This is a genomic window from Lacinutrix cladophorae (assembly GCF_053604645.1).
Genome location: NZ_JBSHNR010000070.1, coordinates 1 through 115,343, shown reverse-complemented (window position 1 = coordinate 115,343; position 115,343 = coordinate 1). Strand labels below are relative to the sequence as shown.

The 115,343-nt window shown below is 32.0% G+C and carries 103 protein-coding genes and 2 tRNA genes (1 of these 105 running past the window's edge); 46 read left to right on the top strand and 59 right to left on the bottom strand.

The window, feature by feature from the left end:
• Positions 1 to 355 carry the end of a malectin domain-containing carbohydrate-binding protein gene (locus ACVC3Y_RS01290; protein ID WP_452225879.1) on the top strand. The gene continues 4,217 nt to the left of window position 1, outside the view, so the window shows 355 of its 4,572 coding nt (coding positions 4,218–4,572); its start codon lies beyond the left edge, outside the window; it ends in the stop codon at positions 353 to 355.
• Between the two features lie 11 nt (positions 356 to 366).
• Positions 367 to 1,122: a T9SS type A sorting domain-containing protein gene (locus ACVC3Y_RS01285; RefSeq protein ID WP_452225878.1), complete on the top strand. Its 756-nt coding sequence runs from the start codon at positions 367 to 369 to the stop codon at positions 1,120 to 1,122.
• On the opposite strand, the gene ACVC3Y_RS01280 is transcribed toward ACVC3Y_RS01285, so the two are convergent.
• The 4 genes from ACVC3Y_RS01280 to ACVC3Y_RS01265 form a co-directional block, all read right to left on the bottom strand.
• Complete coding sequence (locus ACVC3Y_RS01280; RefSeq protein WP_452225877.1) at positions 1,116 to 1,811, bottom strand: peptidoglycan DD-metalloendopeptidase family protein; 696 nt, start codon at positions 1,809 to 1,811, stop codon at positions 1,116 to 1,118. The two genes, ACVC3Y_RS01285 and ACVC3Y_RS01280, sit on opposite strands and share 7 nt — an antisense overlap.
• Before the next feature lie 125 nt (positions 1,812 to 1,936).
• Positions 1,937 to 3,394 (bottom strand): hypothetical protein, encoded by a 1,458-nt coding sequence (locus ACVC3Y_RS01275; protein WP_452225876.1) that lies wholly within the window; start codon positions 3,392 to 3,394, stop codon positions 1,937 to 1,939.
• A 12-nt stretch (positions 3,395 to 3,406) separates the two neighbouring features.
• Positions 3,407 to 3,970, bottom strand: a complete 564-nt coding sequence (locus ACVC3Y_RS01270; protein ID WP_303424939.1) for a hypothetical protein — start codon at positions 3,968 to 3,970, stop codon at positions 3,407 to 3,409.
• The gene (locus ACVC3Y_RS01265; RefSeq protein ID WP_303424937.1) at positions 3,954 to 4,505 is read right to left on the bottom strand and encodes an RNA polymerase sigma factor; all 552 of its coding nucleotides are present in this window, start codon (positions 4,503 to 4,505) and stop codon (positions 3,954 to 3,956) included. Before ACVC3Y_RS01265 ends, ACVC3Y_RS01270 begins: the two co-directional genes overlap by 17 nt.
• 174 nt (positions 4,506 to 4,679) lie before the next feature.
• On the opposite strand from ACVC3Y_RS01265, the gene ACVC3Y_RS01260 reads away from it, so the two are divergent.
• Both ACVC3Y_RS01260 and meaB read left to right on the top strand, forming a co-directional pair.
• Positions 4,680 to 5,234: a DUF2911 domain-containing protein gene (locus tag ACVC3Y_RS01260; protein ID WP_303424935.1), complete on the top strand. Its 555-nt coding sequence runs from the start codon at positions 4,680 to 4,682 to the stop codon at positions 5,232 to 5,234.
• Positions 5,235 to 5,314: 80 nt separating this feature from the next.
• Positions 5,315 to 6,385: a methylmalonyl Co-A mutase-associated GTPase MeaB gene (gene meaB / locus ACVC3Y_RS01255; protein ID WP_452225875.1), complete on the top strand. Its 1,071-nt coding sequence runs from the start codon at positions 5,315 to 5,317 to the stop codon at positions 6,383 to 6,385.
• Between the two features lie 8 nt (positions 6,386 to 6,393).
• Here the strand turns inward: meaB and ACVC3Y_RS01250 are convergent, their stop codons facing one another.
• Positions 6,394 to 7,335: an NAD-dependent epimerase/dehydratase family protein gene (locus tag ACVC3Y_RS01250; protein WP_303424929.1), complete on the bottom strand. Its 942-nt coding sequence runs from the start codon at positions 7,333 to 7,335 to the stop codon at positions 6,394 to 6,396.
• Between the two features lie 183 nt (positions 7,336 to 7,518).
• Here ACVC3Y_RS01250 and ACVC3Y_RS01245 point away from each other — a divergent pair, with 183 nt between their 5' ends.
• Genes ACVC3Y_RS01245 through ACVC3Y_RS01235 form a run of 3 tightly spaced genes read left to right on the top strand, consistent with a single transcriptional unit; the run spans position 7,519 to position 10,485 of the window.
• On the top strand, positions 7,519 to 8,232 hold the full coding sequence (locus ACVC3Y_RS01245) for a glycosyltransferase family 2 protein (protein ID WP_303424926.1): 714 nt from the start codon (positions 7,519 to 7,521) through the stop codon (positions 8,230 to 8,232).
• Complete coding sequence (locus ACVC3Y_RS01240; RefSeq protein ID WP_303424923.1) at positions 8,232 to 8,864, top strand: lipid-A-disaccharide synthase N-terminal domain-containing protein; 633 nt, start codon at positions 8,232 to 8,234, stop codon at positions 8,862 to 8,864. The genes ACVC3Y_RS01245 and ACVC3Y_RS01240 overlap by 1 nt, the downstream gene beginning before the upstream one ends.
• Positions 8,848 to 10,485, top strand: coding sequence for an ArnT family glycosyltransferase (locus ACVC3Y_RS01235; RefSeq protein WP_452225874.1), 1,638 nt, complete (start codon positions 8,848 to 8,850; stop codon positions 10,483 to 10,485). Before ACVC3Y_RS01240 ends, ACVC3Y_RS01235 begins: the two co-directional genes overlap by 17 nt.
• 22 nt (positions 10,486 to 10,507) lie before the next feature.
• Here ACVC3Y_RS01235 and ACVC3Y_RS01230 read toward each other — a convergent pair whose 3' ends face one another.
• The 9 genes from ACVC3Y_RS01230 to ACVC3Y_RS01190 form a co-directional block, all read right to left on the bottom strand.
• Positions 10,508 to 11,050, bottom strand: coding sequence for a DinB family protein (locus ACVC3Y_RS01230; protein WP_452225873.1), 543 nt, complete (start codon positions 11,048 to 11,050; stop codon positions 10,508 to 10,510).
• Between the two features lie 95 nt (positions 11,051 to 11,145).
• A complete protein-coding gene (locus ACVC3Y_RS01225; RefSeq protein ID WP_303424915.1) occupies positions 11,146 to 11,724 on the bottom strand; it encodes a phosphatase PAP2 family protein in 579 nt (192 codons plus the stop codon).
• A 141-nt stretch (positions 11,725 to 11,865) separates the two neighbouring features.
• On the bottom strand, positions 11,866 to 12,093 hold the full coding sequence (locus tag ACVC3Y_RS01220; protein WP_303424912.1) for a hypothetical protein: 228 nt from the start codon (positions 12,091 to 12,093) through the stop codon (positions 11,866 to 11,868).
• Positions 12,080 to 13,465 carry an MATE family efflux transporter gene (locus ACVC3Y_RS01215; protein ID WP_303424909.1) on the bottom strand — a complete coding sequence of 462 codons (1,386 nt, stop codon included), beginning with the start codon at positions 13,463 to 13,465 and terminating at the stop codon, positions 12,080 to 12,082. The genes ACVC3Y_RS01220 and ACVC3Y_RS01215 overlap by 14 nt, the downstream gene beginning before the upstream one ends.
• Before the next feature lie 50 nt (positions 13,466 to 13,515).
• Positions 13,516 to 14,457, bottom strand: a complete 942-nt coding sequence (locus ACVC3Y_RS01210; protein WP_303424906.1) for an NAD(P)H-dependent flavin oxidoreductase — start codon at positions 14,455 to 14,457, stop codon at positions 13,516 to 13,518.
• Between the two features lie 157 nt (positions 14,458 to 14,614).
• Entirely contained in the window at positions 14,615 to 15,802 is a 1,188-nt protein-coding gene (gene mnmA, locus ACVC3Y_RS01205) for a tRNA 2-thiouridine(34) synthase MnmA (protein ID WP_452225872.1), read from the bottom strand.
• 328 nt (positions 15,803 to 16,130) lie between these two features.
• The gene (locus ACVC3Y_RS01200) at positions 16,131 to 16,829 is read right to left on the bottom strand and encodes a toxin-antitoxin system YwqK family antitoxin (RefSeq protein ID WP_303424901.1); all 699 of its coding nucleotides are present in this window, start codon (positions 16,827 to 16,829) and stop codon (positions 16,131 to 16,133) included.
• Positions 16,830 to 16,926: 97 nt separating this feature from the next.
• Complete coding sequence (gene yidC, locus ACVC3Y_RS01195; protein WP_452225871.1) at positions 16,927 to 18,828, bottom strand: membrane protein insertase YidC; 1,902 nt, start codon at positions 18,826 to 18,828, stop codon at positions 16,927 to 16,929.
• A gap of 127 nt (positions 18,829 to 18,955) precedes the next feature.
• A complete protein-coding gene (locus ACVC3Y_RS01190; protein WP_303424897.1) occupies positions 18,956 to 20,572 on the bottom strand; it encodes a CTP synthase in 1,617 nt (538 codons plus the stop codon).
• A gap of 241 nt (positions 20,573 to 20,813) precedes the next feature.
• On the opposite strand from ACVC3Y_RS01190, the gene ACVC3Y_RS01185 reads away from it, so the two are divergent.
• Both ACVC3Y_RS01185 and ACVC3Y_RS01180 read left to right on the top strand, forming a co-directional pair.
• Positions 20,814 to 21,383 carry a Crp/Fnr family transcriptional regulator gene (locus ACVC3Y_RS01185; RefSeq protein ID WP_452225870.1) on the top strand — a complete coding sequence of 190 codons (570 nt, stop codon included), beginning with the start codon at positions 20,814 to 20,816 and terminating at the stop codon, positions 21,381 to 21,383.
• Positions 21,384 to 21,444: 61 nt separating this feature from the next.
• Positions 21,445 to 22,458, top strand: coding sequence for an NAD-dependent epimerase/dehydratase family protein (locus ACVC3Y_RS01180; protein WP_452225869.1), 1,014 nt, complete (start codon positions 21,445 to 21,447; stop codon positions 22,456 to 22,458).
• Between the two features lie 125 nt (positions 22,459 to 22,583).
• On the opposite strand, the gene ACVC3Y_RS01175 is transcribed toward ACVC3Y_RS01180, so the two are convergent.
• The 5 genes from ACVC3Y_RS01175 to bshC form a co-directional block, all read right to left on the bottom strand.
• Positions 22,584 to 22,820 carry a DUF3820 family protein gene (locus ACVC3Y_RS01175; RefSeq protein ID WP_303424890.1) on the bottom strand — a complete coding sequence of 79 codons (237 nt, stop codon included), beginning with the start codon at positions 22,818 to 22,820 and terminating at the stop codon, positions 22,584 to 22,586.
• Between the two features lie 2 nt (positions 22,821 to 22,822).
• Positions 22,823 to 23,365: a DUF922 domain-containing protein gene (locus ACVC3Y_RS01170; RefSeq protein ID WP_452225868.1), complete on the bottom strand. Its 543-nt coding sequence runs from the start codon at positions 23,363 to 23,365 to the stop codon at positions 22,823 to 22,825.
• Positions 23,366 to 25,297 carry a LysM peptidoglycan-binding domain-containing protein gene (locus ACVC3Y_RS01165; RefSeq protein WP_452225867.1) on the bottom strand — a complete coding sequence of 644 codons (1,932 nt, stop codon included), beginning with the start codon at positions 25,295 to 25,297 and terminating at the stop codon, positions 23,366 to 23,368.
• A 231-nt stretch (positions 25,298 to 25,528) separates the two neighbouring features.
• The gene (gene guaA / locus ACVC3Y_RS01160; protein WP_303424883.1) at positions 25,529 to 27,064 is read right to left on the bottom strand and encodes a glutamine-hydrolyzing GMP synthase; all 1,536 of its coding nucleotides are present in this window, start codon (positions 27,062 to 27,064) and stop codon (positions 25,529 to 25,531) included.
• Positions 27,065 to 27,141: 77 nt separating this feature from the next.
• Complete coding sequence (bshC, locus tag ACVC3Y_RS01155) at positions 27,142 to 28,749, bottom strand: bacillithiol biosynthesis cysteine-adding enzyme BshC (protein ID WP_303424880.1); 1,608 nt, start codon at positions 28,747 to 28,749, stop codon at positions 27,142 to 27,144.
• 151 nt (positions 28,750 to 28,900) lie between these two features.
• Between bshC and ACVC3Y_RS01150 the strand changes: the two genes are divergently transcribed.
• Positions 28,901 to 29,656, top strand: a complete 756-nt coding sequence (locus tag ACVC3Y_RS01150) for an SGNH/GDSL hydrolase family protein (RefSeq protein ID WP_452225866.1) — start codon at positions 28,901 to 28,903, stop codon at positions 29,654 to 29,656.
• Between the two features lie 84 nt (positions 29,657 to 29,740).
• Here the strand turns inward: ACVC3Y_RS01150 and ACVC3Y_RS01145 are convergent, their stop codons facing one another.
• The gene (locus tag ACVC3Y_RS01145; protein WP_452225865.1) at positions 29,741 to 34,414 is read right to left on the bottom strand and encodes a choice-of-anchor Q domain-containing protein; all 4,674 of its coding nucleotides are present in this window, start codon (positions 34,412 to 34,414) and stop codon (positions 29,741 to 29,743) included.
• Positions 34,415 to 34,615: 201 nt separating this feature from the next.
• Positions 34,616 to 35,923 (bottom strand): 30S ribosomal protein S12 methylthiotransferase RimO, encoded by a 1,308-nt coding sequence (gene rimO, locus ACVC3Y_RS01140; RefSeq protein ID WP_452225864.1) that lies wholly within the window; start codon positions 35,921 to 35,923, stop codon positions 34,616 to 34,618.
• 120 nt (positions 35,924 to 36,043) lie between these two features.
• On the opposite strand from rimO, the gene ACVC3Y_RS01135 reads away from it, so the two are divergent.
• From ACVC3Y_RS01135 to ACVC3Y_RS01125, 3 genes are all read left to right on the top strand, one after another.
• Positions 36,044 to 37,123, top strand: coding sequence for a serine hydrolase domain-containing protein (locus tag ACVC3Y_RS01135; RefSeq protein ID WP_303424871.1), 1,080 nt, complete (start codon positions 36,044 to 36,046; stop codon positions 37,121 to 37,123).
• Positions 37,124 to 37,359: 236 nt separating this feature from the next.
• Complete coding sequence (locus ACVC3Y_RS01130) at positions 37,360 to 39,543, top strand: T9SS type B sorting domain-containing protein (protein WP_452225863.1); 2,184 nt, start codon at positions 37,360 to 37,362, stop codon at positions 39,541 to 39,543.
• Positions 39,544 to 39,643: 100 nt separating this feature from the next.
• The gene (locus ACVC3Y_RS01125) at positions 39,644 to 40,624 is read left to right on the top strand and encodes a fibronectin type III domain-containing protein (protein ID WP_452225862.1); all 981 of its coding nucleotides are present in this window, start codon (positions 39,644 to 39,646) and stop codon (positions 40,622 to 40,624) included.
• A gap of 67 nt (positions 40,625 to 40,691) precedes the next feature.
• Here ACVC3Y_RS01125 and ftsY read toward each other — a convergent pair whose 3' ends face one another.
• The 8 genes from ftsY to ACVC3Y_RS01085 form a co-directional block, all read right to left on the bottom strand.
• Positions 40,692 to 41,666, bottom strand: a complete 975-nt coding sequence (gene ftsY, locus ACVC3Y_RS01120; RefSeq protein ID WP_303424865.1) for a signal recognition particle-docking protein FtsY — start codon at positions 41,664 to 41,666, stop codon at positions 40,692 to 40,694.
• Between the two features lie 253 nt (positions 41,667 to 41,919).
• Complete coding sequence (locus ACVC3Y_RS01115; protein ID WP_303424862.1) at positions 41,920 to 42,072, bottom strand: DUF4295 domain-containing protein; 153 nt, start codon at positions 42,070 to 42,072, stop codon at positions 41,920 to 41,922.
• A gap of 37 nt (positions 42,073 to 42,109) precedes the next feature.
• Entirely contained in the window at positions 42,110 to 42,292 is a 183-nt protein-coding gene (rpmG, locus tag ACVC3Y_RS01110; RefSeq protein WP_215967105.1) for a 50S ribosomal protein L33, read from the bottom strand.
• A gap of 25 nt (positions 42,293 to 42,317) precedes the next feature.
• A complete protein-coding gene (rpmB, locus tag ACVC3Y_RS01105; RefSeq protein ID WP_072351244.1) occupies positions 42,318 to 42,554 on the bottom strand; it encodes a 50S ribosomal protein L28 in 237 nt (78 codons plus the stop codon).
• Positions 42,555 to 42,629: 75 nt separating this feature from the next.
• On the bottom strand, positions 42,630 to 43,883 hold the full coding sequence (locus ACVC3Y_RS01100) for a competence/damage-inducible protein A (protein WP_452225861.1): 1,254 nt from the start codon (positions 43,881 to 43,883) through the stop codon (positions 42,630 to 42,632).
• Positions 43,883 to 44,224 (bottom strand): Hpt domain-containing protein, encoded by a 342-nt coding sequence (locus tag ACVC3Y_RS01095; protein WP_303424841.1) that lies wholly within the window; start codon positions 44,222 to 44,224, stop codon positions 43,883 to 43,885. Before ACVC3Y_RS01095 ends, ACVC3Y_RS01100 begins: the two co-directional genes overlap by 1 nt.
• The gene (locus ACVC3Y_RS01090; RefSeq protein WP_303424839.1) at positions 44,225 to 44,836 is read right to left on the bottom strand and encodes a fumarylacetoacetate hydrolase family protein; all 612 of its coding nucleotides are present in this window, start codon (positions 44,834 to 44,836) and stop codon (positions 44,225 to 44,227) included.
• A 96-nt stretch (positions 44,837 to 44,932) separates the two neighbouring features.
• Positions 44,933 to 45,709, bottom strand: a complete 777-nt coding sequence (locus tag ACVC3Y_RS01085) for a 3'-5' exonuclease (protein WP_303424837.1) — start codon at positions 45,707 to 45,709, stop codon at positions 44,933 to 44,935.
• Between the two features lie 69 nt (positions 45,710 to 45,778).
• Between ACVC3Y_RS01085 and ACVC3Y_RS01080 the strand changes: the two genes are divergently transcribed.
• Positions 45,779 to 46,402, top strand: a complete 624-nt coding sequence (locus ACVC3Y_RS01080) for a glutaredoxin family protein (RefSeq protein ID WP_452225860.1) — start codon at positions 45,779 to 45,781, stop codon at positions 46,400 to 46,402.
• 9 nt (positions 46,403 to 46,411) lie between these two features.
• The gene (locus tag ACVC3Y_RS01075) at positions 46,412 to 47,044 is read left to right on the top strand and encodes a glutaredoxin family protein (RefSeq protein ID WP_452225859.1); all 633 of its coding nucleotides are present in this window, start codon (positions 46,412 to 46,414) and stop codon (positions 47,042 to 47,044) included.
• Between the two features lie 77 nt (positions 47,045 to 47,121).
• Here the strand turns inward: ACVC3Y_RS01075 and ACVC3Y_RS01070 are convergent, their stop codons facing one another.
• The 3 genes from ACVC3Y_RS01070 to recR all read right to left on the bottom strand — a co-directional run bounded on the left by ACVC3Y_RS01070 (position 47,122) and on the right by recR (position 50,281).
• Entirely contained in the window at positions 47,122 to 48,453 is a 1,332-nt protein-coding gene (locus ACVC3Y_RS01070; protein WP_303424830.1) for a dihydrolipoamide acetyltransferase family protein, read from the bottom strand.
• A gap of 103 nt (positions 48,454 to 48,556) precedes the next feature.
• Entirely contained in the window at positions 48,557 to 49,654 is a 1,098-nt protein-coding gene (locus ACVC3Y_RS01065; protein WP_452225858.1) for a glycosyltransferase family 2 protein, read from the bottom strand.
• Positions 49,655 to 49,663: 9 nt separating this feature from the next.
• On the bottom strand, positions 49,664 to 50,281 hold the full coding sequence (gene recR / locus ACVC3Y_RS01060; RefSeq protein ID WP_303424826.1) for a recombination mediator RecR: 618 nt from the start codon (positions 50,279 to 50,281) through the stop codon (positions 49,664 to 49,666).
• Between the two features lie 82 nt (positions 50,282 to 50,363).
• Between recR and ACVC3Y_RS01055 the strand changes: the two genes are divergently transcribed.
• The gene (locus tag ACVC3Y_RS01055; RefSeq protein WP_303424824.1) at positions 50,364 to 51,800 is read left to right on the top strand and encodes a sodium:solute symporter; all 1,437 of its coding nucleotides are present in this window, start codon (positions 50,364 to 50,366) and stop codon (positions 51,798 to 51,800) included.
• On the opposite strand, the gene ACVC3Y_RS01050 is transcribed toward ACVC3Y_RS01055, so the two are convergent.
• The gene (locus ACVC3Y_RS01050) at positions 51,777 to 52,139 is read right to left on the bottom strand and encodes a CoA-binding protein (protein ID WP_303424821.1); all 363 of its coding nucleotides are present in this window, start codon (positions 52,137 to 52,139) and stop codon (positions 51,777 to 51,779) included. The genes ACVC3Y_RS01055 and ACVC3Y_RS01050 overlap by 24 nt on opposite strands.
• A 142-nt stretch (positions 52,140 to 52,281) precedes the next feature.
• Between ACVC3Y_RS01050 and ACVC3Y_RS01045 the strand changes: the two genes are divergently transcribed.
• The gene (locus ACVC3Y_RS01045) at positions 52,282 to 54,654 is read left to right on the top strand and encodes a TonB-dependent receptor domain-containing protein (protein ID WP_452225857.1); all 2,373 of its coding nucleotides are present in this window, start codon (positions 52,282 to 52,284) and stop codon (positions 54,652 to 54,654) included.
• 347 nt (positions 54,655 to 55,001) lie between these two features.
• Here ACVC3Y_RS01045 and ACVC3Y_RS01040 read toward each other — a convergent pair whose 3' ends face one another.
• The gene (locus ACVC3Y_RS01040; RefSeq protein WP_303424816.1) at positions 55,002 to 56,012 is read right to left on the bottom strand and encodes a 3-oxoacyl-ACP synthase III family protein; all 1,011 of its coding nucleotides are present in this window, start codon (positions 56,010 to 56,012) and stop codon (positions 55,002 to 55,004) included.
• Between the two features lie 360 nt (positions 56,013 to 56,372).
• On the opposite strand from ACVC3Y_RS01040, the gene htpG reads away from it, so the two are divergent.
• The 14 genes from htpG to ACVC3Y_RS00970 all read left to right on the top strand — a co-directional run bounded on the left by htpG (position 56,373) and on the right by ACVC3Y_RS00970 (position 73,205).
• Positions 56,373 to 58,286 (top strand): molecular chaperone HtpG, encoded by a 1,914-nt coding sequence (gene htpG / locus ACVC3Y_RS01035; protein WP_452225856.1) that lies wholly within the window; start codon positions 56,373 to 56,375, stop codon positions 58,284 to 58,286.
• A 215-nt stretch (positions 58,287 to 58,501) separates the two neighbouring features.
• Positions 58,502 to 59,503, top strand: a complete 1,002-nt coding sequence (locus ACVC3Y_RS01030) for an alpha/beta fold hydrolase (protein WP_452225855.1) — start codon at positions 58,502 to 58,504, stop codon at positions 59,501 to 59,503.
• A gap of 52 nt (positions 59,504 to 59,555) precedes the next feature.
• Complete coding sequence (locus ACVC3Y_RS01025) at positions 59,556 to 60,503, top strand: tRNA dihydrouridine synthase (RefSeq protein WP_452225854.1); 948 nt, start codon at positions 59,556 to 59,558, stop codon at positions 60,501 to 60,503.
• 60 nt (positions 60,504 to 60,563) lie between these two features.
• Entirely contained in the window at positions 60,564 to 61,628 is a 1,065-nt protein-coding gene (locus ACVC3Y_RS01020) for a hypothetical protein (RefSeq protein ID WP_452225853.1), read from the top strand.
• Positions 61,629 to 61,699: 71 nt separating this feature from the next.
• Positions 61,700 to 62,677 (top strand): endonuclease/exonuclease/phosphatase family protein, encoded by a 978-nt coding sequence (locus tag ACVC3Y_RS01015; protein ID WP_452225852.1) that lies wholly within the window; start codon positions 61,700 to 61,702, stop codon positions 62,675 to 62,677.
• A 31-nt stretch (positions 62,678 to 62,708) separates the two neighbouring features.
• Positions 62,709 to 63,077 carry a hypothetical protein gene (locus tag ACVC3Y_RS01010; protein WP_452225851.1) on the top strand — a complete coding sequence of 123 codons (369 nt, stop codon included), beginning with the start codon at positions 62,709 to 62,711 and terminating at the stop codon, positions 63,075 to 63,077.
• A 232-nt stretch (positions 63,078 to 63,309) separates the two neighbouring features.
• The gene (locus tag ACVC3Y_RS01005; protein ID WP_452225850.1) at positions 63,310 to 65,142 is read left to right on the top strand and encodes a Xaa-Pro dipeptidyl-peptidase; all 1,833 of its coding nucleotides are present in this window, start codon (positions 63,310 to 63,312) and stop codon (positions 65,140 to 65,142) included.
• Position 65,143: 1 nt separating this feature from the next.
• Complete coding sequence (gene miaE, locus ACVC3Y_RS01000) at positions 65,144 to 65,725, top strand: tRNA-(ms[2]io[6]A)-hydroxylase (RefSeq protein ID WP_303424794.1); 582 nt, start codon at positions 65,144 to 65,146, stop codon at positions 65,723 to 65,725.
• Positions 65,726 to 65,748: 23 nt separating this feature from the next.
• Positions 65,749 to 66,309 carry a hypothetical protein gene (locus tag ACVC3Y_RS00995; RefSeq protein ID WP_452225849.1) on the top strand — a complete coding sequence of 187 codons (561 nt, stop codon included), beginning with the start codon at positions 65,749 to 65,751 and terminating at the stop codon, positions 66,307 to 66,309.
• Between the two features lie 116 nt (positions 66,310 to 66,425).
• Positions 66,426 to 67,100, top strand: coding sequence for a carboxypeptidase-like regulatory domain-containing protein (locus tag ACVC3Y_RS00990; protein WP_452225848.1), 675 nt, complete (start codon positions 66,426 to 66,428; stop codon positions 67,098 to 67,100).
• Between the two features lie 17 nt (positions 67,101 to 67,117).
• Positions 67,118 to 68,125, top strand: coding sequence for a transglutaminase domain-containing protein (locus ACVC3Y_RS00985; RefSeq protein ID WP_452225847.1), 1,008 nt, complete (start codon positions 67,118 to 67,120; stop codon positions 68,123 to 68,125).
• 73 nt (positions 68,126 to 68,198) lie between these two features.
• Positions 68,199 to 70,457 (top strand): FUSC family membrane protein, encoded by a 2,259-nt coding sequence (locus ACVC3Y_RS00980; RefSeq protein ID WP_452225846.1) that lies wholly within the window; start codon positions 68,199 to 68,201, stop codon positions 70,455 to 70,457.
• A gap of 72 nt (positions 70,458 to 70,529) precedes the next feature.
• Positions 70,530 to 71,771, top strand: coding sequence for a DEAD/DEAH box helicase (locus ACVC3Y_RS00975; protein ID WP_303424781.1), 1,242 nt, complete (start codon positions 70,530 to 70,532; stop codon positions 71,769 to 71,771).
• Between the two features lie 120 nt (positions 71,772 to 71,891).
• Positions 71,892 to 73,205, top strand: coding sequence for a hypothetical protein (locus tag ACVC3Y_RS00970; RefSeq protein ID WP_452225845.1), 1,314 nt, complete (start codon positions 71,892 to 71,894; stop codon positions 73,203 to 73,205).
• Position 73,206: 1 nt separating this feature from the next.
• On the opposite strand, the gene ACVC3Y_RS00965 is transcribed toward ACVC3Y_RS00970, so the two are convergent.
• Together ACVC3Y_RS00965 and ACVC3Y_RS00960 are read right to left on the bottom strand one after the other, a co-directional pair.
• Positions 73,207 to 73,620, bottom strand: a complete 414-nt coding sequence (locus tag ACVC3Y_RS00965; protein WP_303424775.1) for a hypothetical protein — start codon at positions 73,618 to 73,620, stop codon at positions 73,207 to 73,209.
• On the bottom strand, positions 73,601 to 74,191 hold the full coding sequence (locus tag ACVC3Y_RS00960) for an RNA polymerase sigma factor (protein WP_452225844.1): 591 nt from the start codon (positions 74,189 to 74,191) through the stop codon (positions 73,601 to 73,603). The genes ACVC3Y_RS00965 and ACVC3Y_RS00960 overlap by 20 nt, the downstream gene beginning before the upstream one ends.
• Positions 74,192 to 74,329: 138 nt before the next feature.
• Between ACVC3Y_RS00960 and ACVC3Y_RS00955 the strand changes: the two genes are divergently transcribed.
• The 3 genes from ACVC3Y_RS00955 (at position 74,330) to ACVC3Y_RS00945 (ending at position 77,638) form a co-directional block, all read left to right on the top strand.
• The gene (locus ACVC3Y_RS00955; RefSeq protein WP_303424772.1) at positions 74,330 to 74,677 is read left to right on the top strand and encodes a DUF6249 domain-containing protein; all 348 of its coding nucleotides are present in this window, start codon (positions 74,330 to 74,332) and stop codon (positions 74,675 to 74,677) included.
• Between the two features lie 103 nt (positions 74,678 to 74,780).
• The gene (locus ACVC3Y_RS00950; protein WP_452225843.1) at positions 74,781 to 76,571 is read left to right on the top strand and encodes a DUF885 domain-containing protein; all 1,791 of its coding nucleotides are present in this window, start codon (positions 74,781 to 74,783) and stop codon (positions 76,569 to 76,571) included.
• An 83-nt stretch (positions 76,572 to 76,654) separates the two neighbouring features.
• Positions 76,655 to 77,638 carry a hypothetical protein gene (locus ACVC3Y_RS00945; RefSeq protein ID WP_452225842.1) on the top strand — a complete coding sequence of 328 codons (984 nt, stop codon included), beginning with the start codon at positions 76,655 to 76,657 and terminating at the stop codon, positions 77,636 to 77,638.
• A 1-nt stretch (position 77,639) separates the two neighbouring features.
• Here ACVC3Y_RS00945 and ACVC3Y_RS00940 read toward each other — a convergent pair whose 3' ends face one another.
• Positions 77,640 to 78,305: a M15 family metallopeptidase gene (locus ACVC3Y_RS00940; protein ID WP_452225841.1), complete on the bottom strand. Its 666-nt coding sequence runs from the start codon at positions 78,303 to 78,305 to the stop codon at positions 77,640 to 77,642.
• A 38-nt stretch (positions 78,306 to 78,343) separates the two neighbouring features.
• On the opposite strand from ACVC3Y_RS00940, the gene ACVC3Y_RS00935 reads away from it, so the two are divergent.
• The 4 genes from ACVC3Y_RS00935 (at position 78,344) to ACVC3Y_RS00920 (ending at position 82,579) form a co-directional block, all read left to right on the top strand.
• The gene (locus ACVC3Y_RS00935; protein ID WP_452225840.1) at positions 78,344 to 78,940 is read left to right on the top strand and encodes an alpha-ketoglutarate-dependent dioxygenase AlkB family protein; all 597 of its coding nucleotides are present in this window, start codon (positions 78,344 to 78,346) and stop codon (positions 78,938 to 78,940) included.
• Positions 78,941 to 79,320: 380 nt separating this feature from the next.
• Positions 79,321 to 80,244, top strand: a complete 924-nt coding sequence (locus ACVC3Y_RS00930) for an alpha/beta hydrolase family protein (RefSeq protein ID WP_303424758.1) — start codon at positions 79,321 to 79,323, stop codon at positions 80,242 to 80,244.
• 208 nt (positions 80,245 to 80,452) lie between these two features.
• Positions 80,453 to 81,763, top strand: coding sequence for a DUF819 family protein (locus tag ACVC3Y_RS00925; RefSeq protein WP_452225839.1), 1,311 nt, complete (start codon positions 80,453 to 80,455; stop codon positions 81,761 to 81,763).
• A 120-nt stretch (positions 81,764 to 81,883) separates the two neighbouring features.
• Positions 81,884 to 82,579: a DUF4369 domain-containing protein gene (locus ACVC3Y_RS00920; protein WP_303424754.1), complete on the top strand. Its 696-nt coding sequence runs from the start codon at positions 81,884 to 81,886 to the stop codon at positions 82,577 to 82,579.
• A gap of 219 nt (positions 82,580 to 82,798) precedes the next feature.
• On the opposite strand, the gene ACVC3Y_RS00915 is transcribed toward ACVC3Y_RS00920, so the two are convergent.
• The 13 genes from ACVC3Y_RS00915 to ACVC3Y_RS00855 form a co-directional block, all read right to left on the bottom strand.
• A tRNA-Thr gene (locus tag ACVC3Y_RS00915) sits at positions 82,799 to 82,872 on the bottom strand.
• 59 nt (positions 82,873 to 82,931) lie between these two features.
• Entirely contained in the window at positions 82,932 to 83,201 is a 270-nt protein-coding gene (locus tag ACVC3Y_RS00910; RefSeq protein ID WP_303424751.1) for a hypothetical protein, read from the bottom strand.
• A gap of 27 nt (positions 83,202 to 83,228) precedes the next feature.
• A complete protein-coding gene (locus tag ACVC3Y_RS00905; protein WP_303424749.1) occupies positions 83,229 to 84,194 on the bottom strand; it encodes a type I phosphomannose isomerase catalytic subunit in 966 nt (321 codons plus the stop codon).
• Between the two features lie 9 nt (positions 84,195 to 84,203).
• On the bottom strand, positions 84,204 to 84,614 hold the full coding sequence (locus ACVC3Y_RS00900; RefSeq protein ID WP_303424746.1) for a 6-pyruvoyl trahydropterin synthase family protein: 411 nt from the start codon (positions 84,612 to 84,614) through the stop codon (positions 84,204 to 84,206).
• Positions 84,611 to 85,138 carry an isopentenyl-diphosphate Delta-isomerase gene (gene idi / locus ACVC3Y_RS00895; protein WP_303424744.1) on the bottom strand — a complete coding sequence of 176 codons (528 nt, stop codon included), beginning with the start codon at positions 85,136 to 85,138 and terminating at the stop codon, positions 84,611 to 84,613. Before idi ends, ACVC3Y_RS00900 begins: the two co-directional genes overlap by 4 nt.
• Before the next feature lie 59 nt (positions 85,139 to 85,197).
• Positions 85,198 to 85,473 (bottom strand): ATP-dependent Clp protease adaptor ClpS, encoded by a 276-nt coding sequence (locus ACVC3Y_RS00890; protein ID WP_452225838.1) that lies wholly within the window; start codon positions 85,471 to 85,473, stop codon positions 85,198 to 85,200.
• Between the two features lie 53 nt (positions 85,474 to 85,526).
• The gene (gene prmA / locus ACVC3Y_RS00885) at positions 85,527 to 86,363 is read right to left on the bottom strand and encodes a 50S ribosomal protein L11 methyltransferase (RefSeq protein ID WP_452225837.1); all 837 of its coding nucleotides are present in this window, start codon (positions 86,361 to 86,363) and stop codon (positions 85,527 to 85,529) included.
• Positions 86,364 to 86,420: 57 nt separating this feature from the next.
• Positions 86,421 to 87,221, bottom strand: coding sequence for a class I SAM-dependent methyltransferase (locus tag ACVC3Y_RS00880; RefSeq protein ID WP_303424736.1), 801 nt, complete (start codon positions 87,219 to 87,221; stop codon positions 86,421 to 86,423).
• A complete protein-coding gene (tpiA, locus tag ACVC3Y_RS00875; RefSeq protein ID WP_303424734.1) occupies positions 87,222 to 87,971 on the bottom strand; it encodes a triose-phosphate isomerase in 750 nt (249 codons plus the stop codon).
• A gap of 33 nt (positions 87,972 to 88,004) precedes the next feature.
• Complete coding sequence (locus ACVC3Y_RS00870) at positions 88,005 to 88,496, bottom strand: TlpA disulfide reductase family protein (RefSeq protein ID WP_303424732.1); 492 nt, start codon at positions 88,494 to 88,496, stop codon at positions 88,005 to 88,007.
• A gap of 47 nt (positions 88,497 to 88,543) precedes the next feature.
• On the bottom strand, positions 88,544 to 89,620 hold the full coding sequence (locus ACVC3Y_RS00865) for an ABC transporter permease (RefSeq protein ID WP_303424730.1): 1,077 nt from the start codon (positions 89,618 to 89,620) through the stop codon (positions 88,544 to 88,546).
• A gap of 79 nt (positions 89,621 to 89,699) precedes the next feature.
• Positions 89,700 to 91,019 carry a BT_3928 family protein gene (locus ACVC3Y_RS00860; protein ID WP_452225836.1) on the bottom strand — a complete coding sequence of 440 codons (1,320 nt, stop codon included), beginning with the start codon at positions 91,017 to 91,019 and terminating at the stop codon, positions 89,700 to 89,702.
• Positions 91,020 to 91,110: 91 nt separating this feature from the next.
• Complete coding sequence (locus ACVC3Y_RS00855) at positions 91,111 to 91,647, bottom strand: DUF1599 domain-containing protein (RefSeq protein WP_303424725.1); 537 nt, start codon at positions 91,645 to 91,647, stop codon at positions 91,111 to 91,113.
• Between the two features lie 106 nt (positions 91,648 to 91,753).
• On the opposite strand from ACVC3Y_RS00855, the gene folP reads away from it, so the two are divergent.
• The 4 genes from folP to ACVC3Y_RS00835 are packed head-to-tail and all read left to right on the top strand — an operon-like array spanning position 91,754 to position 94,893.
• On the top strand, positions 91,754 to 92,578 hold the full coding sequence (folP, locus tag ACVC3Y_RS00850; RefSeq protein WP_452225835.1) for a dihydropteroate synthase: 825 nt from the start codon (positions 91,754 to 91,756) through the stop codon (positions 92,576 to 92,578).
• Complete coding sequence (locus ACVC3Y_RS00845) at positions 92,578 to 93,273, top strand: hypothetical protein (RefSeq protein WP_452225834.1); 696 nt, start codon at positions 92,578 to 92,580, stop codon at positions 93,271 to 93,273. The genes folP and ACVC3Y_RS00845 overlap by 1 nt, the downstream gene beginning before the upstream one ends.
• A gap of 35 nt (positions 93,274 to 93,308) precedes the next feature.
• Positions 93,309 to 94,094, top strand: a complete 786-nt coding sequence (locus ACVC3Y_RS00840; RefSeq protein ID WP_303424718.1) for a diadenylate cyclase — start codon at positions 93,309 to 93,311, stop codon at positions 94,092 to 94,094.
• Positions 94,095 to 94,098: 4 nt separating this feature from the next.
• Entirely contained in the window at positions 94,099 to 94,893 is a 795-nt protein-coding gene (locus tag ACVC3Y_RS00835) for a DUF3667 domain-containing protein (RefSeq protein ID WP_452225833.1), read from the top strand.
• On the opposite strand, the gene ACVC3Y_RS00830 is transcribed toward ACVC3Y_RS00835, so the two are convergent.
• Positions 94,890 to 96,659: an ABC transporter ATP-binding protein gene (locus tag ACVC3Y_RS00830; RefSeq protein WP_303424714.1), complete on the bottom strand. Its 1,770-nt coding sequence runs from the start codon at positions 96,657 to 96,659 to the stop codon at positions 94,890 to 94,892. The two genes, ACVC3Y_RS00835 and ACVC3Y_RS00830, sit on opposite strands and share 4 nt — an antisense overlap.
• Entirely contained in the window at positions 96,649 to 97,398 is a 750-nt protein-coding gene (truA, locus tag ACVC3Y_RS00825; RefSeq protein WP_303424712.1) for a tRNA pseudouridine(38-40) synthase TruA, read from the bottom strand. The genes ACVC3Y_RS00830 and truA overlap by 11 nt, the downstream gene beginning before the upstream one ends.
• Before the next feature lie 108 nt (positions 97,399 to 97,506).
• On the opposite strand from truA, the gene ACVC3Y_RS00820 reads away from it, so the two are divergent.
• Complete coding sequence (locus tag ACVC3Y_RS00820; protein WP_303424710.1) at positions 97,507 to 97,998, top strand: metallophosphoesterase family protein; 492 nt, start codon at positions 97,507 to 97,509, stop codon at positions 97,996 to 97,998.
• A gap of 56 nt (positions 97,999 to 98,054) precedes the next feature.
• On the opposite strand, the gene ACVC3Y_RS00815 is transcribed toward ACVC3Y_RS00820, so the two are convergent.
• The gene (locus ACVC3Y_RS00815) at positions 98,055 to 98,465 is read right to left on the bottom strand and encodes a DUF4293 domain-containing protein (RefSeq protein WP_303424708.1); all 411 of its coding nucleotides are present in this window, start codon (positions 98,463 to 98,465) and stop codon (positions 98,055 to 98,057) included.
• 198 nt (positions 98,466 to 98,663) lie between these two features.
• On the opposite strand from ACVC3Y_RS00815, the gene rho reads away from it, so the two are divergent.
• Entirely contained in the window at positions 98,664 to 100,331 is a 1,668-nt protein-coding gene (gene rho / locus ACVC3Y_RS00810; RefSeq protein WP_452225832.1) for a transcription termination factor Rho, read from the top strand.
• Between the two features lie 262 nt (positions 100,332 to 100,593).
• On the opposite strand, the gene rpsT is transcribed toward rho, so the two are convergent.
• The 3 genes from rpsT to proS form a co-directional block, all read right to left on the bottom strand.
• Entirely contained in the window at positions 100,594 to 100,845 is a 252-nt protein-coding gene (gene rpsT / locus ACVC3Y_RS00805) for a 30S ribosomal protein S20 (protein ID WP_303424704.1), read from the bottom strand.
• A gap of 31 nt (positions 100,846 to 100,876) precedes the next feature.
• A tRNA-Glu gene (locus ACVC3Y_RS00800) sits at positions 100,877 to 100,948 on the bottom strand.
• A gap of 151 nt (positions 100,949 to 101,099) precedes the next feature.
• Entirely contained in the window at positions 101,100 to 102,578 is a 1,479-nt protein-coding gene (proS, locus tag ACVC3Y_RS00795) for a proline--tRNA ligase (RefSeq protein WP_303424701.1), read from the bottom strand.
• A 101-nt stretch (positions 102,579 to 102,679) separates the two neighbouring features.
• Here proS and ACVC3Y_RS00790 point away from each other — a divergent pair, with 101 nt between their 5' ends.
• Positions 102,680 to 103,633, top strand: a complete 954-nt coding sequence (locus tag ACVC3Y_RS00790) for a hypothetical protein (RefSeq protein ID WP_303424698.1) — start codon at positions 102,680 to 102,682, stop codon at positions 103,631 to 103,633.
• 136 nt (positions 103,634 to 103,769) lie between these two features.
• Positions 103,770 to 105,269, top strand: a complete 1,500-nt coding sequence (locus ACVC3Y_RS00785) for an OmpP1/FadL family transporter (protein ID WP_452225831.1) — start codon at positions 103,770 to 103,772, stop codon at positions 105,267 to 105,269.
• Positions 105,270 to 105,339: 70 nt separating this feature from the next.
• Here the strand turns inward: ACVC3Y_RS00785 and ACVC3Y_RS00780 are convergent, their stop codons facing one another.
• The 3 genes from ACVC3Y_RS00780 to ACVC3Y_RS00770 form a co-directional block, all read right to left on the bottom strand.
• Positions 105,340 to 107,217: a T9SS type B sorting domain-containing protein gene (locus tag ACVC3Y_RS00780; RefSeq protein WP_452225830.1), complete on the bottom strand. Its 1,878-nt coding sequence runs from the start codon at positions 107,215 to 107,217 to the stop codon at positions 105,340 to 105,342.
• Positions 107,218 to 107,226: 9 nt separating this feature from the next.
• Positions 107,227 to 113,685: a T9SS type B sorting domain-containing protein gene (locus ACVC3Y_RS00775; protein ID WP_452225829.1), complete on the bottom strand. Its 6,459-nt coding sequence runs from the start codon at positions 113,683 to 113,685 to the stop codon at positions 107,227 to 107,229.
• Positions 113,686 to 113,910: 225 nt separating this feature from the next.
• The coding region (locus ACVC3Y_RS00770) for a T9SS type B sorting domain-containing protein (protein WP_452225828.1) at positions 113,911 to 115,343 on the bottom strand (1,433 nt) is incomplete at its 5' end.

Below are 115,343 nucleotides of genomic sequence, written 5' to 3'. Positions count from 1 at the left end.
TACCTTAAACGAAACGGCTAATGCAGCAGGAACGATCACTATAAGTACCGAAATTCTTCCTGGGAATTATAAAGTATTAGTAAAACATGCAATGTATTTACAGCGTCTAATTACCATCAATGTAATTGGTAATCAAACAGAAATGATTCCTCAATTATTAGCTGGAGATACAAATAATGATAATGCGATTAACTTTTTTGATTTTGGGATATTATCGAGTACTTATGGATTAAATTCTACTCAATCAGGATATGACAGTCGAGCAGATTTTGACAACAATTTAAATATAAACTTTTTTGACTTTGGAATATTTTCTGGAAACTATGGTGTTTCAGGAGAAACACAAAATGATTAAAACAATCTAATATGAAAACTTTAAAATTACTTATACTATTCTTTTTTATTGCTGGTGCAAATTTAAAAGCACAAACAGTAGATCTCGTTGCAAATGTAGATGCCATTCCCCCTTTATCTGTTGGCCAAACATTTACTTATACCATTCAAGCTGTGGCTGGTACTACACCTTACAGGGTGGTACAACTTTATTTAGAATTTAATGAAACTGTTATACAGTTAAATAGTTTAACTCCAGACAATACAGATTTAAATATTCCTTTATCTAACGACACGAGTGTGCCTGGTGTTATTAGATATTCCGCTGGCGCTTTTAATGATGTATTTGGAACTACTACATTATTTACTGCTGTTTTTGAAGTAATAAACACAACTGAAAGTGTTATGATAGAACATGTATTATACTCTAATGCAGAACCAAATGGAACTGGAGTTTCCAACACTTCTGCAGAAAATATTACAGGATCTACAAATAATATTATTATAGCTACACTTTCTACAAACCAAAATGATTTTAGAGATTCTTTTTCTGTATTTCCTAATCCTGTTAGCGATGTGCTTTATATAAAAACAAATACAGCATCAGAAATTGAAAATATTACCATACATAGTATCGATGGTAAACGCATCCAGCAAATAAACAGTATAAATACTATGGGGAACCAAATAGCTATTCCAGTTAGAAATCTAAAAGAAGCTTTATATTTTGTAACCATAACATCTACAGAAAATGAAGCAGTCACATTTAAAGTACTTATTAATCAATAGTTTAGTTTTAGTAGAGTGTTAAGATCTGGGCAGTTTTTTTTAAACTTGTCCAGATTTTTTTTGTTACAAACTCCAGGATAATCGCCATAATTACCCTCTAAATCTCTTATAATTTGAAAATGTAAATGTGGTGCATAATCACCATTAACAGATGCTTCCCCTAATGTAGCAATACAATCTCCTGCTTTAAAAGTTTGCCCAATTTTTAAATTTGCAATAGATATTAAACTCAAATGGCCATAAAGTGTAAAGAAAGATTCTCCTTTAATATTGTGAATTAAAATAATAGTAGGACCATAATCGCCAAAATTGGTGTTATTTTTAAAACTATGTACAGTAGCATCTAAAGGCGTATATATTTTAGTCCCAGCAGCAATCCATAAATCTACACCTAAATGTATGTTTCGTTCATGCTCACTGTTTTCTTGATTAAAATAAAGACTTCTCTTATATAGGTTTCTCTTCTCTAAATAACCTCCAAAAGCAACTGTTTTGTTATTTTTTTCAAGGTAATTATTTATATACTCTTGCCAAGTATTAGAAGAAGAGATGTCAAACTTTTTTAAGTCTGGATTATCTTCAGATAAATCTATTGAAATATATTGGGAATTAGAAATAGCTGCATCTAATACACGAAGAGGTTTTGCAGAAATACTATTTAAAAATAGAGAGAAATCTTCAGAATACATACAATACTAGTTTCTTTCAAAAGTAAGTATAAAGGAATAAAAATTGAAGAATAAAATTTTATAATTGGGAACCTGTTTCAATATCTAAAAAAACTCTAAATAAAAAAACATGAAGTTAAATAAGCTTATTTTTTTACTATAACATTACTATACTTTGCATTAATAACAATGGTTTTATTACTATCACTACTTACCGTTTTACTAGAAGTGCTTTCGTTGTTAAAAATAGATTTTGTGCCTTTATAAAACAAATTAAAATCGCCTTGTGGTAGTTTCACATTGGCTTCGCTGTTTTCGAGAACAAGATTAATATTTTTAAAATCACTAGATATATTACCAATCACCAAATCTCCAAAACTACCATCAATTATTGCATTACTCACTACATTTTTAATACTAACATTCGATGAATTTGCACTTAAAACCAAGCTGTTTGCTGTTTCAACTTTAGCTTGATCGACATAATTAAGATGTAATTCACCAGCATTCCAGTTTGAAATTTTAACTGGAGAATAAGAAACATTGATGGAAGTCTGGCTTCCATCAATGGTATTTGCTGTAAAATTAGAATGTGAAACATCTGCTTTTAAATCATGTATTACAGAGGTTAAATTAAGTTCACCATGTCTTACATTTAATTTAAGTTTTGCTTTTTTAGGCATCTTAATTTTTATTGTTTTCTTTACTTTTAGGTTTGTTTTTTTGGATCTTGAAAATAATTCTTCATTATTATCTTCTTGACTTTCTTGTCCAAAAGCTCTTTCTATAGATTCTTCAAGACGTTTTCCAAATGCTTCCCCCCAAGCTTCCATGTTTTCTTCGAAGTCGCTATCTTCAATAGATTTTTCTAAATCTTTCCCCCATTTTTCCATTCTTTTTTCAAAGTCATTTCCAAACTGCTCTTCAAAATTTTCACCAAATTGTTCTCCCCAAGCTTCCATTTTCTTTTCGTATGCTTTCCAATCTTTTTCATCAAACTTTTTTGCCCAATTTTCCATTTTATAAGCATACTCTTTTCCATATTTATCTTCGTACTCTTTGCTCCATTTTTCTAGATAATCTTCTCCTTCTTCTTGGTATTTTTCATAATCAAAATTAAAATTATTCATGCCATCTGGTAAATCTGGAAGATTAGGCATTTTTGGCATATCGGATAAATTTAACGATTCCATTAATCCTTCTACTAAAGGCATAACTGGTAAATCTGCTAGCTTAAACTCTAACTCTTTTAAAGCTTCTAAGGAGTTCTCATCAAAAATCGAGACACTTTCATTAGACCAGGAATTTAATACTCCTTCGGTTTCTATAGTAACTAATTGTTTCGATCCATTTACTTGTACTTGCCAAGCATCATACACCTTTTGTAGTTCTTCTTTGGATAGTAAATCGCTTTCTATATAAGCTTCAATTTCAATAATATCTTTGTTCCAAGTTTCTATTTCAATATTGGTGTGGCTTGTGTTTAATTCAACTACTACGTCTTTATTTACATTTATAGATTGTGATATTTTTTCAAGTTTTTGCTGTGCTACACTACTTAAAGCGACAAAAAGCATCAGAATTGTTATTCTTAAATTTTTCATTTTTATATGTTTTTAAATGACCTCTTGATTGGTATCAAGTGTACTTAATGTTTTTAATTGTTCTCTTAATCGGTGTAATAAGTTTAATCTAAATTTTAAATTATCGATAAGCGCATTAATGGTTTGTTCGGTTGGACCATTTTGTGTTAACTCTACAGATAGTTTACCGTATTCTTTTTTTAAATCTTCTAAGCGTTGAACATAACCGTCAAACATTTCTTTGTTTTCTGGTGTTAGTTTTACTTTAGATAATTCTAGATTAATATTTGCTAAGTAATAATCTTCCACTTTTTTTAAGTCTGGAGAAACATCCCCTAGGGTTTTCGTATTTTCCACTGTTGCTACATTATTATCTATAGTGACTGCTGGATTATTAAAATATTTAAAAGCGCCAAAACTTAAACCTATAAAGACTACTACACTTGCAGCTATTTGCATCCAATTAAATTTTGGTTTTTGAGCTTCTGGTAATGCTTTATTTAGCTTATCAAGAAATCTAGCTTCATGATTTTTTGGCATTTTTTTGTTATGCTCTTGCAAATCTTGCTTTAATAAATCTCTAATATCTTGTGCCATCTTTTTTGTGTTTTAATAATTCTTGCAATTTTTGTTTTCCTCTAGATAACTGGGTTCTAGATGCAACTTGCGAGATATCTAAAATTTCAGAAATCTCTTGATGATCATAACCTTCCATTAAAAAAAGAGTAAGAACATATCGGTATTTTTCTGGTAATGTATCTATTGCATTTTTAACTTCTGCAACAGTTATTGTATCATCTACCAACCATTCGTCATTATTTGGTGTATCAATTACTTTTAAGTGCACTTCTTCTAATGCAACCACTTGTTGCTTTTTAGATTTCAAATAATCAATACTTTTATTAACAACAATACGTTTTAACCAAGCACCAAAAGTTACTTCTGCTTTATATTGATGTAGTTTAGAAAACGCTTTAATAAAAGCCTCTTGTACTACATCTTCTGCTTCTGCTGCATCCTTAACAAATCGATTAGCAACAATATACATCCCATTGCAATACTGGTTGTACAACTGCATTTGTGCTAGTCGGTTGTTTTGTTTACATTTTTCAATAATTTCCGTTTGAAACACGCTTTTCAATTATGGTTTTTGGTTTGTTCTCCTTAAAGACGATTAAAAAATTGTTGTGTTGCAAAAAAGATAATATTTTTTTTAAATAATTGGTAAGAAATTTGCATTACCTTTTTAAAGATGCTTACTTTAAAGTATCTTTACACTCGTAAATTTTATTTAAAAAAATTTAAAATGAATAGGTTTTTAAAATGGGTTATTGGATTATTAGCAGTTGCATTGGTTGCTGTTTCTATTTATTCGTATAAGAACGATGGTTTATTTAGCCAACGATTAAGTCCTGAAAAAACGGTTAGTTTTCAAGTTGAAGATATTAAACTCCAGGTTTTTTACAATAGACCATCTAAAAGAGATCGCGAAGTTTTTGGAGCACTTGTACCGTATAACCAAGTTTGGCGTACAGGAGCGAACGAAGCTACTACATTTGAAACCAATAAACCTTTAAAAATAGGCAAAGATTCCCTTCCTGCTGGAAAATATACAATTTGGACTATACCAAACGACACTGCATGGAATGTCATGTTTAACTCTAAACAATATTCTTGGGGAGTAGATATGGAAATGAAACCAATGCGTGTTCCAGAATTTGATATTGTAAACATTAGTGTTCCTGTTAAAAAGATTGATACAACTGTAGAGCAATTCACTATTGGTTTCGATAACTCTACAGACAACTTATCGCTAACCATGGCTTGGGATAATACGATGGTTGTGGTTCCGTTAAAGTAAACTTACATTCCCATTTCGATTCTCACTTGTTTTATTTCAAAAAATAAGAGATACATTTAGAATTAAAGAACAATAACAAAGTGGCAAAACAAAAAAAATCTGCTTTACAAGAAAAAGAAGGTGTTTCAGTAAGTGAAATTACCAATGCTACTTCTATTCAAAACATTAAACAAAAACGAAAAGCACAACCAAGTGCACAAGATTTAGTTTCGCAGATTTTAAAAGGAAATATTACTGCATTAAGTAGAGCCATTACTTTAGTAGAAAGTAAAAACGCTGCGCATTTAGAAAAAGCAAACATCATAATTAAAGCCTGTTTAGCCCATGCCAATAAATCGGTTCGCGTAGGTATTACCGGAGTTCCTGGAGTTGGAAAAAGCACCTTTATTGAAGCTTTTGGAACGTATTTAACAAGTCAAAAGAAAAAAGTTGCTGTCTTAGCTATTGATCCTAGTAGTTCGCTAACCAAAGGAAGTATTCTTGGTGACAAAACCAGAATGGAAGACTTGGTGAAAGATAAAAATGCATTTATAAGACCTTCACCTTCTGGAGAATCTCTTGGTGGTGTTGCAAGAAAAACGCGAGAAACGATTATTCTTTGTGAAGCTGCTGGTTTTGATACTATTATTATTGAAACCGTTGGTGTTGGACAAAGTGAAACTGCGGTACATAGTATGGTCGATTTCTTTTTACTGCTAAAACTCGCTGGAGCTGGAGACGAATTACAAGGTATAAAACGCGGTATTATTGAAATGGCGGATGCTATTGCTATTAATAAAGCAGATGGCGATAACGAAAAAAGAGCAAAACTTGCAAAAGTAGAATTCAACAGAGCGCTTCACCTCTATCCTGAAAAAGATTCAGGTTGGCAACCTAAAGTTTCTTTATGTAGTGCGTTACACAACCAAGGTATTGCAGAAATTTGGACAATTATTGAAGAGTACATTTCTATTACCTCTAAAAACAATTACCTTAACCATAAACGAAACGAGCAAAATAAGTTTTGGCTTCTTCAAACTATTGAAAACCGTTTAAAAACGGATTTCTTCAACAATGAAAAAATTAAAGATGCTCTACAAATACAGTTGCAACGTATTGAAGACAACGAAACAACTCCATTTGCTGCTGCAGATTATTTGTTAAGCTTATAAAAAATAAGTTACAAAAAATACTCCTTATACCAATTCACCTGCGCTTCAACACCTTGCAATAGTGTCGTTTTCGGATTGTAATTCAGTAATTTTCTAGCTTTATCAATATTTGCTTTTGTTCGTAATTGGTCTCCTGCTCTTGCTTCTACATGATTAATTTTTATAGACTTACCAATCACTTTTTCAACAGCTTCAATACCTTCTTGTGTTGTATGTTCTACTTCTGTACCAAGATTAATAATTTCACCATCTACTTTAGCTTCATTATTAATAACACTTACAACACCATCAACAATATCGCCAACATAAGTAAAGCTTCGTAAGTGACTTGCACTACCATCATAAAGCGGAAAAGCATCATCATTAAAAGCACAAGCAATAAGCTTAGTATACATTTTTTCTGGTCTTTCTCTTGGTCCAATAACCGAGTACAAGCGCAAAGAACAAGATTTAAAATGTTTCTCTCTACTTTTTTGAAGTACTAATTGTTCTGCTGCTAATTTAGTTACCCCATAATGTGAAGCAGGTTTTGGAGCTATATCCTCTGGAAAAGTAGCTTGTAAGCCATAGATAGAAGAAGTACCAATATTTACAAAAAGCGCTAAATCGTTTAAAGTAAGTGCATAATCAATTAGGTTTTTTGTTGCGATTATATTGTTAGTAAAATAATCTTCGAAAGTCGATGTTTTAGAAATCCCTGGTTGGGCAGCGTAATGAAAGATATATTGGATGTCTTTAGGTAGCACTTCCGCTAAATTCACATCCCTTAAATCTGCATTAATTACTGTAATACCTTTGTCGCTTAGGGCTTTTTCATTTAGTTTTTTTAATTCTAAACTATAATAAGGCGAAAAATTATCTATACCAATAACTTCATGTCCTAAATCATGTAAACGTTCGGCAGTATGCGAACCTATAAAGCCTGCAGCTCCAGTAATTAATATTTTCATGTGTCTATTCTATTTTTTTTAACGGTCACATGGTGCTTCCAAGTTTAGTCATTCGTTTTAATATTAAATGCTAGTTATGAAAGGTTCATATAAGAGTATTATATTACAAAGAAACATATTTTTTTTTATAAAGAATTTCTATTCCTTAAAAAAGAATACATTTGTATAATTAATTCCTTTTTTATGAATTTTCAATTTACCATTATTGTTCCTGTTTATAATGAGGAAGACAATTTATTACGAGTTGAAAAAGAATTACTTGCATATACTAAAATCGCAATTAAAACTACCAAAATACTATTTGTTAATGATGGTTCTAAAGACAAAAGCCAAGAATTAATTGAAACCATTTGTAATAGAAATCCTGAATTTTCATATATTTCTTTCGAAAAAAATAGCGGTTTAAGTGCTGCTATAAAAGCTGGTTTCGATTATACCGACACCGAATTAGTTGGTTACATAGATAGTGATTTACAAACTGCACCTGAAGACTTCAACTTGCTTTTAAAAGATATTGGCACTTACGATTTAGTAACTGGGGTTCGTGCTAACCGAAAAGACAGTTTTGTAAAAAACCTGTCTTCAATCATTGCAAATGGAATTAGAAGGAGCTTTACCCATGATGGTATGGATGACACTGGCTGTCCTTTAAAAGTTATAAAAACAGAATATGCCAAACGCATTCCAATGTTTAAAGGCTTACATCGCTTTTTACCTGCTATGATTTTATTGCAAAACGGAAAAATAACACAAGTTCCTGTGCAACACTTTCCAAGAATAGCTGGCCAAGCAAATTTTGGTGTTTGGAATAGATTACTTGGTCCATTAACAGATTGTTTTGCTTATCTATGGATGAAGAAAAAACACATTAATTATTCCGTTGAAAAACAAGGTTAATGAACAACTGGATAATATATAGCATAGGGTTTACTGCACAAATATTATTCTCCTCTAGATTAATAATACAATGGATTACTAGCGAAAAACAAAAACAAGTATCAACACCAACTTTATTCTGGACATTAAGTTTATTTGCCTCTTTTCTTTTATTTGTTTATGGTTATTTACGCGACGATTTTGCTATAATGCTTGGTCAAGGTCTCACCTATTTTATTTATATACGAAATTTACAATTACAAAATCAGTGGGAAAAATTCCCTAAAATAATGCGTTGGTTATTGCTTTTGGTTCCTGTCTTTATTTCTATCTTTTATTTTAACAACAATACCATAGATGTAGATCGCTTATTTAAAAACGAAGCCATTCCGTTTTGGTTATTAATACTTGGTATAGTCTCGCAAGTAGTATTTACCTTGCGTTTTGTATACCAATGGTTATATTCTGAAAAACATAAAGAATCTTCTTTGCCTTTTGGTTTTTGGCTTTTAAGTTTAATTGGTTCCATTTTAATATTAACTTATGCTACTATTAGAAGAGATCCTGTTTTATTCATTGGTCAGCTTTTTGGAGCAGTTATTTATAGTAGGAATTTAATGCTATTAAAAAAGAATTATGTTAAAAGCACTTGAAAAATACCCAATTCTTAGTGTTTGTATTTTGGTAGCAATTATGCTTTTACCAAATTTAGAAACCATTTCTGTTTCTATTATGGAAGCTCGAAACTTTATTACTGCTCGCGAAATGATAGTAGATAATAACTGGCTTTTAACGACTATGAATGGAGAAGCCAGGTACCAAAAACCACCTTTACCTACCTGGCTTGCCGCGATTTCTAGTTTAATTTTTGGAATAAAAAGCATTTTTGGCTTACGATTACCAGCTGCAATTATGGTTATGCTTATGGGTAGTTTTATGTATAAACTGTCGTATCAAATACTTAAAAAGAATAGACATAGTTTTATAAATGCACTAATTGTTATTAGCGCATTCTATGTTATTGCAATAATTATTGAAGCGCCTTGGGATATTTTTACTCATGGTTTTATGCTAGTGGCAATCTATCATTTATTTCTACTTTTTAAATCCGAAAAAAACTATTGGAAACATTCCCTCTTTGCAGGAATTTTTATTGGTTCCTCCTTTATGTGTAAAGGCCCAGTTTCTATGTATGCTTTGCTGCTTCCATTTTTAATTGCCTATGGTTTTACTTTTAAATTTAGTAATTTTAAAACAAAAGCTTTTTCCTATTTTAGCGTCCTCTTATTAGCTTTAATAATTGGTTCTTGGTGGTTTATATACGTAAGAATGGAAGACCCTGCGACTTTTGAAGCGATTACAAAAAAAGAAACGGGCAATTGGTCTAGTTATAATGTAAGACCATTTTATTACTATTGGAGCTTTTTTACTCAAAGCGGACTATGGACTATCCCAGCGTTTATTAGCTTACTGTATCCGTATTTAAAACACAGAGTGAGTAATAAAAAAGCCTATACATTTTCTTTTTTATGGACCATAATTGCTGTGGTGTTACTCTCTGTAATTCCTGAAAAAAAATCACGCTATCTCATGCCTGTTTTAATTCCATTGGCTATAAATATTGGGTTTTATATGGAGTATTTATTCCGAAAATTTAAACACTTAAAAAATAAAAAAGAAACTATTCCTGTATATTTTAATTTTGGATTAATTGGTTGCATCGGTATTGTTTTTCCTATAGTAGCATATCTCTTTTTAAAAGATAATTTAGCTGGGTATTGGTTTTGGTATCTACTAGCTTCTTTAATTTTGGTGCCACTAGGTATTTTAATTTTAATTCATTTAAAAAGAAAAAACATACAACAGGTTTTTATGTATACTGTACTATTCTTTGCTTCTATTACACTTACTGTTTCACCATTAAGCAAAGCTTTAATTAGTAGTAATTATACTCCTATTTCAAATTTAAAAAAAGAAGCTTCTGCTACAAATTTAAACGTGTATTCTTTTAATTATGTTTCCCCAGAAATGATTTGGCAATTTGGCAGTAAGATCCCAAATATAAAACAGGCCGAAAACACCTATAACTTTCCAAAAGAAAATACTTTTGGCATGCTAACTAATGGCATATCACCTGAAGATCAAGCCAAGTTAAATACCATATATACTATCGAAAAAATATCAACTTACGATCTAAATACTGCTGCCCTTGGTTCTAGTTCTCATAATGGTAGATTATCATGTAATTACTATGTACTAACTAAAAAAGAGTAAAATGAATACGTTTTTCATGCTACTACTGAAACAAAACATATCTTGGAGGAACAAGTCCGTTTAATCGCATATAAACCAGCATTTGCCCTCTATGATGCGTTATATGGTCTGCTAGTAATAAGAGGATTTGTCTTTTAGATCTATGCAAACCAAAATAATCTAGCTTATCTTCTAAATGCGCAATATCAAACTGTGCAATTAATTGTATTGCAGCATCGAAAGTTTCCGCTACTGTAGCAATCATTTCTACTTTAGATTTATTAGCCACCTTATAAACAGTATCTGTTTTCCAATCTCTTGATTCACGTTCTCCCAACAACGACTCACTATGCCAATCTAAAGCATAACCAATATGCAATAAGTTTTCGGCAAAGCTCAAAGACTCTGAAGTAGCTTTATAGTTATACTTAGCTTCCGGCATTGTCTCTGCAACAAGAATTAAATATTTTTTAGAATTTTCTAATCGCTCTAAATAATCCTTGATAAAATTATCCTGTTGTGCAAACAGTGGTGTTGTTAAAAAATTAAATAGTAGGCACGTTATTATAACAAGTATATTTCTCATCGTATTTACTTTCATTAATTTCGTTTATATATCTAATTATCAATCTAAGAGTAATAACGCATTAAATAGAAACTATTATAAACAGTTAGATTTTTTTAGGCCTCTTGCTGTACCACATAACGCTGAATCACATAATTCAGTATCTTATAAAACATAAAACCAGAAAGCGCTCCAAAGGTCATTCCACAAAAAACGTCTAAAGGATAATGCACACCAACATAAATTCTACTATACGCTACCGTTGCACTCCAAAAAAGCAGAATAAAAATTAATTTTTTATAATAAGGTCTTAAAAATAAACCAGTAAAAACAGCAGCTGCCATAGTATTAGAAGAATGCCCAGAAAAGAAACCATACTTACCACAACGTACTGCTATAAAACGCATTTGCTCCATTACTCCTTCTTGTCTGCAAGGCCTTAACCTTTTAAATCCATCTTTAAAAAGGTTGGTTATTTGGTCTGTAAAAGTAACCATAAACACAATTATCAAAACAGAAAACACTAACGTTTTTAGTCCAAATCGTTTGTAAATTAAAAACAATAAGAAAGCATATAATGGAATAAAAGTAAGCTTGTTGGTAACTAATAACCAAAATGCATCCCAAGTAGGTGTTCCTAAATTATTCAAGAATAAAAATAATTCTTTATCGTATTGTATTAGTTGATCTAGCATTTTTAATATTTTTGGGCGTTACTTTTTACAACAAAACTCCGCAGGTATAGAATAGCTTTCCTATTGCAAAAAGTCAGGCTTTACGTTGCAATCTTTTTTAAGAAAAATAAAAAAGGATTTCCACTTCAATCCTTAACGCAATTAATCTTCGTAACGTTCTACTTCTCTATCGTAAAAAGCTGTTGCTTCTTTAATTAAATTTTCGGTTTCTAGTTCTAATTCTTTTTGGTCATGCTGATCAAAATCTTCTAACCATTCTACTTCATCATCTTCCAAGTTTATTATAAACATAGGAAATTCAGTATGAATAACAAAAATAGCGTTTGGATGATCTGTGTTGTCGCCAAGAATAAATTTAGGTAGTTCCATGTTTTGAATGAATTAATTTTTTTGTTAGATAGTTAAAACGAATATACAATAATATAGATGCAGTTGTTAGTCCTGCTAGTAAACCTAACCAAATGCCAAAACTAGCGTAGGCGTCCTCTTTTCCTAAAAACCAACTAATTGGAAAACCAACAAGCCAATACGAAACAAAAGTAATAATGGTTGGAATTTTCACATCTTGCAAACCACGTAAAGCTCCAAGTACAACAACTTGAAGACTATCGCTTATTTGAAAAATAGCAGCTGCAAGCATTAACTTAGATGCTATTGCAACTACTTCCGTATTATCTACAAGGTTTTTGGCATCGTCAAAATCTACATATAACTTAGGTAGTTGGTTATGAAACACAAAAAACAATAAAGCAAAACAGCTGGCAAATATTGTTCCTAATAAAAATAATGAAAAAGCAATTCTGCGCAACTCGACATAATTTTTAAGCCCTTTTTGATTACCAACACGAACCATCGATGCAACACTTAAGCCCATAGCAACCATAAAGGTCATCGAGCTTAAATTTAAAGCAATCTGGTTTGCTGCTTGCGGATTCTTACCTAACAAACCACTTAACCAAATGGCTGCAGTAAAAATGGCTACTTCAAAAAACATTTGCATGGCACTTGGCGCTCCTAAACTTATCAGTTTTTTTATCATGCTACTTTCTAGCACAAAAAACTTAATATTAGTTACATAGTTTTTAGATTTTTCTTTTCCTTTTAATAACCACCACAAATAAACAACCATGACAATTCGCGAAGCCAAAGTACCATAAGCAGCACCAATAATACCTAATTCTGGAAAACCAAAAGTTCCAAAAATAAGCAGATAGTTTAAAACTACATTAATAACATTTGCTAAAATGGTTGCATACATTGGGTATTTAGTCATAGATAAACCATCACTAAATTGCTTAAAAGCTTGAAAAATAATTAACGGAATTAAAGAAAACGCCACCAAATCTAAATACGGAATTGCAAAAGCAACAACCTCTTCTGGTTGTTGCATTAAGTACATGAGCGGTTTAGCAAAATATACTAAAAAGAAAAGGGAAATTCCCAAAACCGTACACAAAAACAAACCATGTTTGAAAGCCGATTTTCCTTGTTTAAAATCGTTTGCAGTATCTGCTTCTGCCACCAAAGGTGTAATTGCTGTACTAAAACCAATACCTAAAGACATTGCAATAAAAATAAAACTATTACCAAGAGATACAGCAGCTAATTCTGCAGTACCTAATTGGCCAACCATAATATTATCTATAAACTGCACAAAGGTATGACCAAGCATACCTAGCATTACAGGTGCTGCAAGCTTCCAGTTGTATTTAAATTCTTTGGTGTATTTACTTAAAACCATTTGGTAAAAGTAATGCTTCGGTTTTGGTTATGCGAATTTTATTTTACGATTTATAAACTGGATATTCTATCCTTCGCATTTTCAAACTCCTGTACCATATCTTCCACAATTTGCGCAACAGGTTTAATGTCGTGAATAAGTCCTGCTATTTGTCCGATTTCTAATTCACCATCCTCTAAATCACCTTCAAACATACCACGTTTTGCTCTTGCTCTACCGAGTAATTCTTTCAGCTGTTCTGGTGATGGTGAGCTTTTGTATAGCTCTTGTAATTCGTTATAAAACTTATTTTTTATCAAACGTACTGGAGCTAATTCTTTTAAAGTAAGTTGCGTATCACCTTCTTTAGCATCAACAACCACTTTTTTAAATGCTTGATGTGCCGAACTTTCTTCACTAGCAACAAACCTGCTACCTACTTGCACCCCATCTGCACCAAGAACCATAGTTGCTAACATGGCTTGTCCTGTAGCAATTCCTCCTGCAGCAATTAATGGTATTTGTAACTGTTCTTTAACCATTGGAATTAATGTGAGTGTTGTAGTTTCGTCTCTTCCGTTATGTCCTCCTGCTTCAAAACCTTCTGCTACAATAGCATCTACACCTGCATCTTGTGCTTTTAATGCAAACTTTACACTACTTACTACATGTACCACAGTAACACCTTTTTCTTGCAACCAATTGGTCCACGTTTTTGGGTTTCCTGCTGAAGTGAATACAATTTTTACACCTTCTTCTACAATAATATTCATGATTTCTTCAATGTTAGGATATAACATTGGTACGTTTACACCAAAAGGCTTATTGGTTGCTTTTTTGCATTTCTGAATATGTTCTCTTAAAACATCTGGATACATACTCCCTGCTCCAATAAGTCCTAATACTCCAGAATTACTTGCTGCTGCGGCTAGTTTCCAACCAGAATTCCAGATCATCCCAGCTTGAATAATTGGATGTTTTATATGAAAAAGTTTCGTGATTCTATTTTGCATTTTATTGATTTTATTAGAGATGCTTCGACAGGCTAAGTATGATATTTAGTTTCGAATTTGAAATTTACGGATTTGATTGCAATTTGGCAATTGAAATATTCTCGATATAAAATTGTAAAACAATTTCTCTCGAACTCACATTATATGAAAATGATAATTATGAAATTACCCCAGAACCCAAAAGTTCATCGTCATGATACCAAGCCACAAATTGACCTTCTTGAATGGCAGATTGTGCTTCTTCAAACTCTACGTACATTCCAGAATCTACTTGGTGTAAGGTCGCACTTTGCAAATCTTGACGATATCTTATTCTTGCTAATACCTGCATGCTTTCATCAACTTGTAACGCTAAATCTTCGCGAACCCAATGGATTTCTTCTTTAGCTACAAAAAGTGCTTTTTTATATAAACCAGGATGGTTTTTACCTTGCCCTGTATAAATTACATTATCGTTAACATCTGTATCAATAACAAATAGAGGTTCTATTGTCCCCCCAACAGCCAATCCTTTACGCTGTCCTTTTGTGAAATAATGTGCTCCTTGATGTTTCCCAACAACTTTACCATCTTGTACCTTGAAGTTTGTTTTTTCAGACAAGTATATTAGTTCTTCTTTTTTATTAGAAAAGCTAGGTGCTGTTGTATGAAAAGAAGGATTGTTTTCTGGAATTTCAACAATAACACCCTCTTTAGGTTTTAATTGCTGTTGCAAAAAATCTGGAAGACGCACTTTACCAATAAAACACAATCCTTGAGAGTCTTTTTTATCTGCTGTAATTAAATCTTGTTCGGCAGCAATTTTTCTTACTTCTGGCTTTTGTAATTCACCAATAGGAAATAATGCTTTTGCCAATTGGTCTTGTGATAATTGACATAAAAAGTACGATTGATCTTTATTACCATCTGCTCCAGCAAGCAATTGATAGGTCTCTTTGCCTTCTTTTTCTATAGTTCCTTTTCTGCAATAATGACCAGTAGCAACATAATCTGCTCCTAGTTCTAAAGCAATCTTCATGAACACATCGAACTTAATTTCTCTATTGCAAAGCACATCTGGATTTGGTGTTCTTCCTTTTTCATATTCATGAAACATATAATCTACTATACGTTCTTTATATTGTTCACTTAAATCTACGGTTTGAAAAGGAATGCCTAATTTATCTGCAACCAACATTGCATCATTACTATCATCTAACCAAGGGCACTCATTAGAAATAGTTACGGTATCATCATGCCAGTTTTTCATAAACAAGCCTATTACTTCATAACCTTGCTCTTTTAATAAGTATGCAGCTACGCTTGAATCTACTCCGCCTGAAAGTCCTACTATTACTCTTTTCATCTGTTATTTTTTGTATTATTTATCAGATGTAATTCATCAAAACTGAAATTATTAAAACCGTTGTATTTAAGAATTAATCTCATGTTGCAAAATTACAAATAAAAAATTTTGAATGGTATTTAATTATAATGCTTTATTAAAAGGGTATGTATTTAGTCGAAAAAACAAATAAAAACTAAAGAGATATTCTTTTTTTTTATAGTTTAGCATTACAATTTTAGGTAACCCCTTTCATTTAGATTGATTAATAGCTTACTCATAACAAGAATGACTACCTAAAAAAGCTCCTTACGCAAGTAAGGAGCTTATATTTTGCACCTATTTCAACTTATCGTTTGTATGGATTATTACTCTTTCTGGTAAAATCTTTCTCTTTAACAAGTTTTCCATTTTCATAGTATTTCCAAAGGCCATGCTTTCTATCTCTTTGGTACTGCCCTTCTAAAATAAGAACTCCATCTTTATCGAAAAAAGTTGCTGGACCATGTAATTCTCCTTGATCGTAAACATATTTTTTTACAACAACACTTTTTTCGGTGTACCAAATAGAAGGACCATGAAGTTTCCCGTTTACGTATGTTTCTGTTTGCGCTAAAACACCATCGTCATAATACACCAAACGCTCTCCATGCAATTCCCCTTTATCATTATAGGTATCTTTACTTAATATGTTTTTTGTTTTGTTTTGATAGTAAGTCCAAGTACCAATATATAATTTACCATTCATTTGGCCCTCACTAATTAGTTTTCCTGTAGAAGCATAAAAAGAAACTTGTGCGATATTATTGTCTTTGTTAAATTGTTTATTGGCTGCTAAAACTGCTTTACCATTTACATTTTTATAAAACTTAAATTCACCAATTTCTTTACCATGAAAAAACGTGCCTTGGTATCGTAAAACTTTTGTATTATCAAAATTCTTTTTCCAAACACCATGACGCTTACCGTTAGCATCCAATAGGTTTACATCTTGCGCAGAAGCAAAAATTGGTAGTAAAAAAACAAAAAGGAATAGTATATTTTTCATAATTTAAATAACGTTGTTTTAAAGCTAAAATTGTTATAACAAAAAAGCTGCCAAAGTTAAAAACAATTAGCAGCTTTCATTTTATAAAAGAAGGCGATTACTTCTTTTTTTGTTGTGCTTGTTTTTGCTTTTCAGCCTGTTCCATCATTTCGGACATCTTTTTTGCAAATTTACCTTGCTTTTTAGGCTTCTTCTTATTTTCTTGAATTTTAGCATGAATTTTATCTTCATCTAAAATATAATTCTTGATTACTAACATAATTCCAATGCTAATAACATTAGAAATAAAATAGTATAAACTTAAACCAGATGCATAGTTATTAAAGAAAAATAACATCATTAATGGAGAGAAGTAGATCATATACTTCATCATTTTTTGCATGTCTGGCATACCTTCTTGCGTTGGTTGCGTTGCCACTTGTTGTCCTGTAGTCATTTTCATGTAAAAGAAAATAGCTATCGATGCTAATATTGGAAATAAACTTACGTGATCTCCATAAAAAGGAATATGAAACGGAAGCTCAGCTACTACATCATAAGAGGACAAATCGTCTGCCCAAAGAAAACTTTTTTGTCTTAAATCGAAAGCAGAAGGAAAAAACTGAAACAGAGCATAAAACACAGGAAGCTGAATTAAAGCTGGCAAACAACCACTTAAAGGACTTGCTCCTGCTTTGGTTTGCAATGCCATGGTTTCCTGTTGGATTTTCATTTTATTGTCTTTATACTTTTCTTTAATAGCATCTAATTCTGGCTTAATAATTTTAAGTTTTGCTTGCGACAAAAACTGTTTGTATTGTACAAATGAAAGTAATAATTTAATTAAAATGGTCATAACAACAATAGCGATACCATATGGTAAGAAACCACTTAACATAGAAAATAACGGAACAAAAAGGAAACGGTTAATCCACCCAAAAATCCCCCATCCAAAAGGAATACTGTCTTCTAAGCCTATATCGTACTTCTTAAGTGTATTGTTATCTGTTGGTCCAAAATAGAATTTTAAAGGTTGATTAAATTCACCAGCTTGTAACTCTAATGGCATTTTAGTCGTAAATATTTTTGTAGAAATAGTATCAATTTCTTCATCTAAAACTAAGTTTTTAGAAGTGACAGTTACTTCTTTTAAAGGTTTTTCTGAAACTAATATAGAACTAAAAAAATGTTGTCTATACGATAACCAGCTTACGTCTTCAAGAATTTCTTCATCATCACCTGAAGGACTTAATTTATCTATTTTATCTTCTTCATGTTGGTACGTTAAACGCGTATATCTATTTTCATAAGAGATACTTTTATCATGACGAAACGTTTTCAGTTTCCAATCTAAATTAATTTTTTGCGAACCATTTACAATACTACTTAAACCTTGTGATCGAATAGTAAAATCTACCATAAAATCGTTAGGTTTCAGCTCATATCGGTATTCTAAAAATTGTGTTGGAGACACTTTTAGTTTCATAGAAACTACTGTATTCTCCCCGTTTTTGGTAACAGTTGGTTCAAAAAACAGATCTTGTGTATTAAGATTTCTATTATCGGAAGTATTAAAATTAATATTAAAAGCGGTATTATTTTCCTTTACTAAATAAATTGGAATAGAGTCGTAATCTACAAAAGGCTTTAATTTAATCTCACTAAGATACCCACCTTTATTGCTAAACTTTAAAGAAAGCACACCATTTTCTACTAAGGTTTCTTTATTGGTTGCAGATGGCAAAGTAGATGCGTAAGCAAAAGCGCCTAATTTATTATTTAGTGCAACAAGTTGTAAAGAATCTGTTACAGTTGCTGCAGAATAATCATTGGCAGTTGTTACCAAAGTATTGTCTTGTATTTCTACTTTTTGTTCTGCTTCAACTTGCTCTAGTTTTGCTTTTTCTTCTGCTTCAAGTTCTTCAGGAGATGGTTGGTTGGTGTACATCATGTACACTAAAATTCCAAATATTAGGATGAATCCTATTATTGAATTAAGGTCTAGTTTTTTTTCTTCCATATTTATTTTCCGCGAAAGCGGTAATCTATTTTTATTTTCTTCTTTCTTAAAGAGAAGTAGAGAAATTGAGTTACACAAAAAGTAATCCAACTTTATTTTTATGCCATTGTGACACGTTAGTTAATCTTTATTTCTTTTTTTTATGTTTTAATGCGGCTTTTACGAATGCCACAAATAATGGGTGCGGATTAGAAACCGTACTTTTATATTCTGGATGGTATTGCACACCAACAAACCAAGGATGTTCTGGCAACTCTACAATTTCGACCAAACCTGTTTCAGGGTTTGAACCAGTTGCTAGCATACCTGCAGCTTCAATTTGCGCTTTATAAATATTATTAAACTCGTAACGATGTCTATGTCTTTCGTTAATTGCTTCTGTTTTATAGACTTTTGCTACGATACTATCTTTTTTAAGAGTACAGGCCCAAGCTCCTAAACGCATCGTTCCGCCTTTTTCAGTAATCGTCTTTTGTTCTTCCATTAAACTAATTACTGGGTTTTTAGTTTCTGGATCCATTTCAGAAGAATTTGCATCTTCTATTTTTAGTACATTTCTAGCAAACTCTATGACTGCCATTTGCATACCTAAACAAATTCCGAAGAAAGGAATATTATTTTCACGCACATATTTTACAGCACTAATTTTCCCTTCAATTCCACGTTCTCCAAAACCTGGAGCCACTAAAACACCATCTAAATGGGATAGCATTACTTTGGCATTGTCTTTATTTAAATACTCCGAATGTACAGACTCTACATTTACCTTAACTTCATTTTCTGCTCCAGCGTGAATAAATGCCTCTAAAATAGACTTATATGAATCTTGCAACTCTACATATTTACCTATCAAACCAATTGTTATTTCGGTTTTAGGATTTTTATGTCGCTGTAAAAATTTATTCCATTGGGTTAAATCGGGAGTATGACTTTCTAAATCTAATTTTTTTAAGACTACTTTATCTAAACCTTGTTCTAACATTAAATTTGGCACATCGTAAATGGTAGAAGCATCTATAGATTGAATTACTGCTTCTTCTCTTACATTACAAAATTTAGCCAGTTTACTTCGTAATTCTTCTGGTAGTTCATGTTCTGTTCTACAAACTAAAATATCTGCCATAACACCACTTTCCATTAATGTTTTCACACTATGTTGGGTTGGTTTTGTTTTTAATTCGCCAGCAGCAGATAAATAAGGAACTAATGTTAAATGAATAACAATAGCATTATTATCTCCTAAATCCCATTTTAGTTGACGCACAGCTTCTACATAGGGAAGCGACTCAATATCACCAACAGTACCACCAATTTCTGTAATAACCACATCGTAATCTCCAGAGTTACCAAGAATTTGGATTCTGTTTTTAATTTCGTCTGTTATATGCGGAATTACCTGAACCGTTTTTCCTAAAAACTCCCCACGACGTTCTTTTTCAATTACGCTTTGGTAAATACGTCCTGTAGTTACATTATTCGCTTGGCTAGTTGGTACGTTTAAAAAACGTTCGTAATGCCCTAAATCTAAATCGGTTTCAGCGCCATCATCTGTAACATAACATTCGCCATGTTCGTAAGGATTAAGTGTTCCTGGATCTACATTGATATAAGGATCTAATTTTTGAATGGTAGTTCTGTAACCTTGTACTTGAAGAAGTTTCGCTAAAGAGGCAGCAATAATCCCTTTTCCAAGGGAAGATGTTACTCCTCCTGTTACAAATATGTATTTTGTTGTAGTTGTCATGTTGCGTTGTTAAACGCGAGCAAATTTACGATTTTAAGTTGAAATTTTCCGTTTTTAGTGTTTTATTTTTAGTCAAATTAATAAGTAGTTTTAAGGCGTTTTAGAAGCGTATGTTATTTGAATTTGTCAGAAAAAATGTCGAACTTCGTTTCAAGCTTGATAAAAACATATGTGACTAGCCTGACTGGTTATTAAAACATTTTTTTATTACAGAATTATTATATACCATTATAACACAACAATGGAAAATCTAATTAATTACATACAATCAAAAACCACTTTAACTCAAAACGAAATTGAATTAATAAATAAACATTTCGTTTCCGAAAAAATTCCTGCAAAAACGAATCTTTTAGAAGCAGGAAAAGTGGAGCGATACATTTATTTTATAGATACAGGTATTGTAAAAGGATATCAAAATATCGACGGAAAAATTATTGTACAGCACCTTGTAACGGAACAAGATTTCTTCACTTCTTTAGATAGTTTTATGACTGAAACACCTTCTCTAGATTATTATGAGGCTATCACAGATTGTAGCCTTATAAAAATATCAAAACCTGATTTTGACATTTTACAAAAAGAAACAAAATTCTGGGCAATATTTGTAAAAGATGTAACCAATGCGCATTTGAATTGTAAATTAGAGCGTGTTAAAGATTTTCAAGTTTTAACAGCAAAAGAGCGTTATCTAAAATTTGTAAATCAGTATCCAAATTTAGCTTTAAATGTATCTATTGACAATATCGCTTCTTTTTTAGGAATGGAACCTCAATCTTTAAGTCGTATTAGAAAACAAATCGCTTTCTAACAAATGTTATTTCTAAGCGCTTCAAATCTATCGAAATTTGTTCAAACAAAATTTAATAATTATGAGCAACGAAATTTCATTAGTAACAGGAGGAACAGGTCATTTAGGAAACAACTTAGTTAGGTTATTACTTTCAAATAATCAAAACGTAAGGACTACTGTTAGAAACACCAAAAACACGAAACCTTTTGAAGGTTTAGATTGCGAAGTTGTACAGGCAGATCTTATGGATAGGAAATCACTTGAAAAAGCATTTCAAGGAGTTACAAACGTATATGCAGTGGCTGCAAATTTTAGCATGTGGGCAAAAGACCCAATAACTGAAATTTATGATAATAATATGCAAGGAACACAAAATGTGTTTGATATGGCAAAAGAATGTGGTGTTAAAAACATTGTATATGTAAGTTCTGTAGCTAGTTTAGATTTTACCAAATTACCCGCTAATGTGGACAATGGATATAACAAAGACAGAAGAAATTGGTATTATAACTCTAAAAACGATTCCGATAAATTAGCATTAGAATTGGGTGAAAAATACGATATCAGAACCGTTTTGATTTTGCCTTCTGCTATGATTGGATGTGAAGCTCATAAATTAAGTTACAGTAATAATTTAGTTCATCAAGCTTTAAATGGAGAGATTCCTGTAGATACAAACATGACTTTAAATTGGGTTGATGTAAAAGATGTTGCTTTTGGTGCTTATCAAGCAATGCGAAAAGGCAGAAATGGAGAACGTTATATTTTATCGAACGAACAACACACTACGATACAAGAAACAGTAAAAATAGCCTCAGAATTATATCCTGAACTAAAACTAAAAACACCTAAAAAAGCACCAAAATGTCTATTATATTCTGTTGCTGGTTTAATGGAATTTAGTAGTAAACTGACAGGGAAAGAGCCTTTATTACAGAGACATTACGTAGATATGTTTTATGGTTTAAAACAAGATTATGATATTAGTAAATCAAAAGAAGAACTAGATTTTAATCCTAAACCTTCAAGAAAAGCTCTGGAAGACGCATTAAAATATCTGAAAAACGATTGGCAAAAAGAAAACGCTATATAACACGATGTATCATTCATTTTTAACTATAGTATACTTAAAAATCTACTTGAATTTTCTAAACGGTTTACATTTACTAAATTAGTTACTTAACCTAACAACAAACAAATTAATCAAACCTTCAAGACCTAAGGCTTAGAAAAATTATTTTGTATATTTCTAATCAAATTTTCTAAGCCATTTAGTTTTAAAGTATATACCGTTTCAAGCATTTCTCCAAGTTTTCCTTTAGGGAATCCTTTGTTATGATACCAAACCACGTAGTATTCTGGTAAATCTATTAAATACCGACCTTCATACTTACCAAATGGCATTTTTGTATGTGCTAGTTTTACAAGAAACTCTTTATCTGGCTGAAGTTGCATGCCTATTCTTTAGATTTATAATTATCTAATTTGGCTAATTCTGTTTCAATATGGTTTTGCCAATGTGATTGCATCTCGTAGTTTCTAGAAAAATCGGTTTCTGCATCATACTGTTTTTGAAGGCTAGAAAGTTCTTGATTAATTTCTTGATGTATTTTATCTAATTGCTTGCTTATATTAGAGGAAACTTGCAACTGTGCTACACGCTGCCTAAACTTTCTAGTATGCAGCTCTGTTATATTAAAATGAAACTGCTCATGTGCTAATATGTGGTTATCTGCTTGCTCTGGTTTATACCAAGATTTTTTAGGATAGAAATGCGCTTGTATTTTAGTTTTAAAACCAACAACTTCTACACTTGTTTTTTTAATGGAATAACTAAACGTAATACCCGAAGCTGTTGTTGCAACTGCATCTGTATCCTTTTTTATTGGCCCCTTAAAATCATCCCATGAAAGCATATACGATTCGCTCCAAGCAATTGTAGACTCCTCTTTATGAAGTGTGAGAATACAAAAAATAATAAAAAAGCATCTTAAAAACATTTATTTAGCTTCTACAATTTTTAAATCTTGATATTTTACCACATAAACCGTATTATTATAATAACCTCCAAATAAGTTTTTATGGTAAGCGAATTTGTTTTCTAGGTATTCGGTTAAGGGAAATTCGTTTACCGAGTTATATATGTTTTCTGAAGCTGAAAGACGTAAAACAACATCCATCATTAAATCGAAACCTCGAACTGCCGTTTTGTTTGGTGTAGCTCCATATTTTTTACTGTATTGTTTAGCAAAACCGTTATTATCGTCTTCGTTATAGGTTTTAGAAACAGTAGGAAAATGAAAGTTTAGATTAGATAAATGATAATTAGAAATTTCATCATTCTCGAAAGCATCATTCATGTCTGTTGTAACTAAAACAATTTTATTTTCGTCGTTATTTAACGAATTTAAAATACTAGTAACATTAGATACAAATACAAAATTCTCGGTTTCTAAAAAGATAATATTTTTTCCTGGTTTTAGTTTTGCAATAATATCTTCTTCTAAAACGTAATACGAATCTTTTCCTTCTTTATCTTTTCTGGAGTGTATTTGTGATGCTGTACCTAACTCTCTTTTTAGAGCATTACTTGTAGCTGCATTTTTAGCATCTGCAATAATAATGACATGATTTTTTGTGCTATCTGCCTTAACAAAATCGATCATTTTTGTTTTTAACAATGCTGAAGAAGGCATGGATTGAAACACATTTTCTGATAGTTTTAAATCCTTTAAATTAGGAGAAATTACAGGAACGTTGTTTCTTTTTAACTCGGAAGCTACACGCTCAAAATTTTTAGGCATTAATGGTCCAATTACAGCATCTGCATTTTCTATATTTTTAGAATTAAGCAAATAGGAAACTTCGCTTAATTGGTTTTTAGTATCATACACATCTACTTTTAGGGAGATTCCTAATTTTTTTAGAGAGTCTACAGCCATCAAAACACCAGAATGAAAATCTAAAGAGGTGCTTAAAAAATTATCGTTTTCAATTTGCTTTTTAGCATCGTAAACCGAATCTGCATTTACTCGATTTAATCTAAAAGGCAGCATAATAGCAATGTTCTTCGTTTCGTAATTTCTAATGTTACTTATTAAACTGGATGTTGTAGTTTGTATGTCGCCAGAAATAGATTCGCCTGTTTCGGTAATTTTACTAGAAAACGGAATCTTTAAAACCATACCTGATTTTAATCCTGTTTCTTTTAATTCTGGATTTAAAGCTTCTAGTTCTTCCTGCTCTAATCCTAATTTAATTTTTAAACGATAAAAACCTTCTTTTGGTAACACCGAGTAGTACGAGTATCTTTCGTCTATTTCTTTTACCGCTGCAGTTTCTAAATTTGGTACTTGTATTACTTGACCAACATTAAGTGTTGCAGGCATATTTGGGTTTAATGCTTCTAGCTCGTCTACTGTAATTCCGTATTTATATGCAATTCGCCATTTCCCTTCTTTTGGTAAAACCGTATAATCACTTGTTGTTTTTACTGTCTCAACTACTGTTTTTGTTTTGTATACAGGAATTTTAATTTTATCTCCTTTACGTAAGTTATTCGCATATAGTGAAGGGTTGTGCTTTTTAATTTCGTCCTGTTCTACATTATATTTTTTTGACAAACTGTAAAGCGTTTCTTTACGTTTTACTTTGTGTTCTCTAAAATTTACAAACTCTCTTACAGTTGTAGTTTTAGTTTGCGGTTTTGCAATTTTAGATTTTGGAATGATTAGAACTGCATTTTGTTTTAGTTCTTTTTTTGCATCTGGATTTAATGCATATATATCGTAAGGTGTTACATTATATTGCTTTGCAATTAACTCTATGGTTTCTCCAGATTGTACTCTATGTGTTTTATATTCTTGTGCTTGTATTGTTGTAATACTACTGAATATTAAAACGAAACTGAATATATATATTATTTTTTTCATATTAATGCCTGCGAAAACAGGTATCTATTTAATGTTCCTTATCTCTATTAATGCTCCTTAACTTATAAATGTCACTTACATTTGCAAGTATGCTTGCGTTAAGGATTGCAGTGTAAATCCTTTTTTATTTTTCTTAAAAAAGATTGCAACGTAAAGCCTGACTTTTTGTTTTTTTTCAAAAAGGAACGCCATAATTACTATTTATGATATTCCTTTTTTCAAAGGAATTTGTTATTCCCACTCAATGGTTGCTGGTGGCTTGCTACTAATGTCGTACACTACTCTATTAACGCCTTTTACTTTATTTATTATCTCGTTACTCGTTTTTTGTAAAAACTCGTATGGTAAATTTACCCAATCTGCGGTCATACCATCTGTACTTTCTACTGCTCGTAGTGCTACACATTTTTCGTAAGTTCGCTCATCTCCCATGACACCAACGCTATTTACTGGAAGTAGGATTGCTCCTGCTTGCCAAACGCTATCGTATAGATTCCATTTTTTTAGATTGTCTATAAATACAGCATCTACTTCTTGCAAAATACGAACTTTTTCTGGAGTGATGTCTCCTAAAATACGAATTGCAAGTCCTGGTCCTGGAAATGGATGACGACCTAACAAGGCTTTATCCATGTTCATGGAAGCACCTACGCGACGAACCTCATCTTTAAATAATGCTTTTAGAGGTTCGACGATTTTTAGTTTCATAAAGTCTGGTAAACCACCAACATTATGATGACTTTTTATGGTTGCACTTGGTCCTCCTGTTGCCGAAACACTTTCGATAACATCTGGATAAATGGTACCTTGCGCTAGCCATTTTACGTCTTCAATTTGATGTGCTTCGTCATCGAAAACTTCAATAAACACACGACCAATTGCTTTACGCTTTAATTCTGGATCGCTCAATCCAGCAAGTGCATCCAAAAAGCGTGCCGAAGCATCTACACCTTTTACATTTAAACCCATACCTTGGTATTGGTCTAATACACTTTGGTATTCGTTTTTACGTAGTAAACCATTGTTTACAAAAATGCAGTAAAGGTTTTCACCAATAGCTTTGTGTAATAACATTGCTGCTACCGAAGAATCTACTCCTCCTGATAAGCCTAATACTACTTTATCTTTTTTTAACTGATCTTTTAAATCCTGAACGGTTTCGTCTACAAAAGAATCTGGGGTCCAGTCTTGATCCAGATTAGCGATATTTACTAAGAAATTTTCTAGTAATTGTTTTCCGTCTGTAGAGTGATACACTTCTGGATGAAATTGAATTGCATAAGTTTGCTCGCCTTCAATTTTATAAGCTGCATTTTCTACATCATGAGTGCTTGCTAAAAGCACAGCATTGGTAGGTAATACTTTAATGGTATCGCTATGGCTCATCCATACTTGGCTTCCTTTAGAAATTGTGCTAAAAAAAGGGTCTAAATCGTCTACAAAACTTAAGTTCGCTCTACCATATTCTCTGGTATTTGAAGGAGCTACTTCTCCTCCTGAAAAATGTGCTAAATATTGTGCGCCATAACATACTGCTAATAAGGGCTTATGACCTCTTATTTTAGATAAATCTGGATGTAAAGCATCTTCTCCTCGTACAGAGTTTGGGCTACCAGAAAGTATTACAGCTTTGTAATCTTCTATGTTTAACGGAATTTTGTTAAATGGATGTATTTCGGATAAGATGTTAAGCTCTCTAACTCTTCGCGCAATTAGTTGTGTGTATTGCGATCCAAAATCTAATATAAGTACCTTGTTGTGTTGCATGCGCAAAAATAGGAATTGATTTTTTAATCATGAACGATACTTAAACTTTTTTAATAGAATTTTAAACATTAAAAGACTTACATTGTTAATATCGTAAAGTCACCTTGTAGTGGTTTTAATACTTCGATTAGTTTTGGCACTAGTTGTTCCCCAAACGCTAAGTATAATTCCGAAAAATTAGTGTTACGCTCTTGTAAACTGCCATTAGGAAATAGCTCGTTTTGCAGTTCTGTCATACGGGAAACTTGATCTTTTAATTTGCGTTTTTGTGCGGTAAGTAAACGTTTTTCAAGTTGCATCAAGCCGTTTATCTGTTTTTTTTCTTGAGATGCTACTGCACCAACAAAAGATTGATCTGTTTTATCAGCTAAAGTGTATAAGTCTTTAAATTGTTGTTGTAAATGTTTTAATTGCTCTGAAAAATCGATATCGATATTAGAAATTTGTCTTACTTTTTTATTAATAAAAGCATCACGCTTTAAAAAAAGGTCTTCGTTACTAATATGAAGCTTATCTAATTTTCCTGCTTGTTTTTCGGTTTTAATTAAAACGGAGTTTCTTAATAACAACATTGGGAAAGTTACTTTTACGGCTTTAAAATAATCTTTTAATTGTAACCAATAGGCTAATTCTCCACCACCACCAATATAACAAAGGTTTGGTAAAATAACTTCTTGATACAAAGGACGCATTATTACATTTGGACTAAATCGATGCGGTGCTTCATGAAGGTGTTTAAGTATCTCGCTCTTGCTCCATGTAATATTTGTATTTAGAACCTTGTATACATTATCTTCTAAAACAATACGTTCGCGAAGATTTTTATTTAAATAGAATAGATTTATTTCTCTTGGGTTTACCTGTATTTTACTAACATTAGGTAATTGTTCTAATTGCTTGTTTGTTTCCGAAACTGTAGCAAAAGAAGTTTGTTTTAGTAGTTCTTCTTCAATAAATGGTATAAATAATTGCTTTAAGTTTTTCGTGTTTGCTTCTATTATAACCAAACCATATTTAGCAAATAAAGCATTTGCTAAATACAAAGTTGCATCTGCTAAATTAGTATGTTTTAAATAAGCAAACTGAAACAATTCTCTTAAAGTTTCAGCATTTTTTCCTACACCAAGTTCTTTGGTAAATACTTCGAAAACTTTTTCTAAACCTTCTGTTGTTAGTTCTCCAACTGCTCCAGATACATTTCTATTCCACTGTACTTTTTTTCCTTTAAAGTTGAAATAATTAATTTCTTCAAAATCATGATCCTCGGTTGCCATCCAATATATTGGCACAAAATTATTATCTGGATATGCTTGTTTTAATTGTGAAGCTAAATTTATTGCAGAAACAATTTTATATAAAAAATATAAAGGCCCTGTAAATAAATTTAATTGGTGGCCCGTTGTCACTGTAAACGTGTTTTGATGTTTTAAATCTTCAATATTTTGAAGCGTTTTTGCTGAAGCTTCTATATTTTGATATTGCTTTTTTAAAGTTTCTACTAAAATTTTTCGACTGGCTTCTGAAGTATTTTCAGAGTTTCGCTTCTCTTCTATTTGTGCTTTAAAATTTTCAAGCTTTGGATAGTTGTTATAAAAAGATTGTAGTTGTTCCTTTTCCTCTAAATAATCACATATTAAAGATGAAAAATAGTTGGTTTTTTTAAAAGCGATACATTCTGTTGGCATATTAAACTTTAATATTTTATGTAAAGATACAGTGTTTTATTCTTTAATTTTTAGATATTTTATTTTCAATTTCCCCCTTAATAAAAACAAAATAAAAAGGAAATAACTTATCTTTAGTCTCTTAAAACTATTAGTCCTTAAAATATTTTTAATGAAAAAAACAGCTATTCTTTTACCGTTTCTTGTTTTAACGACATTTTTCGCTTTACAAGACTGTCACAAAAATGAAGAAAATTCTAATACTTTTACACAAAATAATGTTAATACTAACACGATAACGATTATGCCGTTGGGAGATTCGAGAGTGGAAGGAGCAACTAGTAACTCTGTAAGTTACAGATACGATTTATGGAAAGATTTAGTGTCTAACGAATGGGACATTGATTATGTTGGTACGCAGAATGATAACACTTCGTACCCCTTATTATCAGGAAAATCTTTTGACCCAGATCATGAAGGTATTGGCGGTTTTAAAAGCGAAGATGTTTTAGAGAACATTGAAGAGGTTATGGATGATGCAGGAACTCCAGATGTCGTTTTATTAGGTATAGGAGGAAATGATTTAGTAAGAGGTATTCCTGTAGAAGAAATAATAGATAACATAAATCAAACCATAGATATTTTACAAAACAGCAATGCAAATATCACTATTTTTTTAGAGCGCATTGCTCCAGGAAGATCTAATGTTATGACTCCTGATGGTATTATCGCATATAATTCTTATCTAGAACAACTTGCTACAATTGCTTTAGAACAGACCAATGAAGCATCTAAAATAATACTTGTAGATATGTCTACCAATTGGACCGATGATTATATGGCAGACAATTTACATTACAATGAATTAGGAGCAAAAGAAATTGCAGATAGATATTTTGAAGCTATTGTTGAAAATTTAGAAAAATAATTATTTACCATACATCTAGTATATAAAAAAAGCCATCTCTAGAGATGGCTTTTTTTATAACAAAATTTGGATTAATCATTAAAACTATTGCATTACAATTTTATGCGAAGAGTTAGATGATTCTGTTTTAATATTTACAATGTAAATACCAGAAGCAAAACCTTTAATATTAACCGTATTTAAACCGTAATTTAATTTCATTTTTTTAACTAAAGCTCCGGTTATAGCATGTATTTCTACGTTTACATCTCTAGAATTTGCGTTTTTTAAAACAATATTAAACGCTCCATTAGAAGGGTTTGGATATATGCTCACTACAGCTATTTGATTAAAATCGTCCACCGATAATAAAGTTATCTGAGACTCATAGGCACCAATATCACGAGATACACCATACACACTTTGACCAATCTGATCAACAAAAGTATCTGTAGGATCTGCTGCATCAAAAGCTGGAGAATTATCTAATAATTGATGTGTTAATGTTGTTCCCCCATTATCTTGTAATGGACCAACTAAAGGGTCTACTTCTTCTACATCATTTGCTTGTGAAGTAAATATCGATAAATCATCTGTTCCAATTATATTATAATCGTTTGATGTTAATGTACCCGAAACATCCATTCCAGAAGCCGCAGTATTTAAAGCAACAATACTATTTTTTATAGTTATATTATTAACAGCATCTATTCCTCCTCCAATTCCTGAAGTAGTATTCATAACTATGGTCACTGCATTAAGATCTAGTACAGCCCCATTATTAGAAAGTCCACCACCAGAAATAGATGCTGTATTCCCTGAGATTGTACTTGTTACAACATTAGTAATCGCCCCTGTATTATTAAAGATTCCTCCACCTTCACCAGAAATATTATTATCTATTGTAGACATAGAAACATTCATTACTGTTCCATTTTGATTCCATAAACCACCACCTTCATTGGCAGCTGTATTTCCAGAAATAGTACTTGTATCAATAGACACTGTTCCACTTGTTCCTGTAATATGTAATCCACCACCATTTCCTGGGGCTGCAGTTCCAGCAGTTCCATTCACATCATTACCAATCATTATAGAATTTGAAAAAGTCAATATTCCATCTATAATTTCAATTGCTCCACCTGCTCTATTTGCTGCATTAGAATCGAAAGTTGAATCGGAAATAGTTACCTCTCCTGCAGTACTCAATAAACCTCCTCCAGAAGCAGAAGCTCCAGTTGACAAGTTATTAGAAATCATACTTCCATTTACAACATCTAATGTTCCTCCATTGTTAAATATTCCTGCACCACCTTGATTCGCTGCACTTCCAAATGCTGTATTAGCATCAATCGTTACACCATCTACTAACATAACTCCGGTTCCATTCCAAAGACCAGCTCCTTCACGACCAGCAAGGTTACCATTAACTGTTCCTCCTGTAATTGTAAAGTCTTGCATTCCTGTAATATGTAAGCCACCACCATTTCCAGGTGCTGCTACTGCTGGAGAAACTCCTGCGTTATTATTATCTAAAGCTGTGTTAAATAATGAAGCTGTTCCAGCACCGGCTACAACCTCTATTCCTCCACCTGCTCTGTTCGCTTGGTTTCCTGTAATAAATGAATCTGTAGCACTAAAGCTTGCATCTGCATCTACTAAAATTCCACCTCCAGAACCTGAAGCTCCATCTGCTATGTTATTTGAAACTGTTGTTCCATTTATAAGATTTACTGTACCGTTTGTTAAAGCGTAGATTCCTCCACCACCTTCTGAGGCTGTTGCTCCACTAGCAATGTTACTATCTATTGTTGCTCCATCAACGGTTAAAACTCCCATTCCGTTCCATAACCCTCCACCTTCTGAAGCTGCAGTATTCATATTAACAGTTCCTCCTATTACTGTAACAGGGCTGTTTCCACTTACGTGAAGTCCACCACCATTCCCTGGTGCTCCTGTTCCAGTAACAATTCCTGTATCGTTAGAATTTAAACTAACATTGTTTAGTATTACTGTGCCACCGCCATTCGTTTCAATTCCTCCACCTGCTCTGTTTGATGTATTATTCATTATTGAAATTCCATCTGCCATTAAAGTTCCTGCTGCATTTAATATTCCACCACCTGTAGATTGTGCTCCATCTGCAACATTATTTGTTATTGCTGTTGCACCAGACACATCTAGTATTCCACCTTCGTTGTAGATTCCTCCACCTCCAGCTGCTCCAGCTGTTACTATATCATTTCCAGATGCTGTATTCCCATCTATTGTATGATCTACAATAGTCATTACTCCAGAACCATTCCATAATCCACCTCCTTCATTTGTTGCGATGTTTCCGTTAGTTGTTCCTCCTGTAATATTTGTATTTGCCGAACCAGACACATGTAGTCCTCCACCAGAACCTGGTGCTGCAACTGCAGGACTAACTCCAGCATTATTCATATCTAAAGTTAGATTAATTAGGTTTAATGTTCCTCCTGCTAATTCAATTCCTCCACCTGCTCTGTTGGCTTGGTTTAATATAATTGATGATCCATCAACTGTAACATCTCCGCCAATAGTTAAAATTCCACCACCAGAACCAGAAGTACCATCAGCAACATTGTTGCTAATTATTGTAGCATTTTGAACTACAAGTTCACCTCCATTATTAAAAATTCCTGCTCCACCATCATCAGTAGCTGGACCACTTGCAGTGTTTCCATCAATATTAACCGCATCTACAGTCATCGTTCCTGTACCATTCCATAATCCGCCACCTTCACGAGCAGCTACATTATTATTAAAAGTTCCTCCAGTAATATTAGAATCTGCAGCTCCTGTAATATGAAGTCCGCCACCATTTCCTGGCGCATTTCCTGTAATATTTGAATTAACTGTATTATTATTACTATTTAAAATCCCTTCTATTAATTCGATTCCTCCACCTGCTCGATTAGCAATATTCATTAATATTTCTGAATCGGAAATGGTTACCTCTCCACCTGTAGAAAAAACTCCGCCACCAGAACCTGAAGCTCCTGTAGCAATATTATTTGTTACTGTTGCATTTTCAACAACAAGTGTACCTCCATTATTGAAGATTCCTGCCCCACCATTATCTGCTGCATCTCCTTTCGCTTCATTACTATCTACCAAAGTATTATTCACAGTCATAGTCCCTAAATTATTCCAAAGGCCACCTCCTTCAGAAGCTGCAATATTAGAAGTAATAGTACAATTATTCAATGTAGCACTTGTGGTTCCAGATAAATGAATCGCTCCTCCATTCCCTGGATTTGCTATGGTACCTAATCCAATATCAACTCCTGCAGAATTTCCTGTTAATATTATACCATTTAAATTTAAAATCCCTCCCGAATTATCTTCTATTGCTCCACCTGCACGACTTGCATAGTTACCAGAGATGGTTAACCCTGAAGCAATGGTTAACATTCCTCCAGTATTATTAAAGATCGCTCCACCACGACCACCTGGCGTATTGCCTATTGCGCTATTAGCAGAAATACTAGTAGATGCATCAATTACCAAAGTTCCTCCATTATTAAATAAAGCTCCACCTCCTGTAGTATCACCATTAGCAGTATTGTTAGTGAACATGGTTCCCGTTATTATCATTGTTCCAGAACCATTCCATAATCCACCACCTTCAAAAGCAGTATTATTAACTACAGATCCCCAATTATAATTTACATTTCCAGGTCCAGAAATATGAAGTCCACCTCCATTTCCAGGAGCTGGACTACTTATGGTATTTCCGTCTAATATCACATTGTTAAATGCATAAGTTTCTCCACTAGCCGAACTAATTTCAATTCCACCACCGGCACGGTTAGCACTATTATTAGAAATCGTAATTCCGTCTACGCTTATAGTTCCTGGGGTTAATGTAAAAATACCCCCTCCAGAACCTAATGTTCCCGAAGCTATATTATTCATTATAGTTGTTCCATTTTGTACAACTAAAACACCTCCATTATTAAAGATTCCTCCACCTCCATTATCTGCTGCTTCCCCTTGAGCGTCATTATCATTAATCATAACACCATCTACAGTCATCGTTCCTGAGCCATTCCATAGGCCTCCACCTTCGGAGCCAGCTAAATTTCCTGTAACGGTACCTCCACTTATTATTGCGTCACCAGGACCAGTAATATGTAATCCACCACCATTTCCGGGTGCAGCTACTGTTGGTGGAGCTCCAGCGTTATTGTTATTTAAGTTTACATTATTAAGCGTAACTCCCAAGCCTACTCCTGACTGGTCTTCAATTCCTCCTCCAGCTCTATTTGCCAGATTTGATGAAATAGTTGTGTTATTAACAATTAAACCACCATTAACTCCAATAAATATTCCACCACCAGAACCCGAAGTACCGTTAGCAATATTATCAGTAATTTCCGAGTTATTAATTGTTACTAATGAAGTTGTATAAATAGCTCCACCATTATCAGCTTCACCATTAGTAAGTAATACATTGTTTAATACTAAAGGTCCGTTAGTAACATTAAATATTCTACTTGTATTATTTGCATCTATAGATACTGGACCAGTAATAGTAAGCTCTTTATCTATTATAAGTTCTCCCATAGTTAATACAACATCTAAAGTGCTAGAAAAAGTAATTTCACCTCCAGGTGGTGTATCTAATATTTCTTGACGTAAAGTTCCATCTGATCCATCATCTGCTCCACTAGTAACTAGTTGTGCAAAGGAATTGTTTGTAGTAATACCTGCTAAAATAAGTGCAAGCATTAAAGTAATTTTGTTTTTCATTGGTTTTGGTATTAGTTAAACAATATGTCTTTTTACCAAAGACCTAATACCTACGAAGAATGAATTAACAAGGTTTCAAAAAATTATGATTTTAACATTCCATTAACAAAATCATTTTTTCTAGAATAGAATATATACTTCAAAAAAAATCATGCTTATCCCTTAGACAAGCATGATTACAATTGATTATATTTAATTTAATTACTCTAAAACAACTTCACCATAAAGGTCAAAGTCTTCTGCCTCAATAACTTTAACTGTTGTATATTCCCCTGTCTTTAAATACGTTTTACTGGCATCAATACGCACTTCGTTATCTACATCTGGAGAATCAAATTCTGTTCTTCCAACAAAATAGTTCCCTTCTTTTCTATCGATAACTACCTTAAGAACTTGTCCAATTTTTTGTTGGTTTAATTCCCAAGATATTTGCGATTGCATCTCCATAATCTGATTTGCTCTATCCATTTTTACTTCTTCTGGCACATCATCTTCTAAATTAAAAGCATGTGTATTTTCTTCATGCGAATAAGTAAAACAACCTAAACGTTCAAAACGCATGTCTTGAACCCATTGTTTTAATTCTTGAAAATTCTCTTCCGTTTCTCCAGGATAACCGACAATTAAAGTAGTTCTAATTGTCATGTTAGGAACTGCTTCACGAAACTGACCAATTAACTTTGTTGTTTTTTCTTTGGTAGTACCACGACGCATACTTTTTAGAATAGAATCGCTAATATGTTGTAATGGAATATCTAAATAGTTACACACTTTAGGCTCACGATTCATAACATCTAAAACGTCTAACGGAAATCCGGTTGGAAATGCATAATGTAAACGAATCCACTCTATTCCTTTAACTTTCACTAAAGCTTCTAAAAGTTCGGCTAAGTTTCGTTTTTTGTATAAATCTAAACCATAATAAGTTAAATCTTGAGCTATAAGAATAAGTTCTTTTACTCCATTTGCTGCTAATTTTTCAGCTTCAATTACAATCTCTTCAATTGGAGTACTTTTATGTTTTCCACGCATTAAAGGTATAGCGCAAAAACTACATGGTCTATCACAACCTTCGGCAATTTTTAAATATGCGTAATTTTTGGGTGTTGTTGTTAAACGCTCTCCAATCAACTCGTGTTTATAATCTGCTCCTAAAGCTTTTAATAATTGAGGCAACTCTGTAGTACCAAAATATTGGTCTACATTAGGTATTTCTTTTTGTAAATCTGGTTTATATCTTTCCGAAAGACATCCAGTAACAAATACTTTATCCACTTCGCCAGCTTCCTTTTTTTGCATGAAATCTAAAATAGTATTCACGCTTTCTTCTTTCGCATTATTAATAAAACCACAAGTGTTTATTACAACGACATTTCCCTCTTCTTCATGAACAACTTCTTTTCCATTAGCTTTAAGTTGGCCCATTAACACTTCACTATCGTATACATTTTTACTGCATCCTAAAGTAACAACGTTGATTTTATTTTTTTTTAGCGTCTTTGTTCTCATATTTATTTCCCGAAAAACCGGGAATCTTTTTAATGATTACTAATTATAATTTTAGGGTGCAAAGATACAATCTTAATTAAACCTTTTATATATTTCACTGTCTTAAATTAAAACCACACTATGAAAACTAAAGTTTACTTATTATTATGGATATTAATTAGCTTTGTAAGTTGTGCAACTTCAGATGAAGCAATAGAAGATGAAGAAGATAGCAATACTACATCCATTTACTTTCCGCCTATTACGTCAAACACTTGGGAAACTACTCCTATTTCTGAATTAGGATGGGATGAAAACAACTTACAACCTTTATTCGATTTTTTAGAAGAAAAAAATACTAAAGGATTTATTATGCTCTATAACGGAAGAATAGTTATAGAACAATACATGAATAACCACACAGCTTCGTCGAATTGGTATTGGGCTAGCGCAGGAAAAACACTTACATCTGCACTAACAGGAATAGCAGAAGAGGAAGGTTTACTAGATACAAATACTAAAGTATCTGATTATTTAGGAACTGGTTGGACTAGCGCTCCCATAGAAAAAGAAAACTTAATTACTTGCAAACATCTATTATCTATGAGCTCTGGCTTGGACGACTCTTTAGGCGATGATGTATCTCCAGCAAACCTTCAATATATAGCAGATGCAGGACAACGATGGGCGTATCATAACGTGTATGTAAAGTTACAAGACGTTGTTGCGCAGGCCAGTAACCAAACATGGTCTAACTATTTTAGCTCCAAATTAAAAGACAGAATAGGCATGTCTGGAAGCTGGATACCATTAGGAGATTTAAGTGTATATTGGAGCGACACCAGAAGCATGGCCAGATTTGGATTATTAACTTCTGCTAACGGAAAATGGGAAGACACGCAAATTATATCTTCAAACTATATTAGCCAAGCAACAAATACATCGCAAAATATAAATGATGCTTATGGCTATTTATGGTGGCTAAATGGAAAAACCACTTATCACTTACCTACAACACAGTTTGAATTCTCTGGTTCTTTAATCCCTAATGCGCCAAGCGACATGTATGCTGCCTTAGGAAAAAACGATCAAAAAATATATATTGTTCCTAGTAAGAAACTAGTGGTTATTAGAATGGGAGAAGCAGCAGAGGATACAAACTTTGGGCTTTCTACTTTTGATAATGATTTATGGGCTAAAATAAATCTTGTAATAAATTAACTTCCGCTCAAAAATTGTTGAATAACAGCTATTTTATTTTTTAAAAACACTAGAACCCTCTAGAGGTGTACTTTATTCACGATAGTAAATGTAATTACTATACTACCGCTTTTTATATATTGAAATAAAACATAGCATGGATAACGCAAGTTTTATACAAAGATGGCATCTAAAAAGACAAGACATTCTTAAAAAGCATCCCATTTTCTTTTTGAGATATTGAAAATGATGATACTTTGTATATAAAACAACCACTTGCTCTAGTTATTCTTTTTTGCTTTACTCTACAAACACATGCACAATTATGTGAAGGTAGCTTAGGAGATTCTGTTGTAGAAATAGATTTCGGTTCTGGCTCGGGAGTTGGTAGCGCCTTAGGTAATGATGTTACAGCTTTTACTTATAGTGCCGTTGGAGAGTTAGATGAAGGCGAATACACCATAGCCAATTCCACAAGTGGTTTAAAAGGTAATGCTTGGCATGTAACTAATGATCACACAGGTAATACTAATGGGTATATGATGGTTATAAATAGTGCTGTACTTGCAGATGAAGGTGTTTTTTATAACAAAACAGTAACTGGTCTTTGTGCAGATACTACTTACGAATTTTCTGCCTGGTTGATTAATTTAATGAATCCTACCGTTGGAACAGATGAGTACCATCCTGATGTAACCTTTAGAATAAGCGATACCTCTGGTAACATTTTAGGTGCTTATAACACAGAAGATATTGCACAAACCACTTCTGGTACCTGGATACAATATGGTTTCTTTTTCACTCTTGGAAATGAAACAGAAGCCGTTATAAGTATACTAAACTCTGCTCCTAGTGCACATCCAGGCAATGATATTGCTCTAGATGATATCGCATTTCGACCTTGCGGACCAACAATTACAAACGCTATTGAAGGAGAATTAGACTCCAGTATAATCGTTTGCCAAAATGACACCGTTAGCTACAATTTTCAAACCTCTATTTCTTCGGGGTATTCCAATCCGCAATACCAGTGGCAATACTCAGAAGATAATGGAGCAACCTGGATGGATATTACTGGAGAAACAGCAACAACGTACACCTATTCTAGCACAGGCATTGCTGGCACCTTCTTATACCGATTAACTGCTGCAAATGGTGCAAATATTAATACAGAGTCTTGCAGGATAGCTTCTGATATTTTTTATGTAGAAGTTATTGAAACGCCAGAAATTACTACAGCCGAAACTGCACAAACTTTTTGCACAACACAAAACGCAACCGTTAGCGATATTGAAGTGAACACAGCAGCTATTTGGTATGATGCAGCAACAAACGGAAATATCCTTCCCGAAACAACCAATCTAATTAACAACACGACTTACTATGCTACAAATACCAATACTAATGGTTGTGAAAGTGAAGACAGATTAGCTATTTCTATACAAATAATAGCTCCAAGTTTAATTATAAACGATGTTTTAACTACCGTTTGTGATGTATATAATGATGCTTCAGAAATTATAGATTTAACAAGCTACGAATTAGATATAACGGATTGTTTGGATTGTGAGTTTCATTATTTCACAACCTATTCCTCTGCTGAAAATGATGCAGAAGAAGACCTTATTACCGCTCCAACAAATTTTGAATGGCTAGAAGATATATATAGCGTATACGTAAGAATTGACTCCTCTGATAATTGCTCTCAAATTGCAGAAATTAGCATACTTTTTCAAGAGTCGCCAATAATACCAATAGCAGATTCTGTTGGTATTTGTGAAGGAGAAAACAGCATTATTTTGAATGCTGGAGATGGTTTTGACAGTTATTTATGGTCTAACGGAAGTACAACCCAAGAAATTACTGTTGCTATCGAAGATATTGGCGAGTATTCCATAACCGTTACACAAGATTATAACAATTACAGCTGCTCTACTACAAAAAACTTTCAAGTAGTATTATCAAACACTGCCATCGTCTTGAATATAATTGTAAAAGATTGGACGGATAATAAAAATACGATTACGGTGCATTTGTCTGATACAAGTTTAGGAGATTACGAATATTCCTTAGATGCTATAAACTACCAAGATAGCAATGTGTTTTCTGGGTTAATCCCTGGTGAGTATACGGTTTATATTAGAGACAAAAACGGTTGTGGTACAATAGAAGAACTGGTATATATTCTTAGTTATCCAAAATTCTTCACCCCAAATGGAGACTCCTATAATGACACTTGGTCTATCCCTTTTTCTCAAACGGAACCTACCATGATTATTCAAATATTTGATAGATATGGGAAACTTCTTAAAACACTAAACGCCAATACCTCTTGGGATGGCACTTTTAACGGACAATATATGCCAAATTCAGATTATTGGTTTACTGTTACTAGAGCAAGTGGTAAAAGTAATTCTGGTCATTTTACGTTGAAAAGATAAAAACGATCTAATTCCATTACTTAGTAACAAACTATATTCGTTTTTTTTTTTTTGAATACAATCTATATATTCGCGTCTGAAAAATCTTATAAATCTATTTATGAAAAAAATTATTTTATTATTTACAATCTCTTTATTTATGATTAGTTGTGGAAGCGATGACTCTGGAGATTCGAACAACTGTTCTAAACCTAGCAATTTAGATGTCAATAATCTTACCAACACAACTGCAACATTAAGCTGGAGCACGAATGTGAATTCTTCACTATATCAAGTAGAATATGGTACTCTTGGTTTTAGTCTAGGTACTGGAACGACTTTAACAGTACCAGATACCTATGCAGATGTAACTAGCTTAGATCCGTTAACACAATATGCATTCTATACTAGAGTATATTGTAATGATTCTAATGGGTATAGCAACTGGACTGGTCCTTTTTCTTTTGTAACTTTAGAGAGTAATCCTTACTGTGATGACCCGGATAACCTTAGCGTAGAATTATATCCAGACTCTGTAACACATGAACACATTGACTTATCTTGGTCTAATGGTGAATATGGTGGGTCTGAAATCCAATACGGTTTAGAAGGCTTTGCTTTTGGATCTGGCACAACAATTACAATTTCTAGTAATTACCCTAGTAGTTATAGAGTGGATGGACTAAATCCAGATACTTCTTATGATTTTTATATACGCAACAATTGTAATGAAAGTGGTTATAGTACTTGGGTTGGACCATATACACATAGCACTTTGGAGCCCCCTTCTAACCCAAACTGTATTGACCCTACCGCTTTTACTTCTACAGGAACTGGAACAGACGTCAACAACAGTAATTATTTTGATTTTACATGGAGTCACCCAAGTACTCAAAATAGCTGGGAAGTAGCTCGTATTATAGCTGGGTCAACTTTTAATGCATCAACTGCAAATATATTAGCAACTTCTTTTGATAGCGTTAGGATTACATATGGTTCTACAAGTTCTGGACAAGCTTATGATTTTTATCTAAGAGCTAATTGCGGAGGCACTAATGGATATAGTGATTGGGTTGGACCAATAACGGTTACCGCACAATAAGCAACACCTTTGATTAATAAAAAAAGCCTTAAGATTACTTAAGGCTTTTTTTATTTTTATGATTTTCTTATTTAAAGAAAGAATCTACAAATTCGAATTTATTAAATACTTGAAGATCCTCAATACCTTCTCCAACACCAATATACTTTACAGGTATTTGAAACTGATCACTAATACCAATAACAACTCCTCCTTTTGCCGTTCCATCTAATTTGGTAACCGCTAAACTTGTTACTTCTGTTGCTGCAGTAAATTGTTTTGCTTGCTCGAAAGCATTTTGACCAGTAGAACCATCTAAAACTAAAAGCACATCATGTGGAGCATCTCCTACTACCTTTTGCATGACACGTTTTACTTTAGTAAGCTCGTTCATTAAATTTATTTTGTTGTGCAAACGACCAGCGGTATCAATAATAATAACATCTGCATTTTGATTTACACCAGATTCTAAAGCATCAAAAGCTACGGAAGCTGGATCCGATCCCATTTCTTGACGTATCATTGGCACATCTACTCGGTCTGCCCATACTTGTAATTGATCTATTGCTGCTGCACGAAAAGTATCTGCTGCACCAAGCACTACTTTTAATCCTTGTTTTTTAAATTGGTATGCTAATTTACCAATAGTTGTAGTCTTTCCTACACCATTTACTCCAACAACCATAAGTACATATGGTGTTTTTTTACCATCTTCTTGTTTTGGTAATTGCGGAATAGTGTATTCGGTTTCTTCTCCAGAATTGGTTTCACTTAATAACCCAGCTATTTCTTCGCGAAGTATTTTATTAAGTTCGTCTGTACCTAAGTATTTGTCTTTTGCTACACGTTCTTCAATACGTGTAATTACCTTTAATGTGGTATTTACACCAACATCGCTAGATACTAATACTTCTTCTAGGTTATCTAAAACATCGTCATCTACTTTAGATTTCCCAGCTACTGCTTTGCTTAACTTACCTAAAAAATTAGTGCTAGATTTTTCTAAACCTTTGTCTAGTGTTTCTTTTTTATCGGAAGAAAATATTTTTTTAAAAAAACTCATTTTACGTTTTGTTTATTGTTTACTGTTTAGTTGATACTAAACTGAAGTTGCGTTAGCGATAGAGCAATTGTTGGAGCTCATCTCTGATAGCGACTTGCGAAAGCGCGACCTTTAGGGAACGCTAATATTTCTATAACAATAGTCAAGCCTTTTTTATTAGCCTGAAATATTGTCATTAACTTGAAATGTAAATATAAAACAAAAGCCGCTTTCTTTTGGAAAGCAGCTTTAAAATATCTTTTTTAAAGTAAACTTATTTTTTTGCTAAAAAATCGCTTACTAATTCTGGTGCCATTACAGACTCAACAAACATGTAAGCTCCTGTTTTTGGAGACTTTACCATTTTTATTGCTTTAGTTAATCTTTTAGAAGAAGTTTGTAATGATGCTACGGTTTTCTTTGCCATGATTTAATGTTTTATAAGATTTATAAAAAATCTTTAATTATTTTATCTCTTTATGAACAGTCATCTTCTTTAAGATAGGATTGAATTTTTTAATTTCCATTCTATCTGGAGTGTTCTTTTTGTTCTTTGTAGTAATATAACGAGAAGTTCCTGGTTTACCAGACTCTTTGTGCTCTGTGCACTCTAATATTACTTGTACTCTGTTGCCTTTTCTTGCCATTTTCTTAAACTTTTAAATGCGGCTATTATTTAATAAAACCTTTGGTTCTTGCTTCTTTTAATGCAGCAGATATACCTATTTTATTAATAGTTTTTAATGCTGATGTAGATATTTTTAAAGTAATCCACTTATCTTCCTCAGGAATAAAGAAACGTTTTTTGATTAAATTAGCATCAAATGTGCGTTTAGTTTTATTCATTGCGTGAGACACGTTGTTTCCAACCATTGCCTTCTTTCCTGTAAGTTCACAAACTCTTGACATTGTTCTAAATGTATTATTGTTATTTCAAAACGAGGTGCAAATATACAAATACTTTATGTTTTGACAATCTTATTTTTATCTATTTTTTAAAATTTCTTTATTAAGCATTTCAAAAGCCTTATTTACGGCTTTGTTTATCACCTTTATTCTGGGTTGTCCTAAAGTGAATTTTTGGGAATAAACATTGTTTTTTGTTGCAATTGCAATAAAAACAGTTCCTACCTCTTCTGTTGTATTATCTTTGGTTGGTCCTGCATTTCCAGTAGTTGCTATTGCATAGTCTGTATTAAATAATTGTAAAACACTTGCTGCCATTGCTTCTGCAACTTCTGCGCTTACGACTGTGTGTTTTGCTATAAGTGCTTTTGGCACTTTTAATATCTCTTTTTTTATTTCTTCGGTATAACTTACCACACTCCCTTTAAAATATGAAGATGCTCCAGGAATTGCAGTTATTTGTTCAGCAATTTTTCCACCTGTACAGCTTTCTGCAGTTGCTAATGTTTGTTTTTTTAAGGTTAGTTTTTTTGCAATTGCTGCTTCTATGGTTTCTTCTTGGTCTTCGAAACCTGTAAAATAATCTTCTATTTGTGGTAGGAGTAACTTTATTTGCTGGTCTACTTCTTGTATTATTTCTGCTTTATTATTTCCTTTTGCAGAAAGACGCAAGCGTACTTTTCCTAAATTTGGTAAGTATGCTAATTTAATATGCTTTGGTAATTGATCTTCCCAAGTTTCAATTTTAGCTGCTAAATTACTTTCACCAATACCATAAGTAAGTAAGGTTTTGTGCAGTATGAATGGGAATTTATATTTTTTTTGAAGTTTTGGCACTACCTCGTGTTCTATTAAGGCTTTCATTTCGAATGGCACTCCTGGAAGTGATATAAAGGTTTTAGCACCTTTTTCCAGCCACATTCCTGGTGCACTACCTACTTTATTCATTAGTGCAGTAGCCTTGCTTGGTATTAATGCTTGGTCTATATTAACTTGAGAAAGTGGTTGCTTAATATATTTTTCCCAAAGGGTTTCTATATTTTTTAAAACGGCTTTGTTTTGTATAAGTATATCTTGAAAATAAGCTGCTATAGTTTTTTTTGTGATATCATCTTTTGTTGGTCCTAATCCTCCCGTTAGTATAATGATATCTGCATTTTCTTCTGCTTCACGAAGTGATTTTAGAATATGCTCTTTATCGTCTTGTACAGATGTTATTTGGTAAACAGAAACGCCTATTTTATTAAGTTGCTGAGCTATAAATGCAGAATTAGTATCTACAATTTGACCAATTAGGATTTCGTCGCCTATGGTTATTATTTCTGCTTGCATTATAAATTAAAGTCAGAACGAATTTCGTTAGATGCTTGTTCTACAGCTGCAAGTACAATTTGTAGCTTAGGGAGTATATCTATTTCTTTTTTTTCATACTTCCCCCAATCTTGTACTTCAATTAAATCTTCAAGAACACCTAATTCAAACATATCAATCGTTGGTTTCATTTTATGCGCAGTTTGGTACGCCGCTAAATGGTTGTCATTTTCTACCGATTCTTTTAAGATTTGTGCATCTGCAGGAACTTCTTCTAAAAAAGTTTGCGCTAGTATGTTAATAAATTCTTGGTCCCCTTCTGCTAATTCGCGTACTCGAGATAATTTGTAATGTTGTTCCATTTATTTTACTGTTATTGAAAACATTTGCTTATTTTCTATACTTCCTACTAGTTTATCGTTTGCAACGACCTTGCCAACTCCTGCTGGAGTTCCCGTAAATATAATATCTCCAATCTTTAAAGTAAAATATTTTGATACATATTCTATAATTTCATCAATTTTCCATAGCATAAGGCTTGTATTTCCTTGCTGTACAATGGTTTCATTTTTTTGAAGCGAAAAATTTAAATTATCAACATCTGGAAACTCTGCTTTTTCTATCCAATTACTAACTACCGCTGCTCCATCAAAGGATTTTGCTTTTTCCCAAGGCAAACCTTTTTCTTTTAGTTTTGCTTGCAAATCTCTTGCAGTAAAGTCTATTCCTAATCCGATTTGGTCATAATATTTATGTGCAAACTTTTTTTGAATATGCTTACCAACTTTATTAATTTTCACTAGAATTTCAACTTCATAATGCACATCCTGTGAAAAGTCTGGAATAAAAAACGGTTGCTTTTTTAATAGAATCGCTGTATCTGGTTTTAAAAACACAACTGGATCTGTTGGCTTTTCGTTTTCTAATTCTTTAATGTGATCTGTGTAATTTCTTCCTATGCAGATTATTTTCATTTCGAATTTATAATTTTTAGTTTCCGCGAAAGCGAAAACATTATGGCTTCAATGTATCAGGTTTCCTTATTTAGTAAAGGTAAAAAGTATTAAGTTCTAACCCAATTTATTATTAAATGATCGCAATTTTATAGCTGTTAATACTTTTTTAGTATATAAAGGAAAGTCGGCATTTAATAACCAACCAAAATAACCTGGCTCGTCATTTAACACATCTACAACACGCTTAGTTTTATGCTTACCAAAAGAAAAACATTCTTCTCCATTTTTATTAAAATTAATAAATCCTGCAAAATCAGCAAACTTTTTTCGAGAGCTAAATTCGGCTAGGAACTTGGTGTCATTTTCTAAGGTATCGTATTTCTCTATTTGTGCTTTTAATACTTCGAAGGTTGCATTGGTATCTGCTTCTGCACTATGTGCATCTGTTAAATCTTTATCGCAGTAAAATTTATATGCCGCTACCAATGTACGTTGTTCCATTTTATGAAAAATGGTTTGTACATCTATAGATACTCTATTTTTCATATCGAAATCTACATCTGCACGTAGCATTTCTTCTGCTAAAAGTGGAATATCAAAACGGTTGGAGTTAAAGCCTCCTAAATCGGCATCTTTAATGACGTTATGAATTTCTTTTGCTAGTTCCTTAAAGGTTGGTTTATCTGCAACATCTTCGTTAGAAATACCATGAATCAAGGTCACTTCTTCTGGAATATGCATTTCTGGATTTACTTTCCAGGTTTTACTTTCTTGCTTTCCATCGGGAAAAACTTTTAAAATAGAAATTTCTACTATTCTATCCTTTGAAATATTTATTCCTGTAGTTTCTAAGTCGAAGAAACAAATTGGTTTTATTAAATTTAAATTCATTAGTTTGGAATGGTTTATGCAAATATACTTTTTATTATATTTATCTTATTTTTAAATCTATAACTAATAATGAAAAAAATTACTTTTTATTTTTTACTTTTTTTTGTGTCTGCATTAAGTTTTGCACAAAATAACCATGCTCATATTTCTATTGAAAAGAAAGAAAAAGGGAAACACGTTGCTGTTTATGCTGTTAATTCTAGCGCTACAGACTATGAAGTTTTTATAAAAATTAATGCCGCTGGGTATAGAAAAATAGCTCAAAATGCAGTTACAAAAATAGTGCCTGCAAACTCTGAAGTAAAAATGGCTTCTTTAATTAAAATATCGGACGAGTCTAACCTTAGCTTTGGTATGATTGTTAATGAAATTGGACATGATAAAGAAAAGATAGCCAACGCTATTGATTTTACTTTTGAGGAAAGCAAAAAAAACAAACCTGTTATTGTTTTTGTGAAAGACTACTGCGATTTATGTGATAATACAATTCAATTATTTAGTGACAATAATATTGTACATACTATTTATAATATTGATGAAGACAAAGAGTATTACCAAAAAATACAGCAAGAGCTTCTAAATAGAAAGAACGACAAGACTTCTCTTGTTCCTATTATAGAAATTGAAGATTCCATATACAATAGACTAGAAAGCAGAGACAAACTTATTAAGGCTTTAAAAAATCACTTTTAATTACAAATAATGAAATTTCTATTTTTAAGTATTTTTATACTATTATTTACCATACCTACAATAGCACAAAACGACCATGAGTTTGTTCGTATTGAAGAAAAAACTACAGGAAAACGCGTAGAACTTTTTGCTGTAAACACCAATGACATTTCTTATGATGTGTTTTTAAAAGTAGATGCAACTGGCTATAGACGAAGTAGCGCAAGACCAATTATTAAAACGATTCCTGCAAACTCTAAAGTAAGAATGATTACATTAGTTAAACTTGTTAATGAGGAATCTAAATACAATTACACTTTGGTTGTTAATGAAGTTAGCTATGAAATTACCATGCAAAAAGATGACATTGGTTTAGATTTTAAAATTGACGATGCGCTAACCGCTAAAACGGTTACTTTATTTACTAAAGAAAACTGTTTGTTATGTAATCAAACTAAAAGCACTTTAAGTGATAATAAAATAAATTATCAAGAAATAAATATTGATCAAGATTCGACCTATTTAATAGGTTTACTTAAAGAGTTTAAAAAGAATGATCTAAAAAGTAAAGCGACGGTTCCTGTTTTAAAAATCGATGATTCCCTTTACACCAATATAAAAACGCAAAAAGAATTAATTAAAACCTTACAAGCGCATTATTAACAAGTCGCATTATTATAAAAAAAGCACCATTTAAAATGGTGCTTTTTTTATTCTTAAGATTTCTTTCTTTACAGAAATTATATTTCCCTATTGCTGTCCCAAGCTTCTAGATAATCTTTAACAGCTTTTACAAACTGTCCGCCAAGTGCTCCATTTACAACTCTGTGGTCATAAGAGTGAGACATTATCATTTTGTAACGTATACCAATAAAATCTCCTTCTGGAGTTTCTATAACTGCAGGCATTTTACGTATTGCTCCTAAAGCAAGAATACCTACTTGAGGCTGATTAATTATAGGAGTCCCCATAATACTACCAAAGGTACCAACATTCGTTACAGTATAAGTTCCTCCTTGGATATCGTCTGGTTTCAATTTGTTTTCGCGAGCTTTATTAGCCAAACTATTTACCTGTTTTGTCATACCAACTAGATTTAATTGGTCTGCATTTTTAATAACAGGAACTATTAAGTTTCCATCTGGTAAAGCTGCTGCCATACCAAGGTTAATATTTTTCTTTTTAATAATAGTATCTCCTTGTAACGAAATATTAAGCATAGGAAAATCGCGAAGTGCTTTTGCTACTGCCTCCATAAAAATCGGTGTGAAAGTTAAATTTTCTCCTTCACGTTTCATGAAATCGTCTTTTACTTTCTTTCTCCAATTCCAAATTTTAGTTACATCTGCTTCAATAAAACTTTGTACATGTGCGCTTTTTTGCACAGATTCTACCATGTGATGCGCAATTAATTTGCCCATTCTTGTCATTTCAATAATCTCATCTTCACCACTTACTACTGCAGGAGCTACCTCTGCTTTTGGTTTTGCAGTTGTATTTGTAGCTTTAACAGCATTAATATCTTGTGTAGGTGAAGCTTTTGTGCTTTGTTGCGCACCTTTATTTTTTAAGTAATTTAAAATATCATTCTTGGTAACACGACCTTCCTTTCCTGTTCCTGGAAGTGTATCTAACTCTGCTTGCGTTATTCCTTCTTTCTTTGCTATATTTTTTACTAAAGGAGAATAAAAACGTTCGCCACTAGAAATTACAGGAGCAGTAGTTTCTTTTGCTGCTACAACCGTTTGCGCTACTTTTTCTACTGATTCTACTGGAGTTTCTGGTTTTACCTCTTCAACTTTTGGAGCAGAAGTAGTAACAGTATTATTAGCATCTGTTTCAATAATAGCAATGGTTTGACCTACTTGTACAACATCGTCTACATTAAACAATATTTCAACCAAAACGCCATCTACTTCACTTGGCACTTCGCTATCTACTTTATCTGTAGCTATTTCTAAAATCGCTTCATCTTCTTCAATAGTTTCTCCAACTTGTTTTAGCCATGAGGTAATTGTTGCTTCTGCAACACTCTCTCCCATCTTAGGTAATTTCAGTTCAAATTTTGCCATATCTATAACGTAAGCCTTAGTTTTTATTTTTGTTTTGCAAAATTAATAAAAAAAGAACGATTTCGTTCATTATTCACTAAGATTTAACAAAGTGTGTTTTTATTTAAAAATGAAGAATCTCTCCTCGGTTTTGCGAGTCGTTACTTCCGATGATAAAATTAGAACTTTTCGGAATAATTTTAAATGTATGTGTGTTATTTTTTTGTAATTCTAATAGATGCTTAATAATTTCATTGTAATGCATTGTATTGGCATCAAAAATTACTTCTGCATTTGGTCTAACATCTTTTACCTCTGTAATTTGAGATGCTTCAAATGGCAACTTTTTTATAAAACCTGGATCTTTAGTATAAGAAAAAAAAGCATAACTACTTACTGCTTTGGGTTCTATAGGAGGTGCTTTTCTAAAACGTATGGCAAACTGAATTCCGAACCACACTAAAGCATCGAAAAGTATATTGCTTTTAAAATGTTTTTCATAAAAAATCTGCATTGCTCCATAAAAGCGTTTTGCATATTCGGCATCTTTTAATGTGCTTTCTCCTTTATAATGTATAACTGTCGTTTCGCCAAAATAATAATTTTGATAGCCTGCTTTTAAAATTTTATACGACAAGTCGACATCTTCACCATACATAAAATAGTCTTGATCAAAACCTTTTACTTCATCATAAACATTACGTTTCATAAACATAAAAGCACCAACAAGAATATCTATTTTTCCAATTTCATCTTCTTTTAAATGGTTAGAATAGTAGTTTTTAGCGTTTCCAATCATTTTTTGAAAAGCTACTTTTACCACAGGAATATTACGCTTACTTTCTGGAAGAAAATTTCCACTTCCATCAATTAATTTACACGCAATTGCTCCTAACTTCTCTTGTTTTTCGGCAAAACTTAAAATCTTTATAAAAGTATCTTCAGCAACAACTGTATCTGGATTTAATATACAAATATATTCACCTTTAGCTTGAGCAACTCCAATATTATTACCAGTGGAAAATCCGGAATTCTCTTTATTTTCAATCAGTTTTATATTGGGATATTTTTGCTTTATCATAACACAGCTATCGTCTGGCGAATTATTATCTACCACAATAATTTCTGCGTCTAAATTTGCAATAGCAGCTTGCACACTTTGTAGGCATAAGTCTAAAAAGTAGCGAACATTATAATTTAATATGATTATAGAAAGTTTCAAATAAAGTATTTAAGATTTTAAAGAAGTTTCAAAAGGTATTCTATTAATAATACTTCTTCCTAATGTGATTTCGTCGGCATATTCTAATTCATCACCAACTGAAATTCCTCTTGCAATTGTAGAGGTTATTATGTTGTAATCTTGAATTTGCTTAAAAATATAAAAATTGGTGGTATCGCCTTCCATAGTAGAGCTTAAGGCAAAAATAAGTTCTTTTACTTGACCTAATTTCACTTTTTCTACTAAAGAGGTAACATTTAAATCGTGTGGACCAACACCATCCATTGGCGAAATTTTCCCGCCTAATACGTGATATAATCCTCTAAAAGAACTTGTATTTTCTATTGCCATAACGTCTTTTACGTCTTCTACAACACAAATTAATTCTTGATTTCTATGTGGATTTGCGCAAATTTCGCACAAATCCACATCACTAATATTGTGACAAGATGTACAAAACTTAATATGAGAACGCATATTCTCTAAAGCTTTGGATAGTTTTAAAGTCTGTTCTTCTGGTTGTCTTAGCAAATGCAAAACCAGACGTAATGCCGTACGCTTACCTATTCCTGGTAATTGTGACATTTCGTTTACTGCGCTTTCTAATAGTTTTGAAGAAAATTCCATGGTTGCGAATTTAATATTTATTATCAACTTGTTTGAGTATCTTTTAAAGTAATTTGTATTTTGCCTACTTTAATTATAATCTATGACAGCTACACAAATTATTTTACTTATTGCAGCCTATTTTGGGGTGTTAATAATAATCTCTTATTTAACTGGTAAAAAGTCTGGAAATGATGCCTTTTTTAAAGGTAACAAACAATCGCCTTGGTATGTTGTTGCTTTTGGTATGATAGGTGCTTCGCTTTCTGGTGTAACATTTATTTCTGTTCCTGGATGGATTGAAGCTTCCCAATTTAGCTATATGCAAGTAGTTTTAGGTTATATTGTAGGTTATTTAGTGATTGGTACTGTTTTACTTCCTTTATACTATCGATTAAACCTTACCTCTATTTACACCTATTTAGAAGAACGTTTTGGTAACTATTCTTATAAAACTGGTGCTTCTTTTTTTATAATATCTAGAATTATTGGAGCTAGTTTTAGATTGTTTTTAGTTGCTAATGTTCTACAAATTATTTTGTTTGATGAACTAGGGGTTGAATTCTGGCAAACCGTTACTATTACAGTGCTTTTAATTTGGTTATATACTTTTAAATCTGGAATAAAAACTATTGTATGGACAGATACTTTACAAACTCTATTTATGCTTATAGCTGTTGGTGTTGCCATATATTTTGTTAGTGAGTCCTTGAATTTAGAAGGACAAAATATTCTAGGGTTTGTTTTAGATAGTGACTTAAGTAAAACGTTCTTTTTTGATGATTTTAAATCTGGAAACTACTTCTGGAAACAATTTATATCTGGTGCTTTTATTGCTATAGTTATGACAGGATTAGACCAAGATATGATGCAAAAAAACCTAACTTGCAAAACGTTGAAAGATGCACAAAAAAACATGTTTTGGTTTACAATTGTACTAACTATTGTAAACTTCATCTTCTTAAGCTTAGGACTACTTCTAACCGTTTATGCGCAACAAAATGGTATAGACGCACATAAGGATGACTTATTTCCTATTCTTGCTAAAAATCATCTAAGTATTGGTGTTTTTGCCTTTTTTCTTTTAGGATTAATTGCTGCAGCTTATAGTAGTGCAGATTCTGCTTTAACTTCTTTAACCACTTCTTTTAGTATTGATATTTTAGATATTGAAAAAAAACACAATCCAGAAAAACAAGTACAAATTAGAAAACGCATTCATATATTAATATCTCTTATATTAATTTTAGTAATAATTGCTTTTAAATATATAATTAAAGATGCAAGTGTAATTGCTAAACTCTTTGTTTTTGCGGGTTATACATATGGTCCTCTTTTAGGTTTATATGCCTTTGGTTTATTTACTAAATGGCAAGTAAAAGATAAAATTGTACCAATAATAGCTATACTTTCTCCTATTTTATCTTACATAATTAGTGTGAATAGCTTAAAGTGGTTTGGATTCGAATTTGGGTTCTTTATTTTAATTCTAAATGGTCTACTTACCTTTATAGGATTAGTATTGATTCGTAGAAAGTAAAACCAAAGTACAAGCTTCTTCAAAAGCAATATTATTTTCTTTTAAAATAGAATAAAACTCAGGATTTTCGGTTCCTGGGTTAAAAACTACTCGCTTAGGTTGCAAAGAAATTATATGCATATAATATTCCTTTTGTCTTTTCGGATTTATATACAAGGTCACTGTATCTAAGTCTTTATATAATTTTAATTGGGTATCTATTATCACTCCAGCTACTTCTCCTTTTCGTAAACCAAAAGCAACAGTTTTGTGTTTATAGTTTACTAATTTTTGTAATGCAATATTAGAATATCTATCTGGTTTTAAAGAAGCTCCAAACACCAATGTTTTTTTATTCATATTCTTTTTGTTTTATAATGTTAAAATTTGTTAACGAATGTTAAAAACGGTAACAAGATGTAAAAGTAGTCGTCTATACTATTATTAACAAACATCAATCAATCAATCAATCAATCAATCAATCAATCAATCAATCAATCAAATGAAAAAACGAATCGCAGTTTTCTTGCTATTGTTAACTCTTACAATACAAGCACAAACCTCTACAAGACCTTTATTTAAATCTGGAACCATTTCTGGTAAAGTAATAGACGAAACATTAAATGAACCCTTACCTTATGTAACCATTGTTATTAAAAACAGTGCAGATAAAATAATTACAGGAAGTATCACAGATGACGATGGTTATTTTAAAGTAGCAGATATCCCTTTAGGGAAAACCTTTGTAAGTATTCAATTTATTGGTTACAAGACAATTACTCAAGAAATAAATATTACTTCTAACAATAATAAAATAGATTTAGGAACCATAGCACTAGAAGAACAAGCTACTGGATTAGACGAAGTAACTATTGTTGCCGAAGTATCTACCATTCAACAAAAAGTAGATAGAAAAGTTATAACAGTAGGTAAAGACTTAACCACTACAGGAACCACAGCTAGCGAGATTATGAATAACCTCCCTTCGGTTAGTGTAGATAGTCAAAACGGAAACATTAGCTTACGTGGTAACGAAAATGTTAGAGTACTTATAGATGGTAAACCTACCAATGTTCCTGCTGCACAATTATTAAAACAAATTCCTTCTTCTTCTGTAAAAAGTGTAGAATTAATTACAAATCCTTCAGCAAAATACAACCCAGAAGGTATGAGCGGGATTATTAATATTATTCTTCATAAAAACACTAAACTAGGTTTTAATGGAAGTATTGATTTAGGTTTAAGAAAAGAAATTAACGCAAACTTTAATAGTGCTATAAATTTAAATTACCGAAATGGAAAATTTAACTTTTACGGAAACTATGGTACTAGCTATAGAAAAGGAAACAATAATGGACAAATAGATAGGTTTGACGACAACACACAACAGTTATTTCAGTTTTACGATAACAACAAATCGCACTTATATAAGATTGGTGTAGATTATTATATAAATGACAGAAATACATTTTCTATATACACCAATCAAAATATTCATGATGGCAAAACCAAAGGTATTACAGATCTACTTTATTTAGATAATAACGATTCTGATCTTCGTCAAAGATTCAATAATATCAATGACAACAACACTTCTACTTACAATAGTTCTTTTAAACACGATTTTAAAAAAGAAGGACACAACATTATTTTAGAAGGTGATTATAGCGTTTTTAATAGCGATGAGACAGCTAATTTTAGTTTTTCTAATGCACCAAATTATTTAGATTTAGTAGATAATAAAAGAACAAACACACTTTTAAATATTGATTACACCAACCCATTATCTGAAAGTACAAAACTAGAAATTGGTGCAGAATACAGAGTAAATAATTCTGAAAACGACTACAATACTAACAATGTTAATTTTTTGGATTCTAATTACGAATACGACCGAAACATCTATTCTTTTTATGCCACCTTTGGAAAAACCTACGAAAAATGGTCGTATCAAGTTGGAGCTCGTATAGAACAATATGAAGTTGAAGCTAATTTTGCACAAAACACGCAAGAAAACGCAAAATTTACTGATGATCAATTAAGCATATATCCTTCGGCTTTTGTAAGCTATAAAGCATCCGAAAAAAACAGCTACCAATTAAGCTTTAGTCGTCGTGTAGATAGACCTGGATTAGGGCAAATAAATCCTATTAGAGAATGGAGCACACCAAGATTAACCTCTGTTGGAAATCCAGAACTAAAACAACAGTTTACCAACTCTATAGAATTTAATTACACAAGACAATTAGAAAAAGGAAGCATAACAGCAGGAGCATTTTATAGAGTCATTAAAGACGAAATCAACAGGGCTGTATATATTGATCCAGAAGACCCAAACAACGTATTATTAACTTATGATAATTTCGACAAAAATGCTGCTTATGGTTTTGAAGCTTCTAGCAACTATAGACCAACAAAGTGGTGGAATATTAATACAAGTGCAGAATATTACCTGAAAAATGTAAAAGGTGTTGTCGAGCTAGAAAATGTTGATATCCATAATGCAAACTTTAATATTAGAATGAACAATAATTTTAAAGTCTCAAAAAAAATAAGCTTTTCTTTATTTGGTATGTACAGAGGTGAAGACGAAGGTTTACAATTTATTACAAAACCAATGATACTAGTAAACACAGGTCTACGCTACACGTTCTTAGACAATAAAGCAACGTTAAGTTTTGGCTATAATGACATTTTTAATACTATGAAATTTGAGTTTGACCAAGAACGTCCTTATCCTTCACATGGAGAATTTAATTGGGAAAGTAATGCTTGGCAAGTTGGATTAAACTACAGGTTTGGTGGTGGAAAATATAAAGCTTTAAGTAGAAAACAGAGAGATAACAATGAAAAATCTGGTGGCGGATTTATATAGAAAAAAAATAAATTTAATAACCAACATAATAGTTGATGGTTAGTGTTAATGTATGGTTATTAAATAAGAAAACCCAAGGTGTCATTGCTTTGGGTTTTTGTTTTTTTACACAACAATTGTTAAAATACGTTAAAACCTGATAATCAATACAATAAAAAACAATAAACTACGTTAAACTCAAACAACCACCAACTATTATATTATGTTTGAATTAGTCCTTTTAATACAATATATTAATTGAAGTGATTGTTGTAATTACCTTTACAACAAGAAAAAATCCGAATTTGCTAAGTATTCGGATTTTTTTTTATTTCATTAAATAAAGTTTTAGCTTTCTTAGTAATTTATTACCACTTAATAATTACACTTCCCCAAGTAAAACCACTACCAAAAGCAGCAAGTACAACAGTGTCTCCTTCTTTTATTTTTCCTTCTTCCCAAGCTTCAGTTAAAGCTATTGGTATAGATGCTGCAGTTGTGTTTCCGTATTTTTGAATGTTATTAAACACTTGATTATCGGTTAACCCAAATTTTTTCTGAATAAATTGCGCAATGCGTAAATTCGCTTGATGCGGAATTAACATATCTATTGCTTCTTTTTCCAATCCGTTTTTGTTTAAGCCTTCCATAATTACTTCACTAAAACGAACAACTGCATTTTTAAATACAAATTGCCCATTCATGTGCGGAAAATAACTTTCATCATCTGGATCATCATCTGCTAGAATATCTGTTACCCAACGTGTTGCCATTCCTGGAGCTACAAGTGCTAATTCTTCGGCATGTTGCCCTTGACTATGTAAATGTGTAGATAAAATTCCTTTAGAATTATCTTCTTCACGAGTTAATATTGCAGCTCCTGCACCATCTCCAAAAATTACAGAAACTCCTCTTCCTCTTGTTGTTTTATCTAAACCTCGAGAATGTAACTCACTACCTATAACAAGAATGTTTTTATACATTCCTGTTTTTATAAAATTATCTGCAACAGCAATAGCATATACAAATCCAGAGCATTGGTTTCTAACATCTAGAGCTCCAATAGTTTTTATTCCTAATGCATGTTGAACTTGTACTCCAGGACCAGGAAAATACATATCTGGACTTAAGGTTGCAAATACAATAAAATCGATCTCCTCTTTATCTATTCCAGCTCGTTCTATAGCTACTTTAGCAGCTTTTACACCCATGGTTGCTGTAGTGTCTCCCGTTTCTGGCTTTACCCAACGTCTCTCTTTTATTCCTGTTCGTTCTGTTATCCAGGCATCATTGGTCTCCATCATTTTAGACAAATCGTCGTTAGTTACAACGTTATCAGGAACATAATGACCAAGCCCTATTATTTTGGAATTATACATCGAGAATATTTTATTTTTATTTCTGCTAAAAGCGAAACGTAGATTATTAATTTACTAATAAATAGACTCGCAATTTAAGTATTTCGTAAATAATGGTTTCAAAATAAATTTTTATTTATTATGCATGCATAATATTTATCCTGTAATAAAAATTTCTGCTATTATCTATTCGCCTTAAAAGCGAGTTTCTTTATTTTAAAATAATCAATTACATCCATCCAATTTATAACTGCTTAGTTAATGCCATCTTGTCACTTTTTATCAATTGGCATTTTTGTTGCCTACCAATGGGTAACAATAATAAAACTAAGTTTAAACCATTTTTCACTTTCGTGGGAAACATTTAAAAAACAAATAATCATGTCAAAAGGAAAAATTAATGTTTCGGTAGAAAACATTTTCCCATTAATCAAGAAATTTTTATACAGCGATCACGAAATATTTTTACGTGAGCTTATTAGTAATGGTACAGATGCTACTTTAAAACTAAAGCACCTTACTAGTATTGGAGAATCTAAATCGGAATACGGAGATCCTAAAATTGAAGTAAAAATTGATAAAGAAGGAAAGAAACTTCACATCATTGATCAAGGATTAGGAATGACTGCTGAAGAGGTTGAAAAATACATCAACCAAGTAGCTTTTTCTGGAGCCGAAGAATTTTTAGATAAATATAAAGACGCTGCAAAAGACTCTGGAATTATTGGTCATTTTGGTTTAGGTTTTTATTCGGCATTTATGGTTGCTGAAAAAGTAGAAATCATTACCAAATCACACAAAGATGGTACAAAAGCTGCACATTGGACATGTGATGGTTCTCCAGAATTCACTTTAGAAGAAGCTGACAAAACAGATAGAGGTACAGAAATTATTTTGCACATTGCGGAAGATTCTACAGAGTTTTTAGAAGAAGCAAGAATTGGCAGTTTATTGAGCAAATACAATAAGTTCATGCCTATTCCAATTAAGTTTGGAACCAAAGAAATTAATGATCCTGAACATACTCCTGCAACAACAAAAGATGCAGAAGGAAAAGAAACAACAGAGCCTCAGAAAAAAATAACGGTAGATAATATTATCAATAACCCTAATCCAGCTTGGACCAAACAGCCAACAGAATTAGAAGATGAAAACTATAAAAGTTTCTACCAAGAATTATATCCAGCTCAATTTGAAGAGCCTTTATTTCACATTCACTTAAATGTTGATTATCCTTTTAATCTTACAGGAATCTTATATTTCCCTAAGATGACAAACGATTTAAATGTGCAAAAAGATAAAATTCAACTATACCAAAACCAAGTATTCGTAACCGATAATGTTGAAGGTATTGTTCCAGAATTTTTAACCATGCTTCGTGGTGTAATTGATTCGCCAGATATCCCTTTAAACGTTTCTCGTTCGTATTTACAAGCAGATGGTGCAGTAAAAAAGATTTCGTCTTATATTACTAGAAAAGTAGCCGACAAATTAAAATCTTTATTTAATGCCAATCGTGAAGATTTTGAATCTAAATGGGATGATATTAAAATTGTTATTGAATACGGAATGCTTTCCGAAGAAAAATTCTTTGAAAAAGCAGATGCATTTGCATTATACCCTACTGTTGATGGAAAATTCTATACCTACGAAGAGTTATTCAATAAAATAAAAGCAAAACAAACCGATAAAGACGACAAACTGGTTATTCTATATGCTTCCAATAAAGACGAACAACACAGTTATATTGAAGCTGCTACAGCAAAAGGATATGAAGTTTTAATGCTAGATTCTCCAATTGTATCGCATTTAATTCAGAAATTAGAAAGTACAAAGGAAAACATTTCTTTTGCTCGTGTAGATGGAGATCATATTGATAATTTAATAAAAAAAGAAGATACCGCAATTTCAAAATTAAGCGAAGACGAAACAAAAGCTTTAGACGAATTATTAAAAGAGGTAATTCCTTCTGAAAAATTCACTGTACAATTAGAAGCAATGGATAGCAGTGCTTCGCCTTTTATGATTACACAACCAGAATTTATGCGTAGAATGAAAGAAATGCAGCAAACTGGTGGTGGCGGAATGCAAATGTTTGGTAATATGCCAGATATGCATAATCTTATTGTAAACACAAATTCCGATTTAGTTACTGATATTTTAAAAACAGAAGTTAAAGAAGATCAAGCGCGATTAATTACACAAAGTTTAGATTTAGCAAGACTTTCTCAAGGTTTATTAAAAGGAGAAGAGCTTACAAACTTTATTAAACGTAGTTATGAGATGATAAAATAAGCGAAGCGAAATTCTCTTAAAAAAGGGAATGCTTTCTTAATTAGAGAAGCTTTCTACATACTAAGCTATGTCATTATAACTTTTAAACCACTTCAATAACTTGAAGTGGTTTTTTTGTAAACAAGCATGTTAAAAAAAATGTAAACTATGGCGCTAAATAGAGATAAATATTGACCTTTACAGCAAGAAAAATAGACATCTTTAAAACGAGAAAAATGAAAAAGAATATCTTACTCGCATTAGCTTTTACATGTGCTATACTAACAGCAAAAGCCCAAACCGAAAATCTACAATGGTTAGATATAGAATTAGCTAACTATTCCTACCCTTTTCCTGTAGCAACTATAGATTTAAAGATACAAGAGCAAAATTTAAAAATGGCTTATATGGATATTAAGCCAGCTAATTACAACGAAAAGAACATCGTACTTATTCATGGAAAAAACTTTAATGGAGCATACTGGAAAACAACTATTGATGCCTTAACTAAACAAGGGTTTCGTGTTATTGTACCAGATCAAATTGGTTTTGGAAAATCGTCTAAACCAGCACATTTTCATTATACATTTCAACAATTAGCACAAAACACAAAAGCCATCTTAGACCATTTACAAATAGATAAAACGACTATTTTAGGACATTCTATGGGTGGCATGTTAGCGACACGTTTTGCTTTGATGTATCCAGAAACTACCGAAAAATTAATCTTAGAGAACCCAATCGGATTAGAAGATTGGAAATTAAAAGTACCATACAAACCTGTAGAATGGTGGTATACCAACGAACTTAAAAAAAGCTATGAAGGCATAAAAAAATACCAACTAGCAAGTTATTATGACAACCAATGGAAACCAGAATACGACCAATGGGTAAATTTATTAGCAGGCTGGACTTTAAATTCTAACTACAAAACAATTGCTTGGAATGCTGCATTAACTTACGACATGATTTTTACACAACCTGTTGTGTATGAATTCAAAAATATTACAACCCCAACGCTTTTAATTATTGGTACACGAGACAGAACGGCTTTAGGAAAACCTTTAGTTTCAAAAGATGTAAGAGAAACAATGGGCCTATATAGTGAACTAGGAAAAGTAACACAACAGAAAATCCCAAATGCACAATTAATAGAAATTGAAAATGTTGGTCATTTACCACATATTGAAAAATTTGAAAGCTTTATAAATCCTTTAATAAAATTTCTTATCGAATAAACGGTTACAAAAATCAAAAACAATTGGCTTATATTTGCCCCAAGTATAAACTATGAGTGTAACTTTACTTTCTTCTCCTTTACAAGGTTTTACAGATTTCCGATTTCGTAATGCATTTCATCAATATTTTGGAGGCATCGATACTTTTTATGCACCTTATATTAGGCTAAACGGAAAACTAAAAATTAAGCAGTCGTATCAATTAGATTTACAACCAGAAAACAATACCACTTTAGAAGTTATTCCGCAAGTAATGACAAATGATCCCGACGAGTTTCTGTTTGTTGTAAAATACGTACAAAGTTTAGGTTACAAAGAGCTAAACTGGAATTTAGGTTGCCCTTATCCAATGGTAACAAAATCCGGAATGGGCTCTGGCTTAATTTGTAATCCTACTAAAATTGACGAAGTTTTAAAACGCGCTCACAACGAAACAGATATTACTGTTTCTATGAAAATGAGAATGGGTTACGAACATGCCGAAGAAATTTTAGACACCTTCCCTATTCTAGATAAATACCCATTAAAAAGTATTGCCATTCATGCTAGAATTGGCAAACAATTATACAAAGGCCCTGTAGATTTAGATGCATTTCAACGTTGTATATCAAGTACCAAACATAAACTATATTACAATGGTGATATTACTAGTGTTGCAGCTTTTAAAAAAATGGATGAACGTTTTCCAAGTATTGATCATTTTATGATTGGTCGTGGGTTAATTGCAGATCCGTTTTTACCAAGTATGATAAAAAATAATACTACAGAGTATCCCAAAAACAGATGGGAAATTTTCTCCGAATTTCACGACACCATTTATCAGCAATACGATGCATACCTTTCTGGTCCAACACCAATAAAAATGAAAATGTTAGGCTTCTGGGAATTCTTCTCGCAGTCCTTTTCTAATCCGCAAAAAACATACAAAGCCATAAAAAAAGCTGGAAATCCAATAAAATACAAACAAGCAGTAAAAGAAATTTTAAATAAAGAGAAATAATAATTTTACACTTGGTATTAAAAAAAAATCAAATTACCTTATAGCCATTAAACAATAGCAATGGACAAAAAGTTAATTTCTAAAAAAAAACCAGCATTTCCAATTAACGAAATGCTATCCAATTATCTTACGATACAAGGAAGGAATATAAAAATACCTATTTATTATGATGACTTACTACGTTTTCAAGGAGCTATTGAAATTTTTGATGAAAACGATAATGATACCCTTTGGGTTAGCTGTTTCTACGCCGAACACGAACGGGAAGAAATACACAACAGTTTAAAGCAAATGTATTCCATCTTACATTCCGATGGAAGTGATAATATTTTACCTTATTTAAATATTGATAGTATCGATTTTTGCACTTTTGGTAACAGCAAACCTTTTCGTATTAAAGTACGAAATATACTAAACGACAACTACCTTTTTCTTTACATAAAAAAGGCAGATGCATCCCGTATTTATGGTTTAGAACTAGAAGATATTCTATCCCCAAATCATATTAACTATTTAGTTCACAAAGACACTTTAATTGAAGAACATATTTCTGGAATACCAGGAGACATATACATAACAGAGCATTTACATACGATTTCAGAGCAAGATAAAAGAGAGTTGGCTAAAGAGTTTGTTAAGTTTAACGAACGTTGTTTCGTAAGACTATTAGGAGATATGCGCTCCTACAACTATGTTATTGTTATTAGTTATGATTTTGACAGAAAACAATACCGAATTCGAGCAGTAGATTTTGACCAACAAAGCTATGAAGGAAATGCGAAAGTTTACAGACCTCAGTTTTTAAAAGAAAACAATCCGTTTGTAAACATGAGCTTAAAAGTTTTAGCAAAAGAATCTATAGAACAATATAAAAAAGAAGAACGCTCCTTATTAGCAAAACGTGCAAAAAGTGAACAAAAACGATTAAAGCACTTATTGCAATGCATGAAAAAAGATACCATCTCTACACCTGAAAAAGTTAAAGAATTAAAAAATGGCTTGTTCGTTTTAACAGGTGATGTACGATTTAAACGCGCAAAAAACATGGGAGAATTACTAAAAGCTGCTCTAGACTTTATTAAAAGAAATTACCAAAACGTGAACCCCTATATTATTAGATCGTAAAACGATTACCAAAAGAATAGAAAAACAATAGCAAATAGACAATTTAGTAATTATTATAGAATAATTTTTAAATGAAAAAAACACTAAAAAAAATTCTAGTAAGTTTTGGTATACTTTTCCTAGTTTCCGGAATCTTTTTCTTTTGGGCTTCTGCTTCTAATCTAACAGAGAATAATTACCAAAAACTAGAAGTAAATCAACTAAAACAAATAACAGATACCGATTCCATTTATAGCATTGTTACCTATAATATTGGCTACTTAAGTGGTATGACCAATAATCTTGCTGTAGAAAAACCAAAAACACTATTCGATACTAATTTAAAACATGTATTAACCGAATTTAAAAATATTAATCCTGACATTATCGCTTTTCAGGAAATTGATTTTGATGCTTCCAGGTCATATCACATCAACCAGCATGATACCATAGCTAAACTAGGTTACAATTTTGAAGCCGAAACAGTAAACTGGGACAAAACCTATGTGCCATTTCCATATTGGCCACCAACCATTCATTTTGGTAAAGTGATTTCTGGGCAATCCGTTTTAAGTAAATATCCAATAAATAGTCAAGAAAGAAAGGTGTTAAAACGCGTTACAAGCAGTCCGTTTTATAGAGATGCTTTTTATTTAGAACGTTTAGCACAAGTGGTAAAAGTAACCATAGAAAACCAAGAAGTCGTTTTAATAAATGTTCATCTTGAAGCTTTTAATACACAAACACGTGCTAGTCAATTACAAGAAGTAATGGCTATTTTTAACACCTATGCAGCTACCAACCCTACTATTTTATTAGGTGATTTTAATAGTGATGCAAAAGATGAAAATGCCGTTATAAAAACCCTTTTAAAATCTAAAACCATTGGCAATGCTGCTTTTTCTAAAAACAATATCGCTTGTACTTATAACTCCGAAAAACCAGAAGTACGCATCGATTATATTTTTTACACCAAAAAGTATATTGCTTATATCGACGGAAAAGTATTAAACCAATTTGGCTCTGCTTCCGATCACCTACCCGTAGAAATGCATTTTAAACTTAAATAAAATATCGCTTTTTCGGAAATATAACTGCATTATGATTAAACTTTGGAAACCACTTAGCTACACTTCAAAATTCTCAATTATTGCCTTTTTACTAGCTGCAATTTTAGGTCTACTAAGTATGGGACTTTTAGGCTTTGCACTCTACTATTGCGTTTTCTTTTTATTTAATAACTATCCAAATATTAACGACTGGACTGGAGATTGGGTTTGGCCAGCAGTTATAGTAGCAGGAACTGCTTGGTCTTTAGGCTTTGTTTTTGCAGGAATAGCATGGCATTTTTTACATAAAAAAATAAAAACCATACTCTTACTTCGTATTATTTACATCGCCATACTTTGGCTTTGGGCAGCGACCATTTGGTATCTTATTATTACAACAAATCTAAATGTAGCCCGTTAAAATAGTATAAAAACCATATCGCTTTCGCGGAAAGCATACAAATAGCTATTTATGTGTTTTTAGAACAACCTTAATGACGAAAAATACGAAGACATTTTCTATGCACTCGATGTTTACTGAAATACACAACTAATTTCTGCTAAAAACATTTACCATTCCCTTAACATTTTAGCACTTCCCTATTTCCAAAAAATAACTAACTTGTACCAACAATTTATAACAAGAAGTTATCATGGTAAAAAAGTACAATACATTAGGAGTATTTGCCTTCCTATTTTTAGTAGCTACAGCAGGTTTTGCACAAGACAAAACGGTTCCTGTTTTTAAAGATGGAGAAGCACAAATAGTAGAAGGTTTTAGCGATAATAAAGATTGGATAAGACATGATCTATGGGTAGAAACTACTTTTAACACCGACGGAGACGACAAATTAGATCGAATGCATGTTGCCGTTACTAGACCAAAACAAACAGATACCGAAGGTTTAAAATTACCTGTAGTATATGTAAGTAGCCCGTATTTTGCTGGTGTAGCAGGAGACCTTCCAGGTGTCATGTGGAATGTAGAACACGAACTTGGCGAACCCGCAAATGAAGAACGTGTACACCCTGAAGTTACTCGCAGAGGGGAACGACCAATAATTTCTAACTCGCATATTAGAAAATGGGTACCTCGTGGTTATATCGTCGTACACTCGTCTTCACCAGGAACTGGTTTATCACAAGGAGCTCCAACCGTTGGTGGTGAAAATGAATCTCTTGCTCCAAAAGCAGTTATCGATTGGTTAAACGGTCGTGTAAAAGGATACACTACTCCAGATGGAGATGAAGAAGTAAAAGCTACTTGGACTACCGGAAAAGTTGGTATGACAGGAACTTCTTATAATGGAACCATTCCCCTTGCTGCTGCAACTACAGGTGTTGAAGGCTTAGAAGCGATTATTCCTATTGCTCCAAATACTTCCTACTATCATTACTATAGATCGAACGGATTAGTACGCTCTCCTGGAGGCTACTTAGGTGAAGATATTGATGTACTATACGATTTTATTCATAGTGGAGACGAGAGTAAACGTCCGTACAACAATAAAACCGTTAGAGATACCGAAATGAAAAATGGCATGGACAGACTTACCGGAGATTATAACGATTTTTGGGCTGGTCGTGATTATTTAAATAAAATGAAATACATGAATGCGGCTTTATTAATGTCGCATGGTTTTAACGATTGGAATGTGATGCCAGAGCATAGTTACCGCATTTTTAAGCAAGCGAAAAAACAAGGCATTCCTTCTCAAATTTATTACCACCAAAATGGACATGGTGGTCCTCCACCAATGACCATGATGAACCGTTGGTTTACACACTACCTTCATGGTATCGATAATGGTGTAGAAAAAGATGCAGAAGCATGGATTGTTAGAGAAAATGACAAACGCGAAAACCCTACTGCATATTCAGCCTATCCTAATCCTAATGCGAAGCCGGTAAACCTATACCTAAACAAAAATGGAAATCAAGTTGGCACGCTTTCCTTAGAACAAAACAAAAACCAAGGACAAGAAACTTTAATCGACGATTTTAAAAGTTCTGGAAAAGCTCATGCTACAGCTGTAGAGTCTAAAAACAGACTATTATTTGTTACACCAGAGTTAAAACAAGAGGTGCATATTTCTGGAGAAAGTACGATTAACATAAGTGTTTCTAGTAGTAAACCAGCTGCAAACTTATCGGTTTGGTTGGTATCTCTACCATGGAAAGAAGACTCTAAAATCATTACTGATAATATTATTACCCGTGGTTGGGCAGATCCGCAAAACTCTAAATCATTAAGCGAAAGTGCTCCTTTAATTCCAGGAGAATTTTACAATTTAAAGTTTACTTTACAACCAGACGATCAAATAATTCCTGCAGGACAACAAATAGGTTTGGTTATTTTTTCTAGTGATAAAGAATTTACTTTACACCCAGAACCAGGAACTGAAGTTACTGTAGACTTAGATAAAACTAGCATTTCTTTACCAATCGTTGATGGATTGAAAGCATTAGAAAACGCAATAAATTAATATGTTAGGACTTAAACTAGAAACCGATCCTCGTTGGGTAAATATTGCAGAATCTAACTTAGAAGAGATTTTAACAGACCATGCTTGGTGTGAACAAAAAGCCGCTACTAATGCTATAAAACTAGTATCATTAAACTCCGAACATGTAGATTTAGTTACCGAACTTTTAATTATTGCACAAGAGGAACTAGAGCACTTTCAAATGGTGCATAATATTATTAAGGAACGTGGTTATACTTTAGGTCCTGAACGCAAAGACAGCTATGTAAACGAACTTTTTAAATTTATTATTAAAGGAGGAAATAAACACCAACAATTGGTAGATAGGCTTTTATTTTCGGCAATGATTGAAGCTAGAAGTTGTGAAAGATTCAAATTATTATCGACAACCATAAAAGACAAAAAACTAGCCAAGTTTTATCATGAATTAATGATTAGTGAAGCAGGACATTACACTACTTTTATTGGCTTTGCAAGACAATATGGTAAAGGTGTAGATGTAGAAAAACGTTGGGAAAAATTTTTAGAATTTGAAGGAGAACTCATTAAAAGTTATGGAAAAAGCGAAACGATTCATGGGTAGATTTACCCTAAAAAATTAAACTTTTGAAAACCTCTTTTTCCGACAGAAAAAATTTTACTCTATTTGCACTAAAACAACATATAGGACTACTTGGTATTTGGCTGGTTTTCATTTTATTTGGCAGTTTTTTTATTTTTTTAGGAAATAATATAGAAAAAGAGGGCTATGGCTTTATCCTTTTTGGAATTGCTTTTATTGTATTAAGTTCTGCATTCATGCTTTTTACACTTCCGTCTAGTATTATTTATTATTACGAACAAGCACTAACAAAAAAATACGGAAGCTACACAACTGCAACAATTACAAACAAAAGAATAGACGATTACTCGCATACGACGAGTTCTTTTGATGGTGGTAAATCGAAAAAAATAGCAGAATTTCTATATGCTATTGAATTTCAATTTTCATATAACAATCAAGTCTTTGAAGGCGAATGTTTTTTCGAACACCAAGCAACTTTTGAAGCTATTACTTTAGAAACACAATTACCTATTCAGTTTTTAAAAACCAATCCCAAGAAAATAACAGTAAGAAGAAGAAAATTAGCAAATCAACTAGGTATAAAACCTAAATTGTGTAATTAGTTCACTTACAAAAACAACTACTTCACGCACCGAAAAGCAGTCTTTACGAATTAGCGGTTTTAAAATATCTATTAGATATATAGGTTTGTTGCATACTAACATTAACACTATATATCATGAAAAATCAAATCCAAGTAAACATCAACAAACCTTGTTCTCAAGATTTCAACCAATTTTCTCCAACTAAAAAAGGAGGGTTTTGTAATTCTTGTGAAAAAGAAGTCATCGATTTTACAAAAATGAGTGCTCCAGAAATCATCTCTTATTTTAAAACTAGAGAGACAGAAAATACTTGTGGTAGATTTAATAGCAAGCAATTAACAACCTATAACTACAAACCAGAAAAAAGTAAAATTCGCAGTTTTATTAGTGCCTTTGGTATAGCATGCTTATCCATTTTTAGTCTTGCTCCAGCACAAGCTCAAGACAGTAAAAAAATAGAAACTAACAAAAATTCTTCAGAAATAAATACCAAAGACCAACTAAAAGAAATGGAAGTAAAAGGAACCATTTTGGACGAAAATGGTTTGCCTTTACCTACTGCTACTGTTATCTTACAAAACTCAACTATTGGAACATCCACAGATTTTGATGGCTATTTTGAGTTTCCTAAAAAATTAAAAAAAGGAGATGTTTTATTATTTAGCTATGTTGGCTATCAAACAAAAAAGGTAGTAATTAGCGACGAAAACTCGACCTCCAATATAAGTTTACAAGTAGACATGTCAATGGATGTTTGCATCTTAACAGGAAAAGTTGCTGTTAAAAAAGTGTATGCTTCAAAAAAATAATAAACACTTTATTTTATATGAAAAACAGATGTATTTATATCGCTTTTCTTATTTCAATTACTACCATAGCACAGGTTTCAGACTTTAAAAACATAGACTTTACTATTGCTAATAATACCGCAAAACTACAGGAAGGAGCAGGTTTAGAAAACCTTCCTCTACTCGCCTATAATCTTACACATAATTTAAAAACAGATGTCGAGAAATTTAGAGCTATCTATACTTGGGTCTGCACTAATATTAAAGGAGATGCCAGCCAAGACAACAAGGTAACTAAGAAAAGAAAAAAACTAAAAAACGACAGTTTAGCATATCTAAAATGGAATAATTCTTATAAAAAAATCGCTTTTAAAAAACTGCTAAAAAAGCAAAAAACCATGTGTACTGGATATGCTTATTTAATTAAAGAATTATGTTTTATTGCTAATATAGAATGTAAGATTATTAATGGTTACGGCAGATCTACAGAAGCAAATGTTTTGGATTTAGAATTAATAAACCATTCCTGGAATGCAGTAAAACTAAACAACAAATGGTATTTATGTGATGCAACTTGGTCCAGTGGATATATGATTAATTATTCGCGTTTTGTACAAGATTATAATGATGGTTATTTTTTAACAAATCCAATATTATTTGCTAAAAATCATTATCCTTCGCAAAAAAAATGGTTGTTAGATAGTACATTAATCGCTTCCAAATTTAAGGCTTCACCCCTAGTTTATGGCGATACTTTTACTCATAAAATAATTCCTTTACTTCCAGAGGAAATGAAAATCAATTCTGAAGTATACCAAGAAATTGAATTCCGCTTTAAAACTTTAAAAAAGATAAGCACTGATAAAGTAAAATTGATTCAATACTCTGGATTACTTGAAAAACCATTTAAAATTTATGCTCTTAAAAACGAAAATGGTATCCTTTCTTTTCGATATCAATTTAAGCAAAAGGGCAATTATGATGTGCATTTAAAATTGGAAGAGGATATCGTTGCAACTTATATTTTTGAGATTACAAAAAACTAAAAAATGGAATCTAATTATAATTAACACAAGATTAATCTAGCTTAAAAAACAATTAAACTACCTTTGCTCTACCATGCAAAAAAAGTTTAAAAACTATTTAATAAACACAGAACTTTTCCTTAAAGGCTCCAGCTTTTATAGAGGCATTGTACTTACAATCGCTATTGTTTTACCACTAATAATTTTTAATTTTATAGATTTATTTGCATTAGCTCCTGCTATTGCGCTAGGTTCTTTTTTAAATGCTCCAAGTGATGTCCCTGGTAGTTTAAAACGTAAAATTAATGGTATTCTAATAAGTATATTATTAACACTAATGGTTACGTTTATAATATTTATAAGCAAACCGTTTTTTATTTTACTTCTTTTTGCCATTACAGTTTTAAGTTTTTTTATCAGTTTAATTTCGGTGTATGGTTTTCGCGCTTCTTTAATTTCATTTTCTGGTTTATTAGCTATTGTATTAGCTTTAGCTGTAGAAAAAACAGATTTAAAATCGATACTAATTCATATTGGTTTATTAGCTATTGGTGGAGTTTGGTATTTAGTTGTATCCTTACTTTCTAATTGGTTGTTTCCTAAAAAAGATGACGACCAACTACTCTCTGACACCTTATCTCTTACTGGTGAATTTTTAAAAATTAGAGCCAAGCTACTTACCAAGCAAAATAAGCGTGAAAAATTTTCAAAAAAAGCACTAATACTACAAACACAAATAAGTGAAAAACACGAAACATTAAGAGAGTTACTTTTAGAAGGTAGAAAGCGTTCTGGTAGGTCTTTTTCTAACGAGCGAAGATTATTAATATTTATTTCTTGTGTAGATATTTTTGAATTGGCTTTAGCAAATTCCTTAGATTATTCGAAAATAGACACCCTATTTGGCTTACATAAAGTGTATTTAAAATCCTTTAAAAAAATGAATAAAGAGCTGGGAAAACACCTCATCATTTTATCGGAACTATTAATTAAAAAAGGAGAACTTCCAGAATTAGAAATTTTAAATAAAACCTTTACAAAAACAGAAAAAGCAATACAAGAATACGTGCAAATAGTAAGCCTACCAAAAGCACGTGAAGGCGCAATTACACTTAGAAATCTTCAAGATTACCAAAAGCAATTATTACAAGAAGTGAAAGCCGTTAGACGTGTTTTAAAGAAAGTAAAAGACAATACAAAAGCATCTTTAAAAGCACAAGATTCTAAGCAATTTTTAACTTCACAAGATTATAGATTTAATATCTTACTACAGCATTTTAGTTTAAAATCGCCAATGCTTAGACATGCTTTAAGACTTTCTATAACTATCCTTTTGGGTTTTCTTTTAGGAAGTATTTTAGATTTAAAAAACGCCTATTGGATCGTGTTAACTATTATTGTAATTATGCGTCCAAATTATGGTTTAACTAAAGAACGTTCGAAAAATCGAATTATAGGAACTATTATTGGAGCATTAATAGCAACTAGTATTGTTTTACTTACAAAAAACACTACTATTTATATGGTGCTAGCGGTAACTTCTTTAACTTTTGCTTTTTCCTTAATACAACAGAGTTATAAAGTAGGTGCTGCATTTATAACTATTCATATCGTTTTTGTGTATTCGTTAATAGAGCCTAACGCATTTGCTGTAATTCAATATCGAGTTATAGATACTGTCATTGGTGCGAGTTTAGCAGTTTTGGCTAACTATTTACTTTTCCCTAGTTGGGAATACAAAAACCTAGACACTGTAATTATAGATGTAATTTCCTCGAATAAGAACTACTTAGAAGCCACTAAAAAGTTATACCATAATAAAGAAGAAAATAACTTAGCATATAAAATATCTAGAAAAAAGGCTTTTCTTGCTATGAGTAATTTAAATGCCGCTTTTCAAAGAGTCACTCAGGACCCAAAATCAAAACAAAAAGAAGCTGCTTTAATTTATGATATCGTAACGTTAAACCATACGATTCTCTCGGCAATAGCTTCCATTGGAAGCTATATTTTAAATCACAATACTACTTCTGCTTCCGAAGAATTTGATACCATTATCGAAAGTATTTCTAAAGCCTTAAATCATTCTAGCTCTAAACTCGAAAGTAGTAAAACGATTCCTTTTTCCGAAGAGAAAGAAATAGTATTAGCCCATAAAAAGCTACAAGAACGTTATCAAAATTTATCCCAAAAAAGAGATATTGCTATCGAAGCTGGACAAACACAAATTGATGACAAAGCCCTTTTAAATCTACAAGAAGCACATTTAATTAGCAACCAATTGCTTTGGTTAAAATCCTTATCTATTAATTTAACTAATGTAGCAGCAAAATATAAATCGGCTTTTAATTAAGTTTATAAAAAGGGATTCTTTTATATTTAGTCTGCTATAACTTTTAAGTTATCTTTGTACAAAATAAACCACATGTCATTTAAAGACTTACAACTAAATAAACCTTTGTTACGTGCTATTGCCGAAACTGGTTACGACAATCCAACCTTAGTACAAGAAAAAACCATTCCTTTTGTACTGGACAAAAAAGATGTTATTTGTTCTGCACAAACAGGAACAGGTAAAACAGCAGCTTTTGCTTTACCTATTTTGCAACTGTTATACGATAAGCAAGAAGGTTCTAAAAAAGGCAAAAAGATTCGTGCAGTTATTGTAAGTCCAACTAGAGAATTGGCCGCTCAAATACAAGAAAATTTTAAAACCTATGCTAAAAACACAAGCTTAACGACTACGGTTATTTATGGAGGTACAAGTATAGAACCTCAAAAAGACATATTAAAAAAAGGAGTCGATATTTTAATTGCTACCCCAGGACGCTTGTTAGATTTACACAAACAAGATTGTGTTAATCTAGATTATGTGGAAACCTTGGTTTTAGACGAAGCAGATTTAATGCTAGACATGGGATTTATTGACGATGTAAAAAAAATAGAACGCCTTTGTCCAGAAGAAAAGCAAATTTTATTATTCTCGGCAACCATACCTTTTAAAGTAGAACAACTTGCTAATACTATTTTAAAATCGCCAGAACGCATTGAAGTTACACCTACCTCATCTGCTGCAAAAAATGTTAGTCAGGTTTTGTATTACGTACCTAAAAAAGATAAAATCGAACTATGTTTACACTTACTTCGTAACACTATAAAAGGAAACATTCTTATTTTTAGACGCACCAAATTTGGTGTAGATAAGTTAGAGAAGACGCTTTTAAAAAACGATTTTAAAGTTGAAACGATTCATGGAGACAAAGCACAAAACTTACGTCAGGATGCACTTAAAAAGTTTAAAAATGGGTATGTTAATATTTTAATAGCTACAGATGTCGCTGCACGCGGAATTGATATTAACGAACTAGATGCTGTGGTAAATTTCGATTTACCAAATGTGCCAGAAACCTATGTGCACCGAATTGGAAGAACAGGAAGGGCAGGAAACTTTGGAGCTTCCTTTTCCTTGTGTTCTGCAGATGAGAAAGCGTATATAAAAAGCATTCAGCAATTAATTAATGTGCAAATTCCTGTAGAAGAAGACCATCCATATCCTTTAGATCCAAATGCAAAACCAGTGAGGCACACCTCTAAAAAAACAGGAAGCAAGCATAAAAAAGGACGTAAAAGTGAAGCTTCAAAAAAGAAAAAGAAGCGTTGGTATTAGTTGATTGTTGATTGTTAATTGTTAATTGTTAATTGTTAAAATAGATCATTTTAGCTTGTATAGAAAATGCTCAGATTATTTTAATAAATTAATTATCTTGCTTATTAAATATAGTAATTAATGAGAAACGATTATAAATCAGAAGGGTTTAAAAAATTACTCGACAGATTGCAACAAGAAAGTTGGCAATTAGAATTACTTATTTCAGGTTTTGCTATTTTTGGGTTGTTTAGTCTACAAGCATATATTTTTGATGAATATGCACAAAATGTTCAAGATGTTAATATTTACAAAATTGCTTTATTAGCTAGTGCAACACCAATTATTTTTATTTTATTATTCAACTTAATCATACATGTTTTATTACGAGGTTTATGGATTGGTGCTTTGGGTTTACGTTATGTTTCTGGAGATATTGAATATGAAAAACTAAACTACTCCGTAAAATTTACAGCTTACCTTAAGCGAAAAGTTGGTTCTTTTGATAAGTATATCTCTAAATTAGAAGATTATTGCAGCATCATGTTTGCTGTTTCCTTTCTTATGGTTTTTTATGTTTTAGGAATAATTTCGGTGATTTTCATTTTTTCTATTACAAAAAACTATTTCAATTTATACGAAGGCCCGCTTGCCAGCGTATTAAATATTATTGGTAATATTCTAGGCTTCTTTTTTGCTATAGGCATGCTACTAACTTTAATTGATTTTGTATCGCAAGGTTTTTTAAAAAAGAAAAAAGCACTAGCAAATATCTATTTTCCTTTTTATAAGATTTTTAGCCTTTTAACGCTTTCGTTTTTATATAGACCATTAGTCTATAACTTTTTAGATAATAAGTTTGGTAGACGCATTAGCTTATTATTATTTCCACTATATTTTTTAATATTTCTATCTACAGCTACTTATTATAAAACATCAAACTATATAAAAACAACAAGACTTTCAACTAGTCAATATGCAAGTAATAATAATTATTATGATGTATTACCAGAAAAAGAATTTATAAACACAGCAGCAATTACTAGTAAAATTATTACAAAATCTCACCTTCCTTTATTTATACCCTATGTGGAAAGCATTGAAGATCGCATTTTTGAATTCAACCCAACTTTAGCTCCTTTAAAAGACACAAGAGGACTTAGCAGTAATATTACTTTTACCTCTGAAAATTCAAAAACAAATAGAGATAGTTTAGTTACTTTATATTTAAAAACTTTTAAAAGCATATATAAAGTAAGTATAGATAGTACAAAGTATAATCTAGATTATATTATTTCAGAAAACAAAAAGAAACAAATTGGTTTTGAAACGATCATAAATATAGATAGTCTGCAAAACGGTAGACATACACTGCATCTTAAACGAATCATTAAACCAAAAACCGATTCTATTGGTAATATTATTAGTATTCCTTTTTGGTATTATCACGAATAGTTTACACACTTAATCGCTTATCGAAATAATGCTTTAATAAAGGAACTTGAATACAAATCATTAATCCTAAAGATAAAATGGCATACAAAACGGTTTTAGGCAAACTAAATTTAAAAAGAGACTGTGTAAATGCATTATTTGTAAGTTTTCTAAAATCTAAAGCACTAAGCAAACTAGTTTCGGTTGAACTGGTATTGAAAAACAAATAGCTTGTTACTACGAGTAACAAGAACCCAAAAAGAAACCACATATGTTTAGGTATTAATGGTTTATATACAGTAATTTTCTCCTTTTGCAAAGCTTCCACTTGCTCCATTATTGTATTGGTAAAATCTAATGAAGGAGATACTGTAGACATCTCATGCATCATCTTATCTGCTAATTCCTCTATGTTTTTATTTTCTTGCTCTTTCATAACCTTCAATAATTTCTGGTTCTAATTTATTCTGCAAAATAGTAGTCAATTTTTTTCTACTTCTAAATAGTTTCACTTTCACATTATTTGCCTTAACACCAATAACTTTGGCAATCTCTTCCAAAGATAATTCTTCAAAATAATATAAGGTGAGTAACGCACAATCATTTGCTGGCAACATTTGTAAACAATCATGAATCGCTTGTTTTCTTTCTGTGGCTTCTAAATTACTTAAAGCATTGTCTAAAGTTTTAACTTCTTGTTCTGTAAATTCATTTATCGCAACCGTATTTTGCTTCCACTTATTGCTTTTTATTCTATCTAAACAGGTATTATAGGTAATTCTATAAATCCATGTCGAAAATTTGGAATCGCCTTTAAAATGTTGCAATTTTTTAAACACTTTAATAAAAGTGTCTTGCGAAACTTCTTCTGCTTCTTCCCTGTTCTTAACCATTTGCATAGCTAAAGTAAATACCAAGTCTTTATAACGATCTACCAACACAGCAAATGCTTTGGTTTCTCCTTCTAGGATTCTCTGGATAATTATCTGGTCTTGGTTAGTAGTCATTTGCACCTTGGACGACAAAACAGAAGACGTGGTTACATCTATAAAAGAAAAATATTTTGAAAAAGTTGTAACCATCATTTAAAAGTTGTCGTCTTAAGCATAAGAACACATAAAATTAATCAATTTAAACAAACAATTATGGGATCAGAATTAATTATTTTACCAGTAATCTTTGGTGCAATTTTTGGAGTATTTTACTTATACTTCTCTACAAGAAATAAAGAACGCTTAGCACTTATTGAAAAAGGTGCAGACGCCAGCATTTTTACAAAAGGCAAGGGACAAACTGCTCCAATATGGAAGGTGCTCATTTTAAATTTAGCCTTATTATTAATGGGAATTGGCTTAGGTACTTTTATTGCTTCTTTATTAGACACTTACTCCTCATTGGATGAAGATGCTATTTATCCTGCAACTATTTTCTTTATGGCTGGTGTTGGCTTATTTATAGGATTTAATCTGACTAAAAATTTAGATAAAGAATAACAAACACAAACAAAACATCTTAAAAAACTGCTAGCCAATCACTAGCGGTTTTTTTTATTTAAAAATGTATCTTTAGCTTTCAGAAAACATAACTTCTATAATTATGAAAAATATTTTAGCAATCCTTTGCTTGTGTGTTACCATGACAGCATGTAAAAAGGATTCGGAAACAACAAAAACTACAAAAACCGTTACCACTGTAAATACAGACTTTAAAAACATGTTGGACACCTATTATCAAGATGGTTTAAAGTTAAATCCTTTGGCTGCAACTTATGCAGGAGATAATAGATACAATGATAAAATGCCAAACATGCTTAATCCTGCATACAAAGAAAAAGTTTTAGCATATTATAACAACTACAAGAATATTCTAAACACCTACAAAGACCAAGATTTAAATGCTAGTGAGAAACTAAGCAAAGCCACGCTAAATTGGGATATAGATATTAACCTTGCCAATTTAAAATTCAAAAAAGACCTCATGCCAATCGATCAAATGTGGTCTTTAAATTTAAGTTTTGGGCAATTGGCTAGTGGTTCTAGCGCACAACCTTTTGAAACGGTTCAAGATTATAACCATTGGCTAAAACGTGTAGATGGTTATTTAGAGTGGCTCGCTTCCGCGGAAAGTAATATGAAAGAAGGAATGAAAACGGGTTTTGTTTTACCTAAATCGTTAATAATAAAAATCATTCCGCAAATGGCTGCAATGGCGGAAGAAGATGTGGAAAGCCACTTATTTTATCAACCAATTAAAAATCTTCCAGAAGGTTTTTCGGAAGAAGACAAGAAAAAAATAATAGCAGCATACACTACCATGGTAAAAGATAAAGTAATTCCTGCGTACCAAAAAATGCATGCTTTTGTGAGTACTTCGTATTTAGAAGCAGGAAGAGAATCTAGCGGAATTTCGGCAATACCTAAAGGAAAAGAATACTACAACCATCAAATAAAAACATACACAACCACCAATATGACTGCAGATGAAATTCATGAACTTGGTCTAAAGGAAGTCGCTAGAATTTTATCGGAAATGGAAAAAGTAAAAACCCAAGTTGGTTATGAAGGAGACATTATATCTTTCTTTGATTTTGTTAGAAATAATAAAGAATTGATGCCGTTTACAGATCCACAACAAGTATTAGATAACTTTAATGTCATTCATGAAACCATGAAACCAAAATTGGAAGAATTGTTTGATGTAAAACCAAAAACAGCATTTGAAGTAAGACGTACTGAAGCATTTAGAGAAGCATCTGGAAGTGCAGAGTATAATCCAGGTTCTTTAGATGGTACACGACCAGGCATTTTTTACACACCAATTCCAGACGTTACCAAATACAATACATTTAGTGACGAAGCGTTATTTTTACACGAAGCAATTCCGGGACACCATTATCAAATATCACTGCAACAAGAAGACCAAGATTTACCAGAATTTAGAAAAACACTTTGGTATAGTGCGTATGGTGAAGGTTGGGCTTTATACAGCGAGTCACTTGGTAAAGAGTTAGGTTTATATACTGACCCATACCAATATTTTGGAATGTTAGGTATGGAAATGCACAGAGCAATTCGTTTGGTAGTAGACACAGGAATACATGTAAAAGGTTGGACTCGTGAGCAAGCTATTCAATACTCTCTAGATAATGAAGCCGAAAGTGAAGCAAGCATTACTTCAGAAATTGAACGTTATATGGCAAACCCAGGGCAAGCTTTATCGTATAAAATTGGACAACTAAAAATAAGAGAACTACGTGCTAAAGGCGAAAAAGAATTAGGCGCAAAGTTTGATATAAAACAGTTTCATAACCAAGTATTAGAAACTGGTTGTGTACCATTGGCTTTATTAGAAACTAAAATTGATAATTGGATTGCTACAAATAAATAAGTTCTCGATACTTTTCTCCTTGCGTCGAAACACAAAGATTTGTGAAGTATAAACAAATTGTAACGAGAAGTGAAACAAACAATATGACAAAAAACTTAATACTTTTAACTCTTTTACTAAGTGGTTTTATTACTTATAGTCAAACAACTATTCTAGATAAAGAAAATAAAAACCCAGTATCTTATGCTACGGTTTCTTTTGGCAACGGAAATGGAATTTTTGCCGACGATGAAGGTACATTCACTTTTACAAAAAAACTTTATGCAGATATTGACACGCTTTTTATTTCTGCTTTAGGTTATAAAAACACCAAAATAGCAACAGCAAATCTTACAGATACTATTGCGCTTGATGCTTTTCAAGATGCATTAGACGAAGTACTTTTACGTTATGCACCAAAAGGAAAATCGAAAGTAGAAACCTTAAAACCAACCGTTCATGATGATTATTATAAATGTTGGCTGCCTACTATAGAGAGTGAAATTGCTGTGTATTTTGAAAATGATAATCCTGCGAAACCAAAAAAAGTAAACACTTTACTTTTACCAATAAAAGTAGAGGCAAAAGACTGGAGTAAACGAAAAACAAAAACATCCAACAAGCTTCCTTTTTCAACTTTATTTCGCGTGCAGTTTTATGAAAACAACAACGGAATTCCTGGTGATGTTTTAACCTACGACAAAATAATTTTTAGAGTAACCGAAGCTAGCGAAAGTACTTTTAAAGTAGATGTTACTAGCAATAATATTTTTATTCCAAAAGAAGGTATGTATGTTTCTTTACAAGTATTAGGCTATACCGATAAAGTAGGAAAATTATTACCAAACAAAAAATACAGAGAAGTAAAAACAGCTCGTGGTATTGTAAAAATATCTACAACATTTAGACCACTTTTACCTTTTACAGACCAAGTAAAAACGCCAAAAACTTACGTAAAACGCATCTTTTTAAATAACAATCAATGGGTTTTATTTGATAAAAAAAACATTCAAGATTCCAACTTACTAAAAGCGGGGTTAAATAATTATGCTATTGGTTTAGGTTTACAGGTATTTAAAGAAGAATAAATTATTCTACAGGAAAATTAAAATACTGATTTCTATAAGGCTCACCTCGTAACGTAAAATGCCACCACTCTTTTGGGTAATGTCTAAAACCATGTGTACTCATTAAATCATGTAATAGTTTTCTATTGTATTTTTGTTCAATAGTAAGGTCTTCATGCAAATACCAAGAAGCTTTTCCAAAGAAATCAAACGGAGTTCCCATATCTAACTCTTTTCCTGTTTTTAAATCGATAATAGTTAAATCTATAGTGCTTCCGCTACTATGCCTTGATTTGGAAGCGATATAACCATCTCTAAACAAATTACGTTTATCTACATTGGGATAATACTGTTGCTTCTTTAAAGTATCCTTAATATTTTTAGCCCATTTTGAAAAATGATTCACTGCCTCTTGTGGCCTATATGCATCAAATACTTTTAAAGAAAGACTATCTTTTCTTAAATCTTCTTGTACTTTTTTTAAAGCAAAAGCTGCCTGTTTAGTAAGAATACAAACATCAGCGTGATAACCATCGACTGGTTTTCCAACAAAATTATTATTTAAACAATAACGAAGTTCTAATTGTATATCTGGAATTACCTCATCTACATAAACAAAACCTTCTGGTAATTGTGCAAACACAGATAATTGAAATAGTAAAAATAAAAAGGCAACTTTAATTTTCATTTTAGAATCTTTAAATGCTAATTTAGTTAAAAAAAAACATGTTATTTAATGATCCTGTAAATTTACAAATAGAAGATGGTGAAGTTATCTATTATCCTGAATGCTTTTCATTAAAAGAAGCAAATCGCTTTTTTAATATCTTATTACAAACTATCGAATGGCAACAAGATAACATCACTCTTTTTGGCAAAACATATTTACAACCTAGACTTACAGCATTATATGCTAATAATAACAAACCGTACTCCTACTCTAATATTACCATGCAACCCAAGGTTTTCACAAAAGAACTTTTAGAAATTAAACAACATATAGATAAGATTTGCAAAACTAATTTTACAACTTGTTTAGCCAATTTATATCGAGATGGTAAAGACAGTAATGGTTGGCACGCAGATAATGAAAAAGAATTAGGTAAAAACCCAATAATAGCTTCGGTGAGTTTTGGAGAAGAACGCATGTTTTATTTAAAACATAAAACAAACAAAGCTTTAAAAAAGAAACTGATTTTAAAACCTGGCAGCTTATTATTAATGAAAGGAGCAACACAAGAAAACTGGTTACATCAAGTACCTAAAACAAAGAAAGAAATAGGCAAAAGAATTAATCTAACATTTAGAATTATTTCAAATTAAAGCATAAAAAAAACAGAGGTCCCTCAACCTCTGTTCTTGTAATTTGCATATTATATTATGGTATGATTTAGGGTCTCTAGTATCAACAACATAATGCAAATATTAATTAATTAATCCATTGAACTAAAAGTGTGTCTTTAGTACACTTCAAATATAAAACTTATTTGAAATATCAACGTTTAAAAGTATATATTTTCGATGAAATACACTTTTTTTTAACATTTAATGTCGAAATTAACTAAAATATCGATGAAATGCATATTTATAAAACATGAAATAATATAATTTTTTATCTTCTTGTAGATTAATTTCATCTAATTTTACGTTATAAATAATATATAGCGTTTTCTTTTTGCTAAAAATCATTTAAATTATAGGTTATGAAAATAAACTTTTTGATTCTTACTCTATTACTAAGTCTTGTAACTGTTGCTCAAAACAATCTTTTTAATGCTGAAGAAATTGCAGTTAATGAATTAATTGATGGCACACTTCTAACGCCTAACAATTCAAATAAACATGTATTAGCTATTATTATTGCAGGTTCTGGACCAACAAATAGAGATGGAAATCAGAATTTTTTAAAGAATAACTCCTTAAAAAAACTTGCCGAAGGTATATCCAATCAAGGAATCGCAACCTTTAGATATGATAAAAGAATAGTAAAACAAATACGAAAAGGTAAAGTCGATAAGAATATAATGTTCGATGATTATGTTACAGACGCAATTTCTGTAATAGATTATTTTAAAGAAAAGAAAACTTTTTCAAAAATATATATTATTGGTCATAGTCAAGGCAGTCTAATAGGTATGCTTGCAGCAAAAGATAAAGTAGATGGTTATATTTCTTTAGCTGGAGCAGGACAATCTATTGATGCTGTTATACAAGAACAAATAGAAAAAAATATGGCAACCTATACCGAAGATTCTAAAAGGGTATTTGCCATTTTAAAAGAAAATAAAACAACAACAGACTATCCTCCTGCATTAGCTTCGGTTTTCGATATTAGTTTACAGCCTTTTATGAGTAATTGGATACAATATAATCCTACCGAAAAAATTAAAGAATTAAACATACCTATTCTTATCATTAATGGCACAAAAGATTTACAAGTAACAACTGCTGAAGCAACCCTTCTAAAAGAAGCAAATCTAAAAGCCGAAATTAAGATTATAGAAAACATGAATCACATTCTATTTACTATAGCAGGGGATGCTTTAGAGAACTCGAAATCGTATAACGAATCTTTTAGAAAAATAAATCCTGAGGTTATTGAAAGTATTGTTAGTTTTATAAAATAACACTTCACCAAATTGCAATAAAAAAGAAAAGCATTCCAAAGAATGCTTTTCCTAACTAACCAACCAAAAATTAGTTACTACACTTTTATTAAAAGTAACCACACTTTAAAAAGCTTCTTGTAGTAACTGTAAAGTATATTTCAAATCTCGTGCCAAACTTTCAAAATTCCCTTTTTATTTGGTATTTTGCGTTTATAAACTAACAAACATGGAAAACACACCACTTATTACTAACGATGCAATAGTCTTTGGCGTTTTAATGCTTGCACTAGGCTTTGTATTCTATACAGAGAATATTAAAACAGGGTTTTGGTCTAAATTTTATAAAATCGTTCCTGGGCTATTCATGGCATATATGCTTCCTGCTGTATTAACTTCTATAGGTCTTATTTCTCCAGAATGGGAAACCGTTGATAAAGCAGGAGAAATAGTAAGTCATAAGTCCAGTATATATCATGTATCTAGTCGTTACTTACTTCCGGCAGCATTAGTATTAATGACATTAAGCATAGACTTAAAAGCTGTTTTTAACTTAGGTTGGAAAGCACTTATTATGTTTTTTACAGGAACTATAGGTATTATAATTGGAGGACCAATTGCAATATTATTAATATCCATGGTGTCACCAGAAACGGTTGGTGGTATTGGCCCAGATGCCGTATGGAGAGGCTTATCTACTCTAGCAGGAAGCTGGATTGGTGGTGGAGCAAATCAAACTGCAATGCTAGAAATTTATGAATACAACCAAAAACTCTATGGAGGAATGGTATTTGTAGATATTGTAGTTGCTAATATATGGATGGCAATTATACTTATTGGCATTGGTAAACGTGACCGAATTAATAAATGGTTAAAAGCAGATACTTCCTCTATTGAAGCACTTAAAGAAAAAGTTTCTTCTTATTCCGAAAGTGTAAAAAGAAACCCAAGTTTAACCGATTACATGTTAATTCTAGCTATAGCATTTGGAGCTGTTAGTTTTGCGCATTTATGCTCTGGATTTTTAGCACCATTTTTCGATAATTTAATTTCAGGAATAGAATCACAAAGAACCAGAAACATGCTTACCTTTTTAGGTTCCTCTTTTTTCTGGATGATTAGTATTGCAACCCTTATTGCAATACTTTTATCCTATACCAAAGCAAAAGATTATGAAGGAGCTGGAGCTAGTAAAATAGGTAGCATATTTATTTATGTCTTAGTAGCTTCTATTGGTATGAAAATGGATTTAACTATGATTTTTGACAACTTAGGACTAATAGCAATTGGTATAGTCTGGATGACCATTCACGCCATACTCTTAATTGTAGTTGCAAAACTTATTAAAGCACCTTATTTCTTTTTAGCTGTTGGTAGTCAAGCAAATGTTGGTGGAGCAGCTTCTGCACCAATAGTAGCATCAGCATTTCACCCATCTCTTGCAACTGTAGGTGTACTTCTAGCTGTATTTGGTTACGCAGTAGGAACAATTGCTGCAATTGGCTGTACTATTTTAATGCGAATGGCTGCTGCAGGATAGAACTATATTTTATGGTTAAATAGGTATTAATAATTATTTATAGCATATTTGCGATTCTTAAAAATAACACTAAATATATTTTCGTTTTCACGGAAATAACTCTGAAATAATTCAGCATAAATGAAAAAAACAATATTTGTACTAGCATTAGCAATTCTTTGTTCTTGCGGTAAAGAGAAAGATTTAACTGTAAAATTGAATATAAAAGGTTTAAAAAAAGGAACCGTATATCTTAAAAAAGCACAAGACACTACTATTATAACTGTAGATTCTTTAGTCATTCAAGGAGAATCTCCAATTATTTTTAACAGCGAATTAGAAACTCCTGAAATGTATTTCTTACAGTTAGATAAAAACACTAGCGAAGATGAAACCATTTCCTTTTTTGCAGATAAAGGAATTACAGAAATAAATACTACCGTTAAAAATTTTGGTATAGATGCAAAAATTAAAGGATCTAAACAGCAAAAAGCTTTAGAAGAATACCTGTTAGTAATGTCTCGTTTTAATAATAAAAACTTAGATTTAATAAAAGAAGAGTTTGAAGCAAAAGTTGCCAATGATACGGCAAAAATTTTAGCAAACACAAAAGCATATAACAGTTTATTAAAAAGTAAATATTTGTATACTGTAAACTTTGCTATAACGAATAAAGACAATGAAATTGCTCCTTATTTAGCTTTAACTGAAATTGCTGACGCACAAACAAAATGGTTAGATACCATAAACAAGGTTTTAACACCTAAAGTTAAAGCTTCTAAATATGGAAAAGAACTTGATGCTTTTCTTATAGAAAGAAAAAAGGAGAACGATTAAACACTCTAAAAACAAAAAAATCCCAAACAGAAATGTTTGGGATTTTTTTTTAGTACTAACTAGTATACTCTTGTAAGTAAGGTTTAAAAAAAGCGCTCTAATAAAAAGATTTTTTTTAAGAGTTATTAGAGCTGCTCCAGCAACTACATTCAAGAGAAACTTTTATGTGTAGAGTATAATGTATAAAAAAACCTCTCAAAAAAATGAGAGGCTTTTAAGAGCCGATGGAGGGACTCGAACCCACGACCTGCTGATTACAAATCAGCTGCTCTAGCCAGCTGAGCTACATCGGCAAAAAACGAATGCAAATATAATCTTGTAAACGATATTTGCAAATGTTTTTTCTAGAAATTTACCCTAGTTTATTAATTTTTTCAATTAAAGCAAGCCCCTTAGATTCTAACTCTTGGTTAATTGCCTTAAAATGAGCCTTTTTGTTTTCAACGTTTCTATCGTTAACTTTTGCAATTAATTCATCAAATGTTGCAATAGCTTCATCAATAATTTTCTCGCTTCCTTTTGCATCTTTTTCTGGGTTTGCATATTCCCAAACGTAAACTGCTTCAATAATGTCTCCTAATACATAGTTTATGTCTTTTTTTAGGATTCTTTTATTTGCCATAATATTTTTATTTAATTTGCTGCAAAATTAAACATAAACTTCTAATAGTTTCCCTTTTTTAGAAGAAATTTGATATGTTTTAATTGCCGCTGGAAGTAATAGGGTTTCTCCTTTTTTAATTATTTCGCTTGCATGTGCTGTTTCTATTTCTACTTCACCACTTACACACATATAAATAATAAAAGAGTCTACTTTATTTTCCTTTTTAATTGTCGCTGTTATTTCTAAGTAATTGGTTGTAAAATAAGGGCAATCCACCATTTCATTCTCTTGATTTTCAATTTTAGAATAGTTCACCCTAAAATTGTCTTTCAATTGAAAATTAATTGCATCTATTGCTAAATCATTATGTAACTCTCTTTGGTTACCTTCTGCATCTTCTCTATCCCAATCGTAAACCCGATAGGTAATATCACTTGTTTGTTGTATTTCGGCAAGCATTACTCCTGCTCCAATGGCATGTATTCTACCAACTTCTACAAAATAGGAATCCCCTTCTTTAATTTTTTCAAAATTTAAAATATCTAGAATTGTTTCATCTTCTAGGTGCTTTATATATTTTTCTGGAGTCGTCTCTTGATTAAAGCCTACAATTAAATTCGCATCTTCATCAGCTTGTAAAACGTACCACATCTCTGATTTACCAAAGGAGTTATGTCGTGCAGCTGCTAGTGTATCATTTGGATGTAATTGTACAGATAAATTTTCTTTTGCATCAATAAACTTGATTAACAAAGGAAATTTAGCTCCAAATTTTATATAGTTTTTGTTTCCTAATAGGTCTCCTTTGTAAACTTCTAAAAGCTCTTTTATTGTTTTTCCTTTTAAAACACCATTGGCAACTACAGAAGTCACTTCTTCTAAATCGCTAATTTCCCAACTTTCTCCTATATTAGATAAGTTGGTCACTTTATTTAAAAGGTTTTTAAGTTTTTGTCCTCCCCAAATTTTTTCTTTTAAAATGGGTTTAAACTTTATTGGGTATGTTAGCATATTCAACATTTAAATTCCGGAGTAACTAACAAAATTTCTAGGTGTTTCATAAAGTGTTACCTCTAATGTTAAGTGTGCTGCTAATTGCTTTTTTATTTTATTATAGATTACAACTACAATATTTTCTGCAGTTGGGTTTAAGTCTTTAAATTCTGGCACTTCTACATTTAGGTTTTTATGATCGAAAGCATCTTCTATTTCGGTTTTAATAATATCTTTTAAAACTTTAATATCTATTACATATCCAGTTTCCGGATCTATCTCTCCTGTCACACTTGCTATTAACTCATAATTATGACCATGAAAGTTTGGGTTGCTACATTTATCAAATATTTCGGTATTTTTCTGGTCGCTCCAATCTTTTCTATACAATCGGTGTGCTGCATTAAAATGTGCTTTTCTACTAACAGTTACTTTCATTTTTTTGTAATATTTATGTGTTGGTAGAATTTATCGAATATTATTTTAAACCAGGCAGTATATAACTCTGGTCTATTTTTTATGTCTTGTTTTACAGATTCTAAAGGCATCCATTTCCAGTCTGCAACTTCTTCTTTGTTTATAAAAGGCTTTTGGTTGTATTTACCTATTAACACATGATCGTATTCATGTTCTGTTAAACCATTATCGAAAGGAGCCTTGTAAATAAATGAAATAGATTCTTCGAGTTCGGTAACAAAACCCATTTCTTCTTGCAATCTTCTTTTTCCTGCTTCAATATTGGTTTCTCCTTCGCGTTGGTGACTGCAGCAAGTATTGGTCCAAAGTCCTGGCGAATGGTATTTACCCAAAGCGCGTTGTTGTAACATAAGTGCATTGTCATCGTTAAATACAAAAACAGAAAAAGCACGATGTAAAACTGCTTTTTCGTGCGCTTCTAGTTTTGGCATTAAACCAATCTGCTCGTTATTTTCGTTTACAAGAATTACTTGTTCCTCTATCATATTGCAAAAATACGAGTATTAATTTGAATGTTCTAATTTGAAATTTATTTATGAAATATTTAAACAATCTCTGCGCTTAAACCAGCATCTAACAGCATAGTACAACGAGGTTCTAATTCATCGTAAATCCCTGTTTTAACAGTGCATTGTCCTTTATAATGAACAAGAATAGAACATTGTTCTGCTTGCTCTGGAGTATGATCGCATGCATAAATAAGGGTATCTATTACGTGATCGAAAGTATTAACATCATCATTATACAGCACTATTTCATTAAGATTCTGTGCTTTGGTTTCAACTTGAAACTGCTCTTGTATTTTTTCTTTTGTACTCATTTCCCTTTTGTCTTTCATACATTTCCCTAAAGGAAAAAGTATTATTTACTTTACTAATTTATGAATTTTAGCGAAACCCACTTATTTTTTTCTAATTTTTCGTCTAATTTTAACATATGTTTGTTGCATTCTTCTTCTATAATTGGAATGTCGTTATTATAAAATCCACTTAAAAAAAGGACTCCGTTTTTGTTTAAACAAGACACGTAGGTTTCCATATCGTTTAAAAGAATGTTTCTATTTATGTTGGCGATTATAATATCGTAGGTTTTTCCTTTTAACAGACTTGCATCTCCTTCGAAAACGGATATTTTGTTACAATTATTACGTGCTACATTTTCTACACTATTTAAATAACACCAATTATCGATATCTATTGCATCTAGTTGGAGTGCTCCTTTTTTTTCGGCAAGAATTGCTAATACACCTGTACCACATCCCATGTCTAGAACTGTTTTTCCTTCAAAATTATTTTGAAGAATGTGTTGTAACATCATGTGTGTAGTTTCATGATGTCCTGTACCAAAGCTCATTTTAGGCTCTATTACAATATCGAATTCTGTGTTTGGTTTTTCGTGAAAAGGTGCACGAACAGAACAAAGGTTATCTACAACTATTGGGTTAAAATTCTTTTCCCATTCTGCATTCCAGTTGGTTTGCTCTATTTCATCAAAAGTATAACTAATGGTAAACTCTTCAGAGTTTAATATTTGAATATCTTGTAAAATGTCTGGATACCATTCTTCTTTTTGAATGTATGCAGTAACGCCATCTAGAGTTTCTACAAAACTTTCAAAACCTGCATAACCTAATTCTGCAATTAAAATTTCGGTTCCTGGTTGTAATGGTGCTACTTTAAAGTAATAGCCTAGATATATTGTATTTGACATTTGATGCTGTATTAAGTTGCAAATTTAAGCGGAATAACTAACTATAATTTAATAAAACTAAAGTTTTTTAATTACCCATGTATCTTGAGAAATACCCCAATCTTCTTTTTCACCTAGAATATGCTCTAAAATTTCAAATTTACTTTTAAACATTTTACGCATTAAAATTGGAGGATGATAGGCTGCAAAAGTACGGTGTCCTTCTAAAGTATTGGCTTGAATTACAAGTTGATTCGCTTCAAACTTTAATTGATCCTTTTGTATTAGCTTTTCTTTAAATGCTTCACCATGCGTAGTAATTATTAAAACGGCATTTTTATTTGAAATTCTATATAATTCATCAATCCATTTTGTATGATTTTCTTCAGATAAGTGTGTAAAAATGGATAAACCATAAATAGCATCAAAAGTATTTTCTTTAAAACCTGTTGGTGGATTAATTAGATTTTTTTGAAATTGTACATTTTCAATATTTCGTTTATTCCAGGCAATACTCTTTTCATTATAATCGGTTCCATAAAATTGTGCCTCTGGTAATAAGTCAGGAAAATGCCTTAAAATACGAGCAGGTCCACACCCCCAATCTAAAATTTTTTTCCCTTTTAAATCTATATGTTTTTCAAATATGTTTTTTAATTTTTGAGCATCGGCTATTCCATTTTTTATATACTCTCTATAGTTTAAAAGGTGAGATTCATACAACAAATAATCTGGAGGTAATTTTATGGAAGGGTTGTCTTTGAGAAATGAATTATTTTCCTTTTTATTACGGATTTTCATTATTTGATATCGAAAATTATCCGATACTCTAATAACACCTATATTTCTTAAAAGTCTTTTTAGGGATGCTTTTTCCATTTAAAACGCATTTACAATCGCGTAAAAATCGGCAGCTTTTAGCGCAGCTCCTCCAATTAAACCACCATCTACATCTGGTTTAGAAAAAATTTCTTTGGCATTAGCAGGTTTTACACTTCCTCCATAAAGAATAGAAACGGAATTTGCAGTTGCTTCACCATATTTAGCGCTTAAAGTTTCACGAATAAATGCGTGCATTTCTTGCGCTTGCTCTGGGCTTGCTGTTTCACCTGTACCTATGGCCCAAACAGGTTCGTAGGCTAAAACAATGTTATTAAATGCTTCGGCTTCTAAGTGAAATAAAGCATTTTTAATTTGAGAGGCAACAATGTTTTCTTGGTTATCTGCTTTTCTATCGGTTAATTCTTCCCCAAAACAAAAAATTACTCGCATGCTATTCGCTAATGCGGCATCTACTTTTTTTGCTAGTAAGTCATCTGTTTCATTAAAATAGGCACGACGTTCGGAATGTCCTAAAATTACAGTTTGCACACCTACACTTTTTAACATAGCAGCACTCACTTCTCCTGTGTATGCACCACTTTCGGCAAAGTGCATATCTTGAGCAATCACTTCAATATCTGTTTGTCTTAATGCTTCAAATGAAAGCCAAAGGTTTGTAAATGTTGGTGCAACCATTACTTCTGCATTAGAAGTTTGCTTTTGCTTTTTAAGTTTTGTGATTAATGCTTCTGTTTGTGAAAGATCATTATTCATCTTCCAGTTCCCTGCTACTATATTTTTTCTCATGCTGTGTGTAATTTAAATGTATAACAAAAGTAACTAATTTAATGCTTTTAACAAGTTAGTATTGTCAGCTTTTATAGCTTTAAATAGTTTTATGCTTCCATCGGCATCAATTATTAGATAACGTGGTATCCAGTCTAAATTAATAGACTTACTAAAAACACTCTTCATTCCTTTTGGCATATAATAATGCTCTCCTTTAACTTGGTATTTATCGATCCCTTTTTTCCAGCTTTTTAAGGATTTATCTGCCGATAAAAATAAAAAGACTACTTCTGGATTAGAATCTTGTAAAGCTTTTACTTTTGGCATTCCTTTAATACAATCGCCACACCAAGATGCCCAAACATCAACTACAATGGTTTTTCCTTTATGTTTTTTTAAAATATTTTTGAAGGTAATATTTTCGTTTTCATAAGAAATAAAAGTGTCATTTAATGCTTCTTCGGTAAATTGAGTAGGTGTTTCTTGTGCTTTACAGCTAAGAAATGTAATACTGACAAGTAATATTAATAGGTGTTTTTTCATGTTTATATTAAATAGAGATCTTAAGTGCTTTCGATCTAGTATTTTTTTTATTTTAAAGTCACTTTAGGATCTAACCAAGTGTAGATTATGTCGACAAAAATATTAATCATTACAAAAAGTGTAGCTATAATTAATACAGATCCCATTATTACTGGCAAGTCTAAAGTATTTAATGCATTTACTATTTCTTTTCCTAAACCATTCCACCCAAAGATATATTCTACAAATACTGCTCCAGCAAGCATAGATGCAAACCAACCTGAAATGGCTGTTACTACAGGATTTAATGCGTTTTTAATAGCATGATTTTTAATAATTTGAAACTCACTTAACCCTTTTGCTCGTGCTGTACGAATGTAATCTTGATTAAATACTTCTAATAAAGAATTTCGCATTAACTGAATAATTACAGCCAATGGACGAATACCCAAAACGATGGCTGGAAGAATTAGGTTTTTAAGTTTTAGATTCAAATTTTCACCATAATCATCTAATTCATATAAGCTCCCTGTCATTTCTAAATTGGTGTATTTATGCAATACATAACCAAATAGCCATGCAAATAATATGGCTGAAAAAAATGAAGGGACCGACATACCAATGGTGCTAAAAATTTGGATGGTTTTATCTAAAAAAGTGTCTTTCTTTAATGCCGAAATTATCCCTAGAAACACACCAAGAAACATTGCTATTACAATTGCAGAAACAGCTAACACAAATGTATTTGGTAAAGTCTCTGCTAATACTTTACTTACTTTTTTACCTTGTTTAGTAAAAGACTCTCTTAAATAAGGAAACTTTAAGACTGTTGTGGTGTTACTAATAGAGAACAAACTGGTTGCTGTATACTTATTTTCGCTTAAAAAGGTATAATCTGCTTCGTTTTTAGAATGAAATGAAATTGGCGACAAGTCATTTATATAGTATAAATACTGAGTACTTATCGCTTTGTCGAAACCATATTTTTGTTTAACTAAAGCTAATTGTTCACTATCTTCATTTTGACCAAGCATCATTTGAGCAGGATCGCCTGGAAGGATATTAAATAAAAAAAATATAACTGTCACTACACCAAATAAGGTGAGTAATGCATAAAGTATTTTATTTAGTAAGTAGCTTATCAATAAGTAGAGTTGTTATTTGTTTTGTTTATTTTTTGATACATTTTGCTCATGCTCCAAAAATTCTCGAAATGACATTTGCTTATTTTTTTAATACAATCTCAACAATTGACTCATAAGACGTTTTATTTGCAAGATTAATAGAGTCTAATGCATCTCCTTCTGATCTTTCTTTTACCACATTAACAGCTTCAATTGCATCTGGCTGTATAGCATCTGCTTCTGCTTTGGTTTTTATTTCACCATCAATTAAATATAAAACAGAAGAAGATACTTCTTTTTTAGCTTCTGGTTTTCTTTCTACAGTTGGCAACTCTAAATCTTCAATATCATTCCAATGTAGTTTTTGTGTTACTGTACCTTTTTTAAGTTTTACAACCCCTGGATTAGAACGAACTACAGTTTTTAGTGCTTTTTCGTCACATAAATACCATTTAAAATCTAATGAATATTTTGCGTTTATATTTTGTTTTTCTCCTTCTCCAGAAGCGGTTAAACCTATAACCGTATAACCATTTTTAATAGCTTTATCTGTTGCAGATTTTAAAGCTAGTAAGCCTTCCGTTTCCGCTGTATCTAAATTATAAGAAATTATAATAATTAAATTTTCTTCATTTAAAAATTGTTCGGTTAAATCTTCATCTGCAGATTCAATAGAAAAATCTTTAATAGGAGGATCGTAACCTTCATCTATAATTTTTGTTTCTACTCCAACATATTCGCCATCTACAGTTGGGTAACTACCATTGGTAACAAACTCTTGTTCTTTTCCGTTTACATTAAATGTCCAAGTGTATTCTTGTACTGCTTTAGGCGCATCTTCTGGCACTGTCATTCCTTCTTGAATATTTGCACCAACTTTATATGCTCTAAAATCCCAAGTTGGTAAATGCATTAACACATGATAACCAAACCAAAGACTTCCTAAAAAGCCCAAAAGAGCTAATAATGTTGTTGGAAATTTACCAAATATTGGTTTTATGTATCTTAATCCTATTAATAAAATAACGATTAAAAATAGAAGAATAAGGTCTTTAATAAAGCTTTCTATTGGTTTCATTGGAAGAAAATCACCAAAGCAGCCACAGTCTTTTACTTTATCGAAATACCAAGCATAAAAAGTTAAGAATGTAAAAAACACAATCATTGCAAAAAGACTCCAAACAGTAAACTTAGGTTTATAACCAATAAGTAAAAAGACTCCTAAAACAACTTCTAGCACTACAACAAAGACAGATATTGCTAATGCATAGGGTTCAAAAAACGGAAGATTTAAAACGTCTGCACTAAAATATTCTTGTAGTTTATAAGAAAACCCTAATGGGTCGTTTAGCTTTATTAGTCCTGAAAAAATGAATAACCCTCCTACTAGGATTCTACAAAGATGTGTGATGTATTTCATAAAATTTTTGTCATTCCTGCTAAAGCAGGAAACTTTTTGATTGAAACTAATTTATTTTAATCGATTCCTGCCTTCGCAGGAATGAAAGTTACTATTCCTTCAAATGAATCATAGCAAAAATGGCATAATTAATCATGTCTTGATAATTCGCATCTATACCTTCACTAACAATAGTTTTTCCTGCATTGTCTTCAATTTGCTTTACACGAAGTAATTTTTGTAAAATTAAATCGGTTAAACTACTAACACGCATATCTCGCCAAGCTTCGCCATAATCATGGTTTTTATCTTCCATCAACTTTTTGGTAATGGCTACTTTTTCATCATACAGAATGGTTGCTTCTTCTGTAGACATATCTGGTTGTTCTACCACTCCTTTTTCTAGCTGAATTAGTGCCATAATGCTATAATTAATAATTCCAATAAACTCACTAGTTTCTCCTTCATCAACTTTTCTAACATCGTTTTGTTGTAAGCTTCTAATGCGTTGTGCTTTTATAAAAATTTGGTCTGTAAGTGATGGTAAACGTAGTATTCGCCATGCACTTCCGTAATCAGACATTTTATTAATAAATAAGCTTCTGCACATATTTATTACAGCGTCATATTGTTTTGAAGTATCTTGCATCTAATAAAATCTATTTTGCGTAAATTTCGCATAAATAATTTTAAAGTTCAAAGTTTAGCGTTTAAAGTTTTGTATACTTTAACAAACAACCATTTACTAAGTACCAATGACAATTAATTGCAAAGGCAAACTTATCGATTTATCCATACCAAAGGTTATGGGTATTTTAAATCTTACACCAGATTCTTTTTATGATGGCGGAAAATATAAAAAGGAAAGCGAAATACTATCGCAAGTAAATTCTATGTTAAATAACGAAGCTACTTTTATAGATATTGGTGCATATAGTTCAAGACCAAAAGCAGCACATATTAGTGAAGCTGAAGAATTAAAACGATTGCTTCCAATTATAGAATTACTAATTAAAGAATTTCCTGAAATAATAATTTCAATAGATACTTTTAGATCGGAAGTTGCCAAACAATCTATTGAAGCTGGAGCGTCTTTAATTAATGATATTTCAGCGGGAAAATTAGACAAAAACATGCTGCAAACCATTTCGCATTTAAATGTACCATACATAATGATGCATATGAAAGGAACACCACAAAACATGCAAGAGCATACCAGTTATAAAAATCTATGGAAAGAAATTATTTTTTATTTTTCGGAAAGAATTGCGGAAACTAAAAAATTAGGGATTAAAGATGTTATTGTAGATCCTGGTTTTGGGTTTGCTAAAAATGTTTCTCAAAATTTTGAAGTATTAAAGCATCTAGAACTTTTAAAAACATTAGATTTACCAATACTTGCAGGTGTTTCAAGAAAATCTATGATCTATAAAACATTAGAAAACACAGCGCAAGAAGCATTAAACGGAACCACCGTTTTAAACACTATTGCTTTACAAAAAGGAGCTAATATATTACGTGTACATGATGTAAAAGAAGCTACCGAAACAATTAAATTAACAGCACAGCTTAACCAATAATGAAACATTTTTTTTACGCACTCCTATTCCTATTTATTACTTCTTGTGGTAATGAAAAAACAATGCAGCTAGCAGAAATAAACAATTCAGATATTCAAGAAGTACTTGATGTTTCTCCTGCCTATATTTTTTATGACGAAACGAAAACTGATAGTGTAGAACTGAATAGAAAAAATTTAATTAGCACTACCAATTGGTTAATTAATGTCGATAAAAGATTAACGCTAGATCAAGCAATTCCAAAAATCATATTTTTACAGGATAAAAAAAAGAATTCAAATCATAAAAAAGAAGGTGTGAAAAATTACTTTACATGTAATGATACAAGCATTAAAAATCTAGGTTTTTTAGATTTTACTACTAGTAATTACCATACCTATGCAGATGAAAAGGAATTTAAGGTATACAATACTATTTTTGTTTTAAATGTTAAGGTAAATAGTATGGAGGAGATTTTAATTAATTCTTTTTTACCAGAAACCGTAAACACAAAAAACACGATAATTAAAGGTATTCTTTCAGATATAGAAACAATAAAAAGATCTAATGGTATAGATCTAGATGCTAGTGAATTTACTGTGAATTTACATTTTAATAGAAATCTAAGTTTTCAAGAATACATTAACATTAAATCCTTATTTCGAGTTTTTAGAACAGAAGGACCAACGGTTTCTAACAATGAATTTATTTATTAATCTTATTTTACTAAATTTACAAAAACACCTAACCTTTGGAAATATTTGATGACCTTTTAAAATTTACTATTGTAGACATTATTGATGTCATCTTAGTAGCTCTTCTACTCTACTACGTATATAAATTAGTAAAGGGTACTGTTGCTATTAATATCTTTATTGGTATTGTAATTATTTATATTATCTGGAAAATTACTCAAGCACTACAAATGCAACTTTTAAGTAATATTCTTGGAGGTTTTATTAGTGTAGGTATGTTTGCGCTTATTGTTGTATTTCAGCAAGAGATTAGAAAATTTTTATTAATGATAGGATCTACCAATTTTGGAAGCCGAAAAAAATTCTTTAAACAACTTAAATTTTTACAAACCGAAACTAGTGATGGAACAGATGTAGACGTTATTATAGCTGCATGTACAAAAATGGGGGCCTCTAAAACAGGAGCGTTAATAGTTTTAGAACACAACAATAGTCTAGATTTTTTAAAAGCTACTGGAGATGTTATGAATATTGAAGTGACACAACCGATTATAGAAAGTATCTTTTTTAAAAATAGCCCACTACATGATGGCGCTATTATTATTGAAAATAATGTAGTAAAAGCAACACGAGTAATATTACCTGTAAATAACGAAAAAACCTTACCACAGCGTTTTGGTTTACGCCATAGAGCAGCAGTTGGTATTACTGAAAAAACAGACGCTTTAGCTTTAGCTGTAAGTGAGGAAACAGGACAAATATCTTATTTTAAAAACGGACAATTTGTAATGTTTAAAGACACCGAAGAACTTACCGAAATGATTAAGAAAGATTTAGCTTAATAAAATGACATGCAAAAACTGTTATACTGCTTTAAAAGAAATCGATGACTATTGTAATAGTTGTGGAGCAAAAGTTATTAGAAACAGATTAACTATTCGAAATCTTTTCGAGCACTTTAGTGAAACTTTTTTTAATTATGACAATAAACTTTTAAGAACTTTTATCTCATTATTTACAAAACCCGAAGATGTAATTGGTGGATATATTAATGGGGTTAGAAAAAAATATGTAAATGTCATTAGCTATTTTGCGCTAGCACTAACCTTGCTTGGTCTGCAAATGTTTATTCTCAATAAATTTTTTCCTAACTATTTTGATTTCTCTTCTTTAGCAACCAATGGCGTAGAAGATATTCAAAAGCAGAACATGGATTTTATTATTGAGTATCAATCTTTTGTTATGATGCTATACATTCCCTTATATGCAATAATATCTAAATTGGTTTTTTACAATCTGAAGAAATTTAACTACACCGAACACATCGTAATATTCATGTATGTTCTTGCTCAAACATCTATAATAGGAAGTGTTGTTACCGTATTATCTGCTACGTTTGGCTTATCTATTTTTATTCTTACCTATGGATTTATTTTACCCTTTCAAATACTATATTCAGCATATTGTTTAAAAAAAATATTTAAACTAAGAGTAAAAGAAATTATTGCAAGAACCCTACTTTTTTTAATAATCTTAATTGTTTTATTCGTACTTATAATTATTATTGTTATTGTATTTATGATCTTCTCTGGAGGATTTGAAGAAATGAAAGCTGCTCAAAAAGCAGTTTCATTAAGCTAAACCTCTTCCGCTTGCATAAACTGTACTTCGTATAAATTCTTATAGTAACCTTCTTTCTTTTTAAGAAGTTCTTGATGGGTTCCTTCTTCTACAATTTGCCCAGCATCCATAACAATAATTTTGTCGGCTTTTTTTATAGTTGCGAGCCTGTGTGCAATTACAATAGAGGTTCTTCCCTTGGTTATTTTATCGGTTGCATTTTGTATTAATTGTTCGGAATACGAATCTACAGAAGAAGTAGCTTCATCTAAAACCAAAATACTAGGATTAGTTACATAGGCTCTTAAAAATGAAATTAACTGACGTTGCCCAGAAGACAGCATAGCTCCTCTTTCTTTTACATTATAGCTATAACCACCAGGCAAGCTCATAATAAATTCATGAATACCTATCTCCTTTGCTGCACGTTGTACTTGCGCTTCAGTTATTTCTGGATTATTTAAAGTTATATTATTTAAAACAGTATCTGCAAACAAAAACACATCCTGTAATACCACAGCAATTTTAGATCGTAATGAAGCTAATGTAAGCGTTTTAATATTAAAACTATCTATAGCTATTGTTCCTTTATTTATTTCGTAAAAACGATTTAATAAATTAATAATAGTAGATTTTCCAGCACCAGTTGCTCCAACAATAGCAACTGTTTCTCCTGCATTTACTGTAAAAGAAATTCCTTTTAGCACTTCTTCATCTTCCAAATAACTAAAATGCACATCTTTAAATGCTATATCACCTTTAAAGTTAGCAGCTACTTGTGTTCCTGTATCATCAATTTGCGATGTAGTATCTAAAACTTTAAACACTCTATTTGCAGCAACCATTCCCATTTGCAGTGTGTTAAATTTATCTGCAATTTGACGTAATGGTCTAAAAAGCATAGGAATAAACATAATAAAAGCAAATAAATCTCCTTGTGAAACCGTACTATCCACAACTGCATTTAAACCACCATACCAAACAACAAGTCCAATAGTTATAGATGATGAAAGATCTGCGATAGGAAAGAAAATAGAGTTATACCAAACCGTTTTTAACCATCCTTTTTTATGTCTTTCATTTATTGCTTTAAAATTTTTATACTCTGTTTCTTCTCTTGTAAAAAGTTGTAAAATTTTCATTCCTGTAACGCGTTCTTGCACAAAGGAATTTAGATTTGAAATTTCTGTTCGTACCTCTTCTAAAGCACGCTTCATATATTTTTGAAAAACTCTAGTAGCATATAATACTAAAGGTAACATTGCAAACACAATAAGACTTAGTTTCCAATTCATAAAAATCATAACAGACGAAACTACTACCATCGTTAACACATCTCTAAAAATCATGAATAAACCTTCGCCAAAGATATCTGCTATACGCTCCATATCTGTAACCGCACGAGTAATTAAAACACCTACCGAAGAATTATCATAATATTTCATTTTAAACTGAAGCATATGATTAAATAGTTTTACACGAATATCTTTTACCACATTTTGTCCGAGCCAACCTGCATAATAAATAAAAAATAATTGAAAAACGGTTTGTACAATCAACAAACTAATCATGATTATTATTAAAAACAAAAAACCTTCCGCATGCTGTTTAATTATATTATTATCAACCACATACTGTGTTAAATAAGGGATTGCAGCACTAAAAATCGCTAGTAAAATAACAGCAAAAAAGACACACACAAAAACTTTCCTATATGGTTTTATGTAATAAGAAAGACGTTTTAAAAGTCCTACATCTAATATTTTATCTTGTTTTTTATTTATCATATTTTATAGACTCTGGGTAAGCGACTTCTGTTAAGTAAAGTGCATGCCCTGGAACAGAATAACCAGCTTCACTCCTGTTTTTAGATTTAATTATACTATGCAAACTTTCCACTTCTATTTTACCTAATCCAACATTTATTAAAGTACCAACAATTGCTCTAACCATATTGCGTAAAAACCGATCTGCTTTTATAGTAAATCGTAATTCCTGATTTACTAATTTCCATTCTGCAAACATAATATTACAATTATACGTGTTTACATCTGTATTACTTTTAGAAAAGCACTGAAAATCTGTGTATTGTAATAAAATTTGAGATGCTTCCTGCATTTTATCCATATCTAATTTAGGTCGCACATAATATGCTGTATCAAAATTAAATACATCTTTTTGTAATGAAATTCGATACAAATAGGCCCTACTTTGGGCATGAAACCTAGCATGCGCATCATCTTTTACTTTAAAAACAGTAAAAACAGCAATATCTTTTGGCAACAAGGCATTTAGCTTATACACCAAATCTTTTTCTAAAAAAGGTGTTTCTGTAGTAAAATGCGCAAACATTTGAGAAGCATGAACTCCAGCATCTGTACGACCTGCTCCAACAATTGCTGTGTTTTCTTTTAATAAAATAGATAACGATTTTTCTATAACCTCTTGTACCGTTATAGCATTTGGTTGATTTTGCCAACCATGATATGCAGAACCATTATAAGAAAGTTGTAAAAAATATTTCAAGCTAAAGTAGTATTTTTGTAAAAAGGCAAAGATAGAATTTTAATCTATCTTTAAATTTCAAAAAAAAGTTAATTAATAAAGAGATTTTCGTTTTCACGGAAATAAAGCATGAAAAAGATCCTACTACTTTCAGACACCCATAGTTTTATAGACGATGCCATATTAAAATATGTAAAACAAGCTGATGAAGTATGGCATGCAGGAGATATAGGCGAATTAAAGGTTACAGATGCTATTAAAAAACTAAAACCATTACGTGCTGTTTTTGGAAACATTGATAACGACAAAGCAAGAATGGAATTCCCAGAAAACAATAGATTTATATGTGAAGGGGTAGATGTTTGGATTACGCATATTGGAGGCTATCCAAATAGATATGATCTTAGAATACGAGAAGCAATAAAAAAAAATCCGCCTAAACTTTTTATTTCTGGGCACTCGCACATTTTAAAAGTAATGCAAGACAAAAAATTAAATCTTTTACATATGAATCCTGGAGCAGCTGGCAAGCATGGTTTTCATAAAGTAAGAACTATGTTGCGTTTTGTAATTGATGGCGATAATATAAAAGACCTCGAAGTCATAGAGTTTAAAAAATAAAAAAGCCCAAGATCTTCACCTTGGGCTCACGCACTAATACTACTAAGATGATAGGTTTATCGTAATCTATCCACAGATTTTACAAGATCTTCATCCTTCTTAATGGCCTTATTAGCTAAAACTAATAACACGATAGAAATAATAGGAAGAAAAATCCCAATACCTTTCTCAGAAACGTTAGTCTCTCCAGATATGTTTAGCGATTGATACACAAATAATCCTAGTAAAATAAAGTTTAATATGATGTTAAGTCGTCCCAACATAAATTGCGACTTCCTATTTTTAAACAAAAATATAGATATTAAAGACAAAGCTGCAGAGCCTAAAAACAATCCAAAATACAACATATTATCTTTAGCAAAAACTAAAGTATCATTTACAGTTGTCCATAAATTAAAGACAAAAGTTAAACCTGCAGAAACTCCAGCTGCAAATAATAGATAAATACTTTGTATACGTTGAATCATAAAATTCTTTAAATTATCGACAACAAAAATAACAGTTTCTTTTATAAAAAGAGCGGAAAAACTTAAAATAAAGTTGTATAATTGCAATAACAATATGTAACATACACGGTTATACTTTGTTAATTCTTCAGAATAAGATCTATTTTCTTCAAAATAATTCAAATTCTTTATCTAACACAAAATATTCAATTCAACATAATGTTTGAAATCACACAATTAAAAGAAATGAAACTTCCTGAGTTACAGGAAATTGCAAAAACTTTAAACGTATCTAAGTATCGTACTTTAAAAAAATTAGATTTAGTATACCAAATACTGGATCATCAAGCTGCAAACCCAAAAGCTGTAGCCGCTGTTGCTGCTGTTGCAAAACCTGTTGAAAATACAACAGTAAAAAAACCTAGACAAAGAGTACAAAAACCTGCTACTAAAAAGCCTGCTGCTCAAAAAACAACACCAAAAACTCCAGAAAAAAAGGAAGAAGTTGCTGCTACAGAAACTACAGTAGAAAACAAACCAAAGCACCAACCAAAACCTCAGGCAAAACAACAACCAAAACCAAGAGTTAAGCCACAGGCAAAAAGAGAAGCTCAAAAAGATAAAAAGGAAGCTAATCCTAATAACAATAAAACGGAAAGAGCAGACAAGCCTAGAGAAAATAAGAAACCACAACATAAAAATCAAAACAAAAACGCTGGAAACAACGGTAATAAAGACACAAGAAATCGTTACAGAGAACCAGATTTCGAATTTGATGCCATTATAGAAAGTGAAGGTGTATTAGATGTCATGCAAGACGGCTATGGTTTTTTACGTTCTTCAGATTACAACTACTTATCCTCTCCAGATGATATTTATGTATCGCAATCTCAAATTCGCTTATTCGGATTAAAAGTTGGTGATACTGTTTTAGGAAATGTTCGTCCTCCAAAAGAAGGCGAAAAATATTTTCCACTAATTAAAGTAAGTAAAATAAATGGGCAAGATCCAAATGTAGTTAGAGATCGCGTTGCTTTCGAGCATTTAACACCATTATTTCCACAAGAAAAATTTAATATTGCCGAAAAACAAGCCACTATTTCTACTCGAATCATGGATTTGTTCGCACCAATAGGTAAAGGACAACGTGGTATGATAGTATCGCAACCAAAAACGGGTAAAACCATGTTACTTAAAGATGTTGCAAATGCAATTGCTGCAAATCATCCAGAAGTATATCAAATGATTTTACTAATTGATGAAAGACCAGAAGAAGTAACAGACATGCAACGTAATGTTCGTGGCGAAGTAGTTGCCTCAACTTTTGATAAAGAAGCACACGAGCACGTAAAAATCGCAAATATAGTTTTAGAAAAAGCAAAGCGCCTTGTAGAGTGTGGCCACGATGTAGTAATACTATTAGACTCCATAACACGTTTAGCACGAGCATATAATTCCGTACAACCGGCATCCGGGAAAATACTAAGTGGTGGTGTCGATGCGAATGCATTACACAAACCAAAACGTTTCTTTGGTGCTGCACGTAACATAGAAAACGGAGGATCTTTAACCATCATTGCTACTGCATTAACTGAAACAGGATCTAAAATGGACGAAGTTATCTTCGAAGAGTTTAAAGGAACAGGTAATATGGAGCTACAATTAGATAGAAAAATATCTAACCGTAGAATTTTCCCTGCTATCGACCTTACCTCTTCAAGTACACGTCGTGATGACATTCTATTAGACGAAACGACTATTAAAAGAATGTGGGTAATGCGTAAATATCTTGCCGATATGAATCCTGTAGAAGCTATGGAATTTATAAACGATAGATTTAAACAAACCAGAAACAATGAGGAGTTCTTAATCTCTATGAACGGATAAAACCTCTTCTATTAGTATAAATAAAAGCCTTGAGATATTATTTCCCAAGGCTTTTTTATACACCATATATTCATCTCTTTTATTATTTCTTGGGCGTTACCACAAGGGTCGCGCTATACATTACTAGTTTTGGCTCGAAGCTTATGCTCGCCAAAAGCTAACCATTACTATCGCTAACGCAACTACACATGAAAAATATAGATAACAAAAAAAGCTCCTCCTAATGGAGAAGCTTTTATATTTTTTTGTAGAACTTACAAACCTATAAAGCTGCAACGTGCTTTGCTAAACCAGATTTAAGGTTAGCTGCTTTATTAGCATGTATAACGTTTTTCTTAGCTAATTTATCTAACATAGACACAACTGAAGGAAACATTGTTTCTGCTTCTTTTTTATCTGTTAACTCACGTAATTTCTTAATCGCATTACGAGTAGTTTTATGCTGATACTTATTTCTTAAACGTTTAGCTTCGTTACTTCTAATTCTTTTTAACGCTGACTTATGATTTGCCATTTGTTTGTTCTTTTCTTTTATTAAAAAATTGTAGCCCGTAGGGGAATCGAACCCCTCTTACCAGGATGAAAACCTGGCGTCCTAGCCGATAGACGAACGGGCCATTTTTGCTTTTGAGAATGCAAATATAAACATTATTTTTAAACTTGCAATACTTTTCAAAAAACTTACAACGTTTCCATTGCGGGTGCAAAAATACAACTATTTTTAAGTGTTGCAATAGCTAAACTAATTTTTTTTAAAAAAAAATTAAATTAATATGCTTTTGCAAACAATACTCTACGTTTAGAAGGGTTTCCTGTAAACACACATTTCCCTTCTTCTTCTTTTGTATCTACTGGTATACAACGTATTGTAGCTTTTGTAATTTCTTTTATCTTATCTTCCGTTTCTATTGTGCCATCCCAATGTGCAGAAATAAACCCTCCTTTATTTTTTAAAATATTTTTAAAATCATCAAAATTTTCTACTTCAGTAATATGAGAATCTCTATAATCTAATGCTTTTTTATATAAACTATTCTGGATTTCTTCTAATAAATTCTCCACAGTAGATGTTAAATTATCTAATGCAATTACTTCTTTCGTTTTGGTATCTCGTCTAGCAATCTCTACAGTACCATTTTCTAAATCTTTTGGTCCAATAGCAATACGTAATGGTACACCTTGTAATTCATGCTGTGCAAATTTAGCGCCTGGTCTATGCGTATCTCTATTATCATACTTTACAGAAACTCCTTTAGCATTCAAATCACTTTTTATAAGATTAGCTATTTTACTAACTTCTTCAAACTGTTCGTCTGTCTTATATATAGGAACTATAACTACTTGGTTTGGAGCTAAGCTTGGAGGCAATACTAATCCTTCATCGTCACTATGTGTCATTATTAATGCCCCCATTAATCGAGTAGAAACTCCCCATGAAGTGGCCCATACGTAATCTTTAGTACCTTCTTTAGAGGTGAATTTTACATCGAACGCTTTAGCGAAATTCTGTCCTAAAAAGTGAGAAGTACCAGCTTGTAAAGCTTTTCCATCTTGCATTAAAGCTTCAATACAGTAAGTTTCATCTGCACCTGCAAAACGTTCACTTTCCGTTTTTACTCCTTTTACAACTGGAATAGCCATGAAATTTTCAGCAAAAGTTGCGTACACATTATTCATTAACTCAGCTTCTTTTAATGCTTCCCCTTTTGTGGCATGTGCGGTATGCCCTTCTTGCCATAAAAATTCTGCAGTACGAAGAAATAAACGGGTACGCATTTCCCAACGTACAACATTAGCCCATTGATTAATTAATAATGGTAAATCTCTATACGATTGAATCCAACCTTTAAAAGTGCTCCAAATAATAGCCTCACTAGTTGGTCTTACTACTAGTTCTTCTTCTAGTTTTGCTTCTGGATCTACACGAAGTTTACCTGGATTATCAGGATCGTTTTGTAATCTATAATGCGTTACAACAGCACACTCTTTAGCAAAGCCTTCTGCATTTTTTTCTTCTGCTTCAAACAAGCTTTTAGGAACAAAAAGTGGGAAATACGCATTTTGATGCCCTGTTTCCTTAAACATTTTATCTAATTCTGCTTGCATTTTTTCCCAAATAGCATATCCATATGGCTTAATTACCATGCATCCACGAACTGCTGAATTCTCGGCCAAGTCAGCCTTTACAACCAGTTCGTTATACCATTTTGAATAATCTTCTGCTCTACTTGTTAGTTTTTTGCTCATATACAGGGTTTTGGCACAAATATTGTGACTATGTTAAATAATGAAATAGTTCAGCAAAACTAACTATTTTTGTATTGTTCAACAATAAAATCTTAATAGATATGCAATTTAAAAATTATACCAAAACCCAAATACCATTTTTAGCAGTATTAGCTATTGCATTTGTAGTGAGTTCTTGTGGCTCTTCACAATATGTTAGCGAAGATAATGATGGCATTTATGGTTCAAGTGAAAAAACTGTAGAACAAAATGATGTAGCGCAAAATGACAATAGCGTTTACTATCAAAACTATTTTAAAGAAAAATCTACTGAATATGATTATATAACGGATGAAAATGCTGTTTTTACAGATATTGATTCCTACGAAGGTAACTATGTTGAGCAAGATAATACAGAACAAGAATCATACGCAGGTTGGGGACAAGACACAAATGATGTAACTATTAACGTCTATTCTAATTTTGGTGCCTTCGGTTATAATAATTGGTATAGACCATATGGATACGGATATTCTCCTTACTGGAATACTGGCTGGGGCTGGGGATATTCAGGATTTTATGATCCTTTTTGGGGATCTCCTTATTATGGTGGATTTTATGGCTATGGAGGATATTACAACTCTCCATATTGGAATAACTACGGTAATCACCATTACTACGGTAGAAATAGCGTTGCATATCACAACTCAAGACGCGGAAACACTTTAAGCAGATACAATGCTATTAATAGAAGAAATAGCACGATAAATAGAAGTAACACAACTAGATCTAGAGTTGGTACAACAACGACAAGACGAGGTAATACAACAACAACTCAAAATTCGACTAGACCAAGAACAAATACTTCTACAACTACAAAACGTAGAGTTAAAACTACTACTACAAGAAGCCCTAGAACCAACACAAATAGAACAACACCAAGAAATAACTCGTATTCAACACCAAGATCTTCAACAAATAGAAACAGTTCTATATCTAGATCTTCTTCAAGCAGAAGCAGCTCCTCGAGTAGAAGTAGTTCTAGCAGAAGTAGTTCTTCGAGTAGAAGAAGATAAAATTCAAATCAAAAAAAAAAAAATACTAACGAGCTAACTAACCATTCTATACAGAGGTGTTAGCTCGTTTTATTTATACTAATTAAATTATTTACATATGAAAAAAGAAATCTTACTGTGCATAAGTTTTATATCTATGTCATTATCTTACGCACAAGACATTACAGACGCATTACGTTATGCTAAAGATGATGTGCAAGGAACTGCAAGATATAGAGGTTTAAGTGGAGCCTTTGGAGCTCTTGGAGGAGATATGAGTGCAATAACTATTAACCCAGCAGGATCTTCGGTATTTAACGATAGCCACATTTCAATATCGCTTTCTAATCAAAACAATAAAACAGATTCGCAATATTTTAATGGAAAGGATAATGCTTCAGACTCTAACATAGATTTAAATCAAATTGGTGCGGCTTTTGTTTTTGAAAATAGAAATCTTGATTCTAAATGGAAAAAATTCACATTAGGAATTAGCTATAATAAAATTGAAGATTATAATAATGATTGGTTTGCTCATGGCACAAATAATAACAACTCCATTGGTAATTATTTTTTAGAAAATGCTAACGGGTTAAGGTTAGATGAAATCTCTGCTTTTCAAGGAGAATCGTATGCAGATGCCTATAGCGATATTGGTATTAACTTTGGAAACCAAAACCAACAGGCTTTTTTAGGTTATGAATCTTATATTTTAGAACCTGAAATTAATGAAGACGCAAACACTATTTACACCTCCAATATTGCAGATGGAGAATACAATCAAGAATATACATATGCTGCTACTGGTTATAACGGTAAATTTACAATTAACGCTTCTACTCAATATGGAGAAAACTTATTTTTAGGCGTAAACTTAAATACACATTTTATAAACTACGAACGCTCCACATACTTATTTGAAGAAAATAACAATACAGGCTCTTTAATTAATGAGGTTGGTTTTCAAAACAATTTAAAAACTATTGGGTCTGGAGTTTCTTTACAACTTGGTGGTATTTTAAAAATTGCAGATAACCTAAGAGTTGGTTTATCTTATGATACACCAACTTGGTATACCATTGAAGATGAAACCAGTCAATCTATCAAAACGTTAAGTTATGATGGCATTACTTTAGAAGACGAAACCACCTTTACCAATGCGAATATTAACCCTAGAGTCATTAACATATATGAACAATATAAATTACAAACTCCAGGGAAATTAACAGGAAGTTTAGCTTATGTATTTGGAACACGTGGCTTATTAAGTTTTGATTACTCTATAAAAGAGTATGGCAATACTAAATTTAGACCAACTTCTGACACGTACTTTTCTTACCAGAATAATACTATAAACGAAAGTTTAACCGCTGCTGCAACCTATAAAATTGGTGGCGAATATAAAATAAAACAATTCAGTTTACGCGGAGGTTACAGATTAGAAGAAAGCCCATACAAAGATGAAAAGACCGTCGGCGATTTAACAGGTTATTCTTTAGGTTTAGGATATAATTTTGGAAAACTAAAACTTGATTTAACTTTTGATCAATGGCAAAGAGAAACTAATTATCAATTGTACCAAGTTGGTTTAACAGATACTACAAATTTAGATAGCAAAAACGCAAATATTACTATGTCTGTTAGTTTTAACTTATAATCTTTAATACTATTTTTATAAAAAAACTGAACATTTTATGTTCAGTTTTTTTTTATTTTGTTATTACATTTTACCTTTTTAAGGTAAAATGCGCAATAAATTCTTTTCTTCTCGAATTTTCTAAATTATTAGGTTCTACATATTCAATAGAAAACCAATAATCGCTTGCTGGTAATGGTTTTCCTTTAAAGGTACCATCCCATCCGATTGTATTAGGGTTTAATTGCTTTAATAATTTACCAAACCTATCAAAAACATAAATTTTAGCTTCCATTTTATTATCTAACCCAAAAATTTGCCAAGTATCATTAATTCCATCGTTATTTGGTGTGAAAATTAATGGATAATCTATAACTAAAACCGAAACAGAGATTTCTCCGCACCCATTTATGTCTCTAGCAATTATCGTATGATTTCCATATGCAACATCCGTAAAAACAAATGTATTTGTTCCATTAGATTGAAAAGGTCCATTATCTAAACTAAACTCATAAATAGTATTATTGTCACTTATAGCGTTTGCTTCAATACTATTTGTAGTACTAAAAGCATCAGAAACTACAGTAGCTGTAAGATTATCTGGAGGAGAACTTTCGGTTATCACAGAAACCGTATTAGGGTTATCTATGGTTGTTGCACAACCTGTTAAACGATTTGTTACCAATACACTATAAATTCCTGCTTGAGTTGGAACGTAAAAAGAGTCTGTACCCAAAACCAAATTGGGATTATTGTTTTCTGTCCACTCAAAAAGATAATCCATTGTAGATAAACCTGTATCCATTATTGGGTCATTAATTGCTTCCGTTCCATTTGTAAAAGTACACAAATAAAAATCTTCTAGAGTAAACTGAGGCTTCAATAAAACCAATAAATCTAAAGTCTCAATAGCATAACAAGCTGTTAAAACTGAATTTGTATTATCGATTCTTACAAAAACAGTTTCATTAACCGAACTATTTATATAAATATTTGGCAACTGATTTTCTAAGGAAATGGCATCTATTTCATTGGAAAAATACGAAACAGAAAAAGTATTTGCATCTAAACCATCAAGTACTTCTTCGTTCCAAGAATCTAGTTCAAATTGACCAACACCATCGTTTTCATTTAGATTATCACAAATAATATACGGTTCTATAATACTGGAAATAACAGGCACATCTAAAAACGTAACACTAAATTCAAATACATTTAGCAACCCTCCATCTATATCAAACACCTCTGCCTTATAGTTATTGGTTTCAATAGGATAATATACTTGATCATTTTCACTAGGAATAAGCAAATAAGAACCAGGGTTTATAGGATCTTCTTCGTACCAAAAATAAGTTTCAGCTCCAGTCGTTTGAGCACTTAACTCTAAAGGATCTCCATCACACGCAACTAAGCCTTCAAGAATAGCACAATTAGTCGATCCGGTTCCAGAACTTTGATTAATGGTAATAACTCCGGAGTCTCCAGAAAAATTAGTAACAAGAAGCATGTAAAACTCACCAGATACTGCACCTTCAATCTCCGCATTTTCAATTCCGCTTGGAGAATAACTACAATCCACAATATTTGCACTTGACAATCCAGAGTTGCAAGCATCTAAAACATCTAAAAAAGGGCCATATATAATGAAATCTACATCTAAATTTGGAGTTCCAAGTAAATCATTAGTCTGGTAAATATTCAAATAAATATTCCCAGAATTTCCAATTTGAAGAAAAAACCAAGCTGGATTTGGCTGTGTGGAAAGACAGCCATAATCTGGACCAATTTCTGCTACAGAACCATTGGATGTATTTAAAAAAGTTAATTCTGAAGAACTACAAATTGGTTCTGCAATATTACAAGTCGAAGCACCTCCACTTTGTTGACCAAAACAAAAAGTAAATGGTAAAACAAATAAAAATGGAAAAAGATATTTTTTTATACTATTACATCTTTTTTGGCTATTCACTAGAACTATTTATCGCTTCAAAGTAAAGTGCGCTCTAAACTCTTTAACACTTGTATCTTCTAAGTCATTAGGGTCTTTATATTCTAAAGAAAACCAGTAATCACTAGAAGGCAAAGGCTGACCATTAAACGTACCATCCCAACCAATACTTGTAGGACTTAATTGTTTTATTAATTTTCCATATCTATCAAAAATATAAATTACAGCATCCGAATTAATACCTGAAATTCGCCAGGTATCATTATGTCCATCATTATTTGGTGTAAAGAATAATGGATAATCTACTACTACTATTGTAGTGCTATCCTCCCCACAACCGTCGGCATCTCTTACTGTTAATGTATGCAGTCCTGCTGTTACATTATTAAATGTATATACATTTGTTCCGTTACTTTGAAAGGAACCATTATCAATACTAAATTCATAATTTGCTCCAGAAATATCATCTACACTAACTTGAATAACATTATCACTTGCAAATGTTTCTGAAACAATAACAGCTTCTAAACCAGTTGGCGGGATACTATTTGTTACTACAGATATTGTATCAGGATCTCCAACAACAGTTACACAACCTGTACTACTATTTGTTATAAATACACTATAAGTTCCAGCTATAGTCGGCTCATAAAAAGAATTTGTACCTAAAATAGTCGTTGGATTACTAGCTTCTGTCCACTCAAAAGAATAATCTAATATAGACAAACCTGAATCAATAATTGGATTGTTAACAATATTACCATCATTATCAATGCATAATATAAATGAATCTTGAAGATCTACAATTGGTCTTGGGTTAACAGTAAATGTTACTACTTGAGAATCCTGACATGCTCCCGGCGTGGTATATAAAATAGTATAAGAAGCTCCAGGAATAGCATTTGTAACTTCTCCTGTAGCACTATCAATTACTGAACCATCTGCAGGGTCAACATCAAATATAAAAACCCCTCCTGAAGTCCCCAATACAGAAGCTGTTCCTCCTGAACAATTTGGAGTCATACTAAACCTAGCGTCTTCTAATGGAGTAACAACTACCGTTTCTGTATCTGTTAATGCAGTATCACAAGTCGTTAAAGGATTTGTTACATTACTTAAAGTAATTGTTTGATTTGTTGTTGCTCCTGATACAATCACAAGAGCTTCCCCTGAAGCATTTAAAGTTACTGGACTTGCTGGAGAACCAACAACTCCTGAATAATCAACTACATCGCCTGCTGTACCTGTTATAGTAAACTCTGCATCTTCTCCTGAGCAAATAATAAAATTACTACTCAACGATATTATTGAAGGATTTGGGTTTACAATCACTGTTGCTGTTTCAGACAAAGTACCACTACAACCTGTACTTGGACTATTAGCATTTGTTAAAGAAATTGTTTGATCTGTAGTCACTCCAATTACTCTTACTATTGCTTCTCCTGCTGCATCTAATGTTACTGGACTTGCTGGAATACCAACTACTCCTGTATAATCGATTATATCTCCTGCTGTTCCTGTTATTGTAAATATAGCATCATCTCCTGAACAAGTATTACCATTGCTTGATAAACCAACTGTTGGTGGCGCAATTATTGTTACTGTTTCAACATCTGTTAACACACTAGAACAAGTAGTAGCTGGGTTAGTAACAGCCGACAATGAAATTGTTTGATCTACTGTAACCCCAGTTACCGTAACTAGAGCTATACCAGATGCATCTAGTGTTAATGGACTAGCTGGCGAACCAGTTACTCCTGAATAACTCACAACATCTCCTGCTGTTCCAGTAATAGTAAACTCTGCATCATCTCCTGAACAAACACTAGTATTACTTGTTAATGATATTATAGTTGGATTAGTATTAACAGTTATTGTTGCTGTATCAGATAAAGCACTAGAACAAGTTGTAGTTGGATTTGTGACATTAGTTAACATAATCGTTTGATCTGTTGTTGCACCTACTACAGTTACATTTCCTAGACCAGAAGCATCTAATGTTATAGGACTAACAGGCGACCCCACAACACCTACATAATCAACTACATCTCCTGCTGTACCTGTTATAGTAAATACGGCATCACTACCTGAACATATATCCGTGTTGGTTGTTAAAGAAAGTATCGTTGGATTAGCATTTATTGTTACCGTTTCACTATCAGTTAATACCCCACTACACCCAGTACTTGGACTGTTAACATTTGTTAATGATATTGTTTGATCTGTAATTGCTCCTGTTACTGTAATTATAACTTCTCCAGAAGCATCTAAAGTAACTGGACTTGCAGGCATACCTACAACACCATTATAATCTATTATATCGCCTGCTGTTCCTGTTATAGTAAATACTGCATCTTCTCCATAACAAACACTACCATTACTTACCAAACTAACTGTTGGAGGTGTTATTATGGAAACCGTTTCATTATTAGATAACACACTAGAACAAGAAGTAGTTGTATTTGTTACAGCCACTAATGTCATTGTTTGATCTGTTGTTATTCCAGCTACAGTTACTAATGCTTCACCTGAAGCATCTAGTGTTACAGGACTTGCTGGTGAACCTACAACTCCAGAATAATCAACAACATCCCCTGCTGTTCCAGTTATAGTGAACTCGGCATCATCTCCAGAACAAACACTCGTATTACTTGTTAAAGATACAATTGTAGGTGCTGCAATAATAGTAACTGTTTCAGAATCTGTTAATAAACTAGAGCAAGTAGTCGTAGTATTAGTTACATTAGTTAACGTTATTGTTTGATTTGTTGTTATTCCAACAACAGTTATTGTTGCTACACCTGAGGCATCTAGTATTACAGGACTTGCTGGCGAACCTGAAACTCCAGTATAAGCAACTTCATCACCTGCCGTTCCTGTTATTGTAAACTCAGCATCATCTCCTGAACAAACACTTGAATTACCACTTGTTAAAGACACTATAGTAGGGTTAGCATTTATAGTTACCGTTTCACTATCCGTTAATGCCCCACCACAACCAGTAGTTGGATTATTCACGTTAGTTAATGTTATTGTTTGATTTGTAGTGACTCCTGCTACTGTTACCAAAGCAACACCAGAAGCTCCTAATGTTATTGGGCTTGCTGGGGAACCAACAACTCCTGTATAATCTACTACATCCCCTGCTGTTCCTGCAATTGTAAACTCAGCATCTCCTCCTGAACAAGTAGAAGTGTTACTTGTTAAAGTAACTGTTGGATTTGCACTTATCGTTACTGTTTCCGAATCTGTTAAAACCTCGTTACAACCTGTGCTTGGATTGTTTACATTCGTTAATGTCATTGTTTGATCTGTCGTTACTCCTGTTATTGAAATTAAAACAGTACCCGAAGCTCCTATGGTTACTGGACTCGCTGGCATACCTGCTACTCCTGCATAATCCACTACATAGCCTACAGCACCTGTTATAGTAAACTCTGCGTTTCCTCCTGAACAAGTAGAATTATTACTCGTTAAAGTAACTGTTGGATTTGCATTTACGATAACATTCTCGGTGTCTGTTAATGCTCCACTACAACCTGTACTTGGATTGTTTACACTAACCAATGTAATAGTTTGATCTGTAGTTACTCCCGATACAGTAATTAATGCAACTCCAGAAGCATCTAACGTCACTGGACTTGCTGGTGAACCTACAACTCCTGTATAATCTACAATATCTCCTGCTGTTCCTGTTATAGTAAACTCCGCATCTCCCCCCGAGCAAATAGAAGTATTACTCGTTAAAGTAACTGTTGGATTTGCATTTATTGTAACCGTTTCAGTTTCTGTTAATGATCCACTACATCCTGTAGTAGGATTACTCACGCTATTTAATGTAATAGTTTGATCTGTAGTTACTCCAGCCACAGTTACTAAAGCTATACCTGAAGCATCCAATGTAACTGGACTCGCTGGCGAACCTACAACTCCTGAGTAATCTAAGATATCTCCAGCTGTTCCTGTTATAGTAAACTCTGCATTTCCGCCAGAGCAAGTAGATGTATTACTCGTTAGACTAACCGTTGGGTTAGCACTTATTGTTACTGTTTCTGTTTCTGACAATGTACCACCACAACCTGTACTTGGATTATTAATACTTGTTAAAGTTATTGTTTGATTTGTAGTTACTCCTGTAACAGTAACTAAAGCTGTACCAGATGCATCTAATGTTACAGGGCTAACCGGTGAACCTACAACTCCTGTATAATCTACAACATCTCCTGCAGTTCCTGTTATTGTAAACTCCGCATTTCCACCAGAACAAGTAGAAGTGTTACTCGTTAAGTTTACTGTTGGACTTGCGTTGATTGTAACTGTTTCTGTTTCTGTTAATGCTCCACTACATCCCGTAGTTGGATTATTTACATTTGTTAATGTAATAGTTTGATTAGCAGTCGCTCCAGCTACCGTAATCAAAACTGTACCAGATGCATCTAATGTTACAGGGCTTGCTGGCGAACCTACAACTCCTGTATAATCTACGACATCTCCTGCTGTTCCTGTTATTGTAAATTCCGCATTTCCACCAGAACAAGTAGAAGTGTTACTTGTTAAATTTACTGTTGGACTTGCGCTTATTGTAACTGTTTCAGTTTCAGTTAATGTTCCACTACATCCTGTAGTAGGATTATTTACGTTCGTTAATGTAATTGTTTGATTTGTAGTAACCCCACTTACTGTTACCAAAGCTGTACCAGTGGCATCTAATGTTACTGGGCTTGCTGGCGAACCTACAACTCCTGTATAATCTACGACATCTCCTGCTGTTCCTGTTATTGTAAATTCAGCATTTCCTCCAGAACAAGTAGAAGTGTTACTTGATAAATTTACCACAGGACTCGAGCTTATTGTAACAGTTTCTGTTTGTGTAAAAGGTCCTCCACAAACAGAATTAACATTTGTAACAGATTCTAAAGTAACAGTTTGGTCTGTTGTGATACCAGATATTGTGATTGTCTCCACTCCTGTCGCATCTAAAGTTACTACTTGAGAAGGATCTCCATTAATATTATAAGTAACTTCATCTCCTTCTTCTCCAGTTATAATAAACACAGCATCTCCTCCTGAACATCCTGAAGAAGCATTAGTTGTTAAAGTAACTACTGGAGTTGGAGGGACATTAATAGTAATAGGTCGAATAGAAGAAGTAGTAGCTCCAGTTATAGCATTTGTATAAGTAAGTCTTGCTATATAAGTTGTTGTTTCACTTGGCGATAAATTGATATCTGGACCTGTGCCAATTACAGCTCCACTTTCGTCTAACCATTCAAAAGTAGTTGTAGATACTCCATCAGGAGTAAAACGCCATGCTTCTGGCATTACTACATCCCAAACTCCTGTATTTCTCCCAGGAGGAGATGTACCTATAGTCCCGTCATTATTCTGAACACCAATTGCTGCCCGTCCTCCTGCCCAAGTAGCACAACTAGGCTTTTGATATATATAGGTTTCTATAATATTAGTTGTTTCATAAAAAACAATCTGTTGCGTAGTTCTTAAAGTATTACAACCAAAATGAGCAGGATTATTAAAAGTAAAAACAAATGCTCTAAACGGAGCTACTCCTTCTACCTTATACCATATACTAAATGCGGAAGCAGGTCCTACACTAGGGTCTATATCATGAACTGCACCAAAAATATTACCATCCCTTAAAGCAGCATCCGTATTATTAGGAATTGTTTGTCCTGCACCTGGCGTCCAATAATGAAAAGCATTAGCATTTGTTAAATCAAAACTAACAGCTCCGTTAGTTGAAATAACACAATCCTGATACGTTTGCCCATAAAAATCAAAATCAAAATTAAAATTAATTACATTACTCCAATTATCATCTGTCGTTAAATTGGTAGAAGCTGAACTATTATCAACTAAACTAAAAGGTGGATTAAATTGAATTGCCTCTACCCTATAAGAACTAGTGTCTCCTAAATCTGTATATTCAGCAGAAAGAGTTATTGGATTTATCATTCCTGTATTTAAATCTACACAACCGCCATTTGTTATGGCTACACCTCCACTTGAGTTTACATTAAAGCTATCACTAGAAATTTCAATTTGCCCAGATCCTGCTCCTGCAGTGATGGCTGAAGCCTCGTTTACCCTAACCTCTATTACAGCATCATCACAATTAGTGGTGTCTGCAGCTTCACAAATTTCATAGGTTATATAATAGATACCAGCTACTGTATTTGCAGCAATATTAATTAATCCAGGAATAGTTGGATGAAAACTTACTGAGCCTGTTGGGTCTGGAACTGTTTCTGTAATAATATAATCTGCTATTGTTGGCTGTGTTATGTATGAACCATTAAACAAATCATTTTCATAAAACCTACCAGATATAGCTGTTGTTTCACTAGTGTTATCAGCACTTCCAACTAGAACATCATCTATAGCTACTATTTGACTCCATAACTGAGTAAAAGAACAAATAAAAAACAGTGAAAAAACTAAAAATGGTTTTAATTTATTATTAAAATACATATCTAAAAATTTTATAATGAGGTATATAGTATTGATTTTATAATGGATATAATTAATCAATCTTGAAAATTAAGAAAAAATTAGCATTAATTTAGTTAAAATTTATGAAAATAATAAATGTACTTCTCTTGAAATTAAAATAAAAACTATTTATTATTCCTTGTGCTTTCTATTTAAAATTTCAATCTATCTGAAAGAGAACAAAATAGACTTACTTTTTAAAAATTATCGTTTTAATGTAAAGTGGGATTTATAAACTCTCTTGGTAGAGTCTAATATATTATTTGGATCTCTATATTCTAAAGTAAACCAATAATCACTTGAAGGTAATGGCTGTCCTTTCAAAGTTCCATCCCAACCTGTACTATTTGCATTTATTTGCCTTAATAATTTACCATACCTATCATAAATATAAACCGTAGCTTCCAACTGATTATTTAACCCAGTAATTTGCCATGTATCATTATAGCCATCATTATTAGGTGTGAAAAATAATGGGTAATCTATTATAAATACAGTCTCACTTACTTCATCACAACCAGATACATCTCTAGCTGTTATAAGATGTGTTCCAGAGGTTACATTATAAAATGTTAAAGAGTTTGTTCCATTATTTTGAAAGATACCTCCATCTAAACTAAACTCATAAATAATTCCTAACTCTTCATTGACACTAACCTCTATTATATTATTATCTTCGAATGTTTCAGAAGTGATTATAACATTTAATCCACTCGGAGCAATACTTTTGGTTACTGTTGCAATTGTATTAAAATCACCTAATAGGGTTGAACAAGTCGTATTATTGTTAGTTACTAAAACACTATATGTACCTGCTACCTCTGGTTGATAGTACGAATTAGTTCCTAAAACAATTGAAGGGTTACTCATTTTTATCCACTCAAAAGAATAATCACTCAAAGACAAACCTGTATCTATTATTGGTTGATTAATAATATTTCCTTCTGCGTCTAAACATAAAATAAATTCATCTTCTAAATGAACATTAGGATAAGGAAAAACAGTGAAACTTTCTATTTTAAAATCGGAATTACACATTCCATTTACAGTATAAATTATAGAGTAAGTTGCATTTGAAACTGCATTAGTCACTTCTCCTGAAACGCTATCAATAACAGCACCATCTCCAGGATTAATGTTGAATGCAAAAACACCTCCTGTAGTTCCATTTATAATTGGTGTTGCCCCATTACAATTAGGATTCATTTCAAAAGAAGCATTTACTAGAGGTATAACACTTACTGTTTCTGTATTAACTAATAGACTAGAACAAGTGGTTGAAGAATTCATTACACTATCTAAAACTATAGTTTGATTATTTACTACACCAACTATACTGATGTTTACAGTTCCAGAATTCCCTATTAATGCTTGCTGTAAAGGCCCTCCATTAATATTATAAAAAACCTCGTCTCCCAAAGTCCCTGTTATGGTAAAAATAGCTTCATCTCCTTCACAAACAACAGAATTACTTGCTAATGATAGTATACTTGGGTTTGCAAATACGTTAACTGTTTCGCTGCTTGTTAGTACTCCCGAACAACTCGTTGTTGGATTAGTAACCTGCGTTAAACTAATCGTTTGGTCCGTAGTAACTCCTGGGATATTAATTACTGCCTCCCCTGTTGCATCTAGCG

Excerpts from the sequence above, each read along its gene's own strand:
- rpmG (WP_215967105.1), bottom strand. The coding sequence starts at position 42,292 with ATGGCAAGAAAAGGCAACAGAGTACAAGTAATATTAGAGTGCACAGAG.
- ACVC3Y_RS01090 (WP_303424839.1), bottom strand. The coding sequence starts at position 44,836 with ATGAAAATAATCTGCATAGGAAGAAATTACACAGATCACATTAAAGAA.
- ACVC3Y_RS01085 (WP_303424837.1), bottom strand. The coding sequence starts at position 45,709 with ATGAATTTAAATTTAATAAAACCAATTTGTTTCTTCGACTTAGAAACT.
- ACVC3Y_RS00900 (WP_303424746.1), bottom strand. The coding sequence starts at position 84,614 with ATGAAAGTAACTGTTAGTAGAAAAGCACATTTTAATGCAGCACACCGA.
- ACVC3Y_RS01215 (WP_303424909.1), bottom strand. The coding sequence starts at position 13,465 with ATGGTTTTAAGTAAATACACCAAAGAATTTAAATACAACTGGAAGCTT.
- ACVC3Y_RS01165 (WP_452225867.1), bottom strand. The coding sequence starts at position 25,297 with ATGAAAAAAATAATATATATATTCAGTTTCGTTTTAATATTCAGTAGT.
- ACVC3Y_RS01180 (WP_452225869.1), top strand. The coding sequence starts at position 21,445 with ATGAGCAACGAAATTTCATTAGTAACAGGAGGAACAGGTCATTTAGGA.
- ACVC3Y_RS00965 (WP_303424775.1), bottom strand. The coding sequence starts at position 73,620 with ATGAAAGAGCAAGAAAATAAAAACATAGAGGAATTAGCAGATAAGATG.
- ACVC3Y_RS01240 (WP_303424923.1), top strand. The coding sequence starts at position 8,232 with ATGAACAACTGGATAATATATAGCATAGGGTTTACTGCACAAATATTA.
- ACVC3Y_RS00890 (WP_452225838.1), bottom strand. The coding sequence starts at position 85,473 with ATGAGTACAAAAGAAAAAATACAAGAGCAGTTTCAAGTTGAAACCAAA.
- ACVC3Y_RS01245 (WP_303424926.1), top strand. The coding sequence starts at position 7,519 with ATGAATTTTCAATTTACCATTATTGTTCCTGTTTATAATGAGGAAGAC.
- ACVC3Y_RS01280 (WP_452225877.1), bottom strand. The coding sequence starts at position 1,811 with ATGTATTCTGAAGATTTCTCTCTATTTTTAAATAGTATTTCTGCAAAA.
- ACVC3Y_RS00970 (WP_452225845.1), top strand. The coding sequence starts at position 71,892 with ATGAGAAACGATTATAAATCAGAAGGGTTTAAAAAATTACTCGACAGA.
- rimO (WP_452225864.1), bottom strand. The coding sequence starts at position 35,923 with ATGAGAACAAAGACGCTAAAAAAAAATAAAATCAACGTTGTTACTTTA.
- idi (WP_303424744.1), bottom strand. The coding sequence starts at position 85,138 with ATGATAGAGGAACAAGTAATTCTTGTAAACGAAAATAACGAGCAGATT.
- ACVC3Y_RS01145 (WP_452225865.1), bottom strand. The coding sequence starts at position 34,414 with ATGAAAAACAAAATTACTTTAATGCTTGCACTTATTTTAGCAGGTATT.
- rpsT (WP_303424704.1), bottom strand. The coding sequence starts at position 100,845 with ATGGCAAATCATAAGTCAGCGTTAAAAAGAATTAGAAGTAACGAAGCT.
- ACVC3Y_RS00845 (WP_452225834.1), top strand. The coding sequence starts at position 92,578 with ATGAAACATTTTTTTTACGCACTCCTATTCCTATTTATTACTTCTTGT.
- proS (WP_303424701.1), bottom strand. The coding sequence starts at position 102,578 with ATGAGCAAAAAACTAACAAGTAGAGCAGAAGATTATTCAAAATGGTAT.
- ACVC3Y_RS00920 (WP_303424754.1), top strand. The coding sequence starts at position 81,884 with ATGAAAAAAACAATATTTGTACTAGCATTAGCAATTCTTTGTTCTTGC.
- ACVC3Y_RS01030 (WP_452225855.1), top strand. The coding sequence starts at position 58,502 with ATGAAAAAGAATATCTTACTCGCATTAGCTTTTACATGTGCTATACTA.
- ACVC3Y_RS01010 (WP_452225851.1), top strand. The coding sequence starts at position 62,709 with ATGATTAAACTTTGGAAACCACTTAGCTACACTTCAAAATTCTCAATT.
- rho (WP_452225832.1), top strand. The coding sequence starts at position 98,664 with ATGTTTGAAATCACACAATTAAAAGAAATGAAACTTCCTGAGTTACAG.
- ACVC3Y_RS00980 (WP_452225846.1), top strand. The coding sequence starts at position 68,199 with ATGCAAAAAAAGTTTAAAAACTATTTAATAAACACAGAACTTTTCCTT.
- ACVC3Y_RS00925 (WP_452225839.1), top strand. The coding sequence starts at position 80,453 with ATGGAAAACACACCACTTATTACTAACGATGCAATAGTCTTTGGCGTT.
- ACVC3Y_RS01190 (WP_303424897.1), bottom strand. The coding sequence starts at position 20,572 with ATGACAACTACAACAAAATACATATTTGTAACAGGAGGAGTAACATCT.
- ACVC3Y_RS00985 (WP_452225847.1), top strand. The coding sequence starts at position 67,118 with ATGAAAAACAGATGTATTTATATCGCTTTTCTTATTTCAATTACTACC.
- ACVC3Y_RS00955 (WP_303424772.1), top strand. The coding sequence starts at position 74,330 with ATGGGATCAGAATTAATTATTTTACCAGTAATCTTTGGTGCAATTTTT.
- ACVC3Y_RS01100 (WP_452225861.1), bottom strand. The coding sequence starts at position 43,883 with ATGCAAGCAGAAATAATAACCATAGGCGACGAAATCCTAATTGGTCAA.
- ACVC3Y_RS00815 (WP_303424708.1), bottom strand. The coding sequence starts at position 98,465 with ATGATTCAACGTATACAAAGTATTTATCTATTATTTGCAGCTGGAGTT.
- ACVC3Y_RS01070 (WP_303424830.1), bottom strand. The coding sequence starts at position 48,453 with ATGGCAAAATTTGAACTGAAATTACCTAAGATGGGAGAGAGTGTTGCA.
- ACVC3Y_RS00820 (WP_303424710.1), top strand. The coding sequence starts at position 97,507 with ATGAAAAAGATCCTACTACTTTCAGACACCCATAGTTTTATAGACGAT.
- ACVC3Y_RS01025 (WP_452225854.1), top strand. The coding sequence starts at position 59,556 with ATGAGTGTAACTTTACTTTCTTCTCCTTTACAAGGTTTTACAGATTTC.
- miaE (WP_303424794.1), top strand. The coding sequence starts at position 65,144 with ATGTTAGGACTTAAACTAGAAACCGATCCTCGTTGGGTAAATATTGCA.
- ACVC3Y_RS01210 (WP_303424906.1), bottom strand. The coding sequence starts at position 14,457 with ATGCAAAATAGAATCACGAAACTTTTTCATATAAAACATCCAATTATT.
- ACVC3Y_RS01230 (WP_452225873.1), bottom strand. The coding sequence starts at position 11,050 with ATGAGAAATATACTTGTTATAATAACGTGCCTACTATTTAATTTTTTA.
- ACVC3Y_RS01235 (WP_452225874.1), top strand. The coding sequence starts at position 8,848 with ATGTTAAAAGCACTTGAAAAATACCCAATTCTTAGTGTTTGTATTTTG.
- ACVC3Y_RS01115 (WP_303424862.1), bottom strand. The coding sequence starts at position 42,072 with ATGGCAAAGAAAACCGTAGCATCATTACAAACTTCTTCTAAAAGATTA.
- ACVC3Y_RS00860 (WP_452225836.1), bottom strand. The coding sequence starts at position 91,019 with ATGAAATACATCACACATCTTTGTAGAATCCTAGTAGGAGGGTTATTC.
- ACVC3Y_RS01250 (WP_303424929.1), bottom strand. The coding sequence starts at position 7,335 with ATGAAAATATTAATTACTGGAGCTGCAGGCTTTATAGGTTCGCATACT.
- ACVC3Y_RS00855 (WP_303424725.1), bottom strand. The coding sequence starts at position 91,647 with ATGCAAGATACTTCAAAACAATATGACGCTGTAATAAATATGTGCAGA.
- tpiA (WP_303424734.1), bottom strand. The coding sequence starts at position 87,971 with ATGAGAAAAAATATAGTAGCAGGGAACTGGAAGATGAATAATGATCTT.
- ACVC3Y_RS00975 (WP_303424781.1), top strand. The coding sequence starts at position 70,530 with ATGTCATTTAAAGACTTACAACTAAATAAACCTTTGTTACGTGCTATT.
- htpG (WP_452225856.1), top strand. The coding sequence starts at position 56,373 with ATGTCAAAAGGAAAAATTAATGTTTCGGTAGAAAACATTTTCCCATTA.
- ACVC3Y_RS00790 (WP_303424698.1), top strand. The coding sequence starts at position 102,680 with ATGCAATTTAAAAATTATACCAAAACCCAAATACCATTTTTAGCAGTA.
- ACVC3Y_RS00935 (WP_452225840.1), top strand. The coding sequence starts at position 78,344 with ATGTTATTTAATGATCCTGTAAATTTACAAATAGAAGATGGTGAAGTT.
- ACVC3Y_RS01005 (WP_452225850.1), top strand. The coding sequence starts at position 63,310 with ATGGTAAAAAAGTACAATACATTAGGAGTATTTGCCTTCCTATTTTTA.
- ACVC3Y_RS01050 (WP_303424821.1), bottom strand. The coding sequence starts at position 52,139 with ATGAATAAAAAAACATTGGTGTTTGGAGCTTCTTTAAAACCAGATAGA.
- ACVC3Y_RS01135 (WP_303424871.1), top strand. The coding sequence starts at position 36,044 with ATGAAAACTAAAGTTTACTTATTATTATGGATATTAATTAGCTTTGTA.
- ACVC3Y_RS01275 (WP_452225876.1), bottom strand. The coding sequence starts at position 3,394 with ATGAAAAATTTAAGAATAACAATTCTGATGCTTTTTGTCGCTTTAAGT.
- ACVC3Y_RS01170 (WP_452225868.1), bottom strand. The coding sequence starts at position 23,365 with ATGTTTTTAAGATGCTTTTTTATTATTTTTTGTATTCTCACACTTCAT.
- ACVC3Y_RS01040 (WP_303424816.1), bottom strand. The coding sequence starts at position 56,012 with ATGTATAATTCCAAAATAATAGGGCTTGGTCATTATGTTCCTGATAAC.
- ACVC3Y_RS01150 (WP_452225866.1), top strand. The coding sequence starts at position 28,901 with ATGAAAAAAACAGCTATTCTTTTACCGTTTCTTGTTTTAACGACATTT.
- ACVC3Y_RS00905 (WP_303424749.1), bottom strand. The coding sequence starts at position 84,194 with ATGCTAACATACCCAATAAAGTTTAAACCCATTTTAAAAGAAAAAATT.
- ACVC3Y_RS00945 (WP_452225842.1), top strand. The coding sequence starts at position 76,655 with ATGACAAAAAACTTAATACTTTTAACTCTTTTACTAAGTGGTTTTATT.
- ACVC3Y_RS01045 (WP_452225857.1), top strand. The coding sequence starts at position 52,282 with ATGAAAAAACGAATCGCAGTTTTCTTGCTATTGTTAACTCTTACAATA.
- mnmA (WP_452225872.1), bottom strand. The coding sequence starts at position 15,802 with ATGAAAAGAGTAATAGTAGGACTTTCAGGCGGAGTAGATTCAAGCGTA.
- ACVC3Y_RS00990 (WP_452225848.1), top strand. The coding sequence starts at position 66,426 with ATGAAAAATCAAATCCAAGTAAACATCAACAAACCTTGTTCTCAAGAT.
- ftsY (WP_303424865.1), bottom strand. The coding sequence starts at position 41,666 with ATGAGTTTTTTTAAAAAAATATTTTCTTCCGATAAAAAAGAAACACTA.
- ACVC3Y_RS00880 (WP_303424736.1), bottom strand. The coding sequence starts at position 87,221 with ATGGAAAAAGCATCCCTAAAAAGACTTTTAAGAAATATAGGTGTTATT.
- ACVC3Y_RS01125 (WP_452225862.1), top strand. The coding sequence starts at position 39,644 with ATGAAAAAAATTATTTTATTATTTACAATCTCTTTATTTATGATTAGT.
- bshC (WP_303424880.1), bottom strand. The coding sequence starts at position 28,749 with ATGCCAACAGAATGTATCGCTTTTAAAAAAACCAACTATTTTTCATCT.
- ACVC3Y_RS01015 (WP_452225852.1), top strand. The coding sequence starts at position 61,700 with ATGAAAAAAACACTAAAAAAAATTCTAGTAAGTTTTGGTATACTTTTC.
- ACVC3Y_RS00870 (WP_303424732.1), bottom strand. The coding sequence starts at position 88,496 with ATGAAAAAACACCTATTAATATTACTTGTCAGTATTACATTTCTTAGC.
- ACVC3Y_RS01020 (WP_452225853.1), top strand. The coding sequence starts at position 60,564 with ATGGACAAAAAGTTAATTTCTAAAAAAAAACCAGCATTTCCAATTAAC.
- ACVC3Y_RS01200 (WP_303424901.1), bottom strand. The coding sequence starts at position 16,829 with ATGAAAAATATACTATTCCTTTTTGTTTTTTTACTACCAATTTTTGCT.
- ACVC3Y_RS01225 (WP_303424915.1), bottom strand. The coding sequence starts at position 11,724 with ATGCTAGATCAACTAATACAATACGATAAAGAATTATTTTTATTCTTG.
- ACVC3Y_RS01185 (WP_452225870.1), top strand. The coding sequence starts at position 20,814 with ATGGAAAATCTAATTAATTACATACAATCAAAAACCACTTTAACTCAA.
- ACVC3Y_RS00835 (WP_452225833.1), top strand. The coding sequence starts at position 94,099 with ATGACATGCAAAAACTGTTATACTGCTTTAAAAGAAATCGATGACTAT.
- ACVC3Y_RS00830 (WP_303424714.1), bottom strand. The coding sequence starts at position 96,659 with ATGATAAATAAAAAACAAGATAAAATATTAGATGTAGGACTTTTAAAA.
- folP (WP_452225835.1), top strand. The coding sequence starts at position 91,754 with ATGACAATTAATTGCAAAGGCAAACTTATCGATTTATCCATACCAAAG.
- ACVC3Y_RS01055 (WP_303424824.1), top strand. The coding sequence starts at position 50,364 with ATGACAGCTACACAAATTATTTTACTTATTGCAGCCTATTTTGGGGTG.
- ACVC3Y_RS01285 (WP_452225878.1), top strand. The coding sequence starts at position 367 with ATGAAAACTTTAAAATTACTTATACTATTCTTTTTTATTGCTGGTGCA.
- ACVC3Y_RS01260 (WP_303424935.1), top strand. The coding sequence starts at position 4,680 with ATGAATAGGTTTTTAAAATGGGTTATTGGATTATTAGCAGTTGCATTG.
- ACVC3Y_RS01270 (WP_303424939.1), bottom strand. The coding sequence starts at position 3,970 with ATGGCACAAGATATTAGAGATTTATTAAAGCAAGATTTGCAAGAGCAT.
- prmA (WP_452225837.1), bottom strand. The coding sequence starts at position 86,363 with ATGTCAAATACAATATATCTAGGCTATTACTTTAAAGTAGCACCATTA.
- recR (WP_303424826.1), bottom strand. The coding sequence starts at position 50,281 with ATGGAATTTTCTTCAAAACTATTAGAAAGCGCAGTAAACGAAATGTCA.
- ACVC3Y_RS00930 (WP_303424758.1), top strand. The coding sequence starts at position 79,321 with ATGAAAATAAACTTTTTGATTCTTACTCTATTACTAAGTCTTGTAACT.
- ACVC3Y_RS00960 (WP_452225844.1), bottom strand. The coding sequence starts at position 74,191 with ATGACTACTAACCAAGACCAGATAATTATCCAGAGAATCCTAGAAGGA.
- ACVC3Y_RS01080 (WP_452225860.1), top strand. The coding sequence starts at position 45,779 with ATGAAAAAAATTACTTTTTATTTTTTACTTTTTTTTGTGTCTGCATTA.
- ACVC3Y_RS01220 (WP_303424912.1), bottom strand. The coding sequence starts at position 12,093 with ATGGAACTACCTAAATTTATTCTTGGCGACAACACAGATCATCCAAAC.
- ACVC3Y_RS01075 (WP_452225859.1), top strand. The coding sequence starts at position 46,412 with ATGAAATTTCTATTTTTAAGTATTTTTATACTATTATTTACCATACCT.
- ACVC3Y_RS00940 (WP_452225841.1), bottom strand. The coding sequence starts at position 78,305 with ATGAAAATTAAAGTTGCCTTTTTATTTTTACTATTTCAATTATCTGTG.
- yidC (WP_452225871.1), bottom strand. The coding sequence starts at position 18,828 with ATGGAAGAAAAAAAACTAGACCTTAATTCAATAATAGGATTCATCCTA.
- guaA (WP_303424883.1), bottom strand. The coding sequence starts at position 27,064 with ATGCAACACAACAAGGTACTTATATTAGATTTTGGATCGCAATACACA.
- ACVC3Y_RS00950 (WP_452225843.1), top strand. The coding sequence starts at position 74,781 with ATGAAAAATATTTTAGCAATCCTTTGCTTGTGTGTTACCATGACAGCA.
- ACVC3Y_RS00910 (WP_303424751.1), bottom strand. The coding sequence starts at position 83,201 with ATGGCAAATAAAAGAATCCTAAAAAAAGACATAAACTATGTATTAGGA.
- ACVC3Y_RS00775 (WP_452225829.1), bottom strand. The coding sequence starts at position 113,685 with ATGTATTTTAATAATAAATTAAAACCATTTTTAGTTTTTTCACTGTTT.
- ACVC3Y_RS01175 (WP_303424890.1), bottom strand. The coding sequence starts at position 22,820 with ATGCAACTTCAGCCAGATAAAGAGTTTCTTGTAAAACTAGCACATACA.
- ACVC3Y_RS01095 (WP_303424841.1), bottom strand. The coding sequence starts at position 44,224 with ATGGAACAACATTACAAATTATCTCGAGTACGCGAATTAGCAGAAGGG.
- rpmB (WP_072351244.1), bottom strand. The coding sequence starts at position 42,554 with ATGTCAAGAGTTTGTGAACTTACAGGAAAGAAGGCAATGGTTGGAAAC.
- ACVC3Y_RS00785 (WP_452225831.1), top strand. The coding sequence starts at position 103,770 with ATGTCATTATCTTACGCACAAGACATTACAGACGCATTACGTTATGCT.